Raw genomic sequence first — 113642 nt, forward strand, 5'->3', positions numbered from 1 at the left:
ACAGGCCGTTACCGAGCGCCAGGCCCGCCTGGCGAAAGGCGAAGGCGGAGGTTCGGTGGCCCTGGCGGGCCTTGGCGGCGATCTTGTCCAATTCGGCGACGGGGACGAATTTGGCGGGAATCGTATCGAGCGGCACTTCGAAGGCGCTGCGCAGGATGGCGTAGAAACCGGCATAGGCTTCGATGCAGCCGCGCGTGCCGCAGCGACAGAGGCCGCCACCTGCCATGTGCAGCATATGCCCGAAATTCGGCGCCGAAACCTCCTGCCCCGTCTGCCCTCCCCGCCGGACGATGCCGAGGCCGATGCTGTGGCCGAGCGAGAGGGCCGCGAGCGAGCGGAAGTTGGCGCCCTTGACGATCTCCTCGCGCGCGCCGAGTGCTGCGGCGACCAGCAGGGTCTCGTTGTCGAGGATGACCTTGGCTTGCCAGTCGGGTCTCAGCGCCGATTCGAAATCGATCTGGTCGCTGCCGAAGATCGGTGACCAGAGCAGAACCGGCTCGGTGGAAGCGACCAGGCCCTTGCTGCTGATCGAGATCAGCAGCACTTTTTCCTGGGAAATGCGGGAGCGATCGAGAATGCGCGACAGGCCGGCGCGCACGCCTTCGATGAAGTGGGCCGCGCCCGAGGGATCATGCGAGCGCTCCTCGCTGAAGCGGTCGATCAGCTTGCCGGCATAATCCACCAGCGAGTATTGCACCGCATCGGATGAGATGATGACGACGATGAGATATCCGCAATCTCGCCGCTGGCGCAGAAGCACACGCGGCCGGCCGCGGCCGCTGGCCGCCTGCTGCTCGGACTTTTCGATGATCTGGGCGCGTTCCAGATCGGCTGTGATCGCCGAGATGGTGGCCGAGGAAAGGCCGGTGAAATCGGAAATTTCGGTATGGGCGAGCGCGCCGTGGCGGCGTAGCACGGACAGCACGAGCACGCTGTTTCTCTGCCGGACCAGCTCCGTGCTCGACTTGGTCAGCATGAATGCCGCCCTCTTCCCAATGCTTGTTCCGCCCTCGCTTCCACTGCATCGCCGGCCGTCGTTCCGCAAGGAAAATAAGCAGACTTCGCAGTGTTGACAGTTGAAAAAATCTCTGACATCAAATTTCTCGACTGTCGAGAAAATAATCCGAATTTCCTCGACAGGCGTATCGCCGTGGCCGGAGGAAGCATGGGCTGGGCCGGTCGCAACTCACTCGGGAGGACATGATGAAGTCTATTTTGAAATTGATGGCAGGCGCCGCCATCCTCGTTTCCGTGCATACTGCTGCCATGGCTGCCGATCTCGTTGTCGGCGTTTCCTGGTCGAACTTCCAGGAAGAACGCTGGAAGACCGACGAAGCCGCCATCAAGAAGGCTCTGGAAGCCAAGGGCGCCAAGTATATTTCCGCTGACGCGCAGTCCTCGGCCGCCAAGCAGCTGACCGACGTCGAATCGCTGATCTCGCAGGGCGCCAACGCGCTGATTATCCTCGCCCAGGACTCCGACGCCATCGGCCCGGCGATCGAAAAGGCCGCTGCCGAAGGTATCCCGGTCGTCGGCTATGACCGCCTGATCGAAAACCCGGCTGCCTTCTACATCACCTTCGACAACAAGGAAGTCGGCCGCCTGCAGGCCGAGGGCGTCTTCAAGGCGAAGCCGGAAGGCAACTACGTCTTCATCAAGGGCTCGTCCTCCGACCCGAACGCCGACTTCCTGTTCTCGGGCCAGCAGGAAGTGCTGAAGGCTGCGATCGACGCCGGCAAGATCAAGAATGTCGGCGAAGCCTACACCGACGGCTGGCTGCCGGAAAATGCTCAGCGCAACATGGAGCAGTTCCTGACCGCCAACAACAACAAGGTTGACGCCGTCGTCGCCTCCAACGACGGCACGGCCGGCGGCGCAATCGCAGCGCTCGACGCCCAGGGCCTCGCCGGCTCCGTTCCGGTTTCCGGCCAGGACGGCGACAAGGCGGCGCTGAACCGCATCGCGCTCGGCACGCAGACGGTTTCCGTCTGGAAGGACAGCCGCGAACTCGGCAAGCGCGCCGCTGAAATCGCTCTCGACCTCGCCGGCGGCAAGGACATGAGCAAGATCGACGGCGCACAGGCATTCAAGGGCGGCCCGAAGGGTGTGGAAATGCAGTCTGTCTTCCTGAAGCCGCTGGCGATCACCAAGGACAATCTGAACGTCGTCATCGACGCCGGCTGGATTTCCAAGGCTGAAGCCTGCCAGGGCGTCAAGGCCGGCACCGTCGCCGCCTGCAAGTAAGCAGCTCCTGCACTGAACTGCCGGCGCCGCAGCGGAAAGACCGCTGCGGCGCCGGATGCGGACGAGAACTCCAATGATGCAGTTCCTCCGCCTCGCCGCACCAGCGCGGACTTATTCCCTGCCGGAAGGGTGTCGCGACGCCACGCGACCGGTTTCCGGAAGCACCGCGATGGTCAGTTGAAGAACAGATTGATGACGCCGAAGGCAGCCTTTCGCACGCCCGCGCATCCGTCGAAACAAGAATGGGGGAACGGCAAACCCATGGCCGAAATGGTAAAATCCACAACATCAAGCGGGCCGCGAACGGCGGAAGCCAATGCGGTGACCCGCTTCTTCCGCGCCACCGAGATCGACACGCGCCTGCTCGGCATGATCGGCGCGCTCGTCATCATCTGGATCGGTTTCCACATCATCACCGGCGGCCTGTTCCTGACCCCGCGCAATCTCTGGAACCTGTCGGTCCAGACGACCGATATCGCGATCATGACGACGGGCATGGTGCTGATCATCGTCACCCGCAACATCGATCTTTCGGTCGGTTCCGTGCTCGGCCTCTGCGGCATGATCATGGGCGTGACGCAGGCGAAAATCCTGCCGGAATATATCGGCTTCGACAGCCCCTTCACCTGGGTGATCACGCTGCTGATCGGCATCGTTGCCGGCGGGCTGATCGGCACCTTCCAGGGCATGATCATCGCCTTCCTCAACGTTCCCTCCTTCATTGTTACCCTCGGCGGCCTGCTGGTCTGGCGCGGCGCGACCTGGCTCGTCACCAGCGGCCAGACGGTTGCCCCGATGGACCAGACCTTCCGCATCATGGGCGGCGGCGCCGAGGGCTCGATCGGCGCCACCTGGAGCTGGGTCGTCGGCATCGCCGCCTGCCTCTTCGTCATCGCCAGCATCATCGGCTCGCGCCATCAGCGCCGCCGCTTCGGCTTTCCGCGCCGGCCGATCTGGGCGGAATATTTTCTCGCGACGCTCAGCTGCGTGCTGATCCTCGGAGCCGTCTCGATCGCCAACAGCTATTACTGGCCGATCAACATCGCCAAGAAATATGCCGAGACCAACAATATCCCCTGGCCGGAAACCGGCCTGGATATTCCCTACGGCATCGCCGTGCCGGTGCTGATCGCCATCGTCGTCGGCATCATCATGACCTTCATCGCCACCCGCCTGCGCTTCGGCCGCTATGTCTTCGCGATCGGCGGCAACCCGGAGGCCGCCGAGCTCGCCGGCATCAAGACCCGCTGGGTGACGGTGCGCATCTTCGCGCTGATGGGCGTGCTTGCCGCTATCGCGGCGGCGATTTCCACGGCCCGCCTCAACGCCGCGACCAACTCGCAGGGCACGCTCGATGAGCTCTACACCATCGCCGCCGCCGTCATCGGCGGGACGTCGCTGGCGGGTGGCACCGGCACTATCGCCGGGGCCATGCTCGGCGCGCTCGTCATGCAGTCGCTGCAATCGGGCATGGTTCTCGCCCACGTCGACACGCCGCTGCAGAGCGTCGTCGTCGGCACCGTCCTCGTCGTCGCGGTCTGGCTCGACACCGTCTATCGCGCCCGTGCCAAGTGAGAGGAGCCTCAAACATGACTGATCACCGCACTCCCCTCGTGGAACTGAAAAACATCTCGATCTCCTTCGGCGGCATCCACGCCGTGGACAACGCCTCGGTGGATCTCTACCCCGGCGAGGTCGTCGCCCTTCTCGGCCACAACGGCGCCGGCAAGTCGACGCTGATCAAGATCCTCTCCGGCGCCTACAAGCGCGACTCCGGCGAGATCCTGATCAATGGCGAGCCGGCCGACATCCGCAACCCGCGCGACGCCAAGAAATACGGGATCGAGACGATCTACCAGACCCTTGCCGTCGCCGACAATGTCGACGCCGCCGCCAACCTCTATCTGGGACGCGAGCTGAAGACCCGCTGGGGCACGCTCGACGACGTGGCGATGGAAGCCTCGGCGCGCGAAGTGATGGGGCGGCTCAACCCCAACTTCAAGCGCTTCAAGGAGCCGGTGAAGGCGCTGTCGGGCGGCCAGCGGCAATCGGTGGCGATCGCCCGCGCCATCCTCTTCAACGCCCGTATCCTGATCATGGACGAGCCGACGGCAGCCCTCGGCCCGCAGGAGACTGCGCAGGTGGGCGAGCTGATCAAGCAGTTGAAGAAGGAAGGCATCGGCATCTTTCTCATCAGCCACGACATCCACGACGTCTTCGACCTCGCCGACCGCGTTTCGGTGATGAAGAACGGCCAGGTGGTGGGCCACGCCCGCACCGAGGATGTGACCAAGGACGAGGTGCTCGGCATGATCATCCTCGGCAAGGTACCGCCCAAGGCCATCCCCGGCCCCGGCGCCATGCAGATTTGAGTGCTGCAAGGTCATCGAGAACAACACCCGCTCCGCCGCCCGCAAGGCCGGCGGAGTTTTTTGTGGCGCACTCCACAGCTCGACGGAAAAATACCCCGTAAACCGCAAGCATCGGTATTTCTGAGAATTTCACGATTGAAGCCGGCCGCAAGCTAGGCTAAGAACCACCCATCGGACAGGCGATTCAAACCGCCTCAGGCGTGCACCCGTAGCTCAGCTGGATAGAGTGTTGGATTCCGATTCCAAAGGTCACAGGTTCGAATCCTGTCGGGTGCGCCATTTTTTGTAACGCTTGGCATCAGCGCGCACCTGCTTGCCATCAATGTGCACCCTGCCTGATAACAGTGCATACCGATTTCGACTTCATTGCGCGTGCCGGCATAGTGGACTGGGCGGCCGAAGCCGCCGCCGCGCCAGAGTCTTCGTTATGCGGCTCCAGGCCGATTGATCGTCAGGAAGTGACGGACGACAGGTTTCTCGGGACCAACATGGTAGGCCAGCACCTTACCCTGCAGGTCGGCATCGGCATTGGAGACCCGCTTGTGCTGGCGAAGATGTTCAGCCCAGGATTCGACCATGAACCACTCTACGATCTTCTCCGGGGCGGCCGAGTCCTCGGTGACACCCCATCCGTAGGCACCATCGCGGCGGCGCTCCTGGGAAAGATGGTCGAGGGCGTGCAGGAATGCGCTCCGGTGCTGCTTCTCTATCGTGTATTCGATCAGGATGAGAACCGGGCCACGGTCATGAGCAACGGGTTCGGCGACGAGAGGCTCGGGCCAGTGGTTCGACGGCACCAGGTCGGCATCGCCGGCCGGAAGCTTCACGCGATGCATGATGAATCCGGCGATGAGCAGGCCGATGGCCCCGATGATCAAGGTGGACTTGATGCCGACAGCCTCGCCGATCGCACCCCAGCCAAGACTTCCGGCAGTCATCGCACCGTTGAAGACGGTCAGGTAGACGGCAAGACCACGACCGCGCACCCAGTTGGGAAGGACGGACTGCGCCGTGCCGTTGAGCGTTGTCAGGGCGGTGATCCATGCACCACCGAGGAAGAGAAGGACCACGATGGCGACCCACTTCGGTGGAGCGAGAGCAAGGGCTCCCATGACGGCGGCGGTGATCACCGCCGCGCCGAGAAGCAGGCCGTCGGAACTCAAGCGTTGGCGCAGCTTCGGCATCACCAAGGCTCCACCGATCGCGCCTGCGCCGACCGCACCGAGCAGGATACCGTAGAAGCTGGCATCACCACCGAGCAGTTGGCGGGCAAGGAGCGGAAGAAGAGCCCAGACGGCGCTGGCGAAGGCGAAGAAGATCGCGGCGCGCAGCAGGACGACGTGCAGTGGCGTGCTCGAGCGGGTGTAGCGAAGTCCGGCTCGAAAGGCGCCAAAAAAGTTCTCTTGGAGAGCGTCATTGGCGTTCTGGGGGCGCGGCCACCAGACGAGGGCTGCGATCACCACGAGGTAGCTGGCAACGTCCGCGCCATAGGTGATCCCCGCGCCAAAGGCTGCGAGAAGCAGGCCGCCCGCAGCAGGGCCGATGGAGCGAGCGATGTTGATACCGAGCGAGTTCAGCGCCACCGCGCTCTTTACGTCCTCGCGCTTCACCAATTCCGGAACGATCGCCTGCCAGGTCGGCCCCATTAGCGCTGCCCCAATACCGCCGAGGAAGGTCAACCCGATCAGAGCGCTGACCGAGAGCATGCCCGTCTGCGAGAGGAGCATCAGCGAAATGCTGACGGAGGCCAGTAGCACCTGGACAGCGATCAGGAACTTGCGGCGATCGAGGATGTCGGTGAGAACGCCTGCCGGGATGGCAAGCAGGAAAATCGGCAGGGTTCCGGCCGCCTGAACCATGGCGACTGCGGCGGGCGATGCGGACAGATCCGTCATCAGCCAGGAACTGGCGACGTCGCGCATGAAACTTCCGGTGTTGCCAAGGACGGTGGCGGTCCACAGAACAGCGAAGACTGGCTGTGCGAGGGGCGTGAAGGTTCCCCCGGATGATTTTGCGGCGCTCATTTGCCTACTCCCTTGGTGAGGTCTCAAATGCTGCAACGAAGACGAATGCGCCTGCGAGGCCCAGGTGCTCGAAGAAGGCGTTGGTCGCCATCATGCGATCCATGCCCGGGGCCATTTCCCAGAAGCGGAGAGCGATGAAGGTCGCGAGAAGTGTGAAGCCCGCCAGCGCCAGGGCGCCTGCCCAACGCAGGAAGCCCGAGACCACCATGGCTGAAGCCGCAAGTTCGAACGCGATGACGGCAACGGCGAAGAAGGCGGCTGGTTGGAGACCGAAGTGGTCCATTTCGGCCAGTGCGCTGTTGAAATCGAAGATCTTGGCGAGCGGGCCCTGGATGTAGGCGGCGCAGAGCGCAAGCAGCGACACAGTTCGCGTGACCGGAGAAGCAACGATGCGTGCCAGACTGCTCCGGACTGGATTCGACACATGGGATTGGTGGCTCATATCTGCTCCTGCATGTTCGCCGATCTGATCGAGCGGCTGCGTTTGATGGAGCGATATTGGCTAGCTACCGTCTTACCAACAATTGCAGCAATTGTTTCGATTTAATTGCGGTTCTTGAAATTATCCGCCAGGTCGCTCGGGCGGCGGCTGGCCGCCCGAGCGCAAAGCTGAGTTTAGACCGCCCAGCAGGAGCAGCCGAGAGCGCCGAAGAATCCTTTGAGGTCGGCGATCGGAAGCTTGGATGTCCAAGCTCCGGCATGGTCATGGCCATGCACGCCGCAATCGCTGGCACATCCGCATGTGGAGATCGCCGTGCGGCGCAATGAGCGAGCCCCTGCGCCTTTCGGTTCGCCCCAGGCTGCGTAACCGCCGAACTTGCGTACGGGAGACCAGTCGGGCATCGCGGGCGGGATGTCGTTCTCGTCGAGCGTCTTGAAGTCGCCTGCGCCATAGACGATCTTGCCGCCGACCATGGTCAGTTCCGAGGTGAGGAACGAAATCTCGCCCTCGGCGCAGGAGAAGAAGTCCTTGTCCGGCACCACGAGGTCGGCAAACTGGCCCTTCTCGATATGACCCTTCTTGCCCTCTTCGTTCGAGAACCATGTGACCTTTTCGGTCCACATGCGCAGCGCCGTCTCGCGATCGAGGCAGTTGGCTCGCGGATAGAGTTGCATTCCGCCGACAGTCTTGCCGGTGACCATCCACGACAGCGAGACCCACGGATTGTAGGAGGCGACGCGCGTTGCATCGGTGCCTGCGGAGACATTCACACCCTTGTCGAGCATGCGTTTGATCGGCGGCGTGGCCTCGGCCACGCCGTGACCGTATCGCTCGACGAAATATTCGCCCTGATAGGCCATGCGGTGCTGCGTGGCGATGCCGCCGCCGAGTGCGGCGATGCGGTCGATCGAGCGATCCGAGATGGTTTCGGCATGGTCGAAGAACCAGTTGAGTCCTTCGAGCGGAATATCCTTGTCGACCTTCTCGAATACATCGAGGGCGCGGGAGATGGTCTCGTCATAGGTGGCGTGGAGACGCCAGGGCCAGCGGTTTTCTGCCAGTACGCGGACGACCTCTTCCAACTCGCCTTCCATTTCCGGAGCCATTTCCGGACGGGGCTGGCGGAAATCCTCAAAGTCGGCAGCCGAGAAGACGAGCATCTCACCGGCACCGTTGTGGCGGAAGTAGTCGTTACCCTGCTTGTATTTGACCGACTGCGTCCAGTTCAGGAAGTCCTGTTTCTCTTCCCTGGGCTTCTGGGTGAAGAGGTTGTAGGCGAGACGCACCGTCATCTGGTTCTCATCGGAGAGCTTCTGGATGACCTCGTAGTCGTCAGGATAGTTCTGGAACCCGCCACCCGCGTCGATCACGCCTGTCACGCCAAGGCGGTTCAGTTCGCGCATGAAGTGGCGGGTCGAGTTGACCTGGTAGTCCAGAGGAAGCTTCGGCCCCTTGGCGAGCGTCGAGTACAGAATGCCGGCATTCGGCTTCGCGAGCAGCATGCCAGTCGGGTTGCCGTTGGCATCGCGAGTGATTTCGCCGCCGGGAGGGTTCGGCGTATCGCGGGTGTAGCCGACGGCGCGCAGGGCCGCACCATTCAGGAGTGCCCGGTCGTAGAGATGTAACAGGAAGACCGGGGTATCGGGAGCGATCGCATTGATCTCCTCGATCGTCGGCAGGCGCTTTTCGGCGAACTGATGTTCAGTGAACCCCCCGACGACGCGCACCCATTGCGGCGCGGGCGTAATCGCCACCTGGCGCTTCAGCATGTCCATCGCATCGGCGAGCGACCGAACGCCGTCCCAGCGCAGTTCCATGTTGTAGTTCAGGCCGCCGCGCACAACGTGGGTGTGGTTGTCGATCAGACCCGGCAGGACGCGCTTGCCCCTGAGGTCGACGATCTTCGTGTTGGCACCAGCCAGCGCCATAATCTCACTGTCGGATCCGACTTCGAGAAAAAGGCCATCCTTGATGGCGATCGCCGTGGCGTTCGGATTGGTCCGGTCGAGGGTCGTCACGCGGCCGTTGTGGAGGATCAGGTCGGCATGCATGGTGTCTACTCCGGTGTGGTTGGGATCGGCGGCTTTCGCCGGGGAGAAGAGGTTCGAGAACGCCAGGCTCGACGCGCCCCCAAGAAAGGATCGACGAGTCGCCATCAGCTCCGCTCCTCCGCTTTCGCCTCCGCCTGATGGGCGAGGTCGATAAGATCGCCGCCCTTAGGCAGGTGGCCGAACATGTGCGGCTTGATCTGATGAAGCCATGAAACGGCTGCTGGCTCCCTGCTCCACAAGGTCTTTGCGAAAGGGATGATCTGTTCACCGACGAGAATGCCGAGAAGGCCGACCAGGGCGATGACAGGCGGAGCCGGCGAGCGGACGTTCAGGAGGCTGTAGACGATGCCCACAAGCAGACCTGCACCGAGAGAAAGAAGATAGATTTTCACGGGATGCCCTCCACGGTTAGAGAAAGGCCACTCCGACGGGGTTATCGGAGCGGCCTGATCAGGCCCTTACTTGGCGGGGTTCGGGCCGATGCGCTTGCCGTGCTTGACGCGTTCCTCTGCGCCGTGAACCATCGTGTAGGCGTAGTCGACGCCCATGCCGTATGCGCCGGAATGCTCCTTCACGAGGGTGATGACAGCATCGTAGGTTTCCCTGCGAGCCCAGTCGCGCTGCCACTCGAGCAGGACCTGCTGCCAGGTGACCGGGATCACGCCTGCCTGCACCATCCGGTCCATCGCGTATTTGTGTGCGTCGGAGGACGTGCCGCCGGAAGCATCCGCAACCATGTAGATCTCATAATCTGGAACATCATGCAGGGCCGAGAGTGCGAAGGTGGTGTTGCAGACCTCGGTCCAGAGACCGGAGACGACGATCTTCTTGCGGCCTTCGGCGGCGTTCTTCGCCAGCGCGTCACGGACGTTCTGGTCGTCCCAGGAGTTCATCGAGGTGCGCTCGAGAATGTCGTTCTCCGGGAATACGGCGAGCAGTTCCGGATAGGTGTTGCCAGAGAAGGATTGCGTCTCGACCGTAGTGATCGTGGTCGGAATATTGAAGATCTTGGCGGCCTTGGCGAGGCCGACGACATTGTTCTTCAGCGTCTGGCGGTCGATCGATTGGACACCAAAGGCCATCTGCGGCTGCTGATCAATGAAGATGAGCTGGCTGTTGGCGGGAGTGAGAACTTCGAGCTTGGACATGAGATTTTCCTCTTCGGTTGTTTGGACCGCGAATGCGGCGGGTTAATAAACTGGGCAGGGCCTGTCGGACGGACACCATGTCCTGGAACACGGCTCATAAGGGCCCGAGTAGGTCGAAACCGATGCTTTCATTCACTCGTTGCCTCGGTTGCTGAAAGGGAACGTAGTGTGATTTGCGCTTGTGCAAAATTGCAATATTAATTGCGAATGACTTGCATTCATCGCAATAATTACACTTCACGGCACACTCCCATAAAGGGCCATCGCCCACTCCGCGCTCGATATCCGACGATGGATCAAATCAGCCGGGGCAAATATCCTCAAAGGAGAGATGGGAGAAGCCCGTCGTAGTGGAGTAACCATCCATGGATATGGACAAAGCCGCTAGGGTGCGCCGGCATCATGGTCGTAGTTAGAAAACACGCCCGCAACCCAATCTGCAAAGACCTGATATTTAAGGCTCGGAAACCGGCCCGCTGGCCTTACTATGTGAACAGGATGACGTGGTGGCGCCCAGTCGTTCATGATTGGGACCAGGGCGCCACGAGCGATATGGGGCCGTGCCAAGAATTCAAATGTCTGCCCGATACCCAGTCCTGCTAATACTCCATGCAAATGCGCCGTCGCATCACTGGTGGAGAGCTTGATGGGGCTGTAGATCTCTATTTTCTCATCGCCTTTAATCAGTCGGACGGGTGCAGCTTTCAGACTACGTGCATCAAAGTACTGCACGAAAATATGATCACGCTGCAGATCCGATGGCGAAGCTGGCACGCCGTGTTTTTCGAGGTACCCCGGGGTTGCGCAGGTCACTATCTCAACGCTGCATAACTTCCTCGCAACAAGAGATGCGCTGGGCAGATCGCCGGCACGAATGACGCAGTCTATGCCCTCTTCGACGATGTCGGCCTGACGTTCTGTTACACCAAGATGCAACTCGATCTCTGGAAAGAGCGCGTAAAACTCTGGCAACCGAGGGATCAGAATCGCATTCGCGAAGGTCCCTCCTACGTCAACCCGAAGTTTTCCCCTGGTGGCGAGGCGCCCACGGGTCGCCTCATTGTTCATCTCGTCGAAATCGGCGATCAGACGAATGGCGCGCTCGTAATAAGCGACTCCCTCAGGTGTCACGGAGACTGAACGTGTCGTGCGTTCGAGCAGTTTGAGGCTCAAGCTTGCCTCGAGATCCTGAACAAGCTTACTCACGGTCGACCGAGGCGCACGCATCGTGTCTGCAGCCTTTGCAAAGGATCCGGCCTCGACGACGCGAACAAAGGCTCTGATCGCTCCCAATTGATCCATTGTCATCTCTCCAGCGAATGTGTGCGAATGCCTGGGGTTCAGTTATCGACCAGTGGCAAAGGGCATCAAGTCGAATGTTTGAAGATCTTCCCTGCAAAAACCAGGGCGCCGCCGGGCAGATGCGGCGTCCAAAATTCGAAATTCCATCAGTGGTATTGTCAGGCAGCCAATGGCTCGAGATTTGCCTGGATCTGATCGCGGAAAGCTTCATATCGGCCCGGTAGCTTGAGTGCTTCCCCAAGGTGAGCCGTGTCCTCGTCACGGTTGAAGCCAGGCTCGTTGGTGGCAACCTCGAACAGGATACCGCCCGGCGTGCGGAAGTAGATGGCCCAGAAGTAGTCGCGGTCGATGACGGGTGTGACTTGATAGCCCGTGTCCATCAGCGCTTTGCGCACATCGAGCTGCTTCTCGCGGTTATCGACGGCAAAAGCGATGTGGTGAACCGACCCTGCCCCCTGACGCGCAAATGGCGTTTTCGGCAGGGATGCAAGATCAATCGTGTCAGCTCCGTTTCCGTTTGGAATGATGAAGCGAGTCAAGTTGCCCTCCTTTTCGGCGCGCTGGTACCCCATGAAGCCGAGCAGCTCTTCCGTCGCAGCCGTATCATGCAGGCTGAAGCGAGCGCCGGCGAAACCGCGGATGGCCGCATCGTCGGGGATTCCATCCGCCAGCCATGGCGCGCGGTTGTCGTCGGCGGACTCGATCAGCGCAAGACCGTCGCCATCCGGGCCCATGAAGCGAAGACGGTTGGCACCGAAGACAGTATCCGTTTCCAGACCGTCGACACCGTGAGCCGCGAAGCGATCCTGCCAGAACTTCAGCGAGCCCTTTGGAACAGAGAACTGCGTCTCACCGACCTCACCCACGCCCGGACGACCAAGCATCATGTTCGGGAATGGGAAGTAGGTCATCACCGTGCCTGCGGAACCATTCTCGTTGCCGTAGTACAGGTGGTAGACGCTCGGATCGTCGAAGTTGACAGTCTGCTTGACGCGGCGCAGGCCCAGCGTGTCGGTGAAGAAGCGATTGTTCTGCCGCGCGTCGGATGCCATCGAAGTCACGTGGTGAAGTCCCTTGATGTCCTTGATCATGTCTGTGCCTTTCAATCAGCTGGTGTTCAAGTGTTGATATGAATGTAGGTCCGTTGATCACAGCGCGGAATTGCAATATTCATTGTGATTGAATTGCAAAATTTGAAACAATGAAATGAACGATTATAAAGCCCTTCGAACTTTCCTGCTTGCCGCCGAGAAGCGGAACTTCGCCCAGGTAGCCCGCGAACTGGACATGACACCCGCAGCCGTAACGCGTGCCATCGCCGCGCTCGAGGCAGAACTCGGCGTACAGCTCTTTGTGCGCACCACGAGGCAGGTTTCTTTGACGACCGATGGCGCGATCTTTGCCGCGCAGATCCAGCCCGCGGTCAAGACTCTGGAGGACGCTCGGCGCGAAGTGATGAACTCACATAAGGCGGACGAGGGTCGGCTGCGTATCAGTGCGCCGACATGGTTCGGCAAGACGGTGCTGCCGCCGATCCTGTCTGGGTTCAAGCAACGCTATCCGAAGATGAGCTTCGAGATCTCGCTGTCTGATGGATTGGTGAACATCGTCGACGACGACTACGATCTGGCGATCCGCATCTCGTCACAGCCTTCGGACAAGTTCACGATCTGGAGAAAGATTCGCGTGGTGCCGCGCATTCTGGTCGCCGCTCCCGGAAGTAGATTCTCCCACATGCAGCACCCGAACGAACTGAAGCCCGATGACTGCCTCGCGTACAGCGGCGAAAGCCGACGTGAGAACTGGGTGCTGTCGGACGGTGGGTCAAGCATTACGATTTCCGCAGGTCGAGCCTTCAGCGCAAACAGCGGAGAGGTTCTGGCGGACATGGCCGCCGACGGTGCCGGTGTCGCGCTGCTTCCAGGATTCAACATCGCCGATCACATCAGCAGCGGTCGCCTCGTCCACGTCTTCAAGGGATGGGCGCCGCCGGACCTGTGGCTGACGCTGTTCTACCCGCCCTACCAAGCACTCCCGCCAAGGATTGCGTCATTCTCCAAGTTCTTCGAGGATCAGGTCGCGGCAAAGATGGTCATGCTGGACTGAGGCACGAAAATGCCCGTCACCATGATCTGGCACACCCAATTCAGATTCGATCAAGCTGATGGAGTGCACGAAGTCTAGCCGCAACCAGTTGCTGCAGCCGCCACAGGTTTCGATCATAGATTTTGCGATCCGCCAGATCTGAAACCGTCCGATGCAGGTATTCCGCGCAAGATCCGGCGGGTCCACATGCCTGGGCGATCAACCCTGCCGCCTCTTCGAGGGGGATCTTCTCCGTGAGCGGAGACTGCCTGCCGCTCGCCCAGAACGTGAGCGCCCGCCGCACACCCGTCGGTGTCTTGACCGCAACCCAACGAACCATGTCGCACACTTCGGCATACCGAATCTCTCGCGCCAGAAGAGTACGCAGACTCTCCCTCTTGGTGGTGCACGGAAGCTTGAGGACAAGCCCCGAACAGCTTCCTCCTGGCCGAAGCGCGAGCATGAGACCGGGCGCGTCGGAGGTGGCCCTGAGCCGCTCAATCCTCAACGAGAACGCACGGTGCCAGCCGTGAGCGACCGCCTCTTCGCTGGCGGCCACCTCGAAACCCGGGTTCCACATCAAGGATCCGTACGCGAACACCCATATCTCCTCGTCACCAGCCTCTTCCTCAATTCTGCTGACGAGGTCGTCGAGCTGCTTGGGCGAGATCGGATTCCAATTGGGCTCCGGCCCCTCGTCCTCGACAATTCTGATGGTCGTGACGACCAGGTCGGGGGTGAGTTCCATGGTAGCAGGTGCGGGGGCCTTGGCGGCCGGTGTCTTTGGCATCGTGTGACCCGTTCAACGAGTTTGCCGCCGGAGGCCCATCATCGACGGCGGTTCATGGAATAGCTGCCGCCTGATCAATCAGCGGAACGGTTGATGATTGCCCGGAACGTGATTTCGACGATCCGCGGGGGAAAGCCAGCGCCGAAACCCCGATATTAGATTGCTGGCGCACTGAGGCACATCTGTGCCGTACATTTCCTTGCGGACCTTGTACCCGGCCGCAAACGCGCTGGGAACATCAAGCACGTACAGTGTCTCTTCAACGACATCGTCGAGGGTCGCACCATATCTAGCGAGCAGAGTCTTTGCGTTGACGTATGTCTGGCGGATCTGGCTCTCCATCTGCGAGAAGTCCGCACGCCGCTTATCCTCATCGAGTTCCGCCGGGGCGACAAGATTGCCGTTGTCATCGTGGCTCAACTGGCCCGAGACATAGATCGTGTCCTTGACCTGCACGGCCTGAACGTGTCCGAAGGCGCGCTCCCAAGCGACGCCATGATTCTCTGCTTTCTTGGACGGGTTGCTGTTCGCGATGATAGGTTCCTTCCATTGAATGATGGCGTGCCGAGGAAGCACTCGTGGTTCATGGAGGCGACGGATGCGTGGGAGGCCGCATCCGCCGCCGGACCGATCAGGCCTTCACGAAGGCCAGAAGATCGGCGTTCAGCACGTCGGCATTGACTGTGAGCATGCCGTGCGAGAAATCAGCATAGGTCTTCAGCGAGCCGTTCTTCAGAAGCTTGGCCGACTTCAACGCCGAGTCCGCGATCGGAACGATCTGGTCGTCTTCACCGTGCAGGACAAGCGTCGGAACCGTGATCGCCTTCAGGTCTTCCGTCTGGTCGGTTTCGGAGAAGGCCTTGATGCCGTCGTAATGGGCCTTGGCACCGCCCATCATGCCTTGACGCCACCAGTTCTGGATCACGCCTTCCTGAACCGCCGCGCCGTCGCGGTTGAAGCCGTAGAAGGGACCGGCCGGAACGTCGCGGAAGAACTGTGCGCGGTTGGCGGTGAGCGCCGAACGGAAACCATCGAAGACTTCCATCGGCAGGCCTTCGGGATTCGCTTCGGTCTTGAGCATCAGCGGAGGAACGGCGGAAACGAGAACCGCCTTGGCAACGCGACCGCTCGGCTGGCCGTGCTTGGCGACATAGCGGGCGACCTCGCCACCACCCGTCGAGTGTCCGATGTGGACGGCATTCTTAAGGTCGAGCGCTTCGACGACGGCAAAGGCGTCCGCGGCGTAGTGATCCATGTCATGACCATCGGAGACCTGGGCGGAACGGCCATGTCCACGGCGATCATGGGCAACGACGCGATATCCTTTCGACAGGAAGAACAGCATCTGTGCGTCCCAGTCGTCCGACGACAGTGGCCAGCCGTGGTGGAAGACAATCGGCTGACCGTCCTTCGGACCCCAGTCCTTGTAGAAGATTTCGACGCCGTCCTTGGTGGTTACATATGCCATTGTCTTGGTTCCTTCGGTTGAGCTGGATGCTGATGCAGCCTCGGCTGCGAGCTTGAGAAATGGTGAGATCGCATGGCTGCGACGGCGGCGCCTGCGGAAAGAAGTGCGCCCCTGAGTGTTATGGAAGAAAGGTTCTGGGTCATCCCGCGTGCTGCGATTTCGTCATTAACAACTTCAGGCGACGCTGTGTTCGTCTGACGGATGGATAGTGCGGCGGGATCCAAAAACCAACAATTGTGATAATAGTTTTTACTTTATTATCAATTATGCAACAATGCGCGTGGCCTTATCGTGGGCTCTTGCGTGTGACCAGAGGTGTGCTGGCATTGGGCGCGCTCTGGCAGCTACCTGCGTAGCGCGTGAGGAAACATGGAGCCAGCATTGCGTTCGGCAAGTTGCGCCGGATGTCGGCCATGGGCTGTGCTCGCTCGGCGGATACCAACGGCGACTGTTGCAAAACACGCTTCCTCTGCCTGAAAGGCCTGGTCAGGAGCTCGCTGACCGTTTGCGCTTTATGCTCTCGTCCAGCTCAACGAGGAGCGCGTCTGACTCTAGGCACCCACAACAGATGCCACACCCGTCTTCGTCGAAGTCGCTCACGCTTCTTGCCCGGCGGCAACAGTCGCAGACGATGGTGCCGCGACCGGAACGGGTCGGTGCCAGTATCTCAAGTGACAGATTTTCGACAGCGTGCACGGCAGGTCCGGACATCGCAACCTCCCTAAATTGGTGATCTTAAAGGAGATGGTAGCGGCGGCGAAGGTTTTCCAGATGGCGTTGCGGGAAGATGCGATGCTCGACCCAGCGGCTTTGAAAGATCCTGGAAAAGAAGTGGTTACTCCCGCAGCAAAGCGGAAAGCTGTCGCGCATCTGATGGATCACCACCAGATGAGCGAACGGCGGTCGTATAAAGCCATGGGCCTTTGCCGAATGACGATCCGCTACGAAACCAGGCGCCGCGAAGCCGGTCGCCAGCGCCAACTGCGCGCAGCCTTCCACAAGACGCGCGGCTCTCTCCTCAGCTCGAAGCACAGGCCGTCATTACGCCCCAGATGACCCGCATCCCAAATCACCGACTTTCCGCATCCGCCCGTTAGCAATTTGTTGACCATAAGCTGGCTTTAATGAGCCTGATGGATGGGGAGTTTCCCGCCGTCGTCAGATGTTTGGTGTAGGACGGGTTGTTGGTGTTGAAGTATTCAGTGCAAGCATTGTCCGGCGGAGCCTCGGGCGGAATTGCCGCGCTCCTGTCGCGTGCAAAATGCTTCGCAACGCAGACCATTCTGCCGGCTCTGTTTGCGCTTCCGGCGCTTGTCGGCTCTGCATCGTTAGCCTCGGCGGAAGATCGGGCCCTGAAGCTGTTCTTTACCCACACGGGTGAGAAGGCCACGATCACCTACAAACGGGATGGAAAGTTCGATCCCAAAGGCCTTGCCCAGATCAATCGGTTCCTGCGCGACTGGCGACGGAACGAGCCGACCCGGATGGATCCCCGGCTGCTCGACCTGGTCTGGGAGGTGTACAAACGCAGCGGCGGCAAAGATTACATCCATGTCGTTTCCGCCTATCGCTCGCCTGCGACCAACAACATGCTCCGCAACCGTTCGCGCAGCACGGGTGTCGCCAAGAAGAGCCAGCACATGCTGGGCAAGGCGATGGATTTCTACGTGCCCGGCGTGAAGCTTGCGACGCTGCGCGCACTTGCCATGCAGATGCAGGTCGGCGGTGTCGGATATTATCCGACCTCCGGTTCGCCCTTCGTGCATCTCGACGCCGGCAATGTCAGGGCCTGGCCCCGCATGTCACGGCAGGAGCTCGCCCGGATATTCCCGAATGGAAAGACGATGCATCTTCCGGCCGATGGTCGGCCGCTGCCGGGATATGATCAGGCGGTTGCGAACTACAGGAAGCGCGTCAGCTCCACCTCGATCGAGATCGCCAGCACCGCTGGCGACGACGAAGACGCAGGAGCATCGACCACGCCGGGCGGCGACGCCACCAACGGCAAGCTTGTGACGGCGCTTCTGCCGACGCCGAAAAGCCGGGCATTGAGTGCGCTTGCGTCGCTGCAGTCCGGCGCGGGCGAGCGGGATGACAAAGGCGCCGCTCCGGATGTTTCATCCTTGCCGATTCCAATACCGGCGATGCGACCACCCGCCCTTGCGCATGACGCGAGCGCGGACGACCAACTCAAGACTGCCTCGATCGGCCCGATTGTCAGACTTCCGGAGAGACAAACCTCAGCATTGCCGGATCACACCCGCTTCCACCCCCGCATCGCGGCAAACGAGGCCTCCAAGCCGGGCGCTGCCATGATCGCCTCCCTGCCCATGACCGCTTCCTGGGAAGAAGCAAACTTCCTCGGATCGACGTCCGAGGCGGCGCTGATGAAATGGGCGCTGCATTCTCCCGGCGAGCCGATAGTATTGAGCACGCCGCGAGTCTCGCCCCGCACCGTGCATCGTCAGGCTGATGTCGCGACGTCGAGCGAGGATGTCGCCCCGTTCTCAGCTAGAGGTCCGTTCGATGCCAGCCGGTTTACATCGCCCCCGGAGGGTTGACCGCATTCGTCCGGTTGATGCTGTGCGCCCGTGACAAAACGTTCGAATGTCTCCCTCTCCCCAGCCGGTAGGCAGTAAGCTTTCGAGGGAGATGGCGGCGGGCGGCCAGTTTTGTTCGGAGTGAAACGAAACGGCGCAACATTCGATAGGCCATAAATTGTTGTGACTATACGACGCAACATAGCTATCTCCGGTTGATCTCCATTACCTGGCTTAATGGGCCGGCGCCGCTGCTGCTGGGTTTCGAACGGCGGAGAGAATGATCGCCTGCTGGCGACGCCGGGGAGCCAACTTTATGATTGCCGTGCCTTTTTCCGTGCTGGCAACCTTTTGTTGCCCCCGGAGGAGACCAAGTGGCGCCACCGCGTTAGCACCGTGTTAGCCCGAGTGATCTACTGTCGCGACGCCAGGGGAAAACCCGGTTATCCATTGCTACCGGGGCAAGCAGAGCGGCGACGAGCCCTGAAACGTCGACAGCTGACGGAGGTTACATGAAACTGGTTCCAGGCAGCGTGATATTGTCGTGTGCAATACTGCTGTCCAGCGTGTCGGGATTCGCCGGCTCTGGCGGATGGCAGTCGGATGGCCAAGGCACGAGATACTGGCACGTCACTCCACGGCTCGGGCAATGCAACGTAAGCCAGGCAAAAAACCTGGCGCTTCGGGCCGGCATCTATCGTAGCGAGATAATACAGCAGGATGACAATGTCATCGTGCTCAGAGGTCTGGATCAATCGGGCGACCGGCGCGTGATCGGCTTCGCCAACATCAGAGGGTGCCCAGAGTTGGAAGGCTATGAGGATGGGCGCCCCTGAGGGCATGGTCAGAGTTTGATCAACGAAAGCTGCGACTGGATATGCTGCAGTCCACCCGGCCGCGATATGCCAGCTTGCGCCCGACATCTCCGTGACATGCCCGCAGAGAACAATGCAGGATGTGATCGATGGCATCGCCGCCGCCCGCTCTGCCTCAAATTTCGTATCCGATCGAACAGCACCGCCAGCACCATCGCTCCGCCGATAAACGTCCACTGCCAGCAGGCGTTGATGCCGAGCAGGCCGAGGCTGATGTTCGGGGAATACCAATGGTTACCGACGAGTGGGTTGAACTGTGGATCATATTCGGCGTGGCAGGCGGCGTTTGCGCCTACAGCTGGTATTGGTGCATCCGGTCGATCATTTTCTACCGCAAAAACGGTTATGATTTCAGTCAGGATGTCGGCTCGAAAATATATTGGTCCGCACGTGGGGGGGATGATCGCCAGTTGGCGACGCCGAAAGCGAAGTTGCTGATCGCTATGCCTTTTCCGTGCTGGCAACCTCTTTCATGCTGCTCTTCACAGTTCTGGCCCTGGCGGGGATTATCAAGCCTTGTCTCGGTTGCCGCCCATAGCGCTTGGCTGATCATTCGAAAGGCAAGCCAATAAGCCCATCGAATGACTGGCATTCCTTTCGGCTTGAGCGTTTACTGGATCGATCTGGCGGAGGAGGCAAACCATGGCCATGTATCTCACGCGCTTCAGCTACACGCCCGAGACCTGGGCGCGCATGATCGAAAACCCCGAGGATCGCCGGGAGGCGGCACGGAGCTACATTGAATCCGTGGGCGGGAAGCTCCACGGGTTCTGGTACGCCTTCGGCGAGTATGACGGGTGGAATTTGTGGGAGGCGCCGGACAATGTATCGATGGCGGCTGTCGCGCTTGCGATCGGTGCGGGAGGCGCGCTCAGCTCTGTTGAGACCACCGTTCTCCTCGACGTCGAGGACACCATCCGAGCCTTGGAGAAGGCGAAGTCGATCCGGTATCGCCCGCCGGCAGCGTAGGCAGGCGCCGCGCTCGCCGACGGCCGGCTTCGCTTCTGTAACGCAACCGTCTGATCGGGGGCGCGCCGTCGCCTACTCGCTCTGCCTCAAATTTCGTATCCGGTCGAACAGCACCGCCAGCACGATCGCGCCACCGATAAAGGTGCCCTGCCAGAAGGCGTTGATGCCGAGCAGCCCGAGGCTGTTGCGGATCACTTCGATCAGCGCTGCGCCGACCAGGGCGCCGAAGGCCGTTCCGACGCCGCCGGCCAAATTGGCGCCGCCGATGACAGCGGCGGCAATGACCTGGAGCTCCATGCCGGCGCCGATATTGGTGGTGACGGCGCCGAGCCAGCCGGTCTGGACAATGCCGGCAATGCCGGCCGAGAGCGCCGAGATCATGTAGACGGCGACCTTGATGCTGCGCACGGGAACGCCGGTGAGCGTGGCGGCATGCTCATTGCCGCCGATCGCGAAAATATAGCGGCCGAAGCGCGTCCAGCGCAGCACGAAGCCGGTCAAGAGCGCCAGGATGACCATGTAGAGAACCGGGTTGGCGATGCCGAGAAACCAGGCACCGCCGCCGAGCGCCAAGAGCTTGTCGTGATCGGGGCCGAACTGGAAGACGACAGTGTTGTTGGAGGCGACCATGGCAAGGCTGCGGGCCACCGACAGCATGCCGAGCGTCACCACGAAAGGCGGAAAATCGAGATAGGCGATCAACACGCCGTTGAAGGCGCCGACCAGAAGGGCCGTGCCGATCGCCGCCGCTATGCCGATTTCGATGCCGTAGCCGGCATGCATGGTGACCGCGAGTACCATACTACAGAGGCAAAGCACCGAGCCGACCGACAGATCGATGCCGCCGGTGATGATGACGAGCGTCATGCCGAGCGCGATGATGGCGACGAAGGTGACGTTGCGGGTGATATTGTAGAGGTTCTTAGCCGTCGCGAAAGAATCGGTGGCGACGGAGAGGAAGAGGCAGGCGAGAATGACGGCGATCAGCACCCAGAAGGTCTGGCTGCCGACGAACTCCGACAGTCGGCTTCGCTCTCTCTGTGCAATCGTCTGGTCGAGGGTGGCTGCCATCGTTGACCTTCTTTTCTGCCCGTGAACCAAGCTGCGCCGATCAGACCTGTTCGATGGCGCCAGTGATAAGACCCGTCACTTCCTCCGGCGAACTCGCCGCGATCGCTTTGTCGGCGACCTTCCGGCCGCGGCGCATGACGATGACGCGGTCGGCGACGGTGAAGACGTCGGGCATGCGATGGCTGATGAGGACGACCGCAATGCCGCGGTCGCGCAGCTCGCGGATCAGGTTGAGGACTTCGGCGACCTGGCGGACCGATATGGCCGCAGTCGGCTCGTCCATCAGGACGATCTTTGCCTCCGACAGCATCGTGCGGGCGATCGCCACCGCCTGGCGCTGGCCGCCCGACATCTGCTTGACGAGATCGCGCGGGCGGGTTTCCGATTTCAGCTCCTTGAAGATCTCGCCGGCGCGGCGGTACATCGTCTTGTAATCGAGGATCTTAAAGGGGCCGATGCCGCGCCTGAGCTCGCGGCCAAGGAAGACGTTGGCCGCCGCCGTCAGATTGTCGCAGAGCGCCAGATCCTGGTGGACGATCTCGATACCATGCTGGCGCGCCTCGACCGGGCGGTGCATGACGATCTCCTTGCCCTCCAGCCGCATCGTGCCTTCGCTCGGGCGGAAATTGCCGGCGATCATCTTGACCAGCGTACTTTTTCCCGCGCCGTTATCGCCCATCAGGCCGACCACCTGGCCGGCTTCGAGCGCGAACGACACGTCATTCACCGCCTGGATGGCGCCGAAATGTTTCGAGATGTTGGTGAGTTCGAGAACCGCGACCAGCCGACTACCCTCCCCGGAACCCGCAGGCATGCCTTCGCCGCCGGCTGCTGATACCCGGCCGCCAGTTAGACGCCTGCGATCTCGCTTTGCCGATCTCCTCCCGGAAAAGCGATTATGTTCATTAATGCAAAAGCACCAGGAATCGTCAATCAAATGTCCGCTAAAACGACCCCTCATCACAAAAAACTATTTTGTACGATAAATACAGATTGACGCCGGAAACGCGCGGATATTAGCTGTTACTGGGGAGAGAGGTATGCTGATCCTTGTCACCGGGGCTACGGGCAAGGTCGGGCGGCGCTTCATTACTGGGCTGCTTGACGAGCCGCAATTTTCCAAAGCACGCATTCGCGCGCTTTGTCATAATCGTGTGCTCGACGAAACCGACCGCATCAGTGTGGTGAAGGGCTCGATCGCCGACAGCGACGTCGTGGCCGCGGCCATGGACGGCGCCACCCATGTCGTGCACCTCGCCACCTGCAAGGAAACCCCGGCCGATGTGATGGATATCACCGTCAAGGGCTTGTTCTGGCTGCTCGAGGCGTTTCGCGCCAGCCCGACGGCAAAGCAGTTCATCCTGATCGGCGGCGACGCCGGCATCGGGCATTTCTTCTATCGCCATGACGGGCCGGTGACGGAAAAGACGCCGCATCGCGCTTATCCCGGCTGCTACGCGCTCTCCAAGGTGCTGGAAGAGGTGATGCTCGAGCAGTTCGCCATCCAGTACGGCATCAACACCTGCTGCCTGCGGGCTCCCTGGATCATGGAGAAGGACGATTTCAAATATACGCTGTCCTTCGGCGACGATGTCTTCGGCGGGCCGGACTGGAAAACACTGGTGCCGGCGGCCGATGCCGAACATTACGCGCAGGACGGCACGGTGCCGCTGCTGCGCGATGCCGACGGGCGGCCGCTGAAGCGCAATTTCGTGCATGTCGAAGATCTGGTCGCGGCAATCCTTGCGGCAATCGACAATCCGCGCGCCAAAGGCGAGCTTTTTAACATCTCGATGGATCGACCCGTCGACTATGGGGAAGTCGCCGCCTATCTCACCCGCACGCGCGGGCTCGCCTCCATCGACATCGCGAGCCAGTTTCACTCCAACTGGATGGACAACAGCAAGGCGAAATACCTGCTGGACTGGCGCCCCGTCTACGATTTGGAAAAGCTCATCGATTCAGCCTGGGAATATCGGCGTTCAGGGGAGGAGCCTCGTATCGTCTGGTATCCCGGTTGATTACGCGGCGGGCAATCGTGCCCGCATTCAAAGGGAGGAAGCTATGAGGAAGGCATTATTGCTTGCAGCTGCGGCAGCGCTGGCGCTTACGGCCGGCGAGGCCATGGCCGCCAAGAAGCAGCTCGTCATTGTCGTCAAGGGCCTCGACAACCCGTTCTTCGAGGCGATCAACCAGGGTTGCCAGAAGTGGAACAAGGAAAACGCATCCGCCGAATATGAATGCTTCTACACCGGCCCGGCATCGACCTCCGATGAAGCCGGCGAGGCGCAGATCGTCCAGGATATGCTCGGCAAGGCCGATACGGCGGCGATCGCCATCTCGCCCTCTAATGCCAAGCTGATCGCCCAGACGCTGAAGACGGCCAATCCGAGCGTTCCCGTCATGACGCTCGACGCCGACCTCGCTGCCGAGGATTCCGCCCTGCGCAAGACCTATCTCGGCACCGATAACTATCTGATGGGCGCCAAGATCGGTGAATATATCAAGAAGGCCAAGCCGAAGGGCGGCAAGATCTGCACCATCGAAGGCAATCCCGGCGCCGACAATATTCTGCGCCGAGCTCAGGGCATGCGCGATACGCTGAGCGGCAAGAAGGGGCTCGATGCCCTGAAGGGCGAAGGCGGTTGGACGGAGGTGGCCGGCTGCCCGGTCTTTACCAATGACGATGGCGCCAAGGGCGTGCAGGCGATGACCGATATCCTCGCCGCCAACCCCGATCTCGACGCCTTCGGCATCATGGGCGGCTGGCCGCTGTTCGGCGCCCCACAGCCCTATCGCGACCTGTTCAAGCCGATGGCCGACAAGATCGCCAAGAACGATTTCGTCATCGGCGCCGCCGATACGATCGGTGACGAAGTGGCGATCGCCAAGGAAGGTCTGGTGACCGCGCTGGTCGGCCAGCGGCCGTTCGAAATGGGCTACAAGGCGCCGACCGTGATGATGGACCTGATCGCGGGAAAGAAGGTAGACGATCCTGTCTTCACTGGGCTTGACGAGTGCACCAAGGATACGGTGGATACCTGCATTCAAAAATGATGCGGCCCGGCGCGCCCGCTCCGCGGGCCGCCGGACATCACGCTTGCGCAAAGACCCAATCGGAAAAGGCGCGCATGGCCGGGGTGACCGGCCGTGACTGCAGGCGTGTCAGCCAGTAGCTTCCGAGTGATATGGTGGCGGCAAAGGGCTGAACGATCGCACCTGACGAGAGCAGCCTGGAGAACATCGAAGGCGGCGCCATCGCGACGCCGAGTCCCTGCAGGGCGGCCTCCATCATGGCGATGGAGGAATCGAAGACGATGCCGGCATTGACCTGCGCCGCCGGCGCTACGCCGACGGCGGCAAACCAGGTGCTCCATTCATCCGCGCGGTAGCTGCGCAGCAGCGTGGCGCCGGCGAGATCGGCAGGCGACCGCAAATCCTCGGCCAGTTCGGAAATGCAGAGGGCCGAGAGCGGCGCCTCGAACAGGCGCTGCGCCTCGGTGCCGTGCCAGGAGCCGCTGCCGAAGCGGATGGCAAAGTCGAGTCCCTCGGCGGCGGGATCGACGCGGTTGTTATTGGTGGAAACCCGGACGTCGATGAAGGGGTGCCGGCGCTGGAAATCCGCAAGGCGCGGCAAGAGCCAGCCGACCGCGAAGGTGCCGACGACGCCGAGGAACAGCAATTCGCGCACCTGGCCGGCCTCGATCCGATCGAGCGTTGTCGCCATCTGGTCGAAGGAGGCGCTTACCGTCGGCAGCAGCGCCTCGCCTTCCGCGGTGATTTTCAGCCCGCGCGGCAGACGCTGGAATAGCGCGACGCCCAGCCGCTTTTCCAGCGCCTTGACCTGTTGGCTGACGGCCGCCTGGGTGACGCAGAGCTCGATTGCGGCGCGGGTAAAGCTCAGATGTCGTGCCGAGGCCTCGAAGGCCCGCAGGCCGTTCAGCGGGAGGAAGGGGCGAACCATCGCGCGTTTCTTAAGCCCTAGAAATTCTTGCAGCTGCTGCGAGATATCATCATTTGCCGTTGGAAAACAACGCCGCTAAACGCCTATTCGGCTGCATTTTGAGCTCATGCGGCTCCCTGGCGATCTGGAGGATGACTTTGAAAAACCTTGGCATAAAAATTTTGTCGGCTGCTTTGCTCTCGGCATACACTTCAGCAAACAGTTTTGCCGCCGGCGAGGCGGAAGTACGAGCGATCGCGGATGCGGCGATCAAGCCGATCATGGAAAAATACGCCATTCCGGGGGTGGCCGTCGGCATCACCGTCGGCGGCCGCGATCACATCTTCACCTATGGCGTCGAATCCAAGGAGACGGGCAGACCGGTGGCGGCGACCACGCTCTTCGAACTGGGCTCGATCAGCAAGACCTTCACCGCGACGCTGGCCTCCTACGCCGAAGCGACGGGAGACCTCTCTTTGTCCGACCTGGTGGCCAAACATCTTCCCGCGGTGAAGGGAAGGCCGTTCGGTGATGTCGCGCTGATCGGTCTCGGCACCCATACGGCCGGCGGTTTTCCGCTACAGGTGCCCGATAACCTCAAAAACGAAGGCCAACTGATGGATTATCTTGCCGCCTGGCGCCCTTCCTACGCGGCGGGAACCCACCGCAGCTATGCCAATCCGAGCATCGGCATGCTCGGCTTCATCACGGCGAAAGCTATGCGCGGCGATTTCGCGGATCTGATGGAAGGCAGGCTGTTTCCCGGGCTCGGATTGAGCAGCACCTTCATCAACGTGCCGAAGGCGCGACGGGGCGATTACGCCCAGGGCTATAAGCGCAGCGGCGAGCCGGCAAGGCTGACGCCGGCCCTGCTTTCCGCCGAGGCTTATGGCGTAAGGTCTACCGCCGGCGACATGATCCGCTTCGTCGACGCCAATATGGGCATGGCGAAGCTCGACGGAAAACTGCAGCACGCGATCGACAAGACCCACACCGGTTATTTCAGCGTAGGGGCGATGACCCAGGACCTGATCTGGGAGCAATATGCCTATCCCGTCCCACTGCAGAGCCTGCTTGACGGCAATTCGGTGGCGATGCTGAAGACCTCCCCGGTCGCGGCGCTGCAGCCGCCGATGACGCCGCGTGGCGATGTCTGGATCAACAAGACCGGCTCGACCAACGGCTTCGGCGCCTATGTCGCCTTCATTCCCATCAAGCGCGTCGGCATCGTCATCCTGGCCAACAAAAACTACCCCAACGAGGATCGGGTTGCCGCGGCCTATCGGGTATTGACAGCGCTTGCGGCCGATTGATCGATAGAGCGCCACGGACCTGCGGGCCGTCTGCCGGCTCCTGCATCCAACCGAGCCGATGCGCTGTCCTGCCGAGAGTCGGACCTTAGCCCGATGCGCAGCTAGGCCCGTGTGATAGAGAATTTCGCGGTGAGAAATATGCTGCGAGGCAACAGGGCCACAATCTTGCGAAATACGCTGCGAAAATCGAGGGGCGCGGCAGCTGCCTTGTCCCCGATAGGGTCCATACCACTCAGGGTAATACGAATTAACAATTAATATTAATAAGTGAGTATTTTTTGAAATTCTTCGAGGTAATTGCCAGTCCTTACAGGTGATGCTAATGAATAATCACCGTTCTTCAAGTCAAGAGGCGCAATCCAGTGAAAAGCGTATTGATATCTGGCGGAGCAGGATTCATCGGTTCGCATCTATGCGACCGGCTTTTGCTTAGGAATGACGTTCACAAGCTCGTCGTTGTTGACAATCTCTGGACAGGACTTTTCGAGAATATTTCGCACATCAGGGATCCCCGCTTTCACTTCGTGAAATCGGACGTCGAGACCCTGCAGACGTCGGAAAAATTCGACGAGATCTATCATCTCGCCTCCCCGGCATCACCGCCCTGGTACATGAAGGAACCGAAGCGGACGATTTCGGCGAACCTGCTTGGCGCCTTCCGGCTTCTCGACCTGCTGAAGAAGGGCGGGCGCTTCGGTTACACCTCCTCCTCGGAAATCTACGGAGACCCTCTGGTATCGCCGCAGCCGGAAACCTACAAGGGCCAGGTCGACTGTACCGGGCCGCGCTCCTCCTATGACGAGAGCAAGAGATGCACGGAAGCGCTGCTGTTCGAGATGCAGCGCACCAAGGGGCTGAACGTCAAGGTTATCCGCCCCTTCAATATCTACGGTCCCCGCACCCGGCCCGATGACGGCCGCGCCGTCTCCAACTTCGTCACCCAGGCGCTTTCGGGCCGCCCGATCACCGTGTTCGGCGATGGCAAGCAGTCGCGCAGCTGGGGCTATGTCGACGACATCGTCGACGGTTTTGCGCGTTATTTCTGGATCAACGAGACCGACTACAAGGGGCCCCTGAACATCGGCAACGACCGAGAGATCACCGTTCTCGAAGTCGCGAAATACGTTTCGAAGCTGATCGGCGGCGTGCCGATCGTCTTCGAGCCATCGCCGCCGCAGGATCCCACCAACAGGCGGCCGGACCTGACGAGAGCCTACGCCGTCATGCCCGAGTGGTCGTGCAAGGTCAGCTACGAACAGGGCGTGGCGATGACGCTCGACTGGTTCAGAGAAAAGATAAAGGTGGGGGCGGCCTGATAACCGCCGGCGTTTATGGCCCTTCCCGCATTCCGCGCTTTATGCCGGCCTGTGCTCGTGGTGCGTTGAGAGAGTAGCGATGCAGGAAATCATTCCGTCCGATCTGGCGACTGTCAATTTTCCCGTACCGATACTGTATCTCGATCTCGCATCGCATCAGGACGCCGGCGCCGCGCCGATCTCGGCCGGGCTCGTGGTCTTTCTCGCCGACGGCCTCCCCGTTGGACAGGCCTATGTCGACAGGCCCGAGGCCGCCGCCGAGCTTGCCGGACGTGTCGTGCGACCGGATACGCTTGCGCATGCACGCCAGATCGCCCAGGCGCCTCTTCAAAATCGCGACGTCAGCATTCTGATCTGCACCAAGGATCGGCCGGAAGAGCTGCGCCGGTGCCTCGCCTCGATCCCCGAGCAATCGCTGAAGCCGGTCGAGATCATCGTGGTCGACAATGCGTCTTCAGGCGATGCGACCCGCCGGGTCGTCGAAGACGCGGGCGCCACCTATGTCCGAGAAGATCGGGTCGGGCTGGATTTTGCCCGCAATGCCGCCATTCGCGCGGCGAAAACCGAATTCGTCGCCTTTACCGATGACGACGTCGTTCTCCACGAGCGATGGCTGGAGGACCTGATGAAGGCGTTTGACCGGCCGGAGATCGGCTGCGTCACGGGGCTGATCCTGCCCGGTGAGCTCGCAACGCCGGCGCAATTCATCTTCGAAAAGCACTGGGGTTTCGGCCGCGGTTACATCAGGCAGGATTTCGGTCGGGATTTCTACGACAGCCACAGGCGCTACGGCGCGCCGGTCTGGACAATCGGCGCCGGCGCAAGCCAGGCCTTCCGCCGCAAGGTATTCGACGAAATCGGCCTGTTCGACGTCCGCCTCGACATGGGTGCGGCCGGCTGCTCGGGCGACTCTGAATATTGGAACCGGCTCCTGCATCACGGCCACGTCTGCCGCTACGAGCCGACCGCGGTTTCCTGGCACTTTCATCGCAAGGATATGCAGGGGCTGGCCAGGCAGATCCAGCAATATATGAGCGGCCATATCGCCGCGCTGCTGGTGCAGTATCAGAACACTGGCAACGGCGGCAACCTTCGGCGCATCCTCATCTCCTTCCCGAAATATTTTGCCGGCCGGTTGCGTAAACGCCTGCGCAAGGGCGCCACTTCGCACGATTTCTTCCTGAAACAGGAGATGCTCGGCAGCGTCAACGGCGCACTCTACGTTCTGCGTCGCTGGAAGATGCGCGCATGGTGACAGCTGTGGCGCCCGAAATTTCCTTCCTCATTCCTGCCTACGATGCAGAGGACACGCTTGCCGAAGCGATTGCCAGCCTGCAGCGGCAGACGAAATCGAACTGGCAGGCAGTGGTGGTCGACGACGGTTCGAGCGACCGAACCTGGGAGCGGCTTGAGGCGATTGCCGCAGCCGACAGCCGCATTGTCGCCGCCCGCCAGACCAATGCCGGTGCTGCGGCGGCCAGAAACCATGCCGCCCGCCTGGCCGCAGCCCGCCTGCTCTGCATGCTCGATGCCGACGACTGGCTGCACCCGACCTTCATCGAAACCATGCTGCCAGTGGCCGAGGATAGATCACCGCCCACCATCGCTTATTGCTCCTACCGCCGGGTCGCCCCGGACGGCCGGCTGATGCCGGTGGAGCAGGCGCCGGTGCTTGCCGGCGATGCCGCCAGGCGCGAATTCTCGTCCTTTTGCGCGCTCGCCATTCACACGGTGGTTTTTCCCAAAAGCCTTTTCGAGCAGGTCGGCGGCATGGATGAGAGCCTGCAGACTTGCGAGGAATGGGATCTCTGGCTGCGCATGGCCTTTGCAGGCGCAGAATTTCGCCGTGTCGACGCCTGCCTGGCTTTCTATCGCGTGAAGTCGGGCTCGCTTTCCGGCGATCCGACGAAACTGGTGCGTGACGCCATTTGCGTGACAACGAAAGCCGAGGCGCTGCGCCGGCAGCACGGCTTGCCGGCCGAGGGGCCGGAAACCGGCTGGATCACACCCGCCGTCAGCCGATTGCGCATGCTCGTCTGGGTCGTCGCCGCTAAGCACGATCCGAACCTGGATATACAAGCCCTTGCCGCCCTGCTGCCCGACATGCCGGATGCAGCAGGCTATGAGAGCTTTTTTGCCGACGTGATACTGCACGGCCTGCAGACCGGCCTCCTGCGCGACCGGGCCGACGATCTCATCGATGCGCCCGAGCAGTGGTGGCCGACTATCCATCCACTCGTCCAGCTGATCGAGCGTCATTCCCTGCCCGGCACCGGCCGCAAGATCCTCGAAGCCGCCGCCTGGCAGCTCTCCGCCGGCAACCTTCGGCGATCCTTCACCCTCGGCGCGATCCAGGTGGTGAGCGTCGAGCTCGGCGCCCTTTCCAGGATCGCCCGGGCCGAGCAGGCCGATACGCTGATCATGCACGGCTTTTCCGGCGACGAGCATATCGGCACCTTCGTAGGGCCACTCTGGGGTGACCTCTCGATCCGGGCGCAAATCCGGCTGATCATGCAGGAGATGCAGGCGGGAGACCATCTCGAGCAACCGCGCACGCTCACCTATGCCGCTGCCTGGACAAGGGAGGCGCTGCGCGGCTACCGAACCTTCGGCGGCCTCATCCTCCGCAGCGGCCGGCGGCGCGGGCGCCTCGAAAAACTTCTGGTGCGGACCGGCCGCAATGCCGTGCTTGCCGGAGCGCCCGGCGACCGACAGGATAATGACGCCCGGCTCTCCGCTCTCCTGCGCAATCTCGAAGGAGGCCTGCCGCCGGTGCGACATGCAGCCGCCGCGGCGCCGGCGAAGGAAGAGCGGGCTCCCCAGCCTCAGTCGGCAGAAGACTATTGGGAGCAAATTTTCGAACGGCCGGACCCGTGGAACTACCTCTCGATCTACGAGCAGGTCAAATATGCGCAGACATTGAGCCTGATCCCGCAGGGGACCGAAACGGCCCTGGAACTTGCCTGCGCCGAGGGGATATTCACCGAGAAGCTGGCGCGCCAGGTCAGCCGGGTGACGGCCACCGATATTTCGCAGCGGGCGATCAACAGGGCGGCCACACGTTGCCGCGATCTCTCCAGTGTCGAATTCCGGGTTCTCGACTTCGTCAGACAACAGCTCCCACCCGATCAGGATCTCATCCTCTGCTGCGAAGTGCTTTATTACATGAAGGATGAGGAGATGCTTGCGGGTGTTTGCCGCAAGATGGCGACGGCGCTGAAGCCGGGGGGCTGCCTGATCACCGCGCATGCGCATCTGCGTTGCGACGAGCCCGACCGAACAGGTTTCGATTGGGGCCATCCTTTCGGGGTCGGGACGATCAGACGGGTTCTGGCCGAACAGGCGGGGCTTGTCCTCGAAGAGACGATCGATACCGCGCTTTACGCCATCCACCGCTTCCGCAAAGCCACTGTGGCCGCTCCCGTCCTGCGGGTCGAGACGCATGGGACGCCGATGGACGTCGATGTGGCAAAGCACATCATCTCAGGACCGACGGGCATCGCGCGGGAGGCGGCATGGGCAACCGAGGTGACGACCTCGATCCCTATCCTGATGTATCACCGGATCGCCGAGGACGGCCCCGCCGCGCTGCGGCGTTTCCGCACGCTGCCGGAGACGTTCCGCAAGCAGATGCAATTCCTGCGCCGGCACGGCTATTACGCCGTGACGGCGCCGACACTCGCCAATCTCTTGCGGGGCGGCAAGCCGATTCAGGGCCGGCCGGTCATGTTGACCTTCGACGACGCCTACCTGGATTTCCGCACCAACGCCTTCCCGATCCTGGCCGAGAATGATTTCAGCGCTGACGTCTTCGTCGTCACCGACAAGGTCGGCGGCCGCTCGGACTGGGATTGCGCCTATGGCGAGCCGGCAGCGCTGATGGCGTGGCCGGATATTCAGGAACTGCAGCAGAAGGGCATCAGCTTCGGCTCCCATCTCGCCTCCCACACGCCGGCGAGCGCGATGGCAAACGATGCCTTGCTCGCTGAAGCCCTGCGGTCGCGCCATGCCCTGGAAAGCCGGCTAGGCGCCCCCGTGGTTTCGATCGCACTGCCCTACGGCGCCACCGACTTCAGAGTGCCGGGCATTCTTTCCCTTGCCGGCTACACGACCGGCTTCACCACACGCGCCGCGACAGCCACCTTTTCCGACAAAGCCTTCAGCCTGCCGCGCCTCGAAGTCCGCGGCGACAGTCCGCTTGAAGCCTTCCCCGCATTGATGGGCCTGCCCGGAGCCTTTATCGGATGACAATCGTCGGCACCGCAGCGACCCCACTGATCACCGTCGTCATCCCGGCCTACAACGCCGAAAAGACGCTTCTCGAAACGTTGCAAAGCGTCTCGAACCAAACCTACGAAAAGCTCGAAATCCTTGTGGTCGATGACGGATCGCGGGACGGCACCTTCGCGCTTGCGAGCGATTATAGCCTCACCGACCGCCGTGTCCGGGTCCTCCGGCAAGCCAATGGCGGCGTTGCCCGTGCCCGCAATCACGGCATCGGCGAGGCACGGGGCGTCTATGTGGCGCCTGTCGACGCCGACGACATATGGCATCCCGAGAAGATCGAGCGTCAACTGCAGTCGCTGCGAAAATTTCCCGGCGGCCATGGCGTCGCCTATAACTGGTATGCGGCCATCGACGAAAACGGCGTCGTTTTCGGCCATTCACGTCCGGTGCTGCATGAAGGCAACGTCTTCGAACCGCTGCTGCGGGAAAACTTCATCGGCAATGGCAGCACGCCGCTGATGCCGCGCACCGAGGTTCTGCGCTGCGGCGGCTACGACGCCGGCCTGCGCGACAGCGGCGCCGAGGGCTGCGAGGATCTGAAGCTCTATCTCGCCTTGGCCGAGAGCCTGCCCTTTGCGCTGGTTCCCGATTTCCTCACCGGTTATCGCTTCACCCGGGGGAACATGTCGAGCAACGCCTATCGGATGCTGAAATCCCATGCCCTGGTGATGGCGCCGCTCATCGAGCGCTACCCGCATCTGAGACGCGATATCCAGACCGCCAAGTTCAACACGACGCACTGGTATTTCAACAAAGCCCTTGCAAACCGCGATTATGCCCAGGTCAAAAAGCTGGCGCCGATGATGGCGATGCAATATGGCCCGCAGTTGATCGTCCATGGCCTGCGGCAGAGCCTTCGTCTGGCAAAACGCTATGGCGTGCGGCTTGCCAGACAGCTCCTGCGAAAGTCTTCGGACCGATCGAAGACCCGCTTTGCGGGTGCCCTCGTTCCGCAAGCCGGCACGCCCTACAGCGATCGTTTCATGCGGCTCGGAAGCGTGCTCAGCCCGACATCATCGCGGATGGCCGACAATGAATAGGTTTCGGAAATCTGCCTCCCGGCCGGCCGGCGCCTTCAACATGGTGATTGCGGCCCGCTACCGCGATCTTCTGCAGCTCGTGCCGGCGCTGCGGTTGAAGATGGCGGTGATGATCATCCTCGGCATTCTCACCGGGTTTTCGGAGATGGTCGGCATCACCTTTCTGGTGAGCCTCGTTTTTGTTCTCGGGCAGCAGGGCCCGGGTTCCCCCTCCACCGTTGCCGGGCTTCCGGCGATTTTCGGCGGCATCGACCTCAGTCTTTCCAAACCGGTGCTGATCGGTATCCTCATCGCCTCCATCCTGCTGCGCATCCTTCTCGGATTCGTCAACTCGCTGATCACAAGCACGATCAACCACAAGATCAGCGATCGCATGCGCGACCGCCTCTACGCCAAGATCCTGACCATCCCGTTCCAGCGCTTTCAGCACTATGAGCGCAGCGATCTGATGAATGTGATCGCCACCGAAGCCTATGCGGTATCCTCGGCACATGCGAGCCTCGTGCGTCTAGGTGTCAATTTCGGCACGATCGTCATCTTCGGTATCGGCATGCTTGTCATGGCCTGGCCGATCGCCTTGCTGGGCCTTGTCTTCGGCTTTGTCCACAACTTCGCCTTGGGGTCCTTTGCCGGCGCCTATCGGCGCCTTGGCGCTTCGGCGCTGGCCGCCGTCGAAGCCTTGACGCAGCTGAGCTGGACCACGCTGCAGACATTGAAAGCGGTCAAAAGCTTCGGCCTCGAGCAGCGCCACCAGCAGCTCTTCGCAACACTTTCCAGCGAAGTTGGCCGGACCTGGCGCCACTCGGACTGGATGGGCGCGGCGACCTCGCTGTTGAGCGAGATCCTGACGTTCGGGATCATCCTGACGATCATCCTGTCCTCGGAATTCCTGCCGGTGGATTTCAAGGCAGCACTTTCGGCGACCATCCTTCTTTATAGGCTTCAACCGCATATCAAGGGATTCGACTCCCAGATCCTGCGCCTTTACGAGATGGAAGCGTCGCTGCAGAACGTGCTGGCTCTGCTTTCCGAAAAGGACGACGCCAAGCAGGCCGCGCAAGGCGTGCCGGTCGCCCGCCTGGCTGAAGCCATCGTCTTCCACGACGTCTCCTTCACCTATGAACAGGCGAACGCGCCGGCCGTTCAAAACCTCAACTTCTCGATCAAGGCAGGCGAAACGACGGCTCTGACCGGGCCAAGCGGCTCCGGCAAGACGACAATCCTGAACATGATCCTCGATCTCACCCGGCCGACGCGAGGTCGGATCACGATCGACGGCAAGGATCTCGCCGATGTCGACCGCGCGAGCTGGCTGCACCTGCTGTCGGTGTCGGGCCAGGATGTCGAACTGATGGAGGGCACGGTCTTCGACAACATCCGCTTCCGTCGCGATATCTCCGACGAGGACGTCAGGTGGGCCGCCGATGTCGCCTGCGCGACCGAATTCATCGAAAATCTGCCGGAAGGCTTCGACGAATGGCTGGGCGACGAAGCGGTGCGGCTTTCAGGCGGACAGCGCCAGCGCATCGGTCTGGCGCGCGCGCTGGCCGGCCGGCCGCAGATCCTGCTCCTGGACGAGGCCACCAGCGCGCTCGATGAAAACACCGAAATGCGCGTGTTTTCGGCAATCAAGGAAGATGCCGGCCGAACGCTGATCGTCGTCAGCCATCGCCCTGCGGTCGCCAGATTGATGAAGAACCAGATCGATCTTCGCCCGCCAACGCTCGCATCCAAACTCGGGTGACGGCGATGGAGAGGTCGAGCACGTCGGAGATTCTGGTGGCGGTGGTGATCCCCGCCTACAATGCCAGCGACTATATTGCCCAGACGTTTCGCTCCGTCATCGATCAGACCCACAAGGCGTTGGAGATCATTGTCGTCGACGATGGCTCGACCGACGAGACGGCTTCCATCTGCCGCCGCTTCGCCGCCGCCGACCCGAGGATCCAGCTTCTGTCGACGGAAAACCACGGCGTCGCCGCGGCGCGTAATATCGGGATCGCAGCGTCGAAGGCCAGCTATCTCGCCTTCCTGGATGCGGACGATCTCTGGCATACGACGTATATCGAAAGAATGCTGTCGGCGCTCCACCCGCTGCCCGAGGCCTGGGGTGCGGTCTATGCCCTTCACCGTTTCGTCGATTCCGAGGGATATTGCACGCGGTCCGGCTCGTCGCTCAGCGCCCGGGAATCCATTCTCATTCGCCATCTCGTCTTCCGCTTCGTCGGCAATGGCAGCGGCTTCATGGTCCGCCGGACCGTCATAGACAAGATCGGCGGCTACGATCCGACCTATGCCAATCAGGGTATCGGCGGATGCGAAGACTTCGACTTCGAACTCCGCACAGCCGAGCATTTCAAGATCGAGGCGGTGCCACTCGGCCTGGTGGGCTATCGCGTTCATGCCGCGGCCATGTCTGCCGACAGATCCCGAATGGCGCAATCGCTTCTGGCTGTCTATGAGCGATGCGTCGCCCGCAATCCGCAGCTTCCCGCTTTCGTCGTCAGCTGCGCCCGCGCCTCGGCCCACCTCTATGCATTCTCAAAATTTGCGGCTTCGAAAGATTGGCGCAGCGCCGCGGTCTCGCTCAAACACGTCTATCGTCATAGTCCATGGCTTGCTGCCAGCGTCATAACCAAACTGATCTTTTCAAAAGCCGCCAGAGCCGCAAACAGGGCGTTGTCCAAAGCCCGGCCGTCCAGGCGGCAGCGGACAGATTTCAAGAAATTCGAGGAAATAGATCCTGTTACGCCGCTGGTTGGCGGATGGTCCCGTTTCCGAACCAAGGCCTTGTTCCGCCGCTTGTCGGAGATTGACCGTTGTGACGCAGATTGCGCTGCGCTCTCGAAGAGATAGGTTCTGAAGGCCGGCACCTCCGTGCCATTGGCAACCATTTACTAATTATTCAGTACAAATCGAACATGGCGTAAAATATTTGCCTTCGTGAGACCGACAAAACTGTGGGAAACTATAATTCTCCGATAATAAGCTGTGACAATATCAAGATTAAGCGCAATAATAGCTACGCACTGTGTAAAAATCCTACCAGAGGACCCGTCAACCACCCCGGCGGGTCCTCAACTTTGCGAGGGACAGGTTGTCGCGGGCAACCGTTATCATCGCTGGATCGGACAAAGAAGTGCTGCGCCGACAGCGACATTCCCTGTTGCAATGGCCTTGCTCAAAAATCTAATTTAAATATCCGCAAGCAACGACCGGGCTCGCGCTCAACGCCAAGTGCTTCCGTTTGGCGAAGAAATTATCCGATGGCAAATTCGCCCACATAGAGATAATGCGGTTATTATAAAGTGATAGACGAACTCATCTTTATTATTGAAATAGGCTCATCTTGCCGATATTAACCATAACAGTTCGGTTATCACAAAAGCAACTTTTAAATACAACCAATGTCTGAAATATATATTTTTACCTTTTGGTAAAATTTTAATTTTATCTTATTTATTGTCCGAAGTTATTGCACAGCGCCCAACGACGCCGCCTTATATTCTTTTCGAAAAAAACATAAGACATCCTCACATTCTTTCCCTCCTTTCCTTCGTCGCAACGGCGCTGCAATGCAACACTTGGGAAGGAGCAGCCAGAACTAAATCCCACAATCCCGGCATGAACCGGCCTCGATAGTGCGCAACACAGTTCAACTTCGGAAAATGACGATGGTGAAGCCGAACGGAGGTTTAACGTCTTGACAAACCAAAGGATAATGGCAGGTCGTCTCGCTGCGAATAGACCGGCATTGGCAAGCCTTCGACCGGTCACTTCAAATCCGCCAGGCGGCCCGAGATCAAGGAACCGCAGGCTCAGAGACACCCACCCTCGTCAAGCGACTCCCGGCGTGAACAGTCAATCGACCGGCGCGAATGACTTCACTCGATTCGCCACACCGGGATGGTTTTTGACTGACCAAATCTGTGTCCAAATGGTCGCACCGCGCCGCTGAATTAACCTTTGATAAAGCATTTGCTTGCACAACTTATAATTTGTGTCATGTTCACTGTAAGTAGTGAGGAGCTGACCTGATGGGTGATATGGCATCGCAGATTCCGGAATTTGGCTATGATGAACGCGTGATGATCTGCCGGAAGCAGATCGAGAAGGCGGTTTATCAGTTCATTGCAAACACGAAGGTCGAGGGGTGCGATCCGGCGGAAGTCGCAATGGCCATCGCGGACATTGCCGACGATTACATTTTACTGCTGGCCCAGAAGCGCAATTTGACCCATTGAAATCAGCGATCGGCTGGGGCCGATCATCAGACGAGCGCTGCCGCCGTCTCCCCGCCCGGAGACAACGTCAACGAAACCGCTTACCATTCGTTTTCAAGATCTATTGCGCCGGGTATCGAAGATCGCCCGAACAAGCGACAGCCCAGGACCCACCCCGGACTTCTCCCAAGCCACAATCAAATCGATTTCTGAATAGATCGATTGCGGGGCCGCTCCTCTCCCAGCAGCCCATCCATTGCCGTAGAGACATCAGCGCCTTGGAGCGCACCTCGGCACTACGCAGCGCCTCGGAACGAAGGCGGAGAAAGGGCGGTCCTTTTCACCGAGTGCGCATGCCGCCCCCAGTCAATCGGCCGGATCCAGCGCGCAAAGCACGCCATCGACGGGTATCGCGGCCAGTCTTTCGTGCTTGATATCGACCCTCCAAGCTTTGACCACGTTGTCCGATCGATAGGAGCCATCCGGTTGCACCACCATCCTGCCGATCGCAAAGACGGCATCATCAGGAAACCGGCTCGAGGAGCAATAGCATGGTTGCAGAAGTTCGTGGCGGGGGCTGGGCTTGGCAATCGTCAGCTGATCGATCGTGCTCCAGACGGGAAGGTTTCCCTCCCTGCCGGTCTGACGCTGCAGCACCAGCAAGAGCTTTGCGCCGCATTTGAACTCCGTTGCCGAATAGGCCGGGCCTCCGGCCATTCCGGTCAAGGCCGTTCCGCTGACTTCCACGCAGCCCTTCGCAGCCAGAGCCATCAATTTTCCCCGCGCTTCGCTGGCATGGCCGGCGGCCGGGATCAGGGCGAGAAAAGCCGCCATCGCAGAAAGAGGTCGTGACGAATTTTTCATGCTCGCACAACGCAGCTAAATTTCATCGGCCACCCCTCAACCCGGAAGAGGAAACCGTAGCCTTGCTCCGCGGTCAGTCAATCCCCTGCGATTTGCGCAACTTCGACCGCGGTGGTTGGCGGCCGACCTCGTCCCTCGAGAGATCCGAAAGCCGGACTAATGTCTCTTTACGCTCACTTGCGGAACCGGGGAGCTCAATTCAGCCAGATCCCGGGTCAGTCCCTCCCCGACTTCCTGCTTCACCGCCTCGAGAGCAAGATCGAGGCAATTCGTCGCGAATGGCAGTTTGACATCCTGAGCGACCTGTCGCGCATACGCGATCATTCGCGCCAGTGCGACCAGTTCGTCCAGACTGTCTTCCGCCCCCAGGTCTGCATTTACGTTAGCAATCGATGTCACGCCCATGCCCATTTCTCCAACGAATTGAAGGAATGATACGCGGGCCGGCGTGGCCGAGCCCGTGAAAAAGGCGTGACACAACTCTCGGTGACGATTGCCGCTTTTGATTCACCATGCAGGCCGTGTAGGAAATGTTGTCTCGTGCAATTTCCAGGACAAATCGGCATTCACGCGGATATCGGCTGCTGCCCGCACCGCTTTTAATAACTCCAGCGCATCGATGCGTTTTTGATCGACGGAATGCCCGACAAGGGCCGTCAATAGTTTCGGACGATCCGGCTCAGCTATGCCGGTGCACTGTTCGACGATCGACCGCCACGTCCGCCTCTTGAAGAAGACTGCGCCGGCGGCATTTTCAAGCTCCCGGCGCACGCCTCCTGGGAGCAATCCCTTCCTCTCCATGGCATCGAGCGTGGCGCTGACATTGACGAGCGGTATCGTCAACGGTTTGCTGCCCAGCGCGCTAGGCGCGTGCACGAGCGCGACGGCGGCATCATCGACCAGCCGGCCCGAGCGGTAGTCTTCGAAAATGCGGCCGACCCCGACCATACCGAAGGAATGGCATTCTGCGGCCCGCAGCGCGCCCATGCTGGCCGCCCCCAGAACGGTCACGCCAAGCGAGAGCGCACGGAGAATTTCCTTATGCCAGACCGGCGCGGCATACTCGAAGCCGCCGTCGATCAGGCCGATGACATTGGCACCCTTTTCCGCCGCAGCCAAAATATCCCCCTGCATCGCAGGCGGCAGGACGCGTATCGCCTCGCCGGCAAGTTCGGCTGCGTCGGGAAGACTGGGACCTGCGAAAATGATCTTCAAAAGCCGATCGCCCTCGCCAGCGCCCTTGTTCCCAACCGCCGAGCACGCTCCCCTTCCGGATTTTCGAGCGCGGGAATAACGACCTTGACGACGCTGAAGGGAAGTGTGTCCTCGCTGAGGCGTACGGCGATGACCGAACCGATGTCTTTTGTTCGCAAGGCCTCCAGCACGTGCTGCAGCATCTGCGCCAGATCCCGTGGCCGATATTCCGGCGCTGGGCCCGGCGATCCGGGAACTGCCTCGAAGGCTCGCCGCATCAGCGGCGGCAAGGATCTTGTGAAGATGGCCGGCGAAATATCGTCCCTGGCTCCGCTGATATAGGTGAGCCGCGATTGCACGGCTTCCGTTACCGCCCGAATGGCCGCGCGGACGGGAGAGGGATGAGCCCCTATGCCACCGGTCACCTCGACAAGGCGGATGTCCCTGCCGCCGTGGCGATCCCGCGGATCCGAAACGCAATCCCAGGGGCCCAGCATGGCGGTGAAGCAGGGAACGGCGATGTCGCTGGTGATATCGAAGAGCCTGAGCGCCAATCCCGATGCTTCGATCTTGTCGATCAACCCGTCCAAGGCGCCGTCCTGGTAACCGCGGGGATCGACGCAGCCGGCATAACGATCCGCTTCCGCGCTGACTTGCCACAGCACATGGGCGTCCCGCTCGATCCGCTCGAGTACACCGTGAAAAATCGCTTCCTCGAGGTTGTTTCCCGAGGCCAGGCCGTCCGATGACATCCAGTATCGGGCATCCCGCGTACGGTCGAGCACCACCGCTTCAAAGGGGATATATACCGTCCCGCCCGTGAGCATATCGATGCCGGCCACCCATTCCGTCTCCTCGTCTGGCCCGAGGTCGGGTTTATGGACAGCGATCAGGCAGTCCAGCCTATCGACCTTGTATCCCATCGCCCGCAGGCCGGAGGCGCTGCCGCGGAACCGATCGACGAAAGGCTCGCCGGCAACGGCCCGTTCCAAGGCTTCCATGACCGTGGACACTTTGGCATCGACATCGGTCAGGCCTTTCCCCTGAGCAATCACGATTGATCGCGAATTCGGGGTATACGCGCACCAGACGGGAATTCCGATGTCGTCGAGCCCGGTATGTCGCGCCACCCTGGTAACCCCGAATCTGGCCAACAAGGGCTCGACGCGGGAAAGGGTTTCCCGCGGCGATATGATCCTGTCGGAATATATGGACTGGTCCGTCAGAATGCCGACTCAGCCGTCGACGTGGCCGGAAAGAGCGACCTGCGCCGACGAAACGGCGACAGCCAAATCGACGCCCTTCACGAATGTACCGCCGGATTTACGAAGGCTGCTCGCAGTCGCCAAATCCCCCGTCGGATTGAGCGGCGTAACCGTGCCCGCGTTGAGATCGGCGAGCCACAGACCCGCTTCGTCCGGTATTCCTATGATGACAACTTTCGTCATTAAAATGCCCCTCAACTATTGTTAGAATCCGGCCTTCAACAGACCCTCCCGATATAGCTCTTTTTGCCAATGCTCCTTGAACGGAATGATGGCGAGCCACTTCTCGACGTCGAACACCGGGTTGATGCTTTCGGCGCGTTGCCGATGGAAGAGTGCCCGTTTCCGATCGCCGATCATTGCGCAACTGGCCGCGGCGATACGATGGGCCGGCGCTTTGTCTTTCATCGCTTCGACATAGGCGATGGCCTCCTCATACTGTTCCAGAAAGAAACTGGCTCCCGCGGCACACCAGAGATAGGCGTCAGGCGCGATCGGATTGAGCGAAATTGCTTTCCTGATCTTCGCGAGCGCGTCCCCGGGGCGGGATGCATGTACGAGCGTGTCGGCATGGCTGTAGATGACATCGGCAAAATGCGGACTGAGCTCTTCGGCCAGATGAAGGGCCGCGACACTCGCATCGACATCGCCGAGATAAAGTTTGGTGACCCCAAGCTCACGATGGCCTGCGGCCGATTGCGGATCCCGCTCGATTGCGCGAAGCGCATGCTGCTCCGCCAGATGCAGCAGCTCGTTATTTCCCTGCGCCCTGACGAGCCATTCGCTGGTGAAGGTTCTTGCCAGCCCGGTAAATGAGGCGGAGAAATCCGCCTTATACGACAGCGACTGCTTGAACGCCTTCCTTGCCCGGCGGATATGCGGCAATGTCAGCTTGCTCATCAGGCTCGAGCCGACGAGATAGGCGTGATAGGCTGCGGGATTGGCTTCAAACCGTAACCGCTCCTCCTCGTTCTCAGCCAACTCACGGGCCACCGACACGGTCAACTGCTGGGCGATCACCCGCCTTTGGCGCGGCAGTATATCGGGGTCCATCGCAAAGCGGTTGGCCCAGATAATCTCGTCCGTGGGAAAATAGATCAGCTGCGCAAACAGCCCCTCTTCGGAAAATCGCGTGTCCAGAAGATAGGCGATCGAGTGCCTGGCGACCACAGCAGCCTTCTCGGAGTCGCGGCGGATCTGGCCGGCCGTATGCGGCGCGACGATGGAAATGTTCCGAAGTGCGCACAATTCTATGGTGACGTCTTCGATCAGGGCGTTGGCAAGGGCAAGTCCGGCATCGGCATGCTTGGCGGTCGGGGGAAGCAACACCAGACGCGGCAGGATCAGCGGCGCCGCCGATATGCTTTCGATGCCGGTCGATGCACTGCCAGACTCTGAACGCTTCACCTCCACCCTTGGATGGCCGTCGCCAGTTGCCAATCTCTCGCCTAACGATGAGCCGCCGGATAGCTGGTGCAGCAGCGCCCTCACCTGCTCGTCATTCGGATCCCTCTCGAGGATTTGCAGGGCGGCGCTCGAAATGATGCGGGCCGCGCCGGGCTTCTGCACCTCGGGCAGCGCCTCCAGCAATGCCTGACGCAAATGCAGCGCCTGGGCGTCCCGTTGCGCCCTGATCCATGCATCGATCGGCTTTGTCGCCGGCTTGATATTTCCGATGAAACCGCGCTGGGTCAGTTCGGCGATCGCGTGCAGCCGATCCAGCGGCGCCCCGCCGGCCCGAAAGACATCCAGATCGCTGGAAACCACCTGCGGGTCGAGGCGCACCGTCGCGGCGGTGAAATCGAAGGCTATTTCGGCGCGGCCGCCGTCAATCTCGCGGATGCGAGACAGCATTTTGCGCAGATTGAGCCGCGCCAATTCCGGCTCGACGTCGCTCCACAGAAACTGTGCCAGTTCATAGCGGCTGAGCTCGTGGCTCGCCCCGGCATAGATATGGGCCATCATCAACAGACCTTTGATCGGATAGCGAACTGGCTCGCCATTCGTCTCGGTCAACCGCAGAGCGCCAAATGTCTGCAGATGAAGCACAATCCATCCTCAGTTGTGCGCCACCGGATCCTGTAGCTCGCTGTCGATGTCGGGCAAGCCCGTAACCGCCAGGCTTTTGGCCAGTGCCACCAGTTTTTGCCTGATGTTCGCATCCTCGATGGCGATAAACGCCTTGTTGAGTGCCAGTCCTTCCTTCGACGACAGGAATTTGTTCAACTCGCTCGTCTCACCTTCGATCGGTCCGGAACCACCGTTCTCGAAGAAAAAGCCGACCGGCACGCGAAGGATTTCGGAAATACGCTGAAGACGGCTGGCGCCGATGCGATTCGTGCCTTTTTCGTACTTCTGAATCTGTTGAAAGGTAATGCCCAGAAGTTCAGCCAACCCATGCTGGGTCATCCCGAGCGTCTTTCGCCGAACTCTCACGCGGTTGCCAACATAGACGTCGATGGAATTCGGCGATTTGGCCTTCATGTGAATAAGTCTCCCGCTCTATCAGCACGCCGCTGTATAATGGAGAATTTGAGCAAGAATGCAACTAAAAGTAAATATCTTATAAGGTTTTTTTTCAGTGCTACGCACAGTACAAACAACCTGTGGACTACCTCAGGCGCGTGTGATGACGCTCATATAAGGATTCTCTTATCCAACAAGTCAGAGCGAGAACGGATTGCCGAAAGCGGCCCCTGCGGCCCTGTCTTCCTAAAGAGGCTTTTCGGCCACGGCGATCATCGACTTGGCAAAAGCAGGTATCCTCCCGACGTATTCAAAACGAATACTGCCGAAACCGGCATCAAGCAGCAGCGTGCCGAGCGTGTTTCTCGACCAGAACTTGATGTGCCCATGATCCTTCAGCGGCATGAAGTGATCATCCATTTTCCCAAGCGCTGCCAAAGCGAGGTTCTTCAGATAGCCGTGATAGGGCGTCGATACCACGGCGATGCCGCCAGGCTTGACCAGATCGTACATCGTCGAGGTGAAGGCCCTGGGATCATAGACATGCTCGACCACTTCCAGGCTGATCACAGCGTCGAAGGTACCGTAGTCCCTGGAGAGCTCGTCATAGGCCGAACCGACCTTCAGCCGCAGCCCGGGGTAATTGACGTTAGCCTTGGCGATGCCATCGCTTGAAGGATCGACGCCGACGACGGAATATCCCTTTTCCGCAAGAGTTGCGGCCGCCCCGCCGGTGCCGCATCCGAGATCGAAGACATCGCGCTTCGCAGAGCCGGCAAAATGGCCCTCCAGCACCCCCAACACAGCTGGCAGGATGTAGGAATGCGCGGTTGTCGGTCTGGCATGGATATAGGTGGTCGCGTCCAGTTCGACGGACATGTCCCTCCCCCCTTCTGCAATGACACGGCAGACCCTATAGAAGAATACGTCGAAAATTGGGTAAAATCCGGCAGAATAGGACGACGGCTAAGAATATAACCTGCAGTTTTGCAATAAAAAATTTAACCTTTGCGAGAAGACAAACTAAATCAAGCAGCATCAAAGAATGGCTCTAAAATGCCATCAACAATAGCAAGAAAACTTGCAGAGGTCGAGAAACAGATGAGGCTGCGGTAGCCCGCCTGCCAATCATGCGCGCGGATAATCCGCCATTTTCGTTGCTGCCACAGAGGTCGATGCATTGGAGAGTCTCAAAGTCGAGGACCCCATGGCGCTTCCGCCAAACATGCCGCGCCCGCTTCTTGCCGATCACATCCCCGACGCGGCAGAAAGCCGAACAGCAAGCCAGAAGATATTTAACGGATGGATGTATACTGCTGGATCAAGACAGCCCGATCGAAACCCTTCTCGCGTATCCGGAGAAGATAAGCTTGCCCGAGAATCCGTTGCCCGCCTATGCCAAACAGCCAGTGGGAAAATCGCGGATCCCCGCGATCTTCTGGTTGCTGCTGATGATGTCCCTTTCGCTCGTCATCGGAACCGTGCTTCTTTCCAACGACATGAAGCACTTGAGGACGATCGACCGCTATTTCGGCTTCGGTCTCTTTTCATATGAGATCAAGCCGCCGCCACCGAAGGCGCTTCCCCGTCCGGCGCCCCCGGCCTCCGTCAGGCTTCCCTTGCATGCCACCGAACCGGCTACGGCGCAGACCGCATCAACCTTTCTCAGGACATGGCGCATATCAGGAGCGGCCATGTGCGCGGCCCTGCGCAACGCCGGCATCCAAACCAGCGAATGGGCGGCAGCGAGCTTCAACGCCAACACCTTCGAATGCTTTTTCGAACACAGCGGCAAACGGGAAAAGGATCAGCTTCCCAGTTCCATCTTCGTCATTGTGCGCGGCGACGCCGCCGGCACGATCAACAACATGCGCGTGAAGATCGTCAATCCGAAGACCGACCAGAATGGCCAGCTCGACCCGAGCATCCTGCGGATTTTCGAGGTCATGCTGCGCCAGCCGCAATGGCTCGATTTTCATGAGGCGTTGGACGCGATCAAGAATCTGAGGGACATCAAGGAAGACGGCTTCGGCGCCAGCATCACCTTCAGCCGCGAGGTGCTCAATCCGGACCGCTACAATTTTACGCTCTCGCTGGATGCGACCTCGGGACCTCAAAAGAGAACGAGAAATTATTTCTCCGACAGAATCTGGCTTCCATCACCGGAGCCGACGGTCGAGACAGACCCCACGCAACCCGCGCCGGCTTCAGCGCAATAAAGTCGGAAATGAGCAGCGGCGGACGCTGGTCGAGGCCGCACGCCATGAACCGGTCTATCAGGCCATGCGACTTGCATCGTCGTGATGCCGGGCCAGAATTTTGTAAAGCTCTTTCAAACTGTCCCCGCTCGGTCGTAGGGTGACCACAAAAAAACGGCATTTTGAAATGACATATGAAAAAGCTCATACCGTAGCTGAACCATCTTCCATTACGAGCGTCCTCCGGGAGGATCTATATCTTGGCACAGGCCGAAAAGTCTCGCGGTTACCCACAGTATTCGCTCCTGGGAACATATATTTGAGGTTGCATTACTCCGTCGGAGCAAACGCAGATCGGAACGGGAACGCGGCAAACCAACCCCGGCTGCCGCAAGCTCCGTCGCAATGAGAATCGCACACAGCGAGGGATAGAATGAACAGGAGACGATTCCTCGCTTCGATTCCGCTCGCACTGTCTTGTGTCCAGGCAGGTGCGGCGCCGGCCAGGGTGCCGGTAAAACCAGGGCTGCGCGCCCTTGCCGACAGCAAATCGTTCCGGTTCGGATCGGCGATCGACCTGCAAAATATCGGCGATCCGGCCGCCTGCGACCTCTATCTCGACAACGTCAATTCGATAACGCCGCGCAACGAATTGAAGTGGAAAGCGACGGAAAAGAGTCCCGGCGTCTTTTCCTTCGGGGCCGCCGACCGGATGGTTGCATTCGAGCGAAAAAACAACATGAGGGTTTATGGCCATACACTGATCTGGTATCGCGTCCCGGATTGGGTGTCGGAGATCACCGATGCGCAAGCCCTTCGGACGGTCATGAACCGTCATATAAAACAGGTTGTCGCTCGCTATAAGGGGTCGATCGATGCCTGGGACGTGGTGAACGAGCCGTTGGAATATGATGCGCCCGACCTGCGGAATTGTGTTTTCCGACGCCTTCTTGGCGACGATTCTATTCGCATGAGCTTCGATATGGCGCATGAGACCAATCCGGGTGCCACGCCGGTTCTCCACGAAACGCATCTTGAAAAAAAATCCGCCACCTTCGAACAAAAGCGTGTGCACATTCTCAAAATCGTCGAGGATCTCGTCGCCAGGAAGACTCCGATCAACGCGGTAGGGCTGCAGACGCATTTCCGCCCGGGCCTCGACCGGATAGATCCGGAGGGAATGGGGCGATTCTGCGCGGCTCTGAAGGAAATAGGCATTGGTGCCTATATCACCGAACTCGATGCATCCCGCCACTTCCTGAAGCACGACCAAGGCTTCGCGCCGGCCGCCTATGCCGATAATTTCCGCGACGTGATCGCCGTGGCGGCCGAAGGCGGCGACTTGAAAGGCGTCACCGTATGGGGCATGTCGGAGAGATACGGCGAGCCCGATGAAACGGGACCGATGCCGATGGAGCCTGCGCGAAGCGCATTAATCTCTACGATCAAAACAACGCGCCGCGCAGTTCAGCTGATGGCATCAGGCAGGCAATAGAGGCGATGTGATGCTCAAGACAACGGAGACGTCAACAGATTCATGAAAAAGGCGGTTATTTATGTGGAAAAATTTCTGCCTGCCAGCCAGGCATTTGTTCTCAATCAAGCGGTAGCGTTTCGTTCGTTCGAGGCCGAAATTCTTGCCGGCACGCGAATTTCCTCGGCTCACACGAAAAAATCCACCGTTCCGGTTCATGACATCCGCCGGTCTCCGGTCGCACGTGTCGGTGAACTGCTGTTGAAAATTCCACAGATCGGCCTGCCTTTCCTCTTTCCGGCGATCGGCCAGGCCGATCTCGTTCACGCGCATTTCGGCAAGAACGGCTATGTCATCGGTCCCTTAGCGCGGGCCGCCGGCAAGCCGCTCGTCACAACGTTTCACGGCTTCGACGCCACCTATCGCGGTGATCCGAAAAAGCCGGGCGGCTTCAATCAGGTGCGCTTTTTCGCCAAGGGACGGAGCGAGATGGCCGGCTGGAACAGTTGGAACATCGCCGTCTCCGACTTCATCCGCGACCAGCTGCTGGCACTCGGCTTCCGTGCCGACCGCGTCTATCGCCACCACATCGGCATCGATCTCGATCTCTTCAAAATGGAGCCTCGCCCCCGAAAAAGGGGACTGGTGGTTTCCATCGCCCGTTTCGTCGACTATAAGGGCCACCGCTTCATGATCGACGCGCTGTCGCGTGTGGCGGCGACCGGCACGCCGGTCGAATTCGTCATGGTGGGTCAGGGACCGCTGAAAGAGGAAATCGAGGCGCTGGCGCGTCGTTCCTTGCCAAGCGTCACGATCCATGAAAATCTGTCGCAGACTGAGATAAGGGACCTGCTGGCCAGTGCAGAGCTTTATCTCCACGGCAGCGTGACCCTCGACAATGGTCACGCAGAAGCGTTCGGCCTCGCCAATCTCGAGGCCGAGGCCGTCGGCACTCCGGTCGTCGCATTTCGCTCGGGAGGCGTGGGTGAAGCGATAGAGGAGGGGAAAACTGGCTATCTCGTGGAGGAGCGGGACGTCGCGGGCATGGCGGAAGCGGTCGGAAGACTGCTCAACGACCAGGCCCTGTGGACAAGCTTCAGCGCACGGGCACCGCTTCTGGTGGCCGAGCGCTTCGACATACGTCGTCAAACGGGAACGCTCGAGGACTATTACAGTTCCGTGCTAGACGAATTTTCCAGCCGGGGTCGGACTTGATGGTGCAGACAGGAAAGAAGCCGAAGTGGGGACTGAACGTATTTCGGCCGCTACGGAACGGAATCGTCAGGGCCAAGTGGCTCTACTATACGAAATTCTGGGGAATGGACATCGATCCGACTGCCAGCTTTTCCCTGAGCGTGCGGTTCGATAAGACCAACCCAAAGGGCCTGCATATCGGCGCGGAGACCTATGTCGCCTTCGAAGCCGCGATCCTGACCCACGACCTTACCCGCGGCCTCTATCTGCATACGAGGATCGGCAAACGCTGCTTCATCGGCGCCCGCAGCATCATCCTGCCCGGCGTCGAAATCGGCGACGAATGCGTCATTGGTTCCGGCTCGGTGGTGACCAAGAACGTGCCGCCGCGCTCGCTCGTCGCCGGCAACCCGGCAAAGATAATCCGCAGCGACATCAAAATCATTTCGCGTTACGGCCGCATGGCCCGCGACGACGAAACAGTCACGCAGATCGTGACGCACTTGCCGACTGGAGAAGCACGATGAAGATATTTGCCTATCGTGGGAAACACGAGAATTTCGGCGACGAACTGAACCATTGGCTCTGGGAGCGCCTGCTGCCCGGCTTCTTCGACGAGGACGAAAACCAGCTGTTTCTCGGCATCGGGTCGATCCTCTACGACCATTTCGACCCGCAGATCCAGAAGATCGTCTTCGGCTCGGGCTATGGCGGTTACACTAATCCGCCGAAGGTCGACGGCAACTGGACGTTCTATTTCGTGCGGGGGAAGAAGACCGCCGAAGTGCTCGGCATCGACCCGAGCTATGCCATCGGCGATTCCGGCATCCTCACGCGCAGCTGCTGGGATGCAAAAAGCGTCGAGAAGCGGTATCCGGTCTCCTTCATGCCGCACTACGAAAGCGCCATGTACGGCAGCTGGGACAAGGTCTGCGAGCTTGCCGGCATCCACTATATCGATCCGCGCTGGTCGGTGGAAAAAGTCCTGACCGAAATCAGCGCATCGCACAAGGTAGTCTCCGAAGCGATGCATGGCTGCATCATATCCGATGCGCTGCGCGTTCCCTGGCGGGCGATCCGGCCGATCGCGCCGGGCAACCGGGCCAAGTGGTATGACTGGGCGAGTGCGCTTGATCTCGAGATCGATTTCGATCCGATCGGCCCCTCGAATCTCGTCGAGGTCGGGGCCTCACTGGTGCGGAAAAACACTTACCTGTTGAAAAACATCACGTTCCGCCACCGTCGCATCCGGCAGCTGACTGGGAATTATGTCTTCGGTTCGACCGTCAAGACATTGCAGCGCGTGGCGGAAAAGCCGGGCCAACTCAGTTCCGATGCGTCGATCGAAGGGGCGCACGACAAAATGCTGGTCGAGCTTAATCGGCTGAAGCAAAATTTTTCAAAAAAGACGGCAAGCGCCCTGTGAGGGCGCGAACCGGTTTCGTGACGAGGCAATAAGGCATGATGCTTTTGAACTCCATCAATCCCCTCTGCACCCGCCGTGGAAAGAAGTATCTTGAATGGTTGTGTGGCCCGCTTGAACCGTCGATGTCCTCGACCTCAGGAACCGTTCGCCCATGAGCAGTGTGACCGATCGACTGATTCAGGGCAGCATCTGGCTGAGCCTCTCCCGCGCCATCGTCAACGGGCTTTCGGCGCTGAGCACCTTTGTGCTCGCCTGGTATCTCGTGCCGGCTGATTTCGGTCTCGTTGCCATTGCGACGACGATCCAGGTCATTCTAAGTTCTGTCACTGAACTCTCGCTCAATCAGGCGCTCATCCGCCACGAGTCTCCGAGCGAAACTCACTTCAGCGCGGTCTGGACATTGAGCGTGACAAGAAGTGCCATACTGGCGCTGATATTTGCCGCCGCGTCCTATCCGATTGCCGAATTCTACAACGAACCCCGGCTGACGAGCGTGATGCTTGCCTTGAGTTTCAGCCTGCTCCTGAGCGGTCTCGCCAATCCGCGCCGCGTCATGCTCCAGCGTGATCTGATCTTCTGGCAGGAGTTCGTCCTCAACGTCTCGCAGAAGTTGGTCGGCTTCGTCGTGACCGTGGCGATCGCGGCCATCTACCAGAGCTATTGGGCGCTCGTCATCGGCACCCTCGCCTATCAAGTCACCAACATCATCGTTTCCTACACCGTCCTGCCGTTCTGGCCGCGCATCACCTTTCGCCATGCCCGGGAATTGTTTTCCTTCTCGGTGTGGCTGACGGCCGGACAGATCGTCAACACACTGAACTGGCGGATCGAGTATCTCTTGATCGGCAAGATGCTCGGCGCCACGCAACTCGGCCATTATACTGTCGGCAACACCCTTTCGACGCTGCCGACACGTGAGGCCACGGCGCCGCTGAACCAGACAATTTATCCGGGCTTTTCCAAGGTCCGCAACGATCCGATCCGGCTTGTCGCAGCCTATCAGCGCGCGCAGGCGCTTCTGGCGGCGGTGGCGCTCCCGGCCGGCATCGGCATGGCTGTCGTGGCCGATCCAATGATGAGGCTTGCCTTGGGCGAGAAGTGGGTCCCCGCAATCTTCATCGTGCAAGCGCTCGCATCGGTCTTTGCGCTGCAGACCCTCGGTTCGCTCGTCCAGCCGCTCGGCATGGCAAAGGGCCATACCAAGCTGCTGTTCATCCGCGATACCCAGATGCTGGTGGTGCGCATTCCCATCATTATCGCTGGCCTCATGATGGCCGGGCTTCCCGGCGTCGTCTATGCGCGCGTGCTGAGCGGTCTGATTTCCACGGCGGTCAATATGCTGCTCGTCAAGCGTCTGATCGGGCTGCCATTTTTCCGGCAGCTTGCGGCCAATTTCCGGGCACTTGCCAGCGTAGCCCTGATGGCAGCCGGCGTCTGGGGATTGTCGCATATTTTCAGCATGCCCGCCGACAAGCTGCACCTGGCCCTGTATCTTGCCTTCCTCGTCATCACGGGCGGCATCATCTATGTCGGATCGAGCTTTGTTCTCTGGGTTGCAATGAAGAAGCCCAATGGCCCGGAAACCGAAGTTCAGCGCATCGTTGTCAAGTTCCTGTCAAAAGCGAAACGTATTGCCGTACCCAAGTCGGCTTGAAGCTAAAATGAACATCAACAAGAGAGGCAGAATGACCAGCCAATCCAGATCTGAGCTGATCGCAAAACTCAATGGCATGATCCACGATTGCCTGAAGGACTATGTCTCGCGCGAGGAACCGCTCGCCATTCTCGACTTTCCTGACATCCGCAATTGCGGCGATTCGGCGATCTGGCTGGGCGAGATGGCCTATCTCAAGGATCGCTTCGGCAAACGCCCGGACTATGTGTCCAGGCTGTACGATTTCTCCGCCGACGAACTGAAGCGACGCGTGCCAACCGGGCCTATCTTCATCCACGGCGGCGGCAATTTCGGCGATATCTGGGTTGCCCACCAGGATTTCCGCGAAATGATCATGGAGCGCTTTCCGGATCGGCAGATCATCCAGTTCCCGCAGTCTATCCACTACAGTTCGGCTGAACGCATCGAGCAGTCCAAACGGGCAATCGGCCGCTACAAGAACTTCGTTCTGCTCGTGCGCGACGAAGAATCGAAGGAGTTTTCCGAGAAGCACTTCGACTGCACCGTACGACTGTGCCCGGATATGGCCTTCGCCATTGGTCCGCTTGCCGAAAGGGCAACACAGATTCCCGTCCTTGCCATGTTGCGGGAGGACGCGGAACGGGTCGGCGGCAGTGAACGCAAGATCCCGTCCGATATTCCTGTGGAAGACTGGATCACCGAGTCGAAACGGAAGGTCGATATTGCCAAGAAGTTGGGGGTCGCTTCGGCTTATCTCGCCTTGAAGCCGAGTGAAGTTGCCTTGCGCAGGCTTGATGCTGCGGCGCACAACCGTTTTGAACGTGGCATCAGTCAGATTTCGCGCGCCCGCGCAATCGTGACCGATCGCCTGCACGTCCATATCTGCTCGCTGCTGCTCGGCCGTCCGCATGCGGTGCTGGACAACAGCTACGGAAAGATCCGCCGCTTCATGAACGCTTTCTCCGGCGGCACGGATCTTTCATACAAGGCCACCTCGCTCGAAGATGGAATCGACTGGGCGCGTCGCCAGGCGGCCAAAGGACGTGTCGATGAAAAAGAAACCGTGAGCTTGCGGGCTTAAAGGGGGTCTTTCGATGCCACTTCTCACCTTCATCATCCCGGTCCGACATCAGGACAATGCCCGCGATTGGAGTAAGCTGAAGGCAAATCTCAGCCAAACCGTGGCTTCCATTTCCAATCAGACCAATGGAGACTGGCGCGGCATCATCGTCGCGAACGAGGGGGCCGACCTGCCTGATTTGCCGGAGAAATTCTCCGCCGTCCGTGTGACGTTTCCGCCGAACGACATGCACGAACTCGGAAAGGGCAGCAAGGAGGACTTCCTTGACGCCTTCCGTGCCGACAAGGGCCGGCGGGTGCTGAGCGGCATGCTGAATGCCGCAGACAGCCGCTTTTTCATGATTGTCGATGACGACGATTTCGTCAGTTCCCGGATCGTTCAATACGTATCGGAAAACCGGAACGCCAACGGATGGACGATCGACAACGGCTACATCTGGGATGACGGCGGCAATTTTCTATTCGGCCATGACGATTTCAGCCATCTCTGCGGCACCTCGCTGATCATTCGCGCCGATCTCTATGAACTGCCGCAGCGGTTTGAGGACGCCTCGCTCGACTGGATCAAGTCGATGCTGGGCAGCCATGTCCGCATTGCGGAAATTCTTGCTCAACGCGGTGCACCGCTGACCAAGCTTCCCTTCCGGGGTGCGGTCTACCGGGTCGCCCATGGAGGATCGCATAGCCGGGCGCCGAGCCTGATGCGGCAATATTTCCTCAATCGCGGCGTGCTCCTCAAGCCGCGCCGGTTGTTGCGCAATTTTCGCAAGCTGAGGGTTCTCGGCAACGGTTATCGGCGCGAATTCTTCGGCCGGGCGCGGTCGAATCCCGCGTAGGAACCGATCCGCCCTATATCGCATAGGCAGTCAAGACATGAGGCTTTTCTCTTTCGACTTCACCAAAAAGGTTGGTAAATGATGTCGGATCTCTCCGTCAGCGTGCTCTTTTCATCCTATAATGGCGCCAGCCGCCGGCTGCGCCACACTTTGGATTCCTTGGTGTGCCAAGAGCTTCCTCATGATCAATGGGAACTGATCGCCGTTGACAACAACAGCAATGACGGCACGTTTGATCTTTTGAAGTCCTATAGCGACAAGCTGCCCATCACCATCCTGCAACAGCGCAAGCCGGGTAAGTCGGGGGCGCTGAACCTTGCTCTGGATCGCGTGAAGGGTGATCTCATCGTCTTTACCGATGACGATGTTCGCGCCGAGCCCAACTGGCTCAAGGCGATCGTCGATTGCGCCGTCGCCCATCCGGATTATGGCGTCTTCGGCGGCAGGATCGTCCCCGATTGGGAGAAAGAGCCAAGAGACCCTTTCATCGAGTGGATTCCGATGGGATCCACCTTTGCGATCGTCGATGAAACACAAAGCGGACCCTGTGACCCGACAAAGGTCTGGGGTCCGAATACGATTATCCGGCGAGAGCTGCTTGGAACAAGCGTGCGCTACCGCGAAGATATCGGTCCCCTTCCGGGAAAGATCTTCGCCATGGGCGAGGATGCGGAAATCATCATTCGTCTCGCGGCAAATGGTGCCCAATCCTATCGATGCGCCGAGGCCGTCGTACATCACTGGATACCGGCATCCAGCGTTACTGAAGATTGGGTTCAGAAACGCGGCGAGCGGCTTGGCTACGGCATGCCAGCGCTCTTTCCCGATGAGGTGCCCGGAGGGGTGAGATTAAGTGGGGTCCCGCTCCCGACCTGGATCGAGAGCGCGCAATGGGCGTTCCGCGCAGCCCTGCTTTATCTCCTGCCGCGATCGAAGACGCGTTTTTGGGCGATCTGGAAATATTACTACATGCGTGGCTACCGCGCCGGAATTCGCCGATACGCGCCTGGAACCCTGGCGCGGTGATCGATTGGCCTGCTGCATGCTTCCTTAAATCGGAAGCAATTTGAGGATAAATCGTGCGGCACTCAAAGCAAAATCATGCCCATTGCGCGTATCAAAAGACACCGCGCTGTAGGAGACGATAATTTGAAACTCTCGGTGCTGATCAACAATTTCAATTATGGGCAGTTCCTGCGCCCATGCATCGACAGCGTTCTGTCGCAGAACTATCCGGACTTCGAGGTCGTCGTGGTCGACGACGGCTCCACGGATGATTCCAGGGAGATTCTCGCTTCTTACAGCGCGCGCATTCGCTCCGTGCTGAAGGAAAACGGCGGCCAGGCCTCGAGCTTCAACGCGGGTTTTGCTGCCGCAAGCGGCGATATCCTCTTTCTCCTCGATGCCGATGATGCGTTTCTGCCCGGCAAACTTGCGCGCATCGCCGAGATCTACGGCCGCAACGAGATCGACTGGTGCTTCGATCGCGTGACGACCAATGAAGCCGAACAGCCTGCCGCAGAACTGCAAGTGACACTGTTCGACAAACGGGACACGCTGCGCCGGGGTGGCTTTCCCTCGCTTCCGGTGCCGACTTCCGGTCTGAGCTTCCGCCGCAGCCTGCTGGCCCAGATCCTGCCGATGTCCGTCGCCAAGGACGTCGTCCTCAGCGACAATTACATCAAGTTTGCAGCCGCCTTTCTCGGTCGCGGCGCCATCGTTGAAACACCGCTGACGTTTCAGCGAATCCATGCCTCGAACCGCTATACCGGCACGAACAGGGCAAAGACATTGCGTCCGCGGATCATGATCGCGACGGGGCTGGAACTGGCGCGCCGCTATGATGGGCTACAGGCGCTCGGCAAGAGCCTTGTGGCCGGCGGCATCGCCGAAACCACATCGCTTTTGAAGCTGAGGAGCGAAGCCCGCAACACCGTCGCCGGCGGTCCGTTCGGCGAGGATGCCGTCACCGAGGTGGCTCTGATGGCGGCGCGCAAGCGTTTGGGAAATATTCTGCGGAGAGGACAGTCATGAACCAGCAAGACACTTTCCCGCATTCGCCGGCCGGAGCCGTTCAGACCGGCGCGGCGCAGTTGAAGATTGCCGTCGGCGTGCTGACCTATCGGCGGCTGGACGGGATCGCCAAGCTGCTTGACGTGATGACGCGCCAGACGAAACATCCGGATCGCCCCTATCATCTGACCATGGTGATCGTCGACAATGATGCGACCGGCAGCGCCAGAGCCACCGTGGAGGGCTTTGGCCAAACGGGCGCCTACGATCTGATCTATGTCGTCGAGCCGAACCAGGGCATACCCTTTGCGCGCAACCGCGCCATGGATTCAGCCCCTGCCGACACCGACCTCTTCTGCTTTCTGGATGATGATGAATGGCCCGTCGACGGCTGGCTCGACGCCATGCTGGAAACCCGGGAGAAAAACCGCGCCGATTGCGTCTACGGCCCCGTCCAGCCGGTCTATCCCGAAAACCCACCCGAATATTTCATCAAGGCGAGGGTTTTCGAGCGCAAAAAGAACAAGGATGGTCAACGCATTTCCTATGCGGCCTCGAACAACGTCATGTTCGATTATCCCCTGATCCGTTCGTGGAACCTGCGCTTCGAAGAGAAGATGCGCTTCACCGGCGGCACGGACTATCTCTTCTTCAATCAGGCCATTCGCCGCGGCATGCAGGTTTTTTGGGCTGACAAGGCGCTCGTCTATGATATCGTTCCCGCCGGCCGCATGACCTGGAAGTGGGTGTTGCAGCGGCAATACCGGCTCGGCAACACCTTCGCCGTCAGCGAGGTCCTGCACGGTAATCTTAAGCGCCGACTCTATCGCGCGGCCTACGGGGCTACGAGAGTGATGCTCGGGCTGGCCATGCTGCCGGCGATCGTGATTTCACCCTATTGGGGCATGCGCGCCCTCACCCATGTTCTGCGCGGCGCCGGGATGGTCAACGGGATCCTCGGACACGCATACCAGGAATATAAACCCAATGCCGCCGTCTGATACTGTTTGCAGGAGCGTTGTGGGATGAGTTTCGGCCCTACTTATGTTCAGGACGGAGATATCGGCCTGCGGCCGGCCGCTCGTGCACGGCCGCGCCACGGCATCCGAAAGGAGACGCTCGTCCGTCTGCTCCTGACGGGGATATATTATCTTGCGCTGTTCCGGGCCACCGGCATGTGGTATGGTTATCCTTCGAATTTCGACGACGGCGCGTCTGTTGATCCGCTTCCTCAGAAGCTGATGCTTTATTCGCTGATCCCGTTGATCGGCCTCTATTGTCTTCTTGAACCGAACCGCTTCCTCGCCTTTTTCCGCGGCATTTCGCCCCTCGTATGCGTCGTGATCCTTGCCATAGTGGCGTCATTCGCCGGTTCGCTCGATTTCGGCGCCTCAGTTCGCGGCGCCGCGGCCGTCGGTCTGCTGGCGCTTGGCCCCCTGCTCTTCCGACTGCGCTACGGCAACGAGGAAACCTTGCGCCTCCTGGCCAATTTTGCCGTTTTCTCCGCCTTCGCAAATGTCCTCTATACGGCCGCCTTCCCCCATTTCGGGATCATGGGCGGCTCCCTGGCGGGCGCAGTGAAGGGGCTGTTTTATCACAAGAATACAATGGGACAGTTCTCCGCGATCTGCTTTATCGTGCTTATTTCCCATCGCCTGCCCTCGCCCAGGCTCCGCTACAGCGGCTTGCTGAGAAGCTTCGCCATCCTGCTGACCCTGCTCCTTGTCGTGATCTCCCTATCGTCGACCGCGGTCGTCATGGTGGCGATCGGCCTTGCGACGATTTTCGGCCTGAAGATGATGGAGAATGTCAGGCACAGCATGGTCCGCGCCTTCATCGTCTTGTTCCTTTGCCTCCTTATCGGCTTTGCCGGCTCGATCGCCTATCTCGGCGTTGCCCAGGCAGTCGCCGAAGCTTTCGGCAAAGACCTGACGCTGTCTGGCCGCTCCGATATCTGGGAACAGGTGATCCCGCTGATTTACGATCGTCCGGTCTTCGGCTATGGCTTCGCCACATTCCGCCAGGCCGACATCGTCGAGGAATATGTCCGTCTCGGCCACACCGTTCACTCGCTGCACAATACCTATCTCGAGATCTGTCTCAACATCGGTATTCCAGGCTTTCTCTGCTGGATCGCCTTCCTGTTGACGCGGATCTTCAGGAAGATCGCCGCGGTCTACAGGAGCCAACAGCTTCAGACCGTGCAGGCGAAGGAGGTGGCGCTGATCCTTCTTGTCATGATCGGCGCGATGACTGAAGCGGGAATGATGCTCGCGCCGATCGGTTTATGGCCGGTCCTCGTCTCCGTCTTGCCCATGACGACTGAACCCATCGTCCCGCCGCGTCGGCGGCGGCTTCTCTCGAGAAGATCGGCCGGGCGACGGAGCTTCCACCATTCACAACCCGTTTCAGGAGAGTAGGCAATGACCAGCGCCCCAATGGCCGTCCCGGAATCGAAAAGAGCCGCGGTCAGCGTTGAACGCGAAAAATTGCTGGATATCGAACGCGGCAAAGGCCTCGGCATCGTGCTGGTCGTCTACGGCCACCTCGTCATGCAAGGCACGCTTGGCGAACAGCCATGGTACCAGGCGACGAAAGCCGCGATCTACACGTTCCACATGCCGTTCTTCATGTATCTCAGCGGCTTCGTGTTCTTTTTCACCGGCGCGCACAATGCGCTCGACCGGAACTTCGGCGCCTTCTTCGCTAAGAGGTTTGACCGGCTGCTGGTCCCCTTTATCGTGATGTGCCTGGTCAACGTCTTCGGCAAGCAGCTCGCCGAGATGTTCATTCATGTCGACGATGGCGTAAGCGGCTTCTGGCAAGGCCCATGGGCGGTGATTTCGAACAGCCCGAACAACCCGACCATTTCGATCTGGTACCTTCTGGTGCTTTTCGTCTATTCAGTGCTGACGCCCATCTTGTGGCGGCTGAGCGGCCGCCGGATCGGCATCCTTTTCCTGTTCTCGCTGGCGATCTTCTTCATTCCCGCTTCGGAGAGGTTTTATGTCGCGCGAATTCTGAGCTATTTCGTATTCTTCGCCGCTGGAATGCTGAGCTGCAAATACTCCGCCTACGCACTGAACATATTCTCCAAATATATCGTCGTCTGGCTGATCGTTTTCGCGGCCGTACTTTATATCGGCCGGAGTTTTCCCTATTGGCTTCTTCTATGCGGGGCGGCGTCGATTCCGTTCCTGCACGCTCTTGTCAGATTGCCGTTTTTCGAAAACGACAAGATCCTTCTCTGGTTCGGCCAGAATTCGATGGTGATCTATCTGTTCAACACGATCTTCATCGGAATAGCCAAGGGTGTCTATGTGAAGATCCTGCCCTATCACGGGCCATGGTTTGCATTGATGATCGTTATATTGATGATTGCCGGAACATTATTGCCGATTCTAGCCAAGATGGCGCTTCAGGCAGTGCCGATGGCAGGACCCGTTTATAAGTATGTCAGGTGAGCCGCTGAGCCGAATTGAGAATTTTCCCGATCCATGCGCTCGACCTGCCGGCCAATAATGCTAGAATTCTATTAAACTGCCGCGATACAGCCACGGTTTCGGTGGAACGGTTTTGCCTCTAATCATCGGTCAAACATAGGAGATGCCTGTCTATGGCTGAGAAAAAATTGAAGGTTCTCGCCGCCTCCTCCGGCGGCGGCCATTGGGAACAGCTGATGACCATGCGCAGCGCCTTCGAGGGCTGCGATATCATTTTTGCAACCACCATTCCGGGGCTGCTTTCCAAATACGACATTCGGGACGGATTGGTCCTTCCCGATTGCAGCCGCGATTCGATCACCATGTCGATCCGGTGTTTTTTCAGCGCTTTTGCCATCGTCATCAAGCATAGGCCCGACGTCATCATCTCCACCGGTGCCGCGCCCGGGCTTTTTTGCCTGCTCGCCGGCAAATTGACAGGCAAACGCACGATCTGGATCGATAGCGTCGCCAATGTCGAGAAGCTGTCCCTTTCGGGAAAACTGGCCGGCCACATTGCGACGCTCTGGCTCACGCAATGGCAACATCTGTCGCGGCCGGACGGCCCTCATTACGCAGGAGCCGTCCTTTGATCCTGGTCACCGTCGGAACGCAACTGCCGTTCGATCGCCTCGTCAAGGCGGTCGACGCCTTCGCCAAAGAATTGACCAAGCCGGTCCTGGCGCAGATCGGCAAGGGCACCTACACACCCGAGAACATGAAATGGATCAAGAATATCGAACCTGCCGACTTCGACAGGATCTTTCGCGAGGCGAGCGTGATCGTCTCTCACGCAGGCATCGGCACCGTGCTCACGGCGAAACGCTTCGGCAAACCGATCATTCTCGTTCCCCGCAAAGCAGCCCTTGGTGAACACCGAAACGATCATCAGCTTGCGACCGTCAGCCAGCTCGTCGACCGGCCTGGCATCTATGTCGCGCATGACGATGACGAACTCAAAGATTATCTCCTCCAGGATCTCAGCAGTCCCTCCCAAGAGGATCCGTCCGACGTCGGCCGGGCATCACTGGTCAACTATCTGAAGGGTTATCTCGCAGCCGACTGAGCCAGCGACGGGCCGCAGACGCCCTTGAGAGGGCGGAGATTCATTCTCCGCAATCGCGGCCGGCGATGTGTGCGACGAGGTCGGGCACGATAATGCTGGCGGCAGCCTCGGGCCGCGGATGCGCGCCGTCGGGAATCGCGGCGGCCAGTTCATCCGGGTTCAGGCGCTCCCAGCCGGGCCGGTGATCGACGAACTCCAGACCGCGTTTCCGTGCCTCCGCCTGATGGGCCGAGATATAACTGCCGACGAAGGGACGGATCAGCCCCCGCAGTCCCGAAAACGGATTCATTGCCATGAGGATGATCCGCGCCCGCGGCAGGCGCCGATGCAGCTGATCGAGGATCTCGCCTATATTCCTTCGGCTTTGCGCCAGCGACACGAACCGGTGCACCGTTGCGTCATTGGCGTAGAGCTCGATCAGAATGATATCCGGCTCTTTGGCAATGACGCGGTCCAGCTGGGTCAAAGCCCAGGCCGACGTCTCGCCGCTCTTTGCGACGCTGTCGACCCTGACGGGCCTCTGGAGGCAGGCGGCAAGCTTTGCCTCAAGTCCGCCCTGCCATCCCCCGCGCGCTGTCAGCGATGTTCCGAAAGCCACTATCTTCACTGGCGGAAGGTTCTCGGCATCACTCCTCCCTGTCGTTGAAACCATGACGATGCAGGCCAAGAACAGACCCGGCGCCCATGCCAGTCGCCTCCCCGTCGGCACCGCTCGCCAAAGCCACAAACATATCATGATGAAACCATATCGCGGCGGGAGCTATCCGTCACCCGCCAGCATGGCGCAAGGCAAGCTTTCCGTTCAGCCAGAAGGTAAAGCTTGCCTGAGAGGCGATATGCAGCAGAGGCGCGCCGAAGCCGCCGATCATTCCTCGCGGAAAACGTGCTGCATCTGATCGGTCAGCGGCTTGGTCAGATAGGAGATGACGGTCCGGTCGCCGATCTTGATGAAGACCTCGGCCGGCATGCCGGGATAGAGCTTGATCGATTTCAGCTTCGCGAGGCTTTCGGGCTCCGGCTTGACGCGCAGCGGATAGTAGTTGATCCCCGTCCGCTCATCCTTGACGATATCAGGCGCAATCGAGGTGATGACGGCCCGCACGTCAGGCGTCGTGCGCTGATCAAAGGCGCTGAAGCGCACGTCGACCGATTGCCCGACATGGAGCTGGTCGATATCCCGGGTGGCGACCTTCGCCTGGATCGTCAGATCGTCGTTTTCGGGAACGACGAGCATCAGCGTCTGGCCCGCCTCAATGACGCCGTTGACCGTATGAACGGCAAGCTCGTGGACCCTACCGCTCAATGGTGCGGTGATATCGAGACGGCGGAGCTGATCGAGCGCGGTTTCACGACGCTCTTCATTTTCCGCTATCTTCGCCTCGACATCGGTCAGTTCCTTGGCAATCTCCGAGCGACGATCCTCGTCCAGCTGGATCGACTGGCGATCGATTTCGATCGCCTTGCCCTCGGCCTCCGCCTTTGCGGCGATTTCCTGACCGCTATTGCCCTGAAGCTCCGCACGTGCACGCTTGAGCGCGTTCAGGCGCTGAAGTGTGACCAGTCCCTTCTTGTAGAGCGCGTCGACGCCTTCCAGTTCCTGTTCGATCAGGCCGAGGGAATCATTGGTGGCGTTGATCTGAACGACGAGGCCCTTGATCTGTTCCGCCAACTGATCCTTGCGCGACGCCAACTGGCTCTTCATTCCGACCAGCGCCGACTTGCGGCTGTCAAACAATTTCTGTTCGCCGTCGAGAAGATCCTGTGCCGCATTTCTGGACGCCGTCGTGTTGGATGCGGCAGCGCTGGAAGTCATCAAATCGCTGATGTTTTCCTCGACCTTGAACGAATCGGCGCCGATCCGTTCAGCCTTGAGACGGGCACGACGCGCATAAAGCTGCGCCAGCGTGCTTTCGACGATCGAGAGCTGTGCTCTCGTCGACGTTCCATCGAGCCGTATCAACACCTGTCCAGCCGACACATGGTCATTTTCGGCGACCAGGAGTTTCGACACGACGCCACCGGTCGGGTGCTGGATCTTCTTGACATCGCCATCGACGACGACCACGCCTTCGCCGATGACGGCACTGGATAGCTCTGTCGTCGCCGCCCAACCGCCGATGCCGCACACCAGCGCGATGGACAGTGCGCCGACAACGGCGACGTGACGGTTGAGGGACCGTTTTGATTCGTTGGTGATTTTGCTCATCATCGCCCTTCCGGCCTATTCGGCCGCATTGCCATCGACCACGACTTTGAGCTGAGCCACGCGCTCGGCAATCGGAGTACGCGTCGCTTCCGGCCGGCTGACCCGCGCCAGAACTTCTTCCTTGGGGCCGAATGCGATCATTCTGCCCTCCTGCATCATCAGCACGAAGTCGCACACCGCCAGAACGCCGGAGCGATGCGCGATGACGACAACGATGCCGCCACGTGCCCGCACGCTCATGATCGCAGCGCTCAGCGCCCGCTCGCCTTCCTCATCGAGGTTCGAATTCGGCTCGTCGAGCACGACGAGGAACGGTTCACCGTAAAGCGCTCTGGCAAGGGCGATGCGCTGTCTCTGACCGGCCGAAAGCGCCGCACCGCCCTCGCCGATTTCGGTCTCGTAACCATTCGGCAGGCGCAGAATGAGATCGTGAACGCGGGCAGCTCTCGCCGCCGCAACCACGGCTTCGGGCGACATCTCCTTGGCGAAGCGGCAGATATTCTGGGCGACGGTGCCCGAGAAAAGCTCCACGTCCTGCGGCAGGTAACCGATATGGCGGCCAAGTGCGTCGCCGTCCCACTGGTCGAGTGCCGCGCCATCCAGGCGAATGGATCCCCTGACCGTCGGCCAGATGCCCATCATCGCCCGCGCCAACGACGACTTGCCTGAGGCGCTGTAGCCGATGACGCCGAGCGCGCTGCCTGCGCGCAGGCCGAAGCTGACATCGGAAATGACCAGCCGCTGGCCGGCCGGCGGTCCGCTGGCCACACCCTCGACCGTGACCTGCTTGGAAGGCGCCGCAAGCGAAAGCGGGGCCGGAACATCCGGAATTGTCTTCAGCAGGTTCGCCAGCCGGCCCCAGCTCTGCTGGGCGGACACGAAACCGCGCCAATTTCCGATCGCCGCCTCGACAGGCGCCAGAGCGCGGGATGTCAGGATGGAGCCGGCGATGATGATACCCGAAGAGGCCTGTCCCTGAATGACGAGGATCGCGCCCGTCGCCAGCGTTCCCGATTGCAGGGCGATACGAAAAATCTTCGAAATCGTTGCATATCCGTTGCCGACATCCGATGCCTGCCGGGTAATTTGCCGGTATTCGCCGTTTTTGCGATCCCAGATCTCGGCCATGGTGCCCGCCATGCCCATGGCGTGGATGACCTCGGAGTTGCGGATCGAGCTCTGCGCAAAAGCATTGCGCATATTGCCGGCTTCGGATTGCCGTTTGGACAGCGTACGCGTGCCTCGGTTGGTGAGGAACGTCAGGATGGCGAGAACCAGCGATCCGCCGATAGCGATATATCCGATCGCCGGATGGAACAGGAAACAGATGATAATATAGAAGGGAAGCCAGGGCAGATCGAACATCGCCGTCGGCCCCATGCCGGACAGGAAGGTTCTGATCTGATCGAAATCCCGCAACGGCTGCAGCCCGTCACCGCCGATCTTGACCTTCAGCGGCGCCTTGATGAGCGCCCGAAACACCCGCCCGTTCATCATCTCGTCGAGCGCGCCGGCAACGCGAACGAGCATTCTGCTCCTGAGAACCTCAAATGCTCCTTGGAAGGCGTAAAGCGTTAACGCAAGTATCGCCAGAGCGGCCAGGGTCGGTATGCTCTTGCTGGGAATAACCCTGTCATACACCTCAAGCATAAAAAATGAACTCGTGAGGTAGAGGATATTGATAAGCGCGCTGGCTATGCCAATGAATATCAGCCCGCTTTTGCATTTCCGCAAGGCCTTGGACGGTTCATTGACGTCAGCTGTAGAACTCTGAAACACGAAGCAATCCTCTCCTGCCGCACGGCGAACGCAGCGAATACGCCGGTCCGCACTGCAGTTGCAGGCCTCTCAGGCCCGATCATTGACATGGCTGCCCTCGGACCCGGCACCGGCGCCGACCCCGTGGGCACGCTCCTACACTAGTACATGAATCCCACCGAAACGTGACCGAAAATACAAATTTATCACGAACAATTTCAGAGGCTCTAACTTTAACGGTACGATAAACATATCGCCGCAAGCAAGTGAAAAGCGTAAGGCGCCCAATAACGGTCCAAAGAGGCGAAAGCGTGGCAGGTTCAGCTTCGGATATCTACTGGCGCGTTAACTATAATACAATCTATAGTTAGATTTATCTGCGATGTGGAAACATTTGCCACTGCCCATCCCGCGCATTTCGGTCCCGCAGATGGATTCCGCCCGACTCGGAATGGAAATCGAGCGGCTTGGGCGGGAAACAAGCCGGAGCCGCCTCGACGTCAGGAAAGCAAGTGCGAGCTGTGGCTGCTGTGGAACGTGTCGACATTGATGGAGACTGTCAAGCTGTCGGCGTCGATATGAGAGGCGCCATCGGAGATCTTGTATTGGAAGGATTCGCTGACCTTGCCGCTGAGCCCGGCGAGTTTGGCGGCATCGACCGTGTAACTGTAGTCCCCATCGCTTTCCACGTGAATGACGCCATATTTCCCGGTCAGCGTCAGCCCGTGCTTGTCGACCGCGCTGTCGCCGAAGCGGCGAAGCAGTATCGTGCCGTTGCTCGCATTGTCGTTCTCAAGCAGGTTGCCGTGATAGGCGCTGCCGGCGTCTTCCGCGATCTTCAGGCTATCATGCACGGCGACAATCTTTGCGACGGCGGCAGGCACGGGCGCGACCAGCGGTTCCGCGACAGGCGCAGGAGAGCTGACCTGCGTATCGCCGGTCGTGCTGCCGCCGGCGCTGTCGATTTCGGCCTGCGCCTGCTCGAGCGTCTTGTTTTCACCGATGGAGAACGTGTTCTGGGCGGCGATGGTGGCGGGCATCGTCAGCGCCGAAACCGCGCTGTCGATGATATTGTCGTAGAAAGAGCCCGATGCGGGCCTGTCGACCTTCAGCGCCGACGACGACAGATCGTCGAAAACATTGTCGTGGATGACGATATTCTCGCGGATATAAGCGGGATTGCCGATAGCACTGATCAGCACGCCGTATACGCCCCCGTGCAGATAATTGCCGCTGATATCGTAGTTTGTCGCGTTGCCCTGATCGCCGAGGCCGATGCCGTAAGACCAACTGTAACCGCCATATCCCGAGATGTCATTGTCGTGGATTGCGATGTTCGTGCCCGCCTGCGCGCTCAGCCCAAAGCCGCCGCCCACCAGCGTATTGCCCTCGACCACGGCGTCCTGCGCCCGGATCAACACCAGCACACCCTTGGCGCTATTGGTTTCGGTCTGCTCCAGATGGTTGTCCCTGACGAGGATATTGCTGCTGTCGTTGAGCTGGATGGCGTCGGCAGCGCTGCCCTGGCTGTTGGTGACCGTATTGTTGATAAGAGTGACGCCCTTGACCTTGTCCATCCAGATGCCGTCGGAATGCACGCCGGTCAATGTGCTGTTCTCGATCGTGATGTTCTGGCTGCTCTGGAAGCTGACCGACCCCGGCCTTCCGGACAGGCCGGTATTCGACACCTCGACATTGCGCACGGTCCAGTTCGAGACATTGCCGGCGTAGATCGCGTTGGCGCCGGTATCGGCGATCTTGATGTTCTCGATGACGATATTCGACGCCTTGGAACCATGAATCCCGTCGTTGCTGCTGTGAATAACCGGTGCGTCGCCAATGCCATAGCTGCCGATGGTGATCGGAGCGCTGACACTGCCGGAATATTTCAGGTCGAACTGTTCGTTGAACACGCTTCCGGCGGCAAGCAGCACGCTATCGCCCGGATTCAATTTCAAGGCTTCAACAGCAGACAGTGTCGCGAAGGCTGAACTCTCCCCGGTTCCGTTGTTATTGTCGGACCCTGTCACTGAATTCACGTAATAGACGGTCATGCTGCGATCTCCCAAGGTAATGGAAAATCTTCTAACCGCCGACCTCTCTCCGGCTGCTAAAATGAAACACTAAAATGCGCGATATCTCGCAATAATTCTTGCGCCATCAATATAAATAGCCTTGTGTACTCGATATACTCCATCGCGACGAGGATGCAGCGCCATGGCGGCAACCCGATTCATTGGCCGGACGCCATTGCCAAGCTCTGATCGCGAGCAAGCGGGATTTCAGCCGGACCAATGCGGCGCCCGGACAATGCTCACTAATATCCCTGTATGATAGTGATATGACAGGCATCGCCTTCCCGCTTCTCCGCCAGGACTTGAAGAAACACCCTATAATCCGAAGTGATTACATGCGAACCTTTGTGACAGATCGGTGCGTCCGCCATATTAAGTAGGTGCGCCTCTGAATAAATATTATTTCAGCGAGAAGAAATGCGGCATCGATAAACAATATGAGATGATAACTTATTGTAAAAGCAACATTATCTAAATTATTCATTGCCTTATGCAGATAGCGCGTGTGTCATTATTGATACAATACACGCGCAGACGTCAATCTCTTGTTAACTACACGCTTGACTCCCGGTATTAAGAAATCCTTAATCGGGCGGCTCGCTGAAGTCAAAAATGACCGGCGAAGATCAATTTCAAGGAGAGAGGCATATGGCCGTTCACGCAACCGATGATAGTGCTACTTTTCTGGAAACCGACGTTATTTCCGGAAACCTTCTCAGCAACGACACATCTGACGGAAATCTTTTCCTACGGGCCTTCGACCAACAAGGCGTCGGTGCCAAACAGCCCGGCCAAGTCACCACGATCCAGGGCGACTACGGCACCTTCTACGTCAAGGCCGACGGCAGCTACACTTATGTGTTGAGCGATGCTGCCAAGATCGGATTCAGCAACGGCGAACTGCTCCAGGAGAAGGTTTCCTACAAGATCTCCGACGGCGCCGGCCACACCGACGTCGGTCTGTTCACCCTGAACATCCAGGGCGTGACCCAGATCAAGCCGGTCGCGGTCGATGACACCTACGACTTCACCGAAGGCCAGCCCATCGGCGGCAACGTTCTGGACAACGACATTGCCGGCGACAACGGCAAGATGTTCCTGCGTCAGTTCCTGAGCACCAAGGTGGATGCCGCGACCGACGCCGTAACCGACGTTGCCGGCACGTATGGCACATTCCATGTCAAGTCGGACGGCACGTTCACCTACGACCTGACGGCCGATCTGGATGCAGGCGTGACCTACACGGAGGTCCTCCGCTACTACAAGATCTCCGACGGCGAAGGCCATACGGACACTGCCAAGGTGACGCTCAACATCCTCGGCACGGACGCTCATCCCGACGGCGTCGGTGTTTGATCCGAAGCAATAGATCTGTGAGACAAGACGCCCGCCGCGCAACCGGCGGGCGTTTTCGTCGTACAAAGTGAAAACTTTGCGAGCCATTCGGCCGCCTCGATAGTGACGGAAGCTGATACCGAGTCACCAACCCATCCAGTCTTAGGCTACAGACCGCTTTAGGGCGCCGGCTTGAAGCATCAGCCTCGCAGTCGTAATCACCGGCTGCAGCGTTGTCGAAACCGCTCCGTCGCCCCTTCCCCGACACTCGCCCAGATTCGATCGAAGACGGGACGAAGCTGCGGGCTGATGGCTTTCATGGTGGCATTGACCCTGCAGCGGTCGCCGAGTTTCAGCATCGTTGTCAGATCACCGTCAACGGCGCTGCTGGCAGCCGAAAGTGTTGCATCGGTGAAATCGTTCCAGAAATAAAACCGGGTCAAAACGATCGACTCGTCATAGGGCGCGAGAGCAACCGAACGTTTCATCATTTTAGCGATCGCCAGCGGTTCCTCGGCAATTGTCGATTGAACAGCGGCGAGACGAAGCCAGAAATTGCTGTTGGTCGGCATGCAGGAGAGCGCATATTGGAGATAGCGGCGGGCATCAGATGCCGCCGCAGCCCAGGCCTCGTAGTTCATATTGACGTTTTGCCGATCGAGCTGAGTCAGCACCAGCGTGACGCCGGCGGCGACAATATCCGATCGGCAATAATGTCCGTCAACCACGGCAATGGCGCGCGCTGCATATCTCGCCGCAATGTCATTCGTGACGGTGTCGCCACGCTCGATCCTCTCGGCGACAATCGAGATGCTGGCCGTTCTTATCGAAGCATAGAGCTCTCGGCCGGCCAGCACCGCGAAGATCGCGGTGACGATAAGGAAAATGATCCTTGCAGGCGCCACCAGCCGACCGCCACGCATCAGCTTTCGGTATAGTATCGCGAATAACGCTTATAGTAATATTCGCTGGAGCCAAACGTCCGGTAGAGCTTCATCTGCGACGGATCGACCTTGGTCAAAATCGCGCCGACGCATTTGCTATAGAGATCCGGCTCCGACAACAGGGTCGACTGAACCACCTTTCGCGAGGTCTTGCCCCACTCGATCACGAATACGACGGCATCGAGCTTCGGGTTGATAGCGCGCGCGTCGACCACAGGGGCGAGCGGCGGCAAGTCGACGATAATGTAATCGAAGCTCTGGCGCGCCATTTCAAGCAGCTGATCCATGCCGCGCGAGGCCAGCAGCTCCGAAGAGTGCGGAACGCGGTATCGCGCCACAGTCGGCAGGAATGCAAGCTTCGTCTTGGGATCAAGAAGGATGAGATCCTTGAGCGGGCGGTTGTCGACAATGGCTTCAAGCAAGCCGGCTTCCGCATGGCGGCCGATCGCCCGGGTCGCCCCGGGATTTCGCATATCGCCGTCGATCAGCAGGCAACGTGCGCCCTGCATTGCCAGAAGCTTGGCAAAGTTGATGGCTGTCGTCGACTTGCCCTCGCCGGGCAGGCTCGACACGACGCCGATGACCTTGCAACGCTGATCCGCCGCGCTGATATCGATGGCGATCTTCGCGCTTCGAAGCGTCTCGGCGAATGCCGATAGCGGATGCTCCTCGACATAGGTCGTCGTCTTGCCGCCCCTGGCGATGCTGCGCGGATTGCCCGGATCGACGAGGGTCGGATCCTCGACGTTGTTCTCAATCAGCGGCATGACACCGAGAGACTCGACGTCGAGCATGTCCTTGACATCGTCACCGGTGCGGAAGAAGCGATCGCGGAATTCGCGGAAAGCGCCGATGCCGCTACCGAATGCACATCCCAGGAACATGGCAAAGGCGACAACGAGGCTTCTCTTCGGCGCGCTCGGTTTCGTCGGCGTCTCCGCGGTCGTGATGATGCGTGCTGCGGTAATTGGGAAGCTCTGCTGCTGGATCGCCTCCTGGTAACGCGTCAGGAAGTTCTGATAGAGGTTCTTGTAGGTATCGCGCGTCCGCTCGAGCTCACGAAGCTGAACCTGCGTCTCGCCTGCCGTTGCGGCCACGCCAGTTGCCTGGTCAACGCTGTCGCGCAGCGATTTCTCGCGGGATTGCGCAACCTGCAGCTCGCTCTGATAGCTTTCGGCGATACGATTGAGTTCGTCGAACATCAGCCGTTCATATTCGGCCATTTCGGCGCGCAGCCGGACGGCCTGAACGTGATCAGGACCCAGCCGTGCCTCGATTTCGGCCTCGAGCTTCGACGCTTCCAGATATTTCTTGCGAAGATCGTTCGAAATTGAGCTGTCGAGCACGTCGGTCACGATCGCATCGGTCTGCTTGGCCTGGATGATCGACTTGATGCGGGCATATTTCGCCTCGGCCTGCGCCGTCGCTGCCTGGGCGTTGATCAACTGGCTGTTCAGCTCGGAGAGCTGCTGTTCGCTGAGCAGCGTGCCGGAGCCTGCTTCGACAAGCCCATGCTCGCTGCGGAATTTCTGCACTGCGAGGTCAGTGTCCAACGCCTGCTGCCGAAGCTCTTCGATACGCTCCTGCAGCCACTCGCCGGCCCGGCGTGTCGCCTCATATTTGGAATTGAGCTTATCGACCATGTAAACGTCGGCGATGGCGGCCGCGATTTTACGCGCCAGATCCGGCGACTGCGAGGTATAGCTGACGTCGAGAACGTAGGATTTGCCAACCCGCTCGACATCGATATTGCCCGCGACCGTTTCAGCAGCCCAGCGCCGCTTCATCTCCGGATCGGGTGCAACTGCCGCGTCATCGGCAAACCAGGAACGAAAATTCAGCAGCGATTTCAGCGTTGCGACCGAAAAAAGCGAATTCTTCGGCGACGTGAATACCGGGTCGTCGACGAGTTTCAGCTTGTCGACGACCGCATAGGCGATCGTATCCGACTTCAGCAGCTCGACCTGGCTGAGAACCGTGCCTTCGTCGTCGTCCAGCTGACCGAAGGCGGCAAGCTGATTGATGACCTGATTGTCGCTGCGGTCGATCAACACGCTCGTATCGGCCGTGTAAACCGGAACGGACGTGAGAACATAGACGACGCCGAGAATGGCAAAGGCGAAAGCACAAGCCGCAACGATCCGCCATTGCCGGCGAGCAATGGCGATCAGCTTGTCGAAATCGATGAAATCAGCTTCGTTTCCCGTATCGCGGGAGGGGTCGATACGCGGCGTAAGTTTATCTGGCGACAGCAATTTCGATCTCCAACTAAGGCGTCAAGCGCTAAGATCTACAGGCAAATCCAGCTATTGTGTGACGGGCACACTCTGACTCGTCGATAGCGTCGAGTCGGTTGACGACTGCCCCGCTCCATTTGCGCTGACGATCGTCGTCGTGGTCGAAGACGATTCATCGCTGGCGCCGGCATTCGAGACCTGCAGCGTACCGGCGGTCGTCGCGGCGCCGTCGAAAGGTGTGCCATCATCCGAACCCGGACCCGTCCGCCCAATCGACCCGTCATTGCCGATACCGGGTGCGGCAGCCGCACTTGCACCGGCCGGACCGAGCGCCGCTGTGCCGCCTTCGGCGAGAACCTTGGCAAAGGCGGCCAGCAACGGCGCCAGGTTGGGATCGGCACTAGCCGCCTCGGCAACCGCCTTTTCGATCGCCAGCTTGAATTGCGGGTCGGTCACCTGGCAGCTGTTTGCAGCCCGCCCGAGACCGGAGCCGATCGCCGCCATCTGCAGCGCGCTGGCCTTCTTGGCCTGCTCGATCACCGGCGACAGGGCCTCATTGCTGCTGCCGACTAGCGCGCGAACCCGTGACGAAAGGACCAGAGGATCGGACATCTCGAGCAGAACGGTCGGATTGGCCGTAAAGCCGCTGACATCGACGGGAGTGAGACTTGCGGGACCCAGGCAGCGAGCCGCGAAGGCGCTTGAATTCATGCCGGTAAACATTGCAAGGGTAATCCCGCCATATGCAAGCTTACGATAAACACCAGACCTTGCCATATCAGTGATTTCCTTCAGCAAATCCGCTAACAGAAACAGAGCGCGGCGTCGATCGCTTCGACCGACGCCGCCTATTTCAATCAGTTGCCAAGATCCTGTACCGCGTTGCGGGTATCTCTGGCGTCGTCGGACACTCCGGCAACAGTGGACGATACCGAGTTGACGATGTCAAGGAACTTGACCAATTCGACAGAGTCCGAATTGGAAATATAGATAATATCCTTGTCTTCCATCTTGAATTGCTGAACAGCAAACAAGGTTGCCGGGTCGCGCATGTTGGCGCGGATGATCACCGGAACCGTCTCACCCGCAAATCTTGTCGTATCCACATGCATCGCCGCAAGCGTCTTCTTGGACACAAGGCGATAGAGCAGAACCTGAGCCGGATCCGCACGGTCGTCACGCAAGCCGCCGGCCTTGGCGATCGCCTCTCCAAGGGTCAGGTCGGATTCTTCGAAATCGAAACGGCCGCTGACGCCGGCGGCGCCGAGGGCAAGATAGGTGCGGCGCTCATGATCGACCGAGATCGTATCATTCGGCGCCACATAGATATTCTCCGCCGGATTCTTCAACAGCGTATTGTAGGCGACGGTTGCCGTCTTGCCGCGGCGCTGCAGCGTCACATTCGTCTCGATATTGTTGGTCGTCAAACCGCCCGCGGCGGAAATGACATCGAGAACGCGTTCACCGGCTGGGCTGATCGTGATGCGCTGAGGATTGTTGACGTCACCGAGCACGGCCACCTGGCTGGAGCGGCTGGTCGTTGTTGTAATAACCACCTGCGGCTCAATCGCCCGGCTGGCCAGCCGATCTTCGACGTCCTGCTCCACGGTCTCCTTCAGGCGACCGGCGGCTGGAACGCGACCGGCATAGGGGATGGTGATCGTTCCGTTTCGATCGATGGTCTGCTCCGGCAGATTGATGTAGTTGCCGGGCCGGCTGCCAGCGTCCGATGGAATGAACAAGCCCCCGGACTGAGCTTCGAAGATAGCAACCTGGACGACGTCGCCGTAGCCAAGCGGAATTTCAGGTGCCCCGCCGCGACCACCGCCAAACCCCTTGAACGAGGTCGGCTGCGGAGAGGTGAAATATGGCAGGACGTTCTTGCTGAGATCAACCAGGGCGTAGTCGATACCGACGCGACGCTCCTTCGTTGTGACTTTCACTGCCGCATCTCGATCAACATCCTTGTGATCGGGGCCGGATCTTGGCAATGACGTGCAGCTTGCCAATATAGTCGTTAGCGCTACAACAATGGCGACGCGTGTACTACCGATAGGAAAACAACCCATAGAATAACCTGTGTTGACGCCCCTGAAGCTACTGCCTCGCAATCTCACAAAATACAAGACAATCCCTGACCAATAATCACTGTAGGCGGATTAACATTCCTCTAACTGTGGCAGGCTGGCAACGCCGAGCCTTCACCGAGCGAATAGGCTGCAATCCGGCTTCTCTTTGCCGGCAACGACCAGAAGGCTGCCCCCGCTATAAAATCTCTTGCGTTTCAGAGTCAACAGCGCGTTACCCCACAATCGGCATTTTCGAAAAACCTTCACGAAACCATCTGTTCAATTATCGACCATCGACCGGCCGCACATACTGCCGTTCGGCTTCGGCGCCATTGCGTCCAAGGCTGATGGCGACAACGGCGCTGAGGAAAGCGGCGAAAAATACTGCAAAGCCTGGTATTTGCAGCGAAAAATCAACCGCGGCATGAAGGGCGACCAAAACCGTCGCCGCCAGACCGAGAAGGACATAATGTCTCAGGCGGCGCCGTTGCGCGAGCCCCCGCCAAAACACCCTGACAAGCACCGAGAAGGCAATGATCGCCGCGATCGGACATAAAATCCCGAGGCCCAGAAATCCTTCGAGGTAGAAATTGTGGGCGCGGTCGAAGATCCCGAAAATGCCGCAGGCCGGATCGCGATAGGCTGAAAACACGGTGCGGAAGGTACCGAGACCCGTCCCCGTCACCCAGTGATCCGAAATGGCGCGCCAGATGCCCGGCAGGATGCAAAAACGATCGTCATCCTCAAGACGCCGCTGTTGCGCGCGCAAAATCGCCTGGCCGGCAAACATGCTCAGCAACAGGACGACAAAGCTCGTCGCCGAAAGAAACTTCACAATCGACCGCCATCTAGGCGTCGGCTTCATTAGGCGCCTTGAGTTGTTCCAGGAGATGACAAGCCACGGAAAGTAGATGAGAGCGGCAACAAAGGTCGCGAATATCCCAGCGCGTGAACGGCTCAGCATCAGCGCTGTGAAACATGCGCACAACAGCAAAATGTGGATCCACACTCTCAGGAGAAGAACGTTTCGGCCGGGCGCGCCGGGCGGATGGTATGAAAAGGAACGGGCAATGTCCCTGACCAGGGTCAGCATGAGCAACGTACCCACCCCGAAGAAGGTCGCGGCGGTATTGCGGTTGACGAACACGGCCGTCAGGCTGTCGAGGTAGGCGCGCTTTTCGATGACGATCAGGATGTTGGGAAACATAGAAAACTGAATCAGACCGAAAACCGCGATGACGCCCGCCGTCAGCCCCAGGCTGGCCAGAACTTTCCGCGCTCGTTGATCGGTATCGCACAACACCAGTCCGGTCAGGAAGGTCACGAAAGGCAGAGCCACCCGTAGAATCGAGGCGAGCGTGTCGGCCGGCTCGACGGAGATCGCGGCGTATTGAACGCCCGCCAAGTCACGTGCAGCGCTCCAGGCTGGGTTTGCCAGCCAATTGGCCGGCAGTTCGATTGTCTGGACGAACGTCCACCCCGTCAGCACGACCAGCAGAAACAGAGCGATGCTGAACACCCATCCGGCCTGCCTCGGCTCTCCAAACAACAGCCCCGCAATAATGGCCAGAGCAAACATCCCGATCGCAGCGAAGGCGAAAGGAAAGGGCGTGACGCTTCCGAACGGAATGAGCGTCAAGACTACAAGGCCAATGAAGGCAACTAGGATCGCCTCCCGCAGGACCTGCCCGGTGATGAGGTTGGGTAACATTCGATTCGCTCACCAGAAGCAGCAACGAGAGATACAACCAATACGGTTAATATACTCGTACTAACATAAGTTGCATATCAAGCGCTTGCGTGCTAAAGTGCAACAGAATTCCACATCGTTTAAAATTGTCTCGAAAGGCTTAAGCCAATCGAGACCGGCCCCGATTATGCTCCTTCAAGCGGCAGAAACGGGACAGACGTTCTGCGCCCAATACTGGCAGATCATCAATCCGCCATGCCATTGACTGAGAAAAAAGGCAAGCCTGATCTCAATCGGTTGCCCTGAACGGGGATTAAGAGATGATGAAGACGTTTGTTACACTTCTGACGCTGGCGTTTACAGCTGCGAATGCCTGCTCGGCACTTGCCGCCGGCCCCGCAGCTTTCGCCCGCGGCCTGACCAGCAACTCGGCAGTGAGCTATATCTCTGAAAAAGGAACGATCATTCCGCCTTTCGCCCAGGTGCTGTTCTGCGCCCAGAACCCTGCCGAATGCCGCGACAACAATGGTTTGTCGGTCGTCGCGCTGACGGACAAGGAAATGCTGCAGTTGGAGGATGTGAACAACACCGTCAATCGTACGATGATTGGCAGAAACGACCCCCGCAACGAACTTAACGGCGATGTCTGGAACGTGAATGTCCGCAGCGGCGACTGTGAGGATTTTGCGTTGACCAAGCGCAGCCGGCTCATGGCAATGGGCTGGTCGTCGCGAGCTTTGCGGATTGCCACGGCCTATACGCCCTCCGGCGACGGACACGCCGTCCTCGTGGTCAGAACCGACAAGGGCGACCTGGTGCTCGACAATAGGAAAAACAGCATCAAGAACTGGCGTGATACCGATTTGCGCTGGGACAAAATTCAATCGGATACCGACCCTTATGTCTGGTATCGCCTGTGAAAACGGACCCGGCTGGGGTAATTCCGGCAAGGCCGTGAAGTGCCTGAGCCGCCGCCATGCCCACATTTAAATAATCAAATTCACCCGTTCCGGGCTGAAGTCGAGCCGGCTCCGACGCGTGGCTCGACTTGTCATATCCCCCACACAAACCTATGTTTTTGCTGTCGACGGGGCAGCTGCGCGGGTCGCGGTGTCCTGAGTTGGAATTCCGATATGGGCCACCGGGCAATCTTCGAGGTTGTCTTTTCGGCCAGATTCAGTATCACGGGCCCATGCTGCGACGCAGCATGACGTTCTACTCTAATGATTTGAGGGAAATATGCGCATCACGATGATTGGATCAGGCTATGTCGGCCTTGTTTCAGGCGTTTGCTTTGCGGATTTCGGCCACGACGTCATCTGCGTCGACAAGGATCTGAGTAAGATCGAGGCCCTTCGCGAAGGCCGCATTCCGATTTACGAGCCAGGTCTCGATCAACTGGTCGCCGAAAACACCAGCACCGGCCGCCTGTCCTTTTCGACGGATGTCGGCGAAAGCGTTCGCGGCGCCGACGTCGTGTTCATCGCGGTCGGCACGCCCTCCCGGCGCGGCGATGGCCATGCCGATCTCTCCTACGTCTATGCGGCTGCACGCGAGATCGCCACCTACGTGGAAGGCTTCACCGTCGTCGTCACCAAGTCGACGGTGCCGGTTGGCACCGGGGATGAGGTTGAGCGCATCATCCGCGAAACCAATCCCAACGCCGATGTCGCCGTCGTTTCTAATCCCGAATTCCTCCGCGAGGGTGCGGCGATCGAAGATTTCAAGCGCCCCGACCGCATTGTCGTCGGCCTGAACGACGACCGGGCGCGCGAAGCCATGACCGAAGTCTATCGTCCGCTTTATCTCAACCAGGCGCCGCTGGTCTTCACGTCCCGACGCACCTCTGAACTGATCAAATATGCCGCCAACGCCTTCCTTGCGATGAAGATCACCTTCATCAACGAGATCGCCGATCTCTGCGAACGGGTTGATGCGAATGTCCAGGACGTTTCGCGCGGCATCGGTCTCGACGGCCGTATCGGCGCCAAGTTCCTGCACGCAGGTCCGGGTTACGGCGGCTCCTGCTTCCCCAAGGACACGCTGGCCCTGGCCAAGACCGCCCAGGATTTCGACGCGCCGGTCCGTCTCATCGAGACAACGATCTCGATCAACGACAACCGCAAGCGGGCGATGGGACGCAAGGTGATTACGGCGGTCGGCGGCGACATTCGCGGCAAGAAGATCGCAATTCTCGGCCTGACCTTCAAGCCGAACACCGACGACATGCGCGACAGCCCGGCAATCGCCATCATCCAGACCCTGCAGGACAATGGAGCCCAGGTGGTCGGCTACGATCCTGAAGGCATGGAGAATGCCCGCAAGGTCATCGAGAATATCGAGTATGCGAGCGGCCCCTATGAAGCAGCCGCTGGCGCTGACGCGCTGGTCATCGTCACCGAATGGAACCAGTTCCGCGCACTCGACTTCAGTCGCCTGAAGCAGTCGATGCGTGCTCCGGTCCTGGTCGACCTGCGCAATATCTACCGTAGCGACGAAATCCGCAAACACGGCTTCACCTATACCGGCATCGGCACCAATCTCCTCGGGGAAACGGCCAACTCCTGATAAAGCTGCTGAGATCTAACGTCCTGACGCCGCGGAACTCAAATCCGCGGCGTTTTTTATGCATGCCAAGCGGAAGCTCGCAGTTCCCCGATAGCGACGTGGTGAAAAGCGGTAGGGCGTCGTCGACACCACGAGTGCTTATCGCACGACACCATGCTCTTATCTTCTACAGGATTCCGACGCGCGTCCCTTTGATCGTCAGCACGGTCAGGCGGCCGGTCGCCGAAACCGCAGTATCGATACCGATGCGTTGCGGACCGAGTGTCGGGATTCGCGCGGGCGTGTGTCCATGGATCACGAGGACAGGAAGCTGCGGTCCTTCGTCCAGAAAGGGCTGGCGGATCCACATAAGGTCGCTGTCCTTTTGCCTCTTGAGATCGACGCCAGGTCTGATGCCGGCATGGACAAAGACCACCCTCCCCATCCGCAGCATGATCGGCAGCGATTCCAGAAATTGGATATGCCGCTCGGGTATCATGTTGTGAATGACGCGGGCGATCATTTCGGTTCCAGCCGCCGATCGCAGCAGGTACTCGATGTCGATGCCGTATGAATTCAGCGTCTCCGTCCCGGCAAAACCAAGCCATTCAAGAATGCACGTCGGCTTGCGATAGAGCTTCACCAACTCCGCATCGTGATTGCCGCACAGGGCGAGACGCTGGAATCCCGGCGGCGGCGGGTTGCTCAAGAATTCCAACACTGCGCTCGAATCCGGTCCGCGATCGACATAATCGCCGAGCAGGAGAATGAGTTTCGACCCCGCTATGCGCTCGGCATCCGCCTCGATACGGCGATGCGCCTCGACGAGCTCGCTATAACATCCGTGGATATCGCTCATCGCATAGACTGCGGCGAAATCGCCTTCGGCATATGTCAGCCGAGCGCGCCTGTTACGATTGCCGGCCAGCATCGGTATTTGTTGTCGCCATGGTCCTAGATAATCGAACATATAACCCATTTATGGCAACCGGCCGCATGGCGGGTTGATCCATCTCTCATCCAACGCCGCAAAGGCGCGAAGCTCAGTGTTCATAAGAAGTTGGCCTGATCGCGGCCGGTCAACATTGTAGCCGGAACCTATTGCCACATTCGGAACGACATGCAGCTCGCCAGCGACAGCAAAACGATTGTCGCAAAGAACGGCGCTTTGTATTTACCCATAATTGAGAAGACGTCGCGATTAGCATTCGCTTGTACTTTAATATAGGATGGTTAACCCCCAGTTAAACAAGCGTTTAGCGCATTTGATTCTTCCATCTTTAGCTGTATCACTCACTAATCCCTCGCGTGGAAGAACAGTGAGCTATCGCCTTTCCACAGGTCGGCCCTCCGAAAAAGCTGTATAAATCAACTATAACGAGAGGCGTAAGAAAAAAATGAACGTTAAAGCAGATCACGCTTGACGACCTTGCGAGGCAGCATAATGATGTTGCGTCGTGGACGTGAACGACGTTCTCGACCCAGTAATCTCAGATCCAAAATCGCGGGGTGCAAAGTGGAAACTGCGGTTGATTCGAAACTAATCGAGGCGATCACCTACGACGAAGACAGCCGGCATCTGCGGGTCTATCTGACAAACGGTCAGAGACGAGAATACGAAGGGGTTCCAAAAGGGGTCGTCGTCGGTTTGACGATGGCGGAATCGCCGGGCAATTTTTACATGAAGGCAATCAGGGGCAAATATCCTCCTCGCCCCTAGTACAGTGATTTTAGACCGGATCGGCCTAAAATCTCAAATCAGTTCTCATCGATTCGAACCAACGTCCATCTCGGCGAAGCCGATGTCAGTTTGAAACGACGTGGCGTCTATCCTGCAGCGACGATGAATGTCGTTGCGGCCTTACGCGGGACCAGGATCGCCGGTCCCGCAAGGCCGACTGGCAGTACAGGCGATCAATAATCGCCAAGGAACTCGCGAACCGCGTTGATCTCAAGCGGCGCGATCTCGTGTCCGCCGGGATGCCAGACCGTCCTGACCTCCGCCCCACGGCCCGTCAGGTGCGCGGACAGGGCCTCGGTCATTCCGGTCGGAGCGATCGGATCACGCTGCCCGGCCGTCACCAGGACCTTTCTTCCCACGAGCGTCGACTGGGTCTCGGGCTGAAACGGAATGAGCGGATGCATCAAAACCGCCGCGTCGAAAATGCCCTTCTCGATCACTACATTGGCAAGAATGTTTGCGCCGTTCGAGAAACCCAGGCCGAGAATCCTGGACGCCCGATATTCCTCGGCGAACGCCTTGACATAGGTGGCCATCTTCTCCGTCGCCCGCGAAAGGTCGGCCATGTCGTAGACCCCCTCGCCGCTGCGCCGGAAGAACCGGGCAGCACCATGTTCGGAAACATCGCCGCGCGGAGCAAGAACCGTTGCTTCCGGTAGCAGCTGGCGGGCGAAATCAAAGAACTGGTTTTCGTCGCCGCCGGTGCCGTGCAACACGATCAGAATTGGTCTGCCAGGTGCACCGGCATGCAGCCGGTGCACATATCCGATTTCCGTCATATCACCTCTCCTTACGCCTCGAGCGGCTGCAGGTGCTGCTCGAGCAGCGTGCGAAGATGGGCGTGCTGCTGCGGCAGCTTCAGCGCCTCACCGAGATGGGCCGTATCCTCGTCGCGGTTGAAGCCGGGTTCATTGGTCGCGACCTCGAACAGAACTCCACCCGGCGTACGGAAATAGATCGCCCAGAAATAATCTCGGTCGATCACCGGGGTCACCTGGTAGCCGGTGTCCATCAGCGCCTTGCGCACTTCGAGCTGCTTTTCACGGTTTTCGACCGCGAAGGCGACATGGTGGACGGAGCCGGCGCCGGGAAGCGCGCGGGCAATGCTCGGCATGGTCTCAAGGTCGATGAGATGCGCGCCGTTGCCGTCAGGTTTGATCAGCCGTTTGACCCCGTCCTTTTCCTCGGCAACCTCGTACCCCATGAACTTCAGCAGTTCGGCCGTGGCGCCGTCATCCCGCAGGCGCATGGCGACGGAATGGAAGCCGCGAATGGCGTGGTCCTCACTGACACCGCCATGGGTCCAGGGCTGGCGGTCATCGTCCTCGACCTCGACGAGCGCGAAGCCGTCACCGTCGGGGCCGGAAAAATTCAGGCGCTTCTCCCCGAAACTTTCCTCGGCCTTCAGCCCGCCGATATTCAATGTGCTGAAACGATCGCTCCAAAAGCCGAGCGAACCTTTCGGAACGGAAAAAACCGTGGTGCCGACCTCGCCGGTGCCGGGCCGGCCCTGCGCCATCTTCGGAAACGGGAAATAGGTCATGATCGTGCCCGGCGCACCGGTCTCGTCACCATAATAGAGGTGATAGACGTCGGGGGCGTCGAAATTCACCGTCTTCTTGACGCGGCGAAGGCCGAGCGCATGGGTGAAAAACTGGTTGTTGGTGCGGGCGTCCTCCGCCATCGACGTGACGTGGTGCAGACCCTTGATCTGATCGAGCATGTGAGACCCCTTTCTTGCCCGCCGCTTGCGGGCTTTCGATGGATCATAAATGCGCTCTGTCAGGGCTTCGGAATAGAGGTATAGACCAAAACGCATTGTCTCCTTTTTGTGAACACCGATCCACGCGCGTTCATTTTAAGAGCCATGAGGATCGACCGGCAGCTGCCAGTCGATCGGCGCCCGTCCGCGGGACTGCAGGAAGGCATTCGCCTTGGAAAAATGCTTGCAGCCAAAAAAACCATTATGGGCCGAAAGCGGCGACGGATGCGGCGCTTTGAGCACTTTATGCCGCGACGAGTCGACAAAGGCGGCCTTGCGCTGCGCATAGGAGCCCCAGAGCATGAAGACGACGGCTTCGCATTCGTCGTTGACCTTGCGGATGACGGCATCGGTGAAGCGTTCCCAGCCCTTGCCCTGATGGGCAGCCGCCTGCCCTTCCTCGACTGTCAGCACGCTGTTCAGCAGTAGCACGCCCTGCCGCGCCCAATGCTCGAGAAAACCATGACGTGCCGGCACTATACCGAGATCCGCCTCCATCTCCTTGTAGATATTGACGAGCGAGGGCGGTATGCGCACACCGGGCCGGACGCTGAAACATAATCCATGCGCCTGCCCCAGTCCGTGATAGGGATCCTGACCGAGGATGACGGCCTTGACGTTGGCGATCGGTGTCAGGTCAAGAGCACGGAAATATTCGCTGCCTTTGGGAAATATCCGTTTTCCGACCTGCTTCTGGGCGATCAGGAAAGATTTGAGCTGCTGCATGTAGGGGCTTGAGAACTCCCCCTCGAGGGCGGACTTCCAGCTCTCCTCGAGACTGACGGACGTATCGCTCATCAGCAAACCTTCGATATAGGACGAAACAATGGACATACGGTTTAGCAAAATCGGCTGGTGCCGCAATGCCTGTCGGTCTCGCGGCAGCGCCACCCCCTCGAAACCTGGCGAGTGGGCGCAACCTTGTTGATGAGTTCATCCTCCGTGTTTAACTATAAGCCCGCTTCGGTATTTACGCCGGCTGACGGGCTGAGTAGAACTTTGATCGTGACAATCGGAGCTTGTTTTCACATGAAATTCGGCACGAGCGGCCTTCGCGGACTTTCAGTCGACCTCAAGGGACGCGCCTCCGCCCTCTACGCCACCGCCTTCGGCAAATATCTGCTGGAGACCGGCAAAGCACGGGCCGGCGACGTCATTCTGATCGGACGCGACTTTCGCGATTCAAGCCCTGAAATCTCGGCGAAATGTGCCGGTGCGCTGACGGCGCTCGGGTTCCGTGTCTTCGACTGCGGCAATGTGCCGACGCCGGCCCTCGCCCTTTATGGCCTCGAAAGCAGGGCAGCGTGCCTGATGGTCACGGGCTCGCATATCCCGGCAGACCGCAACGGCATCAAATTCTATCGCCCCGACGGCGAGATCGACAAATCGGACGAGGCGGCGATCACCGCACAGGCAGCCGAGATCGAACGACGCGGCCAAGTGCTGATCGAGATGCCGCCGGCCAAGATGGAAGAACATGAGGCGATCTGCCGGCAGCTGTTTTTCGAACGCAATACGGCCCTGCTTCCGCAAGGTGCGCTAGCCGGGCTGAAGATCGGCGTCTACCAGCACAGCACGGTCGCTCGCGATCTCCTGATCGACGTTCTCGCCCACTTCGGTGCCGAGCTCATCGCCCTCGGACGCTCGCAGAGTTTCATACCGGTCGACACCGAAGCCGTTTCCGACGAGACGATCGCGCTCATGAGGCGCTGGGCCTCCGAGCACAAGCTCGATGCAATCGTTTCGACCGACGGCGACGGCGACCGCCCCCTGGTCGCGGATGAAACCGGCACGCCCTTGCGCGGCGACCTTCTCGGCCTTGTCGCCGCCAACTTCTTGCAGGCCCGCACGGTGGTGACGCCCGTGACCTCCAATTCCGGCATCGAGGCCGCCGGCAATTTCGCCGTCAGGCGCACGCGTGTCGGTTCGCCCTTCGTCATTTCAGGCATGGAAGACGCGGTGGCGGCCGGCGAAGATAAGGTCATGGGCTTTGAAGCCAATGGCGGTTTGTTGACCGCCACCACCTTCGATGTCAACGGCCATAAGCTGCGCGCTCTGCCGACGCGTGATTGCTTTATTCCCATGCTGGCGATCCTGTCGCTCGCGGCCGCTCGCAGGCAGCCGCTTTCTGCCGTTGCCGCCTCCTATAAGCTGCCCTTTGCCGCCGCCGATCGTCTGGAGAATTTCCCCGTCGAGACGAGCGCGGCCTTGATGGAACATCTGCGCGCCTCGGATGAAAATCTTGCCTCTTTCCTGCAGCCGATTGGCGCCGTAGCGACAAGATCCGATATCGATGGGCTTCGGGTGACCCTGACGGATGGCGGGATCATCCACTTCCGCCCGTCCGGCAACGCTCCGGAAATGCGCTGCTACGTGGAGGCAGGGAGCGAATCCGCAGCCCTCGAGCTGCTGCACAGCGGGCTCGACAGAATAAGACGCTGGGCAGCCGCCCGCTAACATGCAACGAATAAGCCGTCTATTTCAAGGAAACCGCCTATGACGCAGAAAATCGTTCCCGTGATCATGGCCGGCGGCAAAGGCACCCGGCTCTGGCCGCTTTCCCGTGCCACCGCGCCGAAACAATTCATCCAGTTCGTGGGCGACAAGACGCTGTTTCAGGACACGCTCGAACGCGTTTCCGATCCCGAGCTCTATGAAGCCCCGATCATCGTCACAAATGAAGAGTTCCGCTTTCTGGTCGCCGAGCAGGCGCGCGAGCTCGCCCGTCCGCTTGCCGCCGTCCTGCTCGAACCGGTCGCCCGCAATACTGCCGCGGCGGTCGCTGCCGCGGCGACGCTGGCCGCCGACCTTTTCGGCAAGAGTACCATCATCCAGATGCTCGCCTCGGATCACGAGATTCTCGCCGATAAGAGCTATTTCGACTGTATCCGCATCGCCCGCGAGGCGGCTGCCGACGGCAGGCTTGTCACCTTCGGGATCAATCCGACCGAACCGGCGACGGGTTACGGCTATATCGAGATCGGCGACGCGCTGGAGAACGGCGCCAACAAAGTGAAGCGCTTCGTCGAGAAACCGGCCCTGGCAGAAGCCCAGCGGATGCTCGCCGACGGCGGCTTCTACTGGAATTCGGGCATCTTCATGTTCCCGGTAACGGAACTTCTTGCCGAACTGCAGGAATATGCACCGGAGGTGCTCAAAGCCGCAAGCAAGGCTGTTTCCAAGGCCAGCCGCGACCTCGACTTCACCCGCCTCGATGCCGATCATTTCGCCAAGAGCCCGGATATCTCCATCGATTATGCGATCATGGAAAAGACCTCGAAGGCCGCCGTCGTCCCCTCGCCGTTCCGGTGGTCCGATATGGGAAGCTGGGATGCCGTCTGGAAATCGGGAAAACGCGACGATAACGGCAATGTCGCCGCGGCGAACACGACCGTGGTCAATACCCGCAATTCGCTGGTCATGACCCATGGCGTGCATCTCGCCGTCCAGGGCATGGAGGATGTCGCCGTTATCGCCAGCGAGGATGCCGTCTACGTCGGACCGCTCAAGGACAGCCAGAATGTCGGACAATTGGTCAAGATGCTGGCCTCCTCTTCGGCAACAGCGAAGTTCACCGAAACGCATCCGACGTCCTACCGCCCCTGGGGCGGCTATACATCGATCTTCAACGGCGATCGTTTTCAGGTGAAGCGCATCTTCGTCACGCCCGGCAAAAAGCTTTCGCTGCAAAAACACCACCACCGCTCCGAACATTGGGTCGTCGTCAAGGGGACGGCCGAAGTAACGGTTGGTGAGAATGTGCGAATGTTGCGCGAGAACGAAAGCGTCTACATTCCGCTCGGCGAAGTCCATCGCCTCGCCAACCCCGGCAAGATCGTCCTCGAACTCATCGAGGTACAGACGGGCTCCTATCTCGGCGAGGACGACATCATCCGCATCGTCGACGAGTTCGGAAGAACGTAGGGCCGGCTTACGGAACGGCAGGCGAGCCAACACAACTCGCCGCCGGTTCCGTCCGATCAGCATTGCTGTTGAATTTCCTGCCGGGGTTCTCGTAGAATGAGGGCACCGACAGACATGACCGGAGTGATCCCCTGATGCGTATCCTGCCCGCCCTCGCCGGATTTCTGATGCTGCCGGCCATGGCGTTCGCCCAGACAGCGAACATGCGCGCTGCAAGCGAGAGGGAAATTCGCCAGCACCTGCCCGGCACGTCGGAGCTGAAAGAAAGCAGCAACGGCTACGAATATCGCGAGGGCAACAAGAATGGCTACAAGATAAACAACGGCCAGGTCTGCGTTCTGTTTCCCAACAAGTCGAAGGACTGCGTCAGCGTAAAGACCGACGGCAAGACCTTCCAGATGATCGACCGGAAAGGCGGCCGTACGAGATTCTGACTTGCCGCCTGCGTCACCTCCCCGGTGAAGTTTCCTTGTCGAGAGCAAATTCGGCCATCAGACCGGAATGGTTCGAGCCGAGATTGTCGTCGAGACGTTTAAGCGAGATCAGGCGAAGCGGCGCCCGCGCGAATATATGGTCGATGGCGATCCCGAAGGCGCCGGCAGCGATCGGCCATGTGGCTGGTTCTGGTGCAAGCGTCTTCAGTTTCTGTTCGCGCAGAAGACCCTGGATGCTGGGCGCGATCGCCGACGAATTGAAGTCGCCGGACAGCACCAGAGGGCCGGAAATCGAACCGAGCGCCTTGCCGAGGTCATCCAGTTCGCCCATCTGGTAGTCGTCGTAGTAGGGTTTCGACAGATGCGCCGACACGAGATTGATGACCTGGCCGCCGAAGTCGACGCTTGATACGACCAATCTGTTTTTCCTGAGACTGCCGATGCTTGCGACCTGCCGCATCACCAACGGCCGTTTGGACAGGACCAGCGTATCACAGCTATCTTTGCCGTTGTCGCAGCCGATATGGTAGGGATAGGCCTTGAACATTCGCTGCAGATGAAATGTCAGCGGCTTGGCTTCGAGCAAATTGACGACATCGGCGTTCGAAGCGATCACCATGTCGGCAAGGGCCGTCGAGTTTTTCCAATTGTCGATGCCGATGTTGAACGACATCAGACGGAAAAGCGGTGCGGCATCCGTCCGCTGGTCATCCTGTGCAAATTCGCGCAGCATGCCGAAACCGTGAGCGGTGAGAAAAAGCGAGGCGAGCAGAAGAACGAGGCCGTAGATCTGCCTTCTGACTGCCAGAACAATGAGACTAGCGGCAACGAAGATGATCCCGAGATGGATCTGAAAGCTGTAAACAAACGACAACAGCCAGAAGTTCGTAACATAGCGCAGCGACACGATCGCAATGGCAAGGGTCAGAAATGCGCAGAGAATCCAATAGATTATATCTCGCATCGATCCTGATTCCGCTTGCCGACACTCGGCGGGCATAACATGCAGGAGGGCATGTTGCAACGCAGCATGGCGATGGGGCGCCAGTCCTGGCAGATGAGCAAAACCGGTGGCATCCGCCTGGCAGAACGCGCCGACGGCCTTGAAACCCGCATAGGTGCTTAAGTCTTCTCCCTCAAACACCTATCGACTCGCCCTCTTCTTATCTTGTAAGGGGGGGCACGTGATACGGAATCGGCTCTCTGCCGTCGGCAGGGCCAAGAAAAGGTGGGAATGCGCTACTTCATTACAGGGACGGCCGGTTTCATCGGTTTTCATCTGGCCAGGCGCCTGCTGCAGGAGGGGCATGAGGTAACGGGCTTCGACGGCCTCACGCCCTATTACAATGTCAAGCTCAAGCAGATGCGCCATGCGGCCCTCTCCCAGTTTCCGGCCTTCAAACCGGTGATCGCCATGCTCGAGGACCGGCCGGCGCTAGAGGCGGCTGTCCTCGCGGCCAAGCCCGACATCCTGATCCACCTCGCCGCCCAGGCCGGCGTCCGCTACAGCCTGGAAAATCCCGAAGCCTACATACATTCGAATGTCGAAGGCTCGTGGAACATCATGGAAATCGCCCGGCGGGTCGAAGTCCGCCATCTGATGCTGGCCTCGACATCATCGATCTATGGCGCCAACGCGACCGTCCCCTTCCACGAGACCGATCGCGCCGACGAGCCGCTGACCATTTACGCCGCGACGAAGAAATCGATGGAACTGATGGCGCACAGCTATGCCCATCTTCACAAGATTCCGACTACGGCCTTCCGCTTCTTCACTGTCTACGGCCCATGGGGCCGGCCCGATATGGCGCTGTTCAAATTCGCCAAGAACATGCTCGAAGGCCAACCGATCGAGATCTACGGCGAAGGCAATATGAGCCGTGATTTCACCTATATCGATGATCTCGTCGAAGCGATCGTGAGATTGTCGGCAATTGCGCCCAGCGAGGAAAATCGCCTCGACGACACGGCGGTCGAAACGCTTTCGCGCCAGGCGCCCTTCCGCGTCGTCAATATCGGCGGCGGCCAGCCGGTCAGCCTGATGGATTTTGTCGAGACCGTGGAAAAGACGCTCGGCCAACCTGCGATTCGGCTGATGCTGGCGATGCAGAAGGGCGACGTGCCCCGCACTTTCGCAGCCCCCGACCTGCTCGTCGCGCTAACCGGATACAAGCCTGATACGACCTTGGAGGTCGGAGTCAAAGCGTTCGTCGACTGGTATCTCGACGCGCGCGGCGAACTGGACGCCTGACGCAGATCGATCTCAGTCGCGACAGGCTTTAACGGAGAAGCGCTGCCACCTGCACCGCCTCGACGGCCTTCGAAAACATATAGTCGACGACGATAGTCAGGTTCTGCGCATCAGTCCTAAGCTGGTGGCTTTCGCCTTCGACCGCAGCCGGACTGCGCAGGGCGAAGGGAACAGCCGGCCGTACGAATCCGGCGCGCGTCGTCAGCGGAACCTCGGGCGAATGGCCGATGGCGGTGGTGTACATCAGGTCGCGTGCAAGGCTGGCGGGGCCGATGGCGAAGGCCGGCCCGGCGGCGGTAGTGACGGTCAAAGTCAAGGCGATAGCGGCAAGTGTTCTATGCATACCTAGTCCCCATTTGCGGATCGGCGGGCGTTCATTCCGTCCGGCTCCAAACGTTCGACGCGTCTGTCCACGCCTCGGTCGCTTTCATGAGACCACTCTACACGCCAGGATTTGCAGGGCTTTTAAGCGGATCGGTCAAATTTTACGAAATTTGACTTTTTCCGGCGGCGCCCATTTTTCTCGGATTGGAGGACCGAAAACGCCCGGGGGCACAATGGCAAACGCGTCCACCGGCCGATACGCCTCGACCAAGCGCGCAATGCCAATGATGTAAACGCTGGCCCGCAGTTTAGAGAATGCGATCCAGCTTCTTGTTGATATGCAAGTTGGGCATCAATCCCGCACTCTGGGCAGCGTGATAGGATTCTCGCGCCGCGTCGAACGAGATCGACCACATAATGGCGCTCAGCAGGAGCGCGATAATATAGATCTGAATACGCATCGGACCGGCGATACGGACAGAGCAAGGCGGTTTTGTGTCAAAACATGGTCGGTCAACCAACGAGAACGCGGTAACCACCTGTTTTGCAACCGGCCGACGCCGGACATATCAGTGTCGTGAAAATTAGCGATAGTCGCATCGCTTTCCCTGTTGGCAGCCAGCTGCCAGGGCTTGGCTCCCCTTCTCACCCGAGACCCCTGAGAGGTCCGTTCGCCCGGGCCTCTTTGCCTTTGCTTATCGCCGTTGTCGTGGATCCCCGAACGCGAAAATCGATCGAGACGGGGCCGGCAGGACTGTGAGCGGTATGGGTCGCACAGCAAAATTAATCAATCGATTGACTTATTTTTCCTACCATGTTACAAACTCGTCATGATCAAGGAAAAGGCCAATCCACCACCAGCCTCGGCACGCGCCGACGTCGCGCGGCAGAAGATGCTTTCCGCCGCCCTCGACGTTTTTGGCCGATATGGCTTCGACGGCGCATCGACACGCCAGCTGACCGAGGCGGCCGGCGTCAACCTGCAGGCCATCCCCTATTATTTCGGCAGCAAGGAAGGCCTCTACATCGCCACCGCCGAATATCTGATGGCCCGCATCGACACCCATGTCGGCGACATGAGGGCGCGCATCGGCGCGCATCTGCTGGCGCTTGATGCCGCAGGCAAACCGCTCGGCGCAGCTGAAGCCCGGCGCTTCCTGACGGACGTCCTCCAGACCATGGTGACGCTTTTCGTCGGCAAGGAATCCGAATCCTGGGCGCGCTTTCTGATCCGCGAGCAGATGGAACCGACAGAAGCCTTCACGAGGGTCTATCAGGGCATCATGCGGCCGATGATCGAGATCGGCCGGCGGCTGATCGCCGCCATCCTTGACGAGGACCCCGGCTCGGAACATGTGCGCCTGCGCACCTTCAGCCTTCTCGGCAGCATCCTCGTCTTTCGCGTCACTCACGCTGCCGTGCTCACTCAGATGGAATGGGAGGTGGTGGGTCCGGAGCAGGTGCAAATCTTGCGCGGGCTCGCCGCCGAACTGGTCGACGTCATCGGCCCGTCGAAAGGAGGTGCCGCATGAGGCGCATTCTTCCCCTGGCCATCATTCTCCTCATCGCGACAGGCGCCGCCGCCTGGTGGTACGGTCTGCCCGAAAAATTCGGCTGGCTCCCCGAGACCCGCCGCGAATTCGTCCTCTACGGAAATGTCGACATCCGCCAGGTATCGCTCGGCTTCCGTGTCAGCGGGCGCATCTCCGAACTGCGCGTCGACGAGGGCGATGTCGTCTGGAGAGGCTCAGTTCTGGCGAAGCTCGACGCCACGCCCAATGAACTTGCCGTTCGTTCGGCGGACGCCAACGCGGCCGCGCTTCGGGCCGCGCTCGACAAGCTGAAGGCAGGCCCGCGGCCGACCGAGATTGCCCAGGCACGCGCCGCCTACGATGAAAGCCTCGCCGATCTGCAGAATGCCGACCTCGCCTATGACCGCGCCCGCCAACTTCGCCCGCAGGGCACCATTTCCGAGGCGAGCCTCGATCAGGCGACCGCCGCAAAGGCGATGGCTGCCGCTCGCTCTCAGTCCGCCAGGGAAGCGCTGAAGCTCTTGCAGGAAGGCTCGCGCAGCGAGGATATCGCCGCTGCCGACGCTCAGCTAAAGGCAGCCGAGGCAACATTGGCCTCGGCTCGCACCTCGCTGGAGGATACCGAGCTCCGCGCCCCGAACAACGGTGTCATCCTCTCGCGCGTGCGGGAAAATGGTGCGATCGTCTCGCCGGCCGATACCGTCTTCGTCCTGTCGCTGACCGAGCCGGTCTGGGTACGCAGCTACGTCTCGGAGCCCGATCTCGGCCGCATCCACCCCGGCATGAAGGTTTCCGTCACCTCCGATACGGCGCCCGACAAACCTTATGAGGGCACGATCGGCTTCATCTCGCCGGTGGCCGAGTTTACCCCGAAATCGGTGGAAACGCCGGAACTCAGGACCGACCTCGTCTATCGCCTGAGGATCGTCATCGACAAGCCCGGTCCGGATCTGCGCCAGGGCATGCCGGTCACCGTCCGCCTTCCCACGCTTGCGGCAAGCGGACGATGACCGCCGCCGACACCGCCCCCCGGACAGGTTCGGACGAAAAGCCGCTCGTCCGGATCGACGCCGTCACCAAACGCTTCGGCGACGCACCCCCTGCGCTCGATGCCGTTTCCGGCATGATCGCCGGCGGCGCGATCACCGGCCTGGTCGGCCCTGACGGCGCCGGAAAGACGACACTGATCCGTCTGATGACCGGCCTGATGCTGCCGGACACGGGGACCGCGGAAGTTCTCGGCTTCGACACCCGAAAGAATGCCCCCGGCATCCAGGCGGCGATCGGCTACATGCCGCAGCGCTTCGGTCTCTATGAAGACCTCTCGGTGCAGGAAAACCTCGATCTCTACGCTGATCTGCGCGGCCTGCCTAAGAGCGAACGTGCGGGCGCCTTCGACGAGTTGCTCACCTTCACCGACCTCAAACGTTTCACCGGCCGGCTGGCCGGCAAACTCTCAGGCGGCATGAAGCAGAAGCTCGGCCTTGCCTGCGCGCTTATGAAGAAGCCACGGCTGCTGCTGCTCGACGAGCCGGGCGTCGGCGTCGACCCGATCTCGCGCCGCGACCTCTGGCAGATGGTCGAGAACCTGACGAAGGAAGGCATCGGCGTCCTCTGGTCGACCGCCTATTTGGATGAGGCCGAAGCCTGCGACCACGTGCTGCTCCTGAACCAGGGCAAGCTGCTCTTTTCAGGAAAACCGAGGGAGATGACCGACCGCGTCGACGACCGGGTCTTCAGGGTCTCCGGTGTCACGGGACGCCGCCGGCGGGTGCTTGCCGAACTGCTGCAGGCCGACGGCGTCATCGACGGCGTCATCCAGGGCGAAGCCATCCGACTCGTTGTGGCCAGGGACAAGAAACCTGACATCGGCAAGGCCGGCAATGGCGCATCGCTTGCCCCTGCCCCGCCTCGCTTCGAGGATGCCTTCGTCGATATGCTGGGCGGCGGCCCCGGCGGCCGCTCCCGGCTCGCCGAGGCGCAGGAGCCGCTCAAGGCCGAGGGTGACCGACCGGTGATTGAGGCTAGGGGCCTCACCAAACGCTTCGGCGATTTCACCGCTGCCGACAATATCAGCTTTGATATTCGCCGCGGCGAGATCTTCGGCCTGCTCGGCCCGAACGGCGCTGGCAAATCCACCACCTTCAAGATGCTCTGCGGCCTGCTGAAACCAACCGGCGGCGAAGGTCGCGTCGCCGGTTTCGATCTTCGCCGCGATGCCGCCGAAGCCCGCAACCAACTCGGCTACATGGCGCAGAAATTCTCGCTTTATGGCGATCTGACGGTCACGCAGAACCTCGAATTCTTCGCCGGCGTCTATGGCCTTCGCGGGCAGCGCAGGCGCGAACGCATCCAACTGATGGCCGATATCTTCGATTTCGGCCGCCATGCCCGCGAGCCCGCCAAGGATCTGCCGCTCGGCCTGAAGCAACGCCTGGCGCTCGCCTGCGCCGTCATGCACGAACCGCGCGCCCTGTTCCTCGACGAACCGACCTCGGGCGTCGATCCGATCACCCGGCGCGAATTCTGGACCCATATCAACGGGCTGGTCGAGAAGGGCGTCACCGTGCTCGTCACCACCCATTTCATGGATGAGGCGGAATATTGCGACCGCATCTCGCTGATCTATCGCGGCCGCTCGATCGCACTGGGCTCGCCCGATGAATTGAAGGCCCGCGTCGCAACCAAGGATGAGCCGGACCCGACGATGGAAGATGCCTTCGTTGCGCTCGTGCAGCAGTCGGAAGCGGAGGATGCCGCATGAGCCCCTCCTCCGGCCGGCTTCGGCGTCTTTTTGCCCTTGTTCGCAAGGAAAGTTTTCAGGCGATCCGCGATCCGAGCAGCATCCTTATTGCCTTCGTGTTGCCGCTGATCCTGCTTTTCCTCTTCGGCTACGGCGTCTCGCTCGATACCACCCGCACCCGCATCGGCCTGGTGATCGAGGAGATGACGCCTCTGACGCAGGATCTCGCGGCCAGCTTCCGTGCCTCGCGTTATTTCGATGTGGCGATCGGCCGCGACCGGCGCCTCTTCGAAGAAGATCTCGTGCTCGGCAAAGTGCGCGGCGTCGTCGTCATCCCCGCCGATTTCACCACGCGCTACACCGCCGGCGATCATCCCGCTATCCAGGTGATCGTCGACGGTTCGGACCCGAACACGGCGAACTTCGTCCAGAATTATGCGCAGGGTGCCGTTGCCAATTGGGAGCGACAGAGACAGGCTGATGTCGCCTCCCATAGTCCCGCCATCTCGGTCGAGCAGCGCTTCTGGTTCAATCCGGAACTGACCAGCCGCAATTTCCTCGTGCCGGGCTCGATCGCCATCGTCATGACGCTCGTCGGAACACTTTTGACCTCGCTCGTCGTCGCCCGCGAATGGGAGCGCGGCACGATGGAAGCGATGATGGCGACGCCGGTGACGGCGGTAGAGCTGCTCGCCGGCAAGATCCTGCCCTATTTCCTGCTCGGCCTCACCTCGATGACGCTCTGCGTCCTGCTTGCCGTCTTTCTCTTCGGCGTGCCGTTCCGCGGCTCCGTCGCCGCCCTATACGCCCTGTCGGCCGCCTTTCTGATCCCCGCGCTCGGCCAGGGCTTGCTGATCTCGACGGCCACAAAGAACCAGTTTCTTGCTTCGCAGTTGGCGCTGATTTCCGCCTTCCTGCCCGCCTTCCTGCTCTCGGGCTTCCTGTTCGAGATCAATTCCATGCCTGAGGTCATCCAGTGGATCACCTTCATCGTGCCGGCGCGTTATCTGATCCCCAGCCTGCAGACCGTGTTTCTTGCCGGCGACATCTGGCCAATGTTCGCCACGGCAATCTCCGTCATGCTGACGATCGGCGCCATCATGTTCATGCTGGCGGCGCGCAGCACCCGAAAGAGGATCGGCTGAGATGGGATGGACAAGGCTCTATGCCCTCATCGTCAAGGAACTACTCGCCGTGCTGCGCGACCCCAAGGGCCGCGCCATCCTGATCGGCCCACCGATCGTCCAGCTTCTGGTCTTTTCCTATGCGGCGACCCTCGAAGTGCGCAACGTCGATGTCATGATCCTCAACCGCGACAGCGGCCATTGGGGCCAGGAACTGATCGAACGCATCGATGGCGCACCGACCTTTCGAAGCATCGAGATCGCCGCCGATCAGGACGAAGTACAGGTGGCCATCGACAACCAGACGGTGATTGCAGCGATCGAGATCGGCCCGGATTTTTCGCGCAATATCGAGGCCGGAACCCCTGTTGATCTGCAGGTGGTGCTCGACGGCCGCCGCTCCAACGCCTCGCAGATCGTCGCAGGCTACCTCTCGCAGATCGGCGCAGCCCTTGCCGCCGAGACGCCGGCGGGCAGGCGTGCGGGCGCCGGCATCGTCTCATCCGTGCCGCGCAACTGGTTCAATCCGAATCTCACCTATCAATGGTTCATGGTGCCGAACCTGATCGCCAGCATTGCGCTCCTGATCGGCCTGATCGTCACGGCGCTGTCGATCGCCCGCGAGCGCGAGCTCGGCACCTTCGATCAGCTGATGGTCTCGCCGCTGCGCATGCACGAGATCCTGATCGGCAAGCTGATCCCGCCGATGATGATCGGCCTGTTCCACATCACGGTCTATATCCTGGCCGCCGTTTTCCTTTTTGAGGTGCCGCTGCGCGGTTCGCTCTTCCTGCTTTACGGCAGCGCGGTTTTCTATCTCGGCTCAGTCGCCGGCCTCGGCCTCTTCATCTCGGCGCTGTCGATGACGCAGCAGCAGGCGATCCTCGGCGCCTTCCTGTTCATGGTCCCGGCCATGCTGCTGTCCGGCTTCGCAACCCCGATCGAGAACATGCCGGGCTGGCTGCAGCCGATAACCTTCATCAACCCGCTGCGCTACTTCCTGGTGATCGTCAAAGGCGTTTTCCTCAAGGACATCCCCTTGAGCGAGGTGGTCAACCAGACGATCCCGCTGGCGCTGATCGCCACTGTTACCCTCAGCGCCGCCGCCTGGCTCTTCCGCCGGCGGCTGGAATGAGGCAATTTCAGCCGCCTCACAGAATGTGAACCGGGCTTCCAAAGCGTGAATCTCCTGCCGGAACATCGGCCAGACGGCGTCGTTACCCAAACGCAACCCCAGCAAAGGAGAAGCAAAATGTACAAGATTCTACTTGTCTCCGGCGCCCTTGCGCTTTCGTCTTTCGCCACCAACGCGCTTGCTGACGGCGCCGTCACCGGTGCGGCTGGCGGCGCCATCACGGGCGCGATTGTCGGTGGCCCCGTGGGTGCCGCCGTTGGCGGCATAGCCGGCGGTGTTGCCGGCGCCGTCGTCGATCCGCCGCCGCGCGAGGTCGTCACCTATGTCCAGCAGCAGCCCGCCCCGACTGCCCGCGTGGTGGTTCAGGAGCCGATCGTCGTCGGCAAGCCGCTGCCGGCGGATGTGGTCGTTACCCCGGTGCCTGACAACCCGAAATACGCCTACACGGTCATCAACAATCAGCATGTGATCGTCGAGCCTCGCACCCACCGTGTGGTGCAGGTCATCGAATAATCATCCGACCGATGCCGCATGCTGCGGCTCGGCAACCTCCGGCCCCGCTTCGGCGGGGCCTTTTTCTGTCGGCTTGCCGGCCTGCACCAATGCCATGCCGCAATGGGCCATCACACGTGGGTCGCCAGCCGAATGCTGGAGCCCACGACGCGCAAGGCTGACGCATTCCGCCACATCGTCCTCTCCGAGCCGCGGCCAGCCCATCGCGATGCGATGTTCGAGTGCCCAGGTGGCGTGCGACAGAATCATCGGATTTCCGGCTCGATGGCGAGCGCCTGACGCAGCAGATCATAGGCAATGGCATTGCTTTCGATCGACTCGTCGATGATCGCGGCAAGCGCGCGCAGGTAAGATCGTAAACCGCGAGGCTGTTCGGGCGGTCCCGGCGCGATCTCTAGATTTCGGCGATTTCGATTGTCGGCTCGACGTCGAGGCGACCCGCTCGGTGACATGGTCCTGGAAGGCGAACATGCCGCCGATGCCGTCTTCGAAATGATCGGCCCGGAGATTGGCCGCCGTCACGCCATCCACCAGCTGCACGTTGATGCGCACCTGCGAACCTTCGCGCCGGATGCTGCCTTCGAGCACGTACCGCACGCCCAGTTCAGCTGCCACCTCTCGCACATCCACATTGCGGCCTTTGTAGACGAAGACGGAATTGCGCGAGATGACCGAAAAAGGAACGGAAACGCGCCAGAGCGGTGATGATCTCTGTCACCACACCGTCGGCGAATAATCCTGGTCGGCGTCGCCGCCGAGATTGACGAACGGAAGAACCGCCACGGTCGGCGGCCGCGGGTCTACAGGCGCCGACGCGGCATCGTCCTGCCGCGGCAGAAGATAGCCGACCCTGGAGCCGTCGCGGGAACCGGCGTGAACGGCCTTATACCGACCTCAGGACCTGTAGGCGACGAGCACCGCGCCTCCCGCAATCATGATGATGCCGAGCCAATTCGGCAGCGTCAGGCGTTCTCCAAGGAAAAGCAACGCAAAGACGGCCACGAAGACGACGGACAGCTTGTCGATCGGCGCGACACGCGCGGCATCACCGAGCTTCAGAGCCCGAAAATAGCACATCCAGGATGCGCCGGTGGCAAGGCCGGAGAGCATCAGGAAGAGCCAGCTCCTGCCCGGCACCGAGGATGGCTCCTGCCAATTGCCGGTCACGACGATCATCACTCCTGCCGCCAGCAGGATGACGATGGTGCGAATGAAGGTCGCGAAGTCGGAGTTGACGTTCTCGACGCCGACCTTGGCGAAAATCGCGGTGAGCGCTGCGAAACCGGCGGAAAGAAGCGCCCAAAGCGGCCAGCTTGTGAGAAGGCTTTTCATACGGCTTGTCCCCGCCCTTACCTCTTTCTCCGACAGGATCAGACTTTCAGCTCGCGCCGTTCGCGCTCGGTCACCATGGCGAGGTCGAGCACCTTCTGCAGGTTGGCGGCGTGGCGGAAGTTGGGATCCGGCTGGATGCCGCTTGCTACCGCCTCGGCAAACCGCTGGTAGTTGGTCGGCACCGGCGTCACCTCGATCTCCCTCCAGGTAGCGGTCTCGGCATCCTCGCCGAGGCAGCCGCGCAATTCGGAACCGCCGGGGCGATGGATGACCTCGAGGCTGCCCTTTTCGCCATAGATGCGCAGCTTCAGCTCGTTCAGATGGCCCGTCGCCCAGCGGCTGGCATGGATGACGCCGAGCGCGCCGTTGGCGAAATCGACCGACATGGTGAAACTGTCATTGGCGTCGAGCATATATTCGCCGATCTGGCCGCCCGGCGCCTTGTTGAAAGTCTTCAGCCGCGCAAAGACGTGGTCAATGTCCGTCGCGGCGCCATAGGCGGCGAAATCGAGGATGTGGATGCCGACATCGCCGAGCACGCCGTTCGAGCCGTGGCCAGTGGAAAGGCGCCACAGCCAGGTCGATTCCGTGCGCCAGTCGCCCCAGGCGCGCGAGACGAGCCAGCTCTGCAGGTAGGAGGCCTCGACATGCTTGATCGTGCCGAGTTCGCCGGCGAGCACCATCTCGCGGGCACGCTGCAGCGGCGCGACGTTGCGATAGGTGAGGTTGACCATGTTGATGACGCCGGCCTTTTCGGCCGCTTCCGTCATCTCCAGCGCCTTCGGGTAATTTTCAGCCAGCGGCTTCTCGCAAAGCACATGCTTACCGGCAGCGATCAGCGCCAGCGTCGTCGGGTGATGGATGCGATCGGGCGTGATGTTCGTCGCCGCATCGAATTCGCCCCAGGCGATTGCCTCGTCCAGCGACAGAAAACGCTTCTCGATGCCGAACTTGTCGGCGAAGGCAGAGAGCCGGTCGGGATCGGTGTCGACGGCGCCGACCACAGTCACGCCGTCTATTTTGCTGAAATGGGTGAGCTGGTTTTTTGCCATCACGCCCGTACCAAGAACGAGTAGTCGCATGAATGCTCCTCAGCGGTAACCGGCTTCGCCGGCCTGGTGCAGTTTCGGGCCGCGTTCGACGATCGGCTCCAGGGCCTTTTCTACCGGCACATTTGGAGCGTCGGTAATGCTCGTCAACGCGCCCTCGGGGTTATAGGCCCACTTGACGCCATTGATCAGCACCTTCTGGACGGTGGCGTCGTGATAGGTCGGATAGGTCTCATGGCCGGGGCGGAAATAGAAGATGTTGCCGGCGCCGCGCCGCCAGGTCAGGCCCGAACGGAACACTTCTCCACCCTGGAACCAGGAGATGAACACCGTCTCAAGCGGCTCCGGCACCGAGAACTGCTCGCCATACATTTCCTCGTTTTCCAGTTCGAAATGTTCGCCGATGCCGGCGGCGATCGGATGCCGCGGGTTGATCGTCCACAGCCGCTCGCGTTCGCCGGCCTCGCGCCACTTCAGCGCGCAGGGCGTGCCCATCAGCCGCTTGAAGATTTTCGAGAAATGCCCGGAATGCAGCACCAGCAGGCCCATGCCTTCCCAGACGCGCTTGGCGACGCGCTCGACGACGACGTCGGAGACCGCGCCATGATCCTTATGGCCCCACCAGGTCAGCACATCGGTTTCGGCAAGCCGGGCTTCGCTCAGCCCATGCTCCGGTTCCTGCAGCGTCGCCGTCGTCGCCGAGATGGCGGGATCGGCATTCAACGCATTGGCGATCGTCGTATGCATGCCCTCCGGATAGATGCCGCGGACGATTGCATTGGTAGTTTCGTGGATGTTTTCACCCCACACAACGGTGCGTATGGTCACGATGTGCTCCTCTGGAAGCTGGAAATATCGAACAGGCGGGAAAAGCAGAATTCAAAGCGCTTTGGAAAAGCGCCTTGGGTGCGCCTCGATCTCCTCCACGTCCAAGCAACACATAGCCCTTTGTCAGGAATTTGACAAAGGGGAAAATTTCACTCGCTCGCCTCGCAGGAGGATTTAAAAATATCTCAGTAAAATCAATGCGAAACGGATTTCGAGAACAGGTTGACGACGACGACGCCGGATATGATCAGCCCTAGGCCGACGATCGCCGGCAGGTCCAGCCGCTGCTTGAAGAAAACGAGTCCGACCGAGGAAATCAGCACGATTCCCAAAGCGCTCCAAATCGCGTAAGCGACTCCCACGGGAATGCTCTTCAGCGTCAGCGACAGGCAATAGAAGGCCGCGGCATAACAGGCGACGACAAGCGCCGTCGGCCCGATGCGGGTGAATTGCTGCGACAATTGCAGCGCGGTCGTGCCGATGACTTCGAGCACGATGGCTGCAAAGAGCAGCCCGTAAATGGCGGCCTGGCTCATAGAGGCATTCCTTTTCGGATCACTTTCTAGTCAGCTCGACAAGGCGGTTGATGAGATCCCGCCTCAGAGCATCGCTGATATCATGGCTCTCCAGCGTATCGGAGAACCACAGGCCGTCGGCAGCAAAGCGCACGATCTGCGCGTCGAGGGAGGAATCAGTGCCGACATATTCCTCGGCCCGCGCCTGCACCCATTGTCGCCAGCGAAGGCGCAGCCGGGGTTCGGCAAGAAGCGCGATCGTCACCTGCGTCCAGCTTCGGGAATCGTCGGGACGATCCTTGAGGCCGGACACCGCCCTGAGATAGGCGCGGGTGAAGCGGCCTTGCGGCTGCGGATCGCCGCGCATCAGTTCCTCGATATCGGCGTCGAACTTTTCAAGCAGGTTCTCGAACAGAGCGTCGAGCAGTGCATTCTTCGTCCGGAAATGATGCAGCAGCCCGCCCTTGCTGACGTTGGAGGCGGAAGAGACCGCATCGAGCGTGACGGCCGCCATTCCATCGCTGGCTGCAAGGCGTGCGGCGACCTCCAGCAACTGCTGGCGCACGAGAGCCGGTTGTTTCTTGCGATGGTGAGCGCTTGACATGCAATTGCAAAGATACCGTCCGGACGGTTTTGTCAAGAAGAATCGGGTGAATGCCCTGCTCCATGGGCATTATGGGCGAAATGCCGCGGCACTTTGATGACAGTTGCGATCATTTCCCGCCAGGTGCATGAAGGATCGGGCGGATGGCAATGATACGGGGGATGATTTTGTGACGGAAAAGGTCACCACTCTATATGAAGCGATCGGCGGCAATCCCACCGTGCGGGCGCTGACGCATCGCTTCTACGCGCTGATGAACGAACTGCCGGAGGCAAGCAATGTGCGCGCCGTTCATCCGCCGAGCCTTCAGGGCAGCGAAGAGAAATTCTACGAATACATGACCGGTTATCTCGGCGGCCCGCCGCTCTATACCGACAAGCGCGGCCACCCGCGACTGCGCAGCCGCCATCTCGTCGCCGAAATCGGCCCGGTCGAGCGCGACGAATGGTTGCTCTGCTTCCGCCGCGCGCTCGACGAGACGATCGCGAGCCAGGCGTTGCGCGACCTGATCTGGGCGCCGGTCGAGCGCCTTGCCTATCACATGCAGAACAGGGCCCCTGACACCGAGGAACAACCATGAGCCTGAACGCGCGTCTGGAGCCGGTGCTCTATCTCTTTGCCGGCTTGTTCGGCGCGGCCGGCGTGGCGCTCGCCGCCCTTGCCACCCATGGCGGCGGCCAAGCCAACCTTCCGGCTTCGGCATCCGCCATGTGTCTCGCCCACGCCCCTGCCCTACTGGCATTGGCTCTCGGCACAACAAGGCTCAAAACCGCCTGGCTGGCCGGTTTCCTCATGATTGTCGGGACGCTGCTCTTTGCGGGTGACCTGGTGACGCTGCGGTTTACCGCCGCCGGCCTCTTCCCCTATGCCGCGCCGATCGGCGGCTGGGCGATGATGCTTGGCTGGCTGGCCGTTGCGGCGGGCGCGGGCTTCCGGGTCAGGGCTTAGGATGAGATAATCCGATCCCTGATAGACGACATTGGCGAAGCCGAGCTTTTCTCGATAGAATGTAAGCGTCGCATCGCTATCGAGCGACGGAAGGCCCGGCAGGACCTCGATGCGATCGGGCCCCTCGTTTACATGCCGTCGACCACATTGAAGCCTTCGAAGACCGGCGGCCCTTTATACATCGCCTTACGGTCGCCGGCATTGCGGTGCGCAGCGCGAAATCTCTCGGACCTCGTCCAGTTCTGAAAATCCTCTTCGCTCTTCCAGACCGTATGCGAGGAATAGAGCGTATAGCCCTCTTCTGCGTTAAGCTTGCCGCGCAGCAGACGGAATTCGACGAAACCGGGCACCTCGGCCAGGCCGGAATCGCGGTTACGCCAGACGGTCTCGAAATCGCCCTCGGTCCGGGTTACGACCTTGAAGCGGTTCATTGCGATATACATGAAATCTCCTTACGCCTTCCTCTTGCCCATCCTTGCGGCATGTGAGGGAAAGGCAAGGATATTATTGCCGTTTGCCGCCGCCGGGCCAAGCGGTCTCGTCGTCGCTTCTCCGGGCATGCGCGCCTCCCAGGTCGGGAACAGCATCACGTTCTTATAGATCTGTTGGCGTTCGGCATGCTGCTGAAAAAGCTCGTAAAGCTCGGGCACGAGGCCGTCGCCGCTCTGCGCGGCGAGCTTGTGCAGGCCGATGATGGTGAAGCCGTCGGGGCGGTGATGGTTCACCGGGAATTGTCTCGTTCGTTCATCGTCTGCAGCGCACGCTCCAGGCTGGACTTGCTGCCGTTGCGCAGCGGGATGAAAGCCTTGCCGAACTTCTTGCAGCCGGTTTTCACCCTCAGGCAGGCATCGTGGCTGATACAGTCGATCGGGCAGAACACGCAGTCGACCGAGGGAAGCACGGTATCGATGCGCGAAACCGCTTCACGCAACCCGCCGTCGTGATGGATGAGCTCAGCGCCGAAATTGCTGGCGATCTGGCGAAGATGCGCCACCTGGCAGTCGCGGCCGCCGACATAGAGGAAACTGCGGCCATCCAGTTTGGACCGTCCGAAGGATGCCTCAGCAGCGTCCTCGCCCGCGCTGTCGCGGACTTGCCGGTTCGATCCCTTCTTGCCCTTGCGAGCCATATACCACCCGTTCGCTCGTTGATCGTCACACGATTCCTGCGTGTGCGGGTGGAACTTATTAAACTTGATTTTCGCAGTAAAGTCTAAAGTTGATAATTTTAATCATATTTATCTCCTCCCGATCTCGAAGACCTGAGTGAAGCGCATCGAACTTCCGCCCGGAGGCGGACTGAAGGGTGATGCGCGCCGCACAGCATCAGCAGCCGCCTGATCGATCTCCGAAACGCCCGAGCTTCTGGAGATGACAGCAGAGACAAGATTACCGCTTCCAGCGATGGTCAGCGTCACTGCCGCCGTTCCACTAACATTCTTCGGCTCACGAAGGGCGCGCCGGATGCGCGCACGAACCTTTCCGCCATAGTTGGCACGGGCGGCTGTGCCCACCCCGTTATTATTGCTGGCAGCTTGCGAATTGCGGTCTGACTGTGCTGAGGGATTACCTTCCGCGACACCACGTGTAGAATCCTGCTGCGCCTCGCCCTTCGACCCAGCAGTCTTTTTCGGCGGGCGCTTTTTCTCGACCGGTTTCGGCTTTTCCTTAGTCACGGCTTTCGGTTTCGGCTTCGGCGGCACGACCTCCTCCGGCTCGACTGCGGCGACAGGGGGCGTCTCGAATGGTTGAACTTCCGGGGATATCTCGTCAGAAGGCTTGCGCTCCTCGGGAATGACCGTCGACATCGGCTGTGCGATAGCAGTTTCTGCTTGAACTTCGGAAACGAGGATTTCCGGCTCGACCGCCGCTGTAATTTCCGGCGAAACGCGCGTTACCTCTGGAGAAGGGGCTTGCTGAATCGGATCCTGAGCTTCTGCGGGCGAGACTTCGGTCGGCTGGATTGTCTCCGGCTCTACTGCCTCTGGAATAATTTCTTCCTGTACGGTCACATCGGTCTCGCCGGCAGCGGTCTGGTCGACGTCCGAATTACCATACATGACGACGCTGACGGCTTCGCCGGCTTCCTCGATTGCTTCTTCCGCTATGTGGGGGAAGGCAACGATCACCACTGCGGCCAAAGTCGCATGGAAAATTAGCGAGCAAAAACAACTCAGCGTCTCCCGCCGCCGCATTGGCTTCTTCTCGCCTTCCTGTTTTTGCACCGCCGCGTCCATCGGCGGCGCAGAGAGCGGAGAGGTCGGCACGGTTTCCGGATGGTCGGGAAAGGCGGATATCTGCGCGAAACGCGTGTAGTGGATCACCGTTTCGCCGGCCGGCTGCCGCGGTACGTTGCGCAGTTCGGAAAGCTCGTGGCCGGAATGCATGCCGGGCGTGTTGTCGTTGAGGCTGCCGCTGGCGTCCGCCTTCCCGATGAGCACCTGCCTCGATCTGGTTTTCGCTGAAATCGCCATTGTCTACGCCTCGGACAGACTGAAACATGTCCGCCGGGGTTCATCCCCGGCGTTATCTTAGCCCTCGAAGGGAACCGAAATCTGCGAACGGGTGACGAGACCCTTCATGCATTCGCCGGCAGCCGGCCCGTCGCAGACCGGCGTGTCGTTGATCAGGATGCGGGTCACGCTCTCGCATTTGACATTTGGCATGTCGAACTGGCGCACGCGCTTCTTACCCCGCGGCAGATCCCGGAAATCGAGGACGGTGATGCGGTCGACGGCGTTCTTGTCGTTGAAGAAGGCGAGTTCGAAGGAGACCTTGTTGATGGCGGCGGGCAGCTGGTTGAGCGCGACGAAGGTCATTATGCAGCCCTTCTGCGTGGGCGCCAGCGCGTTGAGCTCGACATTGAGAGAGGCTGCCGGCGCCGCCTCCTGTGCCTGGCATACGCCCGCAACCGCCGTCAACAAGCCGGCTGCAGCAGCCGCAAACCTGATCGTCATATGCTCCTCCGCCATTGTCGCAGGCCGCCGCCAGGCAGCTTCATCTCAGCAATCTCAAAAACTTGACCGTAATAGTATCCTATTGCGTCTTTAAAAAACTATGAGCAAGAAAGTCAAGTTAATAGTCGCGAAAGCCGGGGGCCACTGATCCCCGGCCTCACGGAATTGCCAACCGAAATGATGGTTGAAAAGCCAGATACCTTTAAGCACGCGCTGGTGCTCGGCGAGCCGGCGGCGAAACAGCGAGTCGTCGAAAGCGCGGATATCTTCCGCGGCACGAACGATCATCAGTGACGTCGCCTTCACCGCCAAGGGCGGCGAGTTGACGGCGATCGCCGGCCGAACGGCTCCGGCAAGACGACGACGATGAAAGCGATCTCGGGCGAGCTTGGCTATGACGGCTCGGTGCGCATCGGCGGCGGCGAAGTGAAGGGGCAGAAACCCTGGCAGCTTGCCGCCGTTCGCGGCATGCTGCCGCGGGCAAGTACCATCTCCTTTCCCTTCACCGTGCGCGAGATCGTCCGGATCGGCCTGACTTCGGGCCTCAACTTCAATCCCGACAAAGCCGATCAGACGGCGGCGACGGCACTTGCTTCCGTCGACCTCTCCGGCTTCGAAGGCCGCTTCTACCAGGAACTCTCCGGCGGCTAGCAGCAGCGCGTGCAGCTTGCCCGCGTGCTCTGCCAGATCTCCGAGCCTGTCGTCGACGGCAAGCCTTGCTGGCTGCTGCTCGACGAGCTGGTCTCGACCTCGACATCAGCCATCAACCATCATCTCGCTCGCCCGGAGTTTCTGCGAACGCGGCGGCGGCGTCATGCATGACCTCAAACTGACGGCGCTTTTCGCCGACCGCGTCGTGCTGATGAAGTCAGGGCGCCTTGCTGCCGCCGGAAGCATCCGCGAGGTGTTGTCCGACGAAATCACGCTCTCGGTCTTCGGCTGCGCCCTGCGCATCAACCAGGTGCCGCCCGACGGCACGCCCCTCGTGCTCGCTCACAGCGCCCCTCCTCGGCGCTAGCCGGCCCGCGCGGCGGAACTTTTCACCGCCCGGCACGTTTTCGGCAGTGATTTGAGTCAATGCCGGGCGGTCTCATCTATGCAACGAACGGTCATGACCCCCGTGCAAAACAGGCGGGCTTGCGCGCGCCCCAGCCAATGGAGATAACCATGACCTATTCCATTTTTCACTCCGGCCGCAGCCGCCGCAACGGCAGCTTCCATAATTTCGAATCCGGCATTGAGGAACAGATCGAGGCGCTGCGCGACGAGCTGGCGGAACTGACGCGCCTCGTCGGCAAGAATTCCCGCAATCAGGGCGATAAGATCCGCGGCCAGGCCAGCGCCGGCTATGAGGAACTGCTCAGCCGCAGCGAGGATCTCTTGCGCGAATTGCAGCACGGCTACGAGCGCAGCGCGACCGAGATGCGCGAGACCGTGCGCAAACATCCGCTGGCAACGATCGGCGCCGCGGCCGCCTTCGGCCTGGCCATCGCCTTCCTCGCTCGGCGCTGAGGAAGGCGATGCTCTCGATCCTCAGCCTGCTGACGGGCGCAAGCGTGCATCGGACCGTCGCGCGCGCCAAGCGCACCAGCATCTTCGTTGTGCTGGCCCTGCTCTTCCTCCTCACCGCCTATGCGCTGGCCGTCACTGCCGGCGCCATCTGGCTCGCCGGCATTTACGGTCCGGTCGGCGCTGCCCTCTTCCTGGCCGCTTGTGCATTGCTAATCGCCATCATCCTGGTGGTGGTGATGGTGATCATCAATGCCCAGGAGAAACGTCGCGCCCGCGAGCGCCGTGCAGCACTGGAATCGCTGGCGGCAGTCGGTCTCGGCCTCGTCCGCGCCCAGCCGCTCCTGACCGCTGGCGTGCTGGCGGCAATCGTCGCGGCCAATCTGGTGGGGTTGAAGCGGGAGGATTAAGGAGAAGGAGAGGGCCGCCTCCCCGATTCCGAAGCTACCTTTCCTCCTCATTTCTATGCCCTCAGGCTTCGCCCAAGGGATCGCAGGAATGAGCGTGGAGAGGTAATGCTTCGAATGACGATCGCTCACTAAAACGATGCAAAAAACCGTCGCCGCAACAGGCAGCCGGCTTTTCGATCGCTTGTCAAAACGCAAACGCCTTCGACGTCAGCGGCGCCGAAGTTGCGTCCGGGCCGAAATCGGCTTCGCCCGAGATCTGCAGCAATTCCTGCAGCCGTTGGCGGGCGCGGTTGACGCGGCTCTTGATGGTGCCGACGGCACAGCCGCAGATTTCGGCGGCCTCCTCGTAAGAAAAGCCGGAGGCGCCGACGAGGATGATCGCTTCGCGCTGGTCCGGCGGCAACTGGTCGAGCGCTTTCTTGAAATCCTGCAGGTCGAGCGCGCCATATTGCGAGGGGTGCATCGCCATCGATTCGGTAAACAGGCCGTCGCTGTCCTGCACCTCGCGGCCGCTTTTACGCATCTGGCTGTAGAGTTCGTTGCGCAGAATCGTGAAGAGCCAGGCCTTCATATTGGTGCCCATCTCGAAATGATCCTGCTTGGCCCAGGCCTTCATGATCGTATCCTGGACGAGATCGTCGGCACGGTCGTGGCGGCCGATGAGCGAGATCGCGAAGGCGCGAAGACTGGGCAGGGCCGCCAGCAATTCCCGCTTGAAGCTGGGTTGCACTTTATCTTCCATGCGGGCGATCCTATTCGGCCATCTTGGCGGAAGCCATCATCTCGGCATGGTCGAGCTTTTCGAGAAGATCGAGAAAACGATCGGGGATCGCTTCACCCTGCGCGGCCGCATAAAGCGACCGCAATTTGACGCCGATCTGATTGTTCGGGTCCAGGATATCGCTTGCCCGCAGCTCCAGCTTTCGCTGATCGGCTGCTTCTTTCTTGCGTGTGGTCATCAATTCGTCTTCTCGCCGGTTGTCTGTTCCAGAGGCGTGCACGGCATAATCACGACTTCAACCAGCGACACCGAGGTAATACGATGTTGCCGATGTTTGCCGCGGCGTGGGTCAAAATGCTACGCCCTTTCTTTGTCGGCTGGAATAATGCGGCGCGACGAAAAAAGTTCCTGCCGTTCCGGAACTTTTTTATCAAGATGGCGTTAATCGCTCATTGAAGCCAATGCCGGCCTGTATACAGGAGCCATATATGACACTTTCTACTCGAATTGCGCCGCACCTTCCTTATCTGCGTCGCTATTCCCGCGCGCTGACCGGTACCCAGACTTCAGGTGACGCCTATGTCGCCGCCGTTCTTGAAGCCATCATCGCCGATCTATCGATTTTCCCGGATACGGCGAATGACCGGGTCGCCCTCTACAAACTGTTTACGCAATTATTTGGTTCCACTGCAGTCCAGATTCCCGAGCCGACCTCGCCATATGCGTGGGAACAGCGCGCCACCCTCAACCTGTCCAAAGTCTCGCCCGGCGCCCGCCAGGCTTTTCTGCTCGCTTCCGTGGAGAATTTCCGCGTCGCCGAAATCGCCGAAATTCTCGAGCTCGATGAACAGGATGTCATGCAACTGCTCGACAAGGCTTCTCAGGAGATTTCCCGTCAGGTTGCAACCGATATCATGATCATCGAGGACGAGCCTTTGATCGCCATGGATATCGAGCAGATGGTCGAAAGCCTCGGCCACCGCGTCACCGGAATCGCCCGCACCCATGCCGAAGCCGTCGCGCTCTACAATAAGACGAAACCAAGCATGGTGCTCGCCGACATCCAGCTTGCCGACGGCAGTTCCGGCATCGACGCGGTCAACGACATTCTCAAGACGTCGAGCGTGCCAGTGATCTTCATCACCGCTTTCCCGGAACGGCTTCTGACGGGCGAGCGCCCCGAACCCACTTTCCTCGTCACCAAACCTTTCAACCCCGACATGGTCAAGGCACTGATCAGCCAAGCGCTTTTCTTCAATGAATCGACCAAAGTAGCCGCCTGATGCGCAATTTTCCGGCCTTCGGAACCAAACCGTCGAAACAGGCGTTCCGGTGCTGCCGGGACGCGCGATGGCCTTAATGGTTTTTGCAGCGCTTTGTTCTAGAGTTGGCAGGCAGTTTCTGGAGGTCGTTCCCTTCGGCGACGTTCAAGATGTCACAAGGAAAGGCGGCCGAGTGAATACGACTGAACCATTGTCGGGCACGCCTTTCACCTTCGAGGGTAAAGCCGCAATGATGGAACGGGCGCTCGGCAGCGCCGGTATTTCAATTCTCTGCCAGGACGCCCGGCTTTCGATTTTCTACGCCGAAAATCTGCCGCCGTATTTCGCGGCGCTCTTCATGCCCGGCGGCACTGATGCCGGCCTTTTCGGTGACATCCATGGGCAGTATCTGACAGTGCTCAAACAGAAGGTGCTGGAGACCGGCATCCCCAACAATGCCGAGGTCGAAATCGACGTCGACGGCGAAATGCGCACCTATGAACTAAAAATCCAGCGCACCGGAGAACGTGGCACGCACGGGCTTTTGTCGGTCATGACGGAGGTCACCGAAAGCCGGCATCGCGAAAAAGTACTCAAATCGCTGCTGCGCGAACTCTCGCACCGCTCGAAGAACCTTCTCGCCATCATCCAAGGCATTGCCACGCAGACGGCGCGCAACACGCTCTCGCTTGACAGCTTCCTCCTGAAATTCCGCGGGCGGCTGCAATCGCTTTCCAATTCCCAGGACCTGATCACGGATTCAAGCTGGCGCGGCGCCTATCTCTTCGAACTCGCCGAAAAACAGTTCGCCCCCTACTGGCCGGAAACATCAGGCTCTATGCCGATCTACGGCATAAACGCGCATCTGACGCCGAATGCCGCCGTGCATCTCGGGCTCGCCCTCCACGAACTCATCGTCAACTCCGCCTCCTTTGGCGCAATTGCCGGCGGCGCTGCCTCGATCACGCTCAACTGCCGGGAAGCTGCGATCGGCGACAGACGGGCGATCGAGATCGCCTGGGCGGAAGTGCTGCAGGATCAGTCGGAGGTCCACGAATTCAGCGACAACAGCTTCGGCCGCACCGTGCTGGAGCGTGTCGTGCCCTCGTCGGTCAACGGCAAAGCGGAACTGAAACTCGTACCCGGCCGCATCGAATATCGGCTGAGCATTCCGGAAACTGAATTCGAAATCTTCAAGCGTGTGTGAGAAGCCCTGACGATAAACCCAAACTGAAAAACAGCCGGTGCGAGGGCGGCGCACCGGCTGTCTTCACTCACCGGGAGGGGACCGTGAGTACGTCCGGATAGTGGGTTGGGGGCGCGCATGTTGGGTCGATGCGATCACCATCCGGATATCGCAATAACGACGACGTCCGAGTTTGGTTCCCTGCGATCGTAAAAAATTCCACTTTTTTGAATCTTTTTTTTGCGCTCCCCTTCTGCACCGAACGCGCAAGTAATTCTCAGGCCCGGGGCGGGAAAATTTCTTGTGCAAAAACAGCATCTTGCGTGGACACTCGAAAGAGCCGATCCCAAAATTTTACCGTTTGATAAATTTTTAAACCTGAGTTACGCTTTCCCTCACAGGCCGTTTACCAATAATGAGGGAACTTCAATGGAACGACTGGAAACTGGGATTCATGCCGGCCGGCTTTCGCCCGCCGAGTATGAGGCTAACTTTTCCGATCTTCATCCGCGCCTCGACAATCACGAGGCGCTGGTCGCCGCCGACCGCTGTTATTTCTGTTACGACGCGCCGTGCATGACGGCCTGTCCGACCTCGATAGATATTCCGCTGTTCATCCGCCAGATTTCGACCGGCAACCCGATCGGCTCGGCGAAGACAATTTTCGATCAGAACATCCTTGGCGGCATGTGCGCCCGCGTCTGTCCCACCGAAGAGCTCTGCGAACAGGCCTGTGTGCGCAACACGGCCGAGGAGCGGCCTGTCGAGATCGGCCGCCTGCAGCGTTACGCCACCGATGCGGCCATGCAGGCCGGCAAGCAGTTCTATGTCAGAGCCGAAGCGACAGGAAAGAGGATCGCCGTCGTCGGCGCCGGCCCTGCAGGCCTTGCCGCCGCTCATCGTCTGGCTGTGAAAGGTCATTCCGTGACCATCTACGATGCCAGGGAAAAATCCGGCGGCCTCAACGAATATGGCATCGCTACCTACAAGACGGTCGACGATTTCGCGCAGAAGGAAGTCGATTACATAATGTCGATCGGCGGCATCGATGTCCGCCACGGCACCCTTCTCGGCCGCGATTTTTCGCTTGCCGATCTGCAGGCCCAACATGATGCCGTCTTCCTCGGTATCGGCCTTGCCGGCGTCAACGCGCTGCGCATTGAGGGCGAGAACTTGGCAGGCGTCGACGACGCCGTCGATTTCATTGCGGCGCTCCGCCAGGCCAAGGACAAGAGCGAGATCGCCGTCGGCCGCCGCGTCGTCGTCCTTGGCGGCGGCATGACGGCGATCGACGCCGCCGTGCAGGCAAAGCTGCTCGGCGCCGAGGAAGTGACGATCTGTTACCGCCGCGGCAAGGAGCACATGAACGCCTCGGAATACGAGCAGGATCTGGCCAGTTCCAAGGGCGTCATCATCCGCCACTGGCTGGCGCCGAAATCAATCCTGTCGCAGGATGGCAAGGTCGCCGCGATCGAGGTGGAATATACAAAGATTGTCGAAGGTCGCCTCGTCGGCACCGGCGAGACCGGCGTGATCGCAGCAGACCAGATCTTCAAGGCAATCGGGCAGACCTTTGATGCCTCCGGCCTTGGTTCACTCCGCATGGAATCCGGCCGCATTGCGATCGACGTCGAAGGCCGCACCTCGCTCGACAAAGTCTGGGCCGGCGGCGACTGCGTGTTCGGCGGCGAGGACCTTACGGTTTCCGCCGTCGCCCACGGCCGCGACGCGGCCGAATCCATCCATCGCGCCCTCACCGCCGCCGCTGCACCGGCTGTCGCGGTTGCCTGAAGGGGAGAATGAACAATGGCTGATCTCCGCAATAATTTCGTCGGCATCAAATCCCCAAACCCGTTCTGGCTGGCGTCGGCACCGCCGACCGACAAGGCCTATAACGTCGAGCGCGCCTTCAAGGCCGGCTGGGGCGGCGTGGTCTGGAAGACGCTGGGCGAGGAAGGCCCGCCAGTCGTCAACGTCAACGGCCCGCGTTACGGCGCAATCTTTGGCGCCGACCGCCGCCTGCTCGGCCTCAACAACATCGAACTCATTACCGACCGTGACCTCTACACCAACCTGCGCGAGATGAAGCAGGTCAAGATGAACTGGCCGGACCGGGCGTTGATCGCCTCTATCATGGTGCCTTGCGAGGAACAGGCGTGGAAGTCGATCCTGCCCCTGGTAGAAGAGACCGGCGCTGACGGCATTGAACTCAACTTCGGCTGTCCGCACGGCATGTCGGAGCGCGGCATGGGCTCCGCCGTCGGCCAAGTGCCCGAATATATCGAAATGGTCGTGCGCTGGTGCAAGCAGTACACCCGAATGCCCGTCATCACCAAGCTGACGCCGAACATCACCGATATCCGCCGCCCCGCCCGCGCCGCCAAGGCCGGCGGCACCGATGCCGTTTCGCTGATCAACACGATCAATTCGATCGTCTCCGTCGATCTCGACAACTTCGCTCCCAACCCGACGGTCGGCGGCAAGGGCAGCCATGGCGGTTATTGCGGCCCGGCGGTCAAGCCGATCGCGCTCAACATGGTGGCCGAAATCGCGCGTGATCCCGAAACCTACGGGCTGCCGATCTCCGGCATCGGCGGCATCACCACCTGGCGGGACGCGGCCGAATTCCTGGTTCTTGGCGCTGGCAACGTCCAGGTCTGCACGGCCGCCATGACCTACGGCTTCAAGATAGTCCAGGAAATGATTACTGGCCTCAGCGACTGGATGGACGAAAAGGGTCACAAGACCCTGGACGACATCACCGGCCGCGCCGTGCCCAACGTCACCGACTGGCAGTATCTTAACCTCAACTACATCGCCAAGGCGAAAATCGACCAGGACGCCTGCATCAAATGCGGCCGCTGCCACATCGCCTGCGAGGACACTTCGCACCAGGCGATCACCAATGTCGTCAACGGCCTGCGCCATTTCGAGGTGATCGAAGAGGAATGCGTCGGCTGCAATCTCTGCGTCAATGTCTGCCCGGTTGAGAACTGCATCACCATGGAACCGCTGGCCGCAGGAACCCTCGACAAGCGTACCGGCCGGACCGTCGATCCGAACTATGCCAACTGGACAACGCATCCAAACAACCCGATGGCCCGCCGGGCGGCGGAATGACGGCATCGCAACGCCGCGGACTTGGTCCGCGGCGAGACGCTGTATGGCAGATGCAATTTTCGGGCTTAATGGGGCCCTAAGGTGGCGAAGGCATGTCTGGGAACATCATGAGGCTGCCGAAGTTAGCGCAGGCGATCTCCGCGAGAGAGCCATGCACGACCACTCAAGCAGCAAAAACTCGAAACCGATGCCTCCCATTTCGAACCGACGCCTTCCGATCGGAGCCGAGGTTGACGCCGACGGCGTTTCGTTCCGATTGTGGGCCCCTGCCAGGGAGCGCTGTTTCCTCGTGATCGAGGGAAATTCCGAACACGAGATGATGGCGGAGGACTCCGGCTACTTCTGGCTCTATGTGCCGGGTCTGACTGCAGGGGCGCGATACCAGTTTCACTTTGGAGACGCGAGCGATCTCCTTGCCGATCCTGCCTCGCGTTTTCAGCCGGATGGTCCGTCAGGGTCATCGGTCGTCGTGGATCCGACCCGGTATCCCTGGAATGATCATGATTGGCAAGGAATGTCAGCCTTCGGAACTACCCTCTATGAGATGCACATCGGCACCTTCACAAGGGACGGCAGCTTTGCGTCAGCCCGGGAAAAGCTGGCAAAACTTCGAATGATCGGCATCAACTGCCTCGAAGTAATGCCGATCAATGAGTTTGAAGGCGAATTCGGCTGGGGCTACGACGGCACGTTGCTCTATGCTCCGACGCGACTCTATGGACCGCCGGATGATGTGCGCGCCTTCGTCGATGAAGCCCACCGGCTCGGCATGGGGGTGATTCTCGACGTGGTCTACAATCACTTCGGCTCCGGCGAACGTTTTTGCGAATTCACACCTGAGTATTTCACCGAGCGTTACTCGAACGAGTGGGGCAAGTCGATCAACTTCGATGGTCCGAACAGCCGAGGCGTTCGCGAATATGTCGCAAAGAACGCAGCCTATTGGATCGACGAATTTCACTTTGATGGACTGCGCATCGATGCAACGCAGGCCCTGTTTGACTCAAGCCGCGAACACATCGTGACACTCATCGCCAGGGAAGCGCGGGCAGCAGCGGGACAGCGTCAAATCTATCTCGTCAGCGAAAATGAGCCGCAGCAAACCAGTATGGTGCGGCCGGTTGAAGTGGGAGGGCATGGACTGGATGCCCTTTGGAATGATGATTTCCACCGCTCCGCAACAGTAGCGCTGACGGGCCGCAGTGAAGCCTATTATCATGATCATCGCGGTTCCGCCCAAGAACTCGTTTCTGCCGCCAAATATGGATACCTGTTTCAGGGACAGCGATATGATTGGCAGGATCGACCGCGGGGAACTCCGGGGCTCGACCTCGAGCCCTGGCATTTCATCCACTTTCTCCAAAATCACGATCAGGTCGCCAACTCCGGCACTGGAGCCAGGATCGGTCACATGACATCCCCGGCCCGCCTTCGGGCCCTCACGGCCCTGCAACTGCTCGGCCCGCAGACGCCCATGCTCTTTCAGGGGCAGGAGTTTGGCTCCTCGTCTCCGTTCTATTATTTCGCCGACCATGATGGAGAAATCGCCGACATCGTCCGGCAAGGGCGACGCGATTTCATCAGCCAATTCCCGAACCTGAGGGATGAGAAACTCGTCGAACACATGGCGGATCCATGCGCTCGCGCGACGTTCGACGAGGCAAAGCTTGACTGGGCGGAATGGGAGAGGAACGCAGCGATCGTCCGGTTTCATCGCGACTTGCTGCATCTCCGGCAAACAGACAAGGCATTTTCTCGCCAGGCCTGCGCCCGTGACGGCCAGATGGACGGCAGTATCTTGTCCAGCACAGCCTTGCTCCTGAGGTTCTTCGCCGAGAAACCGTCTGACGAGAGATTGTTGCTGATCAACTTCGGCAATGACATCGTGGTTGACAGTCTGCCGGATCCGCTTTTTGCTCCACCTGGAGGCCACCATTGGCATCTCTCTTGGTCGAGTGAAGAGGCCGCCTATGGCGGCAGCGGACGCCGCTGCTATGACTTCCACAAGCCTTGGGTATTGAACGGGGATATTGCCCTGGTTCTCGCCCCCGCGAAATTCCAGAATCAGCAAAACGTCTCAACAATGCCGTTGGAGGAATGGCAAGCCGGCATTTCGAGAGTTGGGGGCTCCGGCACCTAGAGCAACCCCAGAAAAAGTGACAGGGTTTCCTGTCTGGTATTGTGTGAAAACAATAGTTTAGAGCGGTTCTGCGCTTCGACAAAAAATCGAACCGCCGGCATCCGGGTTTCGGCGTTCAAGTAGACGTTCAAGGAACTGAGCGAGGGAGGCGCCGGAGCTCTCGCCGTCGCCGTTGAGGACGGTGACGCCCCACCTCTTCAGGACATGCACCTGCACTTCGGTTGGCTCGTGCATGAAGAGAAATAGCGGGGGCCGGTGTCGGTCCAGTTCTGTCCGCCGCCATGTCGACCAAAGGTGGTGGAGCAGAAAGCGAATATTCAGATCTGACATGCTGTAGCCGATGAACTGCAATGTCGAGGCGAAGGCATCACTCCTGAATTTAATGTCCAAGGGGGCATCAAATGACAGGCGCTCGACGTAGTGCGACTCGGTCAGTACCAGCGTGTCCGGATCGGAGAAATCGCCGTGATATTTGACGATCTGAGTTTTGCCGGCCGGCGCCGTCGCCATGTCTTTCGCGCTCGTGGTCCGCGTGAATGGCCGCCCGAATGTTTCATAGGACATCTCGAGATTTGAATCGTAAATCGTCGTGCAGACGAGAGGAAAGTCCAGTTCCACGATCAGCCGATGCAACTCCGAGTTCTTCAGTTGCGCCGGCGAAATCTGCCACTCGCGCTTCATCCAGTCGACCAACTGAGACAATGAGCCGTGCTTCAGGCGGTAGTATTCGGCGATCTTCTGGTAGGTCGTGCCGTTCGCGGCGGCGAACGACGAAGGAAGGCCCAGATCCATCAACATGTGGTGAATCAGGCAGGTCCAAGCCGACATTCATCGATATGCCTGCGCCAACGAACAAGATGGCCTGCCGGCGTTCAAGCGCGCCGGCGATCGCCACTATCTGTTCATCATGTGCCACGGCTGCTCCTGACCTCTGTAGGCCGAACGTCATCTGGAGGGACTTGTTTCCGTCCGCTAGCGTACCTCCATGAGGCGCTTTGAGGCCTCAAGCTGGAAAGCCGTG

104 protein-coding genes, 1 tRNA gene and 9 pseudogenes (1 of these 114 cut by a window edge) are annotated in these 113642 nt (G+C 59.9%); 60 read left to right on the forward strand and 54 right to left on the reverse strand.

The genetic code is table 11. From position 1 onward, the window contains the following. Nucleotides 1–976 carry the 5' portion of an ROK family transcriptional regulator gene (locus J2J99_RS16585; protein ID WP_168298453.1) on the reverse strand. 248 nt of this gene lie to the left of the window's left edge, so the window shows 976 of its 1224 coding nt (coding positions 1–976); it begins with the start codon at nucleotides 974–976; its stop codon lies beyond the left edge, outside the window. A gap of 227 nt (nucleotides 977–1203) precedes the next feature. Here J2J99_RS16585 and xylF point away from each other — a divergent pair, with 227 nt between their 5' ends. From xylF to J2J99_RS16605, 4 genes are all read left to right on the forward strand, one after another. Next, the gene (gene xylF, locus J2J99_RS16590) at nucleotides 1204–2244 is read left to right on the forward strand and encodes a D-xylose ABC transporter substrate-binding protein (RefSeq protein WP_003581351.1); all 1041 of its coding nucleotides are present in this window, start codon (nucleotides 1204–1206) and stop codon (nucleotides 2242–2244) included. Between the two features lie 261 nt (nucleotides 2245–2505). Further along, nucleotides 2506–3819: a sugar ABC transporter permease gene (locus J2J99_RS16595; protein WP_168298451.1), complete on the forward strand. Its 1314-nt coding sequence runs from the start codon at nucleotides 2506–2508 to the stop codon at nucleotides 3817–3819. Between the two features lie 14 nt (nucleotides 3820–3833). Next, nucleotides 3834–4616: an ATP-binding cassette domain-containing protein gene (locus J2J99_RS16600; protein ID WP_012484836.1), complete on the forward strand. Its 783-nt coding sequence runs from the start codon at nucleotides 3834–3836 to the stop codon at nucleotides 4614–4616. Nucleotides 4617–4818: 202 nt separating this feature from the next. Then, nucleotides 4819–4895: transfer RNA gene (locus J2J99_RS16605), tRNA-Arg, on the forward strand. A 146-nt stretch (nucleotides 4896–5041) separates the two neighbouring features. On the opposite strand, the gene J2J99_RS16610 is transcribed toward J2J99_RS16605, so the two are convergent. The 7 genes and pseudogenes from J2J99_RS16610 to J2J99_RS16640 all read right to left on the reverse strand — a co-directional run bounded on the left by J2J99_RS16610 (nucleotide 5042) and on the right by J2J99_RS16640 (nucleotide 12674). Beyond that, entirely contained in the window at nucleotides 5042–6640 is a 1599-nt protein-coding gene (locus J2J99_RS16610; RefSeq protein WP_168298449.1) for an MFS transporter, read from the reverse strand. Next, nucleotides 6637–7082: pseudogene (locus tag J2J99_RS16615) on the reverse strand (DoxX family protein). Before J2J99_RS16615 ends, J2J99_RS16610 begins: the two are co-directional and overlap by 4 nt. Nucleotides 7083–7255: 173 nt before the next feature. Beyond that, nucleotides 7256–9238: an amidohydrolase gene (locus J2J99_RS16620; protein WP_168298445.1), complete on the reverse strand. Its 1983-nt coding sequence runs from the start codon at nucleotides 9236–9238 to the stop codon at nucleotides 7256–7258. Further along, a complete protein-coding gene (locus J2J99_RS16625; protein ID WP_112853634.1) occupies nucleotides 9238–9525 on the reverse strand; it encodes a XapX domain-containing protein in 288 nt (95 codons plus the stop codon). The genes J2J99_RS16620 and J2J99_RS16625 overlap by 1 nt, the downstream gene beginning before the upstream one ends. A 66-nt stretch (nucleotides 9526–9591) precedes the next feature. Beyond that, on the reverse strand, nucleotides 9592–10281 hold the full coding sequence (locus J2J99_RS16630) for a hydrolase (protein WP_168298443.1): 690 nt from the start codon (nucleotides 10279–10281) through the stop codon (nucleotides 9592–9594). A gap of 384 nt (nucleotides 10282–10665) precedes the next feature. Continuing rightward, on the reverse strand, nucleotides 10666–11583 hold the full coding sequence (locus J2J99_RS16635) for a LysR family transcriptional regulator (RefSeq protein ID WP_168298440.1): 918 nt from the start codon (nucleotides 11581–11583) through the stop codon (nucleotides 10666–10668). Between the two features lie 158 nt (nucleotides 11584–11741). Beyond that, nucleotides 11742–12674 carry a VOC family protein gene (locus J2J99_RS16640; protein ID WP_168298438.1) on the reverse strand — a complete coding sequence of 311 codons (933 nt, stop codon included), beginning with the start codon at nucleotides 12672–12674 and terminating at the stop codon, nucleotides 11742–11744. Between the two features lie 115 nt (nucleotides 12675–12789). On the opposite strand from J2J99_RS16640, the gene J2J99_RS16645 reads away from it, so the two are divergent. Beyond that, nucleotides 12790–13689, forward strand: a complete 900-nt coding sequence (locus tag J2J99_RS16645; protein WP_168298436.1) for a LysR family transcriptional regulator — start codon at nucleotides 12790–12792, stop codon at nucleotides 13687–13689. A gap of 40 nt (nucleotides 13690–13729) precedes the next feature. Here J2J99_RS16645 and J2J99_RS16650 read toward each other — a convergent pair whose 3' ends face one another. The 3 genes and pseudogenes from J2J99_RS16650 to J2J99_RS16660 all read right to left on the reverse strand — a co-directional run bounded on the left by J2J99_RS16650 (nucleotide 13730) and on the right by J2J99_RS16660 (nucleotide 15926). Further along, nucleotides 13730–14416, reverse strand: a complete 687-nt coding sequence (locus tag J2J99_RS16650) for a gamma-glutamylcyclotransferase (protein ID WP_205919038.1) — start codon at nucleotides 14414–14416, stop codon at nucleotides 13730–13732. Between the two features lie 116 nt (nucleotides 14417–14532). After that, nucleotides 14533–14992: pseudogene (locus J2J99_RS16655) on the reverse strand (RidA family protein). A gap of 97 nt (nucleotides 14993–15089) precedes the next feature. Continuing rightward, nucleotides 15090–15926 (reverse strand): alpha/beta fold hydrolase, encoded by an 837-nt coding sequence (locus tag J2J99_RS16660; protein WP_168298432.1) that lies wholly within the window; start codon nucleotides 15924–15926, stop codon nucleotides 15090–15092. Between the two features lie 777 nt (nucleotides 15927–16703). Between J2J99_RS16660 and J2J99_RS16665 the strand changes: the two are divergent. The 3 genes and pseudogenes from J2J99_RS16665 to J2J99_RS16675 form a co-directional block, all read left to right on the forward strand. Beyond that, a pseudogene (locus J2J99_RS16665) lies at nucleotides 16704–16934 on the forward strand (IS3 family transposase); the annotation flags it as partial. Between the two features lie 173 nt (nucleotides 16935–17107). Beyond that, nucleotides 17108–18487, forward strand: coding sequence for a peptidoglycan L,D-endopeptidase MepK (locus tag J2J99_RS16670; protein WP_168298430.1), 1380 nt, complete (start codon nucleotides 17108–17110; stop codon nucleotides 18485–18487). A 491-nt stretch (nucleotides 18488–18978) separates the two neighbouring features. Further along, entirely contained in the window at nucleotides 18979–19302 is a 324-nt protein-coding gene (locus tag J2J99_RS16675; RefSeq protein WP_168298428.1) for a hypothetical protein, read from the forward strand. A gap of 146 nt (nucleotides 19303–19448) precedes the next feature. On the opposite strand, the pseudogene J2J99_RS16680 reads toward J2J99_RS16675, so the two are convergent. Further along, nucleotides 19449–19553: pseudogene (locus tag J2J99_RS16680) on the reverse strand (ABC transporter permease); the annotation flags it as partial. A gap of 430 nt (nucleotides 19554–19983) precedes the next feature. On the opposite strand from J2J99_RS16680, the gene J2J99_RS16690 reads away from it, so the two are divergent. Continuing rightward, nucleotides 19984–20310 (forward strand): GYD domain-containing protein, encoded by a 327-nt coding sequence (locus tag J2J99_RS16690; RefSeq protein WP_168298425.1) that lies wholly within the window; start codon nucleotides 19984–19986, stop codon nucleotides 20308–20310. A 72-nt stretch (nucleotides 20311–20382) separates the two neighbouring features. Here the strand turns inward: J2J99_RS16690 and J2J99_RS16695 are convergent, their stop codons facing one another. Both J2J99_RS16695 and J2J99_RS16700 read right to left on the reverse strand, forming a co-directional pair. Then, nucleotides 20383–21381, reverse strand: coding sequence for an ABC transporter permease (locus J2J99_RS16695; RefSeq protein ID WP_168298423.1), 999 nt, complete (start codon nucleotides 21379–21381; stop codon nucleotides 20383–20385). Between the two features lie 40 nt (nucleotides 21382–21421). Continuing rightward, a complete protein-coding gene (locus J2J99_RS16700; protein WP_246638635.1) occupies nucleotides 21422–22195 on the reverse strand; it encodes an ATP-binding cassette domain-containing protein in 774 nt (257 codons plus the stop codon). A gap of 226 nt (nucleotides 22196–22421) precedes the next feature. Here J2J99_RS16700 and J2J99_RS16705 point away from each other — a divergent pair, with 226 nt between their 5' ends. Together J2J99_RS16705 and J2J99_RS16710 are read left to right on the forward strand one after the other, a co-directional pair. Beyond that, nucleotides 22422–23402 carry an NAD-dependent epimerase/dehydratase family protein gene (locus J2J99_RS16705; protein ID WP_168298420.1) on the forward strand — a complete coding sequence of 327 codons (981 nt, stop codon included), beginning with the start codon at nucleotides 22422–22424 and terminating at the stop codon, nucleotides 23400–23402. 43 nt (nucleotides 23403–23445) lie between these two features. Further along, entirely contained in the window at nucleotides 23446–24438 is a 993-nt protein-coding gene (locus J2J99_RS16710) for a sugar-binding protein (protein ID WP_168298418.1), read from the forward strand. Nucleotides 24439–24475: 37 nt separating this feature from the next. Here the strand turns inward: J2J99_RS16710 and J2J99_RS16715 are convergent, their stop codons facing one another. Next, nucleotides 24476–25345 (reverse strand): LysR family transcriptional regulator, encoded by an 870-nt coding sequence (locus J2J99_RS16715; protein WP_168298416.1) that lies wholly within the window; start codon nucleotides 25343–25345, stop codon nucleotides 24476–24478. Between the two features lie 49 nt (nucleotides 25346–25394). Next, nucleotides 25395–25607, reverse strand: coding sequence for a hypothetical protein (locus J2J99_RS34045; RefSeq protein WP_246735395.1), 213 nt, complete (start codon nucleotides 25605–25607; stop codon nucleotides 25395–25397). Here J2J99_RS34045 and ampC point away from each other — a divergent pair. From ampC to J2J99_RS16755, 8 genes are all read left to right on the forward strand, one after another. Continuing rightward, complete coding sequence (ampC, locus tag J2J99_RS16720) at nucleotides 25519–26637, forward strand: class C beta-lactamase (RefSeq protein WP_281438372.1); 1119 nt, start codon at nucleotides 25519–25521, stop codon at nucleotides 26635–26637. The genes J2J99_RS34045 and ampC overlap by 89 nt on opposite strands. Nucleotides 26638–26999: 362 nt before the next feature. After that, a complete protein-coding gene (locus tag J2J99_RS16725) occupies nucleotides 27000–27953 on the forward strand; it encodes an NAD-dependent epimerase/dehydratase family protein (protein WP_168298414.1) in 954 nt (317 codons plus the stop codon). 79 nt (nucleotides 27954–28032) lie between these two features. Beyond that, nucleotides 28033–29208 (forward strand): glycosyltransferase family 2 protein, encoded by a 1176-nt coding sequence (locus J2J99_RS16730; RefSeq protein ID WP_168298411.1) that lies wholly within the window; start codon nucleotides 28033–28035, stop codon nucleotides 29206–29208. Beyond that, a complete protein-coding gene (locus tag J2J99_RS16735) occupies nucleotides 29202–32201 on the forward strand; it encodes a trifunctional glycosyltransferase/class I SAM-dependent methyltransferase/polysaccharide deacetylase (RefSeq protein WP_168298409.1) in 3000 nt (999 codons plus the stop codon). Before J2J99_RS16730 ends, J2J99_RS16735 begins: the two co-directional genes overlap by 7 nt. Next, nucleotides 32198–33280, forward strand: a complete 1083-nt coding sequence (locus J2J99_RS16740) for a glycosyltransferase family 2 protein (protein ID WP_168298404.1) — start codon at nucleotides 32198–32200, stop codon at nucleotides 33278–33280. Before J2J99_RS16735 ends, J2J99_RS16740 begins: the two co-directional genes overlap by 4 nt. Beyond that, complete coding sequence (locus J2J99_RS16745) at nucleotides 33273–35024, forward strand: ABC transporter ATP-binding protein (protein WP_168298402.1); 1752 nt, start codon at nucleotides 33273–33275, stop codon at nucleotides 35022–35024. The genes J2J99_RS16740 and J2J99_RS16745 overlap by 8 nt, the downstream gene beginning before the upstream one ends. A 5-nt stretch (nucleotides 35025–35029) precedes the next feature. Then, complete coding sequence (locus J2J99_RS16750; protein WP_205919026.1) at nucleotides 35030–36136, forward strand: glycosyltransferase family 2 protein; 1107 nt, start codon at nucleotides 35030–35032, stop codon at nucleotides 36134–36136. Nucleotides 36137–37317: 1181 nt separating this feature from the next. Further along, a complete protein-coding gene (locus J2J99_RS16755; RefSeq protein WP_168298398.1) occupies nucleotides 37318–37524 on the forward strand; it encodes a hypothetical protein in 207 nt (68 codons plus the stop codon). Between the two features lie 345 nt (nucleotides 37525–37869). Here the strand turns inward: J2J99_RS16755 and J2J99_RS16760 are convergent, their stop codons facing one another. The 9 genes from J2J99_RS16760 to J2J99_RS16800 form a co-directional block, all read right to left on the reverse strand. Beyond that, a complete protein-coding gene (locus tag J2J99_RS16760) occupies nucleotides 37870–38274 on the reverse strand; it encodes a hypothetical protein (protein WP_205919018.1) in 405 nt (134 codons plus the stop codon). A gap of 249 nt (nucleotides 38275–38523) precedes the next feature. After that, the gene (locus J2J99_RS16765; protein WP_168298396.1) at nucleotides 38524–38772 is read right to left on the reverse strand and encodes a hypothetical protein; all 249 of its coding nucleotides are present in this window, start codon (nucleotides 38770–38772) and stop codon (nucleotides 38524–38526) included. Between the two features lie 102 nt (nucleotides 38773–38874). Continuing rightward, complete coding sequence (locus tag J2J99_RS16770; protein WP_168298395.1) at nucleotides 38875–39582, reverse strand: TfuA-like protein; 708 nt, start codon at nucleotides 39580–39582, stop codon at nucleotides 38875–38877. Beyond that, complete coding sequence (locus J2J99_RS16775) at nucleotides 39579–40754, reverse strand: YcaO-like family protein (protein ID WP_168298494.1); 1176 nt, start codon at nucleotides 40752–40754, stop codon at nucleotides 39579–39581. Before J2J99_RS16775 ends, J2J99_RS16770 begins: the two co-directional genes overlap by 4 nt. Nucleotides 40755–40796: 42 nt before the next feature. Next, the gene (locus tag J2J99_RS16780; RefSeq protein WP_168298393.1) at nucleotides 40797–41009 is read right to left on the reverse strand and encodes a hypothetical protein; all 213 of its coding nucleotides are present in this window, start codon (nucleotides 41007–41009) and stop codon (nucleotides 40797–40799) included. Nucleotides 41010–41030: 21 nt separating this feature from the next. Further along, complete coding sequence (locus J2J99_RS16785; protein WP_168298391.1) at nucleotides 41031–42875, reverse strand: peptide antibiotic resistance protein; 1845 nt, start codon at nucleotides 42873–42875, stop codon at nucleotides 41031–41033. A 9-nt stretch (nucleotides 42876–42884) separates the two neighbouring features. Next, nucleotides 42885–43310 (reverse strand): helix-turn-helix domain-containing protein, encoded by a 426-nt coding sequence (locus tag J2J99_RS16790; RefSeq protein ID WP_168298389.1) that lies wholly within the window; start codon nucleotides 43308–43310, stop codon nucleotides 42885–42887. A 228-nt stretch (nucleotides 43311–43538) separates the two neighbouring features. After that, nucleotides 43539–44171: a class I SAM-dependent methyltransferase gene (locus J2J99_RS16795; protein ID WP_168298387.1), complete on the reverse strand. Its 633-nt coding sequence runs from the start codon at nucleotides 44169–44171 to the stop codon at nucleotides 43539–43541. Nucleotides 44172–44320: 149 nt separating this feature from the next. Beyond that, entirely contained in the window at nucleotides 44321–44473 is a 153-nt protein-coding gene (locus J2J99_RS16800) for a hypothetical protein (RefSeq protein ID WP_205919017.1), read from the reverse strand. Between the two features lie 189 nt (nucleotides 44474–44662). Between J2J99_RS16800 and J2J99_RS16805 the strand changes: the two genes are divergently transcribed. From J2J99_RS16805 to J2J99_RS16875, 15 genes and pseudogenes are all read left to right on the forward strand, one after another. After that, a complete protein-coding gene (locus tag J2J99_RS16805) occupies nucleotides 44663–45511 on the forward strand; it encodes a DUF6030 family protein (protein WP_168298385.1) in 849 nt (282 codons plus the stop codon). 412 nt (nucleotides 45512–45923) lie between these two features. Beyond that, nucleotides 45924–46996 (forward strand): annotated as a pseudogene (locus J2J99_RS16810) (endo-1,4-beta-xylanase). 31 nt (nucleotides 46997–47027) lie between these two features. Further along, a complete protein-coding gene (locus J2J99_RS16815; RefSeq protein ID WP_168298383.1) occupies nucleotides 47028–48179 on the forward strand; it encodes a glycosyltransferase in 1152 nt (383 codons plus the stop codon). Continuing rightward, nucleotides 48179–48685 (forward strand): acyltransferase, encoded by a 507-nt coding sequence (locus J2J99_RS16820; protein ID WP_168298381.1) that lies wholly within the window; start codon nucleotides 48179–48181, stop codon nucleotides 48683–48685. The genes J2J99_RS16815 and J2J99_RS16820 overlap by 1 nt, the downstream gene beginning before the upstream one ends. Next, nucleotides 48682–49584, forward strand: coding sequence for an exopolysaccharide glucosyl ketal-pyruvate-transferase (pssM, locus tag J2J99_RS16825; protein WP_168298379.1), 903 nt, complete (start codon nucleotides 48682–48684; stop codon nucleotides 49582–49584). Before J2J99_RS16820 ends, pssM begins: the two co-directional genes overlap by 4 nt. 151 nt (nucleotides 49585–49735) lie before the next feature. Next, complete coding sequence (locus J2J99_RS16830; RefSeq protein WP_168298377.1) at nucleotides 49736–51238, forward strand: lipopolysaccharide biosynthesis protein; 1503 nt, start codon at nucleotides 49736–49738, stop codon at nucleotides 51236–51238. Nucleotides 51239–51269: 31 nt separating this feature from the next. Beyond that, on the forward strand, nucleotides 51270–52301 hold the full coding sequence (locus tag J2J99_RS16835) for a polysaccharide pyruvyl transferase family protein (RefSeq protein ID WP_168298493.1): 1032 nt from the start codon (nucleotides 51270–51272) through the stop codon (nucleotides 52299–52301). A gap of 13 nt (nucleotides 52302–52314) precedes the next feature. Further along, on the forward strand, nucleotides 52315–53136 hold the full coding sequence (locus tag J2J99_RS16840; protein ID WP_168298376.1) for a glycosyltransferase family 2 protein: 822 nt from the start codon (nucleotides 52315–52317) through the stop codon (nucleotides 53134–53136). 81 nt (nucleotides 53137–53217) lie between these two features. Further along, on the forward strand, nucleotides 53218–54162 hold the full coding sequence (locus J2J99_RS16845) for a glycosyltransferase family 2 protein (protein ID WP_168298491.1): 945 nt from the start codon (nucleotides 53218–53220) through the stop codon (nucleotides 54160–54162). A 123-nt stretch (nucleotides 54163–54285) separates the two neighbouring features. Then, complete coding sequence (locus J2J99_RS16850; RefSeq protein ID WP_168298374.1) at nucleotides 54286–55170, forward strand: glycosyltransferase family 2 protein; 885 nt, start codon at nucleotides 54286–54288, stop codon at nucleotides 55168–55170. After that, on the forward strand, nucleotides 55167–56150 hold the full coding sequence (locus J2J99_RS16855; RefSeq protein ID WP_168298372.1) for a glycosyltransferase family 2 protein: 984 nt from the start codon (nucleotides 55167–55169) through the stop codon (nucleotides 56148–56150). Before J2J99_RS16850 ends, J2J99_RS16855 begins: the two co-directional genes overlap by 4 nt. Nucleotides 56151–56174: 24 nt before the next feature. Then, the gene (locus J2J99_RS16860; protein WP_168298369.1) at nucleotides 56175–57569 is read left to right on the forward strand and encodes an O-antigen ligase family protein; all 1395 of its coding nucleotides are present in this window, start codon (nucleotides 56175–56177) and stop codon (nucleotides 57567–57569) included. Nucleotides 57570–57572: 3 nt separating this feature from the next. Beyond that, nucleotides 57573–58613 carry an acyltransferase family protein gene (locus tag J2J99_RS16865; protein ID WP_168298367.1) on the forward strand — a complete coding sequence of 347 codons (1041 nt, stop codon included), beginning with the start codon at nucleotides 57573–57575 and terminating at the stop codon, nucleotides 58611–58613. A 152-nt stretch (nucleotides 58614–58765) separates the two neighbouring features. After that, the gene (locus J2J99_RS16870) at nucleotides 58766–59224 is read left to right on the forward strand and encodes a glycosyltransferase family protein (RefSeq protein WP_016733851.1); all 459 of its coding nucleotides are present in this window, start codon (nucleotides 58766–58768) and stop codon (nucleotides 59222–59224) included. Next, nucleotides 59221–59697 (forward strand): glycosyltransferase, encoded by a 477-nt coding sequence (locus tag J2J99_RS16875; RefSeq protein ID WP_168298365.1) that lies wholly within the window; start codon nucleotides 59221–59223, stop codon nucleotides 59695–59697. The genes J2J99_RS16870 and J2J99_RS16875 overlap by 4 nt, the downstream gene beginning before the upstream one ends. Before the next feature lie 40 nt (nucleotides 59698–59737). Here the strand turns inward: J2J99_RS16875 and J2J99_RS16880 are convergent, their stop codons facing one another. The 4 genes from J2J99_RS16880 to J2J99_RS16895 all read right to left on the reverse strand — a co-directional run bounded on the left by J2J99_RS16880 (nucleotide 59738) and on the right by J2J99_RS16895 (nucleotide 65715). Next, nucleotides 59738–60433: an SGNH/GDSL hydrolase family protein gene (locus J2J99_RS16880; protein WP_168298363.1), complete on the reverse strand. Its 696-nt coding sequence runs from the start codon at nucleotides 60431–60433 to the stop codon at nucleotides 59738–59740. Between the two features lie 129 nt (nucleotides 60434–60562). Then, nucleotides 60563–61903, reverse strand: a complete 1341-nt coding sequence (locus J2J99_RS16885) for an HlyD family type I secretion periplasmic adaptor subunit (RefSeq protein WP_168298489.1) — start codon at nucleotides 61901–61903, stop codon at nucleotides 60563–60565. Between the two features lie 15 nt (nucleotides 61904–61918). Continuing rightward, nucleotides 61919–63682 carry a type I secretion system permease/ATPase gene (locus J2J99_RS16890; RefSeq protein WP_168298361.1) on the reverse strand — a complete coding sequence of 588 codons (1764 nt, stop codon included), beginning with the start codon at nucleotides 63680–63682 and terminating at the stop codon, nucleotides 61919–61921. 479 nt (nucleotides 63683–64161) lie between these two features. Beyond that, nucleotides 64162–65715, reverse strand: a complete 1554-nt coding sequence (locus J2J99_RS16895; protein ID WP_168298359.1) for a right-handed parallel beta-helix repeat-containing protein — start codon at nucleotides 65713–65715, stop codon at nucleotides 64162–64164. 669 nt (nucleotides 65716–66384) lie between these two features. On the opposite strand from J2J99_RS16895, the gene rapA2 reads away from it, so the two are divergent. Beyond that, nucleotides 66385–67092 carry a calcium-binding lectin RapA2 gene (gene rapA2 / locus J2J99_RS16900; protein ID WP_207600971.1) on the forward strand — a complete coding sequence of 236 codons (708 nt, stop codon included), beginning with the start codon at nucleotides 66385–66387 and terminating at the stop codon, nucleotides 67090–67092. A gap of 197 nt (nucleotides 67093–67289) precedes the next feature. Here the strand turns inward: rapA2 and J2J99_RS16905 are convergent, their stop codons facing one another. The 5 genes from J2J99_RS16905 to J2J99_RS16925 all read right to left on the reverse strand — a co-directional run bounded on the left by J2J99_RS16905 (nucleotide 67290) and on the right by J2J99_RS16925 (nucleotide 74032). Next, nucleotides 67290–67994 carry a hypothetical protein gene (locus J2J99_RS16905; protein ID WP_168298358.1) on the reverse strand — a complete coding sequence of 235 codons (705 nt, stop codon included), beginning with the start codon at nucleotides 67992–67994 and terminating at the stop codon, nucleotides 67290–67292. Next, complete coding sequence (locus J2J99_RS16910; protein WP_168298356.1) at nucleotides 67994–70270, reverse strand: polysaccharide biosynthesis tyrosine autokinase; 2277 nt, start codon at nucleotides 70268–70270, stop codon at nucleotides 67994–67996. Before J2J99_RS16910 ends, J2J99_RS16905 begins: the two co-directional genes overlap by 1 nt. Nucleotides 70271–70321: 51 nt before the next feature. After that, nucleotides 70322–71029, reverse strand: coding sequence for a sugar transporter (locus J2J99_RS16915; protein WP_168298354.1), 708 nt, complete (start codon nucleotides 71027–71029; stop codon nucleotides 70322–70324). 80 nt (nucleotides 71030–71109) lie between these two features. Next, the gene (locus J2J99_RS16920) at nucleotides 71110–72321 is read right to left on the reverse strand and encodes a polysaccharide biosynthesis/export family protein (protein WP_168298352.1); all 1212 of its coding nucleotides are present in this window, start codon (nucleotides 72319–72321) and stop codon (nucleotides 71110–71112) included. A 283-nt stretch (nucleotides 72322–72604) separates the two neighbouring features. Next, entirely contained in the window at nucleotides 72605–74032 is a 1428-nt protein-coding gene (locus J2J99_RS16925) for an O-antigen ligase family protein (protein WP_168298350.1), read from the reverse strand. Nucleotides 74033–74331: 299 nt separating this feature from the next. Here J2J99_RS16925 and J2J99_RS16930 point away from each other — a divergent pair, with 299 nt between their 5' ends. Continuing rightward, nucleotides 74332–74931, forward strand: coding sequence for a transglutaminase-like cysteine peptidase (locus J2J99_RS16930; RefSeq protein ID WP_168298347.1), 600 nt, complete (start codon nucleotides 74332–74334; stop codon nucleotides 74929–74931). Nucleotides 74932–75250: 319 nt separating this feature from the next. Further along, nucleotides 75251–76579, forward strand: coding sequence for a UDP-glucose dehydrogenase family protein (locus J2J99_RS16935; RefSeq protein WP_168298345.1), 1329 nt, complete (start codon nucleotides 75251–75253; stop codon nucleotides 76577–76579). Nucleotides 76580–76745: 166 nt separating this feature from the next. Here J2J99_RS16935 and J2J99_RS16940 read toward each other — a convergent pair whose 3' ends face one another. After that, nucleotides 76746–77537: a metallophosphoesterase gene (locus J2J99_RS16940; protein ID WP_168298343.1), complete on the reverse strand. Its 792-nt coding sequence runs from the start codon at nucleotides 77535–77537 to the stop codon at nucleotides 76746–76748. A gap of 468 nt (nucleotides 77538–78005) precedes the next feature. On the opposite strand from J2J99_RS16940, the gene J2J99_RS16945 reads away from it, so the two are divergent. Next, on the forward strand, nucleotides 78006–78278 hold the full coding sequence (locus J2J99_RS16945; protein ID WP_168298485.1) for a KTSC domain-containing protein: 273 nt from the start codon (nucleotides 78006–78008) through the stop codon (nucleotides 78276–78278). 194 nt (nucleotides 78279–78472) lie between these two features. Here the strand turns inward: J2J99_RS16945 and J2J99_RS16950 are convergent, their stop codons facing one another. The 3 genes from J2J99_RS16950 to ung all read right to left on the reverse strand — a co-directional run bounded on the left by J2J99_RS16950 (nucleotide 78473) and on the right by ung (nucleotide 80859). Then, nucleotides 78473–79078: an alpha/beta hydrolase gene (locus J2J99_RS16950; protein WP_168298341.1), complete on the reverse strand. Its 606-nt coding sequence runs from the start codon at nucleotides 79076–79078 to the stop codon at nucleotides 78473–78475. 11 nt (nucleotides 79079–79089) lie between these two features. Continuing rightward, the gene (locus J2J99_RS16955) at nucleotides 79090–80022 is read right to left on the reverse strand and encodes a VOC family protein (RefSeq protein WP_168298484.1); all 933 of its coding nucleotides are present in this window, start codon (nucleotides 80020–80022) and stop codon (nucleotides 79090–79092) included. 135 nt (nucleotides 80023–80157) lie between these two features. Continuing rightward, nucleotides 80158–80859 (reverse strand): uracil-DNA glycosylase, encoded by a 702-nt coding sequence (gene ung / locus J2J99_RS16960; RefSeq protein WP_168298339.1) that lies wholly within the window; start codon nucleotides 80857–80859, stop codon nucleotides 80158–80160. Between the two features lie 231 nt (nucleotides 80860–81090). Here ung and J2J99_RS16965 point away from each other — a divergent pair, with 231 nt between their 5' ends. The 3 genes from J2J99_RS16965 (at nucleotide 81091) to J2J99_RS16975 (ending at nucleotide 84419) form a co-directional block, all read left to right on the forward strand. Continuing rightward, entirely contained in the window at nucleotides 81091–82518 is a 1428-nt protein-coding gene (locus tag J2J99_RS16965; protein WP_205919016.1) for a phosphomannomutase, read from the forward strand. A gap of 39 nt (nucleotides 82519–82557) precedes the next feature. Further along, nucleotides 82558–83985, forward strand: coding sequence for a mannose-1-phosphate guanylyltransferase/mannose-6-phosphate isomerase (locus J2J99_RS16970; RefSeq protein WP_205919015.1), 1428 nt, complete (start codon nucleotides 82558–82560; stop codon nucleotides 83983–83985). Between the two features lie 134 nt (nucleotides 83986–84119). Beyond that, nucleotides 84120–84419, forward strand: a complete 300-nt coding sequence (locus J2J99_RS16975) for a hypothetical protein (RefSeq protein ID WP_168298336.1) — start codon at nucleotides 84120–84122, stop codon at nucleotides 84417–84419. A gap of 13 nt (nucleotides 84420–84432) precedes the next feature. Here J2J99_RS16975 and J2J99_RS16980 read toward each other — a convergent pair whose 3' ends face one another. Further along, nucleotides 84433–85383 (reverse strand): endonuclease/exonuclease/phosphatase family protein, encoded by a 951-nt coding sequence (locus tag J2J99_RS16980; protein ID WP_168298334.1) that lies wholly within the window; start codon nucleotides 85381–85383, stop codon nucleotides 84433–84435. A gap of 39 nt (nucleotides 85384–85422) precedes the next feature. Here J2J99_RS16980 and J2J99_RS34495 point away from each other — a divergent pair, with 39 nt between their 5' ends. Together J2J99_RS34495 and J2J99_RS16985 are read left to right on the forward strand one after the other, a co-directional pair. Continuing rightward, nucleotides 85423–85545 (forward strand): hypothetical protein, encoded by a 123-nt coding sequence (locus J2J99_RS34495; protein ID WP_281410844.1) that lies wholly within the window; start codon nucleotides 85423–85425, stop codon nucleotides 85543–85545. Between the two features lie 108 nt (nucleotides 85546–85653). Then, nucleotides 85654–86670, forward strand: a complete 1017-nt coding sequence (locus tag J2J99_RS16985) for an NAD-dependent epimerase/dehydratase family protein (protein ID WP_168298332.1) — start codon at nucleotides 85654–85656, stop codon at nucleotides 86668–86670. Between the two features lie 28 nt (nucleotides 86671–86698). Here J2J99_RS16985 and J2J99_RS16990 read toward each other — a convergent pair whose 3' ends face one another. Then, complete coding sequence (locus tag J2J99_RS16990) at nucleotides 86699–87013, reverse strand: hypothetical protein (protein ID WP_168298331.1); 315 nt, start codon at nucleotides 87011–87013, stop codon at nucleotides 86699–86701. 811 nt (nucleotides 87014–87824) lie between these two features. On the opposite strand from J2J99_RS16990, the gene J2J99_RS16995 reads away from it, so the two are divergent. The 6 genes from J2J99_RS16995 (at nucleotide 87825) to J2J99_RS17020 (ending at nucleotide 94041) form a co-directional block, all read left to right on the forward strand. After that, nucleotides 87825–88526 carry a CerR family C-terminal domain-containing protein gene (locus J2J99_RS16995; RefSeq protein WP_168298329.1) on the forward strand — a complete coding sequence of 234 codons (702 nt, stop codon included), beginning with the start codon at nucleotides 87825–87827 and terminating at the stop codon, nucleotides 88524–88526. Beyond that, nucleotides 88523–89536, forward strand: a complete 1014-nt coding sequence (hlyD, locus tag J2J99_RS17000; RefSeq protein WP_168298327.1) for a secretion protein HlyD — start codon at nucleotides 88523–88525, stop codon at nucleotides 89534–89536. The genes J2J99_RS16995 and hlyD overlap by 4 nt, the downstream gene beginning before the upstream one ends. After that, nucleotides 89533–91290, forward strand: coding sequence for an ATP-binding cassette domain-containing protein (locus J2J99_RS17005; RefSeq protein ID WP_168298325.1), 1758 nt, complete (start codon nucleotides 89533–89535; stop codon nucleotides 91288–91290). The genes hlyD and J2J99_RS17005 overlap by 4 nt, the downstream gene beginning before the upstream one ends. Beyond that, entirely contained in the window at nucleotides 91287–92414 is a 1128-nt protein-coding gene (locus tag J2J99_RS17010; protein ID WP_168298323.1) for an ABC transporter permease, read from the forward strand. The genes J2J99_RS17005 and J2J99_RS17010 overlap by 4 nt, the downstream gene beginning before the upstream one ends. A 1-nt stretch (nucleotide 92415) precedes the next feature. Next, the gene (locus J2J99_RS17015; RefSeq protein WP_168298321.1) at nucleotides 92416–93528 is read left to right on the forward strand and encodes an ABC transporter permease; all 1113 of its coding nucleotides are present in this window, start codon (nucleotides 92416–92418) and stop codon (nucleotides 93526–93528) included. Between the two features lie 117 nt (nucleotides 93529–93645). Then, nucleotides 93646–94041, forward strand: coding sequence for a DUF1236 domain-containing protein (locus tag J2J99_RS17020; RefSeq protein WP_037116617.1), 396 nt, complete (start codon nucleotides 93646–93648; stop codon nucleotides 94039–94041). A gap of 51 nt (nucleotides 94042–94092) precedes the next feature. Here the strand turns inward: J2J99_RS17020 and J2J99_RS17025 are convergent. From J2J99_RS17025 to J2J99_RS17050, 6 genes and pseudogenes are all read right to left on the reverse strand, one after another. Continuing rightward, nucleotides 94093–94893 (reverse strand): annotated as a pseudogene (locus tag J2J99_RS17025) (transcriptional regulator); the annotation flags it as partial. A gap of 42 nt (nucleotides 94894–94935) precedes the next feature. Continuing rightward, nucleotides 94936–95373: an EamA family transporter gene (locus tag J2J99_RS17030; RefSeq protein WP_168298319.1), complete on the reverse strand. Its 438-nt coding sequence runs from the start codon at nucleotides 95371–95373 to the stop codon at nucleotides 94936–94938. 38 nt (nucleotides 95374–95411) lie between these two features. Continuing rightward, on the reverse strand, nucleotides 95412–96455 hold the full coding sequence (locus tag J2J99_RS17035) for a Gfo/Idh/MocA family protein (protein WP_168298317.1): 1044 nt from the start codon (nucleotides 96453–96455) through the stop codon (nucleotides 95412–95414). Nucleotides 96456–96464: 9 nt separating this feature from the next. Next, nucleotides 96465–97250 carry a ThuA domain-containing protein gene (locus tag J2J99_RS17040; protein ID WP_207600930.1) on the reverse strand — a complete coding sequence of 262 codons (786 nt, stop codon included), beginning with the start codon at nucleotides 97248–97250 and terminating at the stop codon, nucleotides 96465–96467. A 194-nt stretch (nucleotides 97251–97444) separates the two neighbouring features. Then, the gene (locus tag J2J99_RS17045; protein ID WP_168297358.1) at nucleotides 97445–97786 is read right to left on the reverse strand and encodes a DMT family transporter; all 342 of its coding nucleotides are present in this window, start codon (nucleotides 97784–97786) and stop codon (nucleotides 97445–97447) included. A 19-nt stretch (nucleotides 97787–97805) separates the two neighbouring features. Then, nucleotides 97806–98369: a TetR/AcrR family transcriptional regulator gene (locus J2J99_RS17050; protein WP_168297357.1), complete on the reverse strand. Its 564-nt coding sequence runs from the start codon at nucleotides 98367–98369 to the stop codon at nucleotides 97806–97808. Between the two features lie 169 nt (nucleotides 98370–98538). Here J2J99_RS17050 and J2J99_RS17055 point away from each other — a divergent pair, with 169 nt between their 5' ends. Together J2J99_RS17055 and J2J99_RS17060 are read left to right on the forward strand one after the other, a co-directional pair. After that, the gene (locus J2J99_RS17055; RefSeq protein ID WP_168297356.1) at nucleotides 98539–98949 is read left to right on the forward strand and encodes a group II truncated hemoglobin; all 411 of its coding nucleotides are present in this window, start codon (nucleotides 98539–98541) and stop codon (nucleotides 98947–98949) included. After that, nucleotides 98946–99317, forward strand: coding sequence for a DUF423 domain-containing protein (locus tag J2J99_RS17060; protein WP_168297355.1), 372 nt, complete (start codon nucleotides 98946–98948; stop codon nucleotides 99315–99317). The genes J2J99_RS17055 and J2J99_RS17060 overlap by 4 nt, the downstream gene beginning before the upstream one ends. 128 nt (nucleotides 99318–99445) lie before the next feature. Here J2J99_RS17060 and hmuQ read toward each other — a convergent pair whose 3' ends face one another. The 5 genes from hmuQ to J2J99_RS17085 all read right to left on the reverse strand — a co-directional run bounded on the left by hmuQ (nucleotide 99446) and on the right by J2J99_RS17085 (nucleotide 102273). Next, nucleotides 99446–99760 (reverse strand): heme-degrading protein HmuQ, encoded by a 315-nt coding sequence (gene hmuQ, locus J2J99_RS17065; protein ID WP_168297354.1) that lies wholly within the window; start codon nucleotides 99758–99760, stop codon nucleotides 99446–99448. Nucleotides 99761–99769: 9 nt separating this feature from the next. After that, a complete protein-coding gene (locus J2J99_RS17070; protein WP_168297353.1) occupies nucleotides 99770–100042 on the reverse strand; it encodes a hypothetical protein in 273 nt (90 codons plus the stop codon). Continuing rightward, the gene (locus tag J2J99_RS17075) at nucleotides 100039–100446 is read right to left on the reverse strand and encodes a DUF2325 domain-containing protein (protein WP_168297352.1); all 408 of its coding nucleotides are present in this window, start codon (nucleotides 100444–100446) and stop codon (nucleotides 100039–100041) included. The genes J2J99_RS17070 and J2J99_RS17075 overlap by 4 nt, the downstream gene beginning before the upstream one ends. A gap of 108 nt (nucleotides 100447–100554) precedes the next feature. Continuing rightward, nucleotides 100555–101790, reverse strand: a complete 1236-nt coding sequence (locus J2J99_RS17080; protein WP_168297351.1) for an energy transducer TonB — start codon at nucleotides 101788–101790, stop codon at nucleotides 100555–100557. Between the two features lie 57 nt (nucleotides 101791–101847). Next, nucleotides 101848–102273, reverse strand: coding sequence for a hypothetical protein (locus J2J99_RS17085; RefSeq protein ID WP_168297350.1), 426 nt, complete (start codon nucleotides 102271–102273; stop codon nucleotides 101848–101850). 177 nt (nucleotides 102274–102450) lie between these two features. Between J2J99_RS17085 and J2J99_RS17090 the strand changes: the two are divergent. From J2J99_RS17090 to J2J99_RS17105, 4 genes and pseudogenes are all read left to right on the forward strand, one after another. After that, nucleotides 102451–102558: pseudogene (locus tag J2J99_RS17090) on the forward strand (hemin uptake protein HemP); the annotation flags it as partial. Then, nucleotides 102536–103291: pseudogene (locus J2J99_RS17095) on the forward strand (heme ABC transporter ATP-binding protein). The pseudogenes J2J99_RS17090 and J2J99_RS17095, both read left to right, overlap by 23 nt. A gap of 149 nt (nucleotides 103292–103440) precedes the next feature. Then, nucleotides 103441–103785, forward strand: a complete 345-nt coding sequence (locus tag J2J99_RS17100) for a DUF883 family protein (RefSeq protein WP_168297349.1) — start codon at nucleotides 103441–103443, stop codon at nucleotides 103783–103785. A gap of 8 nt (nucleotides 103786–103793) precedes the next feature. Next, nucleotides 103794–104192, forward strand: a complete 399-nt coding sequence (locus tag J2J99_RS17105; RefSeq protein ID WP_168297348.1) for a hypothetical protein — start codon at nucleotides 103794–103796, stop codon at nucleotides 104190–104192. 184 nt (nucleotides 104193–104376) lie between these two features. Here the strand turns inward: J2J99_RS17105 and J2J99_RS17110 are convergent, their stop codons facing one another. Together J2J99_RS17110 and J2J99_RS17115 are read right to left on the reverse strand one after the other, a co-directional pair. Next, nucleotides 104377–104934 (reverse strand): RNA polymerase sigma factor, encoded by a 558-nt coding sequence (locus J2J99_RS17110; RefSeq protein ID WP_004677121.1) that lies wholly within the window; start codon nucleotides 104932–104934, stop codon nucleotides 104377–104379. Between the two features lie 10 nt (nucleotides 104935–104944). Beyond that, on the reverse strand, nucleotides 104945–105151 hold the full coding sequence (locus tag J2J99_RS17115; protein ID WP_012484947.1) for a NepR family anti-sigma factor: 207 nt from the start codon (nucleotides 105149–105151) through the stop codon (nucleotides 104945–104947). A gap of 250 nt (nucleotides 105152–105401) precedes the next feature. Between J2J99_RS17115 and J2J99_RS17120 the strand changes: the two genes are divergently transcribed. The 5 genes from J2J99_RS17120 (at nucleotide 105402) to treZ (ending at nucleotide 112621) form a co-directional block, all read left to right on the forward strand. Next, nucleotides 105402–106196: a response regulator gene (locus J2J99_RS17120; protein ID WP_020922074.1), complete on the forward strand. Its 795-nt coding sequence runs from the start codon at nucleotides 105402–105404 to the stop codon at nucleotides 106194–106196. Between the two features lie 190 nt (nucleotides 106197–106386). After that, complete coding sequence (locus J2J99_RS17125; RefSeq protein WP_205918895.1) at nucleotides 106387–107382, forward strand: sensor histidine kinase; 996 nt, start codon at nucleotides 106387–106389, stop codon at nucleotides 107380–107382. Between the two features lie 408 nt (nucleotides 107383–107790). Next, nucleotides 107791–109152, forward strand: coding sequence for an NAD(P)-dependent oxidoreductase (locus J2J99_RS17130; RefSeq protein ID WP_168297347.1), 1362 nt, complete (start codon nucleotides 107791–107793; stop codon nucleotides 109150–109152). A gap of 15 nt (nucleotides 109153–109167) precedes the next feature. Next, nucleotides 109168–110481 (forward strand): NAD-dependent dihydropyrimidine dehydrogenase subunit PreA, encoded by a 1314-nt coding sequence (gene preA / locus J2J99_RS17135; protein WP_168297346.1) that lies wholly within the window; start codon nucleotides 109168–109170, stop codon nucleotides 110479–110481. Nucleotides 110482–110668: 187 nt separating this feature from the next. Beyond that, on the forward strand, nucleotides 110669–112621 hold the full coding sequence (treZ, locus tag J2J99_RS17140) for a malto-oligosyltrehalose trehalohydrolase (protein WP_168297366.1): 1953 nt from the start codon (nucleotides 110669–110671) through the stop codon (nucleotides 112619–112621). Nucleotides 112622–112678: 57 nt separating this feature from the next. Here treZ and J2J99_RS17145 read toward each other — a convergent pair. Next, nucleotides 112679–113537: pseudogene (locus tag J2J99_RS17145) on the reverse strand (SIR2 family protein). Between the last annotated feature and the right edge of the window lie 105 nt (nucleotides 113538–113642).

This window comes from Rhizobium binae (genome assembly GCF_017357225.1).
In the GTDB taxonomy this organism is placed as follows: Bacteria; Pseudomonadota; Alphaproteobacteria; order Rhizobiales; family Rhizobiaceae; genus Rhizobium; species Rhizobium binae.

Excerpts from the sequence above, each read along its gene's own strand:
- xylF (WP_003581351.1), top strand. The coding sequence starts at position 1,204 with ATGAAGTCTATTTTGAAATTGATGGCAGGCGCCGCCATCCTCGTTTCC.
- J2J99_RS16595 (WP_168298451.1), top strand. The coding sequence starts at position 2,506 with ATGGCCGAAATGGTAAAATCCACAACATCAAGCGGGCCGCGAACGGCG.
- J2J99_RS16600 (WP_012484836.1), top strand. The coding sequence starts at position 3,834 with ATGACTGATCACCGCACTCCCCTCGTGGAACTGAAAAACATCTCGATC.
- J2J99_RS16610 (WP_168298449.1), bottom strand. The coding sequence starts at position 6,640 with ATGAGCGCCGCAAAATCATCCGGGGGAACCTTCACGCCCCTCGCACAG.
- J2J99_RS16620 (WP_168298445.1), bottom strand. The coding sequence starts at position 9,238 with ATGGCGACTCGTCGATCCTTTCTTGGGGGCGCGTCGAGCCTGGCGTTC.
- J2J99_RS16630 (WP_168298443.1), bottom strand. The coding sequence starts at position 10,281 with ATGTCCAAGCTCGAAGTTCTCACTCCCGCCAACAGCCAGCTCATCTTC.
- J2J99_RS16635 (WP_168298440.1), bottom strand. The coding sequence starts at position 11,583 with ATGGATCAATTGGGAGCGATCAGAGCCTTTGTTCGCGTCGTCGAGGCC.
- J2J99_RS16640 (WP_168298438.1), bottom strand. The coding sequence starts at position 12,674 with ATGATCAAGGACATCAAGGGACTTCACCACGTGACTTCGATGGCATCC.
- J2J99_RS16645 (WP_168298436.1), top strand. The coding sequence starts at position 12,790 with ATGAACGATTATAAAGCCCTTCGAACTTTCCTGCTTGCCGCCGAGAAG.
- J2J99_RS16650 (WP_205919038.1), bottom strand. The coding sequence starts at position 14,416 with ATGGAACTCACCCCCGACCTGGTCGTCACGACCATCAGAATTGTCGAG.
- J2J99_RS16660 (WP_168298432.1), bottom strand. The coding sequence starts at position 15,926 with ATGGCATATGTAACCACCAAGGACGGCGTCGAAATCTTCTACAAGGAC.
- J2J99_RS16675 (WP_168298428.1), top strand. The coding sequence starts at position 18,979 with ATGAAACTGGTTCCAGGCAGCGTGATATTGTCGTGTGCAATACTGCTG.
- J2J99_RS16690 (WP_168298425.1), top strand. The coding sequence starts at position 19,984 with ATGGCCATGTATCTCACGCGCTTCAGCTACACGCCCGAGACCTGGGCG.
- J2J99_RS16695 (WP_168298423.1), bottom strand. The coding sequence starts at position 21,381 with ATGGCAGCCACCCTCGACCAGACGATTGCACAGAGAGAGCGAAGCCGA.
- J2J99_RS16700 (WP_246638635.1), bottom strand. The coding sequence starts at position 22,195 with ATGCCTGCGGGTTCCGGGGAGGGTAGTCGGCTGGTCGCGGTTCTCGAA.
- J2J99_RS16705 (WP_168298420.1), top strand. The coding sequence starts at position 22,422 with ATGCTGATCCTTGTCACCGGGGCTACGGGCAAGGTCGGGCGGCGCTTC.
- J2J99_RS16710 (WP_168298418.1), top strand. The coding sequence starts at position 23,446 with ATGAGGAAGGCATTATTGCTTGCAGCTGCGGCAGCGCTGGCGCTTACG.
- J2J99_RS16715 (WP_168298416.1), bottom strand. The coding sequence starts at position 25,345 with ATGGTTCGCCCCTTCCTCCCGCTGAACGGCCTGCGGGCCTTCGAGGCC.
- J2J99_RS34045 (WP_246735395.1), bottom strand. The coding sequence starts at position 25,607 with ATGATCGGCTTGATCGCCGCATCCGCGATCGCTCGTACTTCCGCCTCG.
- J2J99_RS16730 (WP_168298411.1), top strand. The coding sequence starts at position 28,033 with ATGCAGGAAATCATTCCGTCCGATCTGGCGACTGTCAATTTTCCCGTA.
- J2J99_RS16735 (WP_168298409.1), top strand. The coding sequence starts at position 29,202 with ATGGTGACAGCTGTGGCGCCCGAAATTTCCTTCCTCATTCCTGCCTAC.
- J2J99_RS16740 (WP_168298404.1), top strand. The coding sequence starts at position 32,198 with ATGACAATCGTCGGCACCGCAGCGACCCCACTGATCACCGTCGTCATC.
- J2J99_RS16745 (WP_168298402.1), top strand. The coding sequence starts at position 33,273 with ATGAATAGGTTTCGGAAATCTGCCTCCCGGCCGGCCGGCGCCTTCAAC.
- J2J99_RS16750 (WP_205919026.1), top strand. The coding sequence starts at position 35,030 with ATGGAGAGGTCGAGCACGTCGGAGATTCTGGTGGCGGTGGTGATCCCC.
- J2J99_RS16755 (WP_168298398.1), top strand. The coding sequence starts at position 37,318 with ATGGGTGATATGGCATCGCAGATTCCGGAATTTGGCTATGATGAACGC.
- J2J99_RS16760 (WP_205919018.1), bottom strand. The coding sequence starts at position 38,274 with ATGGCTCTGGCTGCGAAGGGCTGCGTGGAAGTCAGCGGAACGGCCTTG.
- J2J99_RS16765 (WP_168298396.1), bottom strand. The coding sequence starts at position 38,772 with ATGGGCGTGACATCGATTGCTAACGTAAATGCAGACCTGGGGGCGGAA.
- J2J99_RS16780 (WP_168298393.1), bottom strand. The coding sequence starts at position 41,009 with ATGACGAAAGTTGTCATCATAGGAATACCGGACGAAGCGGGTCTGTGG.
- J2J99_RS16790 (WP_168298389.1), bottom strand. The coding sequence starts at position 43,310 with ATGAAGGCCAAATCGCCGAATTCCATCGACGTCTATGTTGGCAACCGC.
- J2J99_RS16795 (WP_168298387.1), bottom strand. The coding sequence starts at position 44,171 with ATGTCCGTCGAACTGGACGCGACCACCTATATCCATGCCAGACCGACA.
- J2J99_RS16800 (WP_205919017.1), bottom strand. The coding sequence starts at position 44,473 with ATGCATCGACCTCTGTGGCAGCAACGAAAATGGCGGATTATCCGCGCG.
- J2J99_RS16815 (WP_168298383.1), top strand. The coding sequence starts at position 47,028 with ATGAAAAAGGCGGTTATTTATGTGGAAAAATTTCTGCCTGCCAGCCAG.
- J2J99_RS16820 (WP_168298381.1), top strand. The coding sequence starts at position 48,179 with ATGGTGCAGACAGGAAAGAAGCCGAAGTGGGGACTGAACGTATTTCGG.
- pssM (WP_168298379.1), top strand. The coding sequence starts at position 48,682 with ATGAAGATATTTGCCTATCGTGGGAAACACGAGAATTTCGGCGACGAA.
- J2J99_RS16830 (WP_168298377.1), top strand. The coding sequence starts at position 49,736 with ATGAGCAGTGTGACCGATCGACTGATTCAGGGCAGCATCTGGCTGAGC.
- J2J99_RS16835 (WP_168298493.1), top strand. The coding sequence starts at position 51,270 with ATGACCAGCCAATCCAGATCTGAGCTGATCGCAAAACTCAATGGCATG.
- J2J99_RS16840 (WP_168298376.1), top strand. The coding sequence starts at position 52,315 with ATGCCACTTCTCACCTTCATCATCCCGGTCCGACATCAGGACAATGCC.
- J2J99_RS16845 (WP_168298491.1), top strand. The coding sequence starts at position 53,218 with ATGTCGGATCTCTCCGTCAGCGTGCTCTTTTCATCCTATAATGGCGCC.
- J2J99_RS16855 (WP_168298372.1), top strand. The coding sequence starts at position 55,167 with ATGAACCAGCAAGACACTTTCCCGCATTCGCCGGCCGGAGCCGTTCAG.
- J2J99_RS16860 (WP_168298369.1), top strand. The coding sequence starts at position 56,175 with ATGAGTTTCGGCCCTACTTATGTTCAGGACGGAGATATCGGCCTGCGG.
- J2J99_RS16865 (WP_168298367.1), top strand. The coding sequence starts at position 57,573 with ATGACCAGCGCCCCAATGGCCGTCCCGGAATCGAAAAGAGCCGCGGTC.
- J2J99_RS16870 (WP_016733851.1), top strand. The coding sequence starts at position 58,766 with ATGGCTGAGAAAAAATTGAAGGTTCTCGCCGCCTCCTCCGGCGGCGGC.
- J2J99_RS16880 (WP_168298363.1), bottom strand. The coding sequence starts at position 60,433 with ATGATATGTTTGTGGCTTTGGCGAGCGGTGCCGACGGGGAGGCGACTG.
- J2J99_RS16885 (WP_168298489.1), bottom strand. The coding sequence starts at position 61,903 with ATGAGCAAAATCACCAACGAATCAAAACGGTCCCTCAACCGTCACGTC.
- J2J99_RS16895 (WP_168298359.1), bottom strand. The coding sequence starts at position 65,715 with ATGACCGTCTATTACGTGAATTCAGTGACAGGGTCCGACAATAACAAC.
- rapA2 (WP_207600971.1), top strand. The coding sequence starts at position 66,385 with ATGGCCGTTCACGCAACCGATGATAGTGCTACTTTTCTGGAAACCGAC.
- J2J99_RS16905 (WP_168298358.1), bottom strand. The coding sequence starts at position 67,994 with ATGCGTGGCGGTCGGCTGGTGGCGCCTGCAAGGATCATTTTCCTTATC.
- J2J99_RS16915 (WP_168298354.1), bottom strand. The coding sequence starts at position 71,029 with ATGGCAAGGTCTGGTGTTTATCGTAAGCTTGCATATGGCGGGATTACC.
- J2J99_RS16920 (WP_168298352.1), bottom strand. The coding sequence starts at position 72,321 with ATGGGTTGTTTTCCTATCGGTAGTACACGCGTCGCCATTGTTGTAGCG.
- J2J99_RS16925 (WP_168298350.1), bottom strand. The coding sequence starts at position 74,032 with ATGTTACCCAACCTCATCACCGGGCAGGTCCTGCGGGAGGCGATCCTA.
- J2J99_RS16930 (WP_168298347.1), top strand. The coding sequence starts at position 74,332 with ATGATGAAGACGTTTGTTACACTTCTGACGCTGGCGTTTACAGCTGCG.
- J2J99_RS16935 (WP_168298345.1), top strand. The coding sequence starts at position 75,251 with ATGCGCATCACGATGATTGGATCAGGCTATGTCGGCCTTGTTTCAGGC.
- J2J99_RS16940 (WP_168298343.1), bottom strand. The coding sequence starts at position 77,537 with ATGGGTTATATGTTCGATTATCTAGGACCATGGCGACAACAAATACCG.
- J2J99_RS16945 (WP_168298485.1), top strand. The coding sequence starts at position 78,006 with ATGTTGCGTCGTGGACGTGAACGACGTTCTCGACCCAGTAATCTCAGA.
- J2J99_RS16950 (WP_168298341.1), bottom strand. The coding sequence starts at position 79,078 with ATGACGGAAATCGGATATGTGCACCGGCTGCATGCCGGTGCACCTGGC.
- J2J99_RS16955 (WP_168298484.1), bottom strand. The coding sequence starts at position 80,022 with ATGCTCGATCAGATCAAGGGTCTGCACCACGTCACGTCGATGGCGGAG.
- ung (WP_168298339.1), bottom strand. The coding sequence starts at position 80,859 with ATGAGCGATACGTCCGTCAGTCTCGAGGAGAGCTGGAAGTCCGCCCTC.
- J2J99_RS16965 (WP_205919016.1), top strand. The coding sequence starts at position 81,091 with ATGAAATTCGGCACGAGCGGCCTTCGCGGACTTTCAGTCGACCTCAAG.
- J2J99_RS16970 (WP_205919015.1), top strand. The coding sequence starts at position 82,558 with ATGACGCAGAAAATCGTTCCCGTGATCATGGCCGGCGGCAAAGGCACC.
- J2J99_RS16975 (WP_168298336.1), top strand. The coding sequence starts at position 84,120 with ATGCGTATCCTGCCCGCCCTCGCCGGATTTCTGATGCTGCCGGCCATG.
- J2J99_RS16980 (WP_168298334.1), bottom strand. The coding sequence starts at position 85,383 with ATGCGAGATATAATCTATTGGATTCTCTGCGCATTTCTGACCCTTGCC.
- J2J99_RS34495 (WP_281410844.1), top strand. The coding sequence starts at position 85,423 with ATGCAGGAGGGCATGTTGCAACGCAGCATGGCGATGGGGCGCCAGTCC.
- J2J99_RS16985 (WP_168298332.1), top strand. The coding sequence starts at position 85,654 with ATGCGCTACTTCATTACAGGGACGGCCGGTTTCATCGGTTTTCATCTG.
- J2J99_RS16990 (WP_168298331.1), bottom strand. The coding sequence starts at position 87,013 with ATGCATAGAACACTTGCCGCTATCGCCTTGACTTTGACCGTCACTACC.
- J2J99_RS16995 (WP_168298329.1), top strand. The coding sequence starts at position 87,825 with ATGATCAAGGAAAAGGCCAATCCACCACCAGCCTCGGCACGCGCCGAC.
- hlyD (WP_168298327.1), top strand. The coding sequence starts at position 88,523 with ATGAGGCGCATTCTTCCCCTGGCCATCATTCTCCTCATCGCGACAGGC.
- J2J99_RS17005 (WP_168298325.1), top strand. The coding sequence starts at position 89,533 with ATGACCGCCGCCGACACCGCCCCCCGGACAGGTTCGGACGAAAAGCCG.
- J2J99_RS17010 (WP_168298323.1), top strand. The coding sequence starts at position 91,287 with ATGAGCCCCTCCTCCGGCCGGCTTCGGCGTCTTTTTGCCCTTGTTCGC.
- J2J99_RS17015 (WP_168298321.1), top strand. The coding sequence starts at position 92,416 with ATGGGATGGACAAGGCTCTATGCCCTCATCGTCAAGGAACTACTCGCC.
- J2J99_RS17020 (WP_037116617.1), top strand. The coding sequence starts at position 93,646 with ATGTACAAGATTCTACTTGTCTCCGGCGCCCTTGCGCTTTCGTCTTTC.
- J2J99_RS17030 (WP_168298319.1), bottom strand. The coding sequence starts at position 95,373 with ATGAAAAGCCTTCTCACAAGCTGGCCGCTTTGGGCGCTTCTTTCCGCC.
- J2J99_RS17035 (WP_168298317.1), bottom strand. The coding sequence starts at position 96,455 with ATGCGACTACTCGTTCTTGGTACGGGCGTGATGGCAAAAAACCAGCTC.
- J2J99_RS17045 (WP_168297358.1), bottom strand. The coding sequence starts at position 97,786 with ATGAGCCAGGCCGCCATTTACGGGCTGCTCTTTGCAGCCATCGTGCTC.
- J2J99_RS17050 (WP_168297357.1), bottom strand. The coding sequence starts at position 98,369 with ATGTCAAGCGCTCACCATCGCAAGAAACAACCGGCTCTCGTGCGCCAG.
- J2J99_RS17060 (WP_168297355.1), top strand. The coding sequence starts at position 98,946 with ATGAGCCTGAACGCGCGTCTGGAGCCGGTGCTCTATCTCTTTGCCGGC.
- hmuQ (WP_168297354.1), bottom strand. The coding sequence starts at position 99,760 with ATGTATATCGCAATGAACCGCTTCAAGGTCGTAACCCGGACCGAGGGC.
- J2J99_RS17075 (WP_168297352.1), bottom strand. The coding sequence starts at position 100,446 with ATGGCTCGCAAGGGCAAGAAGGGATCGAACCGGCAAGTCCGCGACAGC.
- J2J99_RS17080 (WP_168297351.1), bottom strand. The coding sequence starts at position 101,790 with ATGGCGATTTCAGCGAAAACCAGATCGAGGCAGGTGCTCATCGGGAAG.
- J2J99_RS17085 (WP_168297350.1), bottom strand. The coding sequence starts at position 102,273 with ATGACGATCAGGTTTGCGGCTGCTGCAGCCGGCTTGTTGACGGCGGTT.
- J2J99_RS17100 (WP_168297349.1), top strand. The coding sequence starts at position 103,441 with ATGACCTATTCCATTTTTCACTCCGGCCGCAGCCGCCGCAACGGCAGC.
- J2J99_RS17105 (WP_168297348.1), top strand. The coding sequence starts at position 103,794 with ATGCTCTCGATCCTCAGCCTGCTGACGGGCGCAAGCGTGCATCGGACC.
- J2J99_RS17110 (WP_004677121.1), bottom strand. The coding sequence starts at position 104,934 with ATGGAAGATAAAGTGCAACCCAGCTTCAAGCGGGAATTGCTGGCGGCC.
- J2J99_RS17115 (WP_012484947.1), bottom strand. The coding sequence starts at position 105,151 with ATGACCACACGCAAGAAAGAAGCAGCCGATCAGCGAAAGCTGGAGCTG.
- J2J99_RS17120 (WP_020922074.1), top strand. The coding sequence starts at position 105,402 with ATGACACTTTCTACTCGAATTGCGCCGCACCTTCCTTATCTGCGTCGC.
- J2J99_RS17130 (WP_168297347.1), top strand. The coding sequence starts at position 107,791 with ATGGAACGACTGGAAACTGGGATTCATGCCGGCCGGCTTTCGCCCGCC.
- preA (WP_168297346.1), top strand. The coding sequence starts at position 109,168 with ATGGCTGATCTCCGCAATAATTTCGTCGGCATCAAATCCCCAAACCCG.
- treZ (WP_168297366.1), top strand. The coding sequence starts at position 110,669 with ATGCCTCCCATTTCGAACCGACGCCTTCCGATCGGAGCCGAGGTTGAC.